Here is a 115,343-nt window from a genome sequence, read left to right as displayed (position 1 = left end):
CGGCAATAGTCGAAGCAATCGACATGAACAAGCCATGGGCCAGAGCGGAAATTACTCTCGCGATTAACAGCAATGTAATTCCGTCCGCAGCCGCCGCAAGACTATTGCCGATAATAAAGACGATCATAATGCTTAGCAGTAAGGTTTTGCGCGATATCGACGTGGTTAGCGACGTTAAGATGGGTGCGCCAAAAGTTACTCCTAAAGCGTATAAAGTAACGGTCAACCCGGCTGTGGTTACCGGTATATGCAGATCCGTGGCGATTAGAGGCAGCAGCCCCACACTGATAAACTCAGTGGTACCAATCGCAAAGGCACTAATGGCTAGAGCTAAGAGCGCCAAGGTGCTTCTTTTTTTATCTAAGGACATTTCTTTCACTCCTACGCTGTGTTAATCACCGGCCGGTAAGTGCTATTATGAAGAGATCTGTCCATTAAGTATAGTACGTACTTTAAAGTGCTATAGGTACTAAAAAGTACCTATAGCGCAACTCGCCAAACCGCAAAAAGCTTGGGCACCCTGATCTCGTCAGGTTTGCCCATGCTTTTTGCTATGCTTGTTATATAGTCCCAATAGGGTTAACGAGACCGTTGTTTGAGGTGGCGCCGTTTAGTTGTGCCTTTGTTAGTGGCGTGCCCACCCGATCCTCCACCAACCGCCTGCTGCTGTCTTGTTCCTGGGCTTTCAATAGCGGAGTTTGTTCCACCGGTGCTGAACGTTCCGCCTCCGCTTGCTACCTGAGTTGCGGAGGCATTCTGGCTCCGTTTAGGCAGTTTAACCGTCTGGGTATTGATAACGACCACAACTTCTTTGCGATACGGATATAATAAGAGGGGCTTAGCTTTGCCGCGTTTGTAGCCCCCGCTGCCTAGGTTAGTCGCATCACCGCCTGCGCCGACACTTTGTTGTTGGCGTGTATAGGGAGAAGCAATGGCGGCATTATTGCCGCTTGCGCTGCTGCGCCCTGCACCGCTTGCAATTTGTGTAGTGTTGGGGGCGTTCGTATATTGATTGTTGATGACAAAGACTAATCTGTCCACTCCGTGGAGTGGGGTCCTTGTAATTATGCGCCGTTTTCCTTTTTGAATAATGACAACGATCCGGTCTCTTTTATAGGCCACCCATATTCACTCTCCCATACTTTGACTTCATTAACATTAATGCAGATGGGGGGAATAAGTGATGAATACGGGCGATCTACCTCGAAAAACAATCATTTGCCTAAGTTAGCTGCCTACTAAACGGTTTATTTATTCAAAGCTATATTTGATCCCCCATTGCTCCCGGACATTGCTCATAATGTCCATGACATCCAAGGAGAGGTTGAGGGTCTCTTTATGGCTTTTATCTGCAATATACCGCTGCATATCTTCAATCTCGTATTGCAAAGCTTTGGCTGTATCTCCAGCTTCAATCGTCTCTACTGTGCCATCCAAATATTGAATGGTGGCTTTGCTGGCCCGCGGGAAATTGTCTACGGTAATAAATCCGAGCTCTCCTGCAACCACCCCCCGTTTAGGCATTTTGGAGCGCATTGTAAGGGAGATTACCGCCATTTCATCTGCCGCATTGTTAAGAATAATACCGGATTGCTCGTCCACTCCTGTCTCGAATTGTTTTACCGTAGTAAGAATCTCATGGGGCTGTTTGGACAGGAAGAATCTTGTGAAGGACAGCGCATATGTCCCAATATCCAGCAGTGCTCCGCCCGCCAGATCTTTGCTGAAGAAACGGTTGTTCACATCATATTCTTTATGGCTGCCAAAGGAGACCTGCACCATTTTGAGGCGCCCGATGATGCCGTCATCAATGAGCTGCCGCAGTTTCTTATACAGTGGCATATGGTAGATGGTCATAGCTTCGGCCACAACCAGATCCTTTTCAGCGGCAAGTCGGGTGACTTCTTGAAGTTGTTTGCTGTTCACCGTGATTGCTTTTTCGCAGAGAACATGTTTGTTATTCTGTAAGCTTTCAATGATGTATTCATAATGATTGCTATGTGGCGTAGAGATGTACACTACATCAATTGCAGGATCTTGCAGCATTTCACTGTAATTGCCATAAGCTTTCGTGGCTCCATATTGATTAGCGAATTGTTGTGCTTTCTCCAAGCTTCGCGACCCAACCGCATACAACGTTCCTCCCGTTTCATTCAGCGCAGCCGCAAATTCGGCAGCTATACTTCCTGGACCGACAATTGCCCACTTTAAAGGGTTCATTTCCAGCACCTCACTTGTTTGATTTTTTGTTTTTATTTAGAGATACCTTGATTCCATCTGAACCATTCATCTTCATAAAAGTTTTGATATTAAGCACATTTGTGCAATATAATAATAAATGTGCAAAACAATCGTCTACAGTATAGCGGGGGGGTCTAAATCCGTCAAACTGTTGAATACGCGGGGGCGTTGTAACATGGATCGAAAAGAAGATAAGAAGCTGCTTATTAAAATAGCACAAATGTATTATGAACAGAATTTAACGCAGAGTGAAATCTCCAGCCAACTTGGTATATATCGTACCACTATCAGCAGGATGCTAAAGAGGGTACGTGAAGAAGGGATCGTTACAATAACTATTAATTACGATACTGGCGATCATTTTACATTGGAGCAGGAGTTGAAGGAGCGGTTCGGGCTACGGGAAGCCATTGTTGTGGAGGTAGATCCTGCACAGTCCAGCACGATTAAACGCAAAGCTATAGGACAAGCCTGTGCGAGATGGCTCGAGCAAGTGCTTCTCCCGAAAGATACGATTGGGTTTTCTTGGGGAAGCAGCTTAGCTAGCGTTGTAGAAAGCCTAACACAAGCCCAGAGACCATTTGTAACCTGTGTACCTACGGTCGGCGGCCCATCAGGAAAGATGGAGAGCGGGTACCATGTAAATAACATCTGTTATCAAGCTGCTCTAAAATGGGGTGCGCGCTCGTTAATGATTGATGTTCCAGCGATCACGGAGCAAAAGGAAACTAGAGATCAACTGATGAATTCGCAGTATTATCAGACCATTGCCAAGGCGTGGGACCATCTGGATATCGCTATGTTCGGCATCGGATCGCCGGAAATGAAAGGGGAAGAGGCGTGGCGCGGTTTTTATGGTGATGCAGTGATTGCTGAGCTGGAGAATGGAAAGGTCGCTGGTGATATCTGTTCACGATTCTATGATGGCAACGGGATTCCCGTGCATACCGGAATATCGGATCGAACGCTGACTATTGAGCTGGAGCAGATCAAGCAAGCACGGTATTCGATTGGTGTAGCGGAGTCACTTGAGAAGGTAACGGGGATCCTTGGGGCACTAAATGGGGGTTATATGAATGTACTTGTAACGACCCAAGAAACAGCGCAGACGATATTGGAGTACTAACTACTAAATGTAAACAATTGAATTTCGTGAAAATAACCTGAAAATGGCATGTAAATTGCTTAAAATTTTGCTTGTAAGCACCAGACAGAGCGTGTAAGATATACAAGGTATTCATATTGAACATTTATAAAAATATAAGTTTCACATTATACATTATCCTTATATTTGCTTGTCAACTCATATAATCTTGGGAATATGGCCCATAAGTTTCTACCGGATAACCAATGTAATTATCCGACTATGAGTGAAATAGCGCATCTAGGGTTCCGCTTCCTGACTATGGAAGGACTGGACCGAGCGATGCGGACACTATGCAGTGTTACACCACTAAGGGACAAAAACCCAGAAGGACAAATTCACTTGAGAGAAACGACTCAAGGGATTTGTCCTTTTTTTGTTTTTAATTCAGAAGGAGAGATCAAGTTTACTATGAAGGTACTTCAAGAGCGCATCAGACAAGAGGGTCTTATTTTATCAGATACGGTACTAAAGGTAGATTCATTTCTGAATCATCAGGTGGATACGGAGCTTGCCTTACAAATTGGACAGGAGTTCAAGCGGTTGTTCGGACATTTGCCTATCACTAAAATCATCACTATTGAAGCGAGTGGCATTCAATTTGCCATGGCTACGGCCATCGCCTTAGGCGTACCGTTTGTATATGCGAAGAAGAAGAAAGCAGTGACCTTATCTGAAGCGGTCTATTCCGCGCCGGTACATTCTTTTACACGCAAAGAGGATTATATGGTTAGTGTCTCGCAAAAATATATCGGACCAAGCGATAAGGTGCTTATTGTAGATGACTTTTTGGCTACTGGTGCTGCTCTTGTTGGACTGGTTGATATCGTGCAAGAGGCTGGCGCTGAACTCCTTGGCGTTGGTTGTGTGATTGAAAAATGCTTCCAAGAAGGCCGGAGTCTACTCGAGGATAGAGGGATAGAAGTCCATGCTTTAGCCCGGATTACATCTATGTCACCAGGTGAAATTCACTTCATTGATAATGAAAGTTCAAAAGAGCCAATCAAGGAGAGTGCGAGATGTTAAGCAAGAAAAAAGTATTTGCGTTAGGATTTCAGCATGTACTGGCGATGTATGCCGGAGCAGTTGTTGTTCCGCTGATCGTAGGGAACGCGCTGAACCTGAATGCCACCCAAATGGCCTATCTTATCGCAGCTGATTTGTTTACTTGCGGGTTAGCTACTTTGCTGCAGATTATGGGCACTAAGTATTTTGGCAGCAGGCTGCCGGTTATTCTTGGATGTACCTTTACGGCAGTAGGGCCGATTATCGCTATCGGCAGTGCCAACAATTTGGCGACGGTGTACGGAGCAATTATTTTATCTGGTTTATTCGTGGTACTGGCGGCCCCCCTTTATGGGAAGCTACTGAGGTTTTTCCCAACGATAGTAACGGGCTCAGTCGTGACCATTATTGGGTTATCTCTTATTCCTGTAGCTATGAATAGCGTAGCTGGCGGAGAAGGCAGCGCTGATTTTGGGAATCCCCGCAATTTGTTGCTTGCACTGATCACGCTGCTGGTCATTTTAGCGGTTAACCGTTTTACTACAGGATTTCTTCGCTCGGTCTCTGTCTTGATAGGTCTTTTAGTGGGTACAATTATTGCTTATGGAATGGGCATTGTTAGTTTCTCTACAGTAGGTGAAGCCTCTTGGGTAAGTGTTGCACAGCCTTTCTACTTCGGATGGCCTCAGTTCAATCTTACGGCTATTTTCACTATGATCATTGTTAATATTGTTAGTATGGTGGAGTCCACAGGTGTTTACTTTGCGATTGGTAAAGTGACGGATCAGAAAGTGGAACAAAAGCAGATCGTAAACGGGCTGCGTTCGGAAGGTTTGGCGATTATGCTGGGCGGGATCTTTAATGCATTTCCGTACACAGCATTTTCGCAAAATGTAGGTCTGGTCTCGCTGACTCGGGTCAAAACTCGGAATGTTATTTTTGCAGCCGGCGGGATTATGGTTGTGCTTGGACTACTGCCTAAATTGGCGGCTCTGACAACAGTTATTCCCAATGCCGTACTGGGTGGAGCGATGATCGTGATGTTCGGATCGGTTGCTGTTTCCGGGATGTCGATTCTGTCAGAGGTAGATCTGCGTAAGGATGGTAATCTGCTGATTGCCGCTTGTAGTATCGCTGTTGGTTTGGGTTCGGCAACTGTACCTGCAATGTTCGATCAATTGCCTGAATTCGCTCGGATGCTGCTGCAAAACGGTATCGTATCCGGTTCCCTTACAGCGATTGTGCTGAATATCTTCCTCTCGAAGACAAAGGATAATGTTCTGGCAGAAGATCCTGCTGCCCCTATTCTAACGAAAGAAACTCAAGTTTCTTAATACGTCTAATTCATGTTAAAAGACCAAGCTCTGGTGTGCTGAAACCTAAGCTTGGTCTTTTTCTCATGCTCAGAGCTTGTGCATATGCACAAAAAAATAGGTTGTCCCGTCAATATTATTGGGTTTGTAAGCGCAGTATACTCAGTTTAGAAAGCGTTATCAAATTACACACTGTATAGTGTCAAATTCTTATACTAGGGGGCAACTAGAGATGGAAGGCACAGTAATTAACTGGATGGGCGCGATTGCGGGATTGATTCTGGCCGTCGTATTGATTTTCAAAAAGGTTAACCCGGTCTACGCACTTTTTTTAGGCGCGATTGCCGGAGGAATATTAGGCGGGGCATCCATTGCAGAGACAGTACAATATGTCATCGACGGAACGAATAGTGTTATGGGTGCAGTTGTACGTGTTCTCGCAGCTGGTGTGCTGGCCGGGGTATTGATTGAATCAGGGGCAGCCGAACGAATGGCCGAGACCATAGTAGATAAGCTTGGCGAAAAGAAAGCGTTATTATCTATAGCGCTGGCAACTATGATTATTACAGCGGTAGGCGTATTCATCACAGTCGCTATCATTATTGTCGCTCCAATCGCTTTGTCCGTAGGTAAGAAGATCGGCATTTCCAAAACCGCTTTGCTGCTCGCACTGGTCGGTGGCGGTAAAGCCGGTAACATTATTTCACCGAACCCGAACACCATTGCCGTAGCTAAAGGCTTTGATGTAGATTTGGCTCAGGTCATGATTCATGGATTCATCCCAGCCATTGCGGGTCTGATTGTCACTGTTATTATTGCTAATCTGCTGGTCAACAAAGGTGTGAAAATTGCAGAGGGCGACGTTGTAACTAAAGAGGAAGACAGTACTAAGGTTAAACCTAGCTTTGGCCGTGCCATCGTCGCTCCAGTTGTCGCTATTTTACTTCTAGCCATTAACCCAATCGGAAATATTCTAAATATTGAATTGCTGAAATCATTTAAAGTCGATTCTATGATCATCTTGCCTCTTGCCGGCATTATTGGATTGATTGCTATGAAACAAACGAAGAACATCATTTCTTTTACAACCTCAGGGTTAAATAAAATGACAGGTACAGCCATTATCCTGATTGGTGCTGGTGCTATCGCTGGTATTATCTCGAAATCGGATTTGAGTGCTACTGTTGTAGATGCAATAACGGCTATGGGGATTTCCGGAACGTTCCTTGCGCCAATTGCAGGGATCCTGATGGCGGCTGCTACAGCATCAACCTCTACGGCTTCTATCGTGGCGGCCGGATCATTTGGTCCCGCTATTCTTTCGATGGGCACAGCGCCGCTAAATGCAGCAATTATGGTGCACACCGGGGCTACAGTTATTGACCATCTGCCACACGGTAACTTCTTCCACGTGACCGCAGATTCCGTTAAGATGAACATTAAGGACCGGATGTCACTGATTCCTTATGAAAGTCTCGTGGGTCTGACGATGGCTATCGTCGCCACTATATTATACGGCTTCATCCTATAATTTATATTTGCAACTAGAAGGGACGGATATTCTATGAATAAAGACTTTGTCATCGTATTGGCACCGGATTCTTTCAAGGAAAGCATGACAGCCAAAGAAGCTTGTGAAGCCATGGAAAAAGGCATTCATAAAGTAAATTCTAATATTACTTGTATTCATGTACCCATGGCAGATGGCGGCGAAGGAACGATGCAGTCCTTGGTCGATGCAACGGAAGGTACAGTATATATAACAAAAGTTAAAGGGCCACTGGGCAATGAAGTTAGCGCATCCTACGGAATCACAGGAGACGGGCTGACAGGGGTGCTGGAAATGGCTAGTGCGAGTGGTATTCAGCTGGTATCCCCTGAGACACGTAACCCGTTGATTACAACCACCTACGGGACAGGACAATTAATCAAAGCATGTCTGGATCGTGGGGTCAGCAAGCTGCTGATCGGTATCGGTGGCAGTGCCACCAATGACGGAGGCGCCGGGATGGTGCAGGCATTAGGCGGCAGGCTGCTGGATGCCGAAGGCAATGAGCTGTTGTTTGGTGGTGGTGAGCTCGGCAGATTAGCCCGTATTGATCTGAGTGGATTTGACCCTCGCCTTAAGGAAGTACAGGTTGAAGTGGCTTGCGACGTTACGAATCCATTATGTGGTCCGACCGGGGCTTCCAATGTATTTGGTCCGCAAAAAGGGGCTACTTCGGATATGATCAAACAGCTGGACAGCAATCTGCATCATTATGCGAGTGTCATCAAAGAGCAATTGGGTTTCGATATTATAGATATGCCTGGTGCTGGTGCAGCGGGTGGCCTTGGGGCAGGACTGGTGGTGTTCTTAAACGGAATATTAAAAAAAGGCATTGAGCTTGTGATCGACTATACTGGACTTGAAGAAAAAGTGCAGCAGGCGGACATGGTGTGGACCGGGGAAGGAAGCATCGATTTCCAGACCCAATATGGCAAGACTCCGCTTGGCGTTGCTGAGGTAGCTAAGAAATATAATAAACCTGTGCTGGCTTTTGCGGGACGGATCGGCGATCAGACGGAAGTGTTGTATGATAAAGGGATCGATGCTATTTTTGGGATCATGCCAGGTGCAGCTTCATTGGAGGATGCCTTGAATAAAGGGCAAGAGAATCTGGAAAGAACGGCTGAGAATGTGGCTAGGTTAGTCATGCTGAACCAAGGAAGCTGATTGAATTATACAAAGTGATAGAGGGGCTGACTGAACGGAGTCAGCCCCTTTTTTCTTTTTTAAGGTAGAAGCTTTCTGAGTAGAATATAAAGGAACAGGAGGTACAGACATGAAGATATCGAAATCACTCGCAGGACAAATAGCACAAGAAATGATGAGCGTAGTTCCGTATAACATTAATGTTATGGATGAGAGCGGCTTTATTGTAGGAAGCGGAGATCTCAAACGGGTCGGAACCTTGCATGAGGGAGCGAGAATAGCCATTCAAAGTGGGCATGTCTTTGAAGTGTACGAGGATGGCAGCGGCATGAAGCCGGGGGTGAATGAACCCATTATTATAGATCATAAAGTTTTGGGTGTGGTAGGTATTACGGGACATCCAGATGAGGTTAGGCCGTTTAGTAAGCTGGTCAGAGTCACTACTATATTACTTATTGAGCAGGAAGCAAGGAACAAGCTGGAACAGGATGAGCGAGTAAAACGTGTGAAATTTTATCATGAATTGTCTTATCGTAAAGAAGCATATGATCTTGAGTTTCTGGAACGGGCGGGCAGCTATGGGCTTGATCTTAAGAAAAAATGCTGGGCGATCCTAGTGGAAGGCGATGTGAACGGAAAAGAATTCAAAAATGTATTTAGGTCCTATCCACATTACTGGAATTTGGAGAATGATAAGGCGGTTTTTTTTATAACGGATGTTTTTCTTTATAAAGAGCTCATAGGAAAACTAAATTCATGTGCGAATGTGGGGCGAATAGGTTCTGGCGAAGCAGAGGAGTTAGCTGCTTATTCACTTGAACAGGCCCAGGCGGCGATTAGTGTTGGTAGTAGAGTCGACCCGCTCAAGATACTGTACACTTATGAAGAACTTAGATTCTTAATTCATCTCTCCTATGACGGGGCAGAACGGTCCGGGACGATTTATGCTCTACTGGATCAGTCGGGCGATAAGACAGGCCTGATTGAAACACTGCAAGTATTTATTGCTGAGAATGGGGACCATAATCGTACTGTACAGAAGCTGAATATTCACCGAAATACACTGAACTACCGGCTTAATCGCATTCATACATTAACGGGCAAAAATCCACGCAACTACATGGAGTTGTTTGAATTGTTGTGTGGATTGATGTGGCGTAAATAGTCTAAATCCCCCTATTCCAATTGCCATCCTGATTTTATAGGCATAAACTTAGATAAGCTTGTATAGATAAATTAGGACAGGGATGGATAGGAATGAATGAGAAAGTAGTAATGAATGATAAAGTAGTCATGCCATTATGGACCGTGTGCCTTTTTATCGTAGTGATGAACACAACGATGTTTAATGTATCACTTCCAACCATTATTCAGGATCTCCAAATTTCTGCTGATCTAGGTTCATGGGTAATTTCGAGCTATTCGATTGGATATGCTTTATCGACGGTTATTTATAGCCGCTTATCAGACGTTGTGCCGATTCGGAGACTTTTGACCGTTGGCTTAATTACTCTTGGGTTGGCCTCAGTGTTTGGATTATTTGCGCATGACTTTAATACATTATTGATAACGAGAATAGTACAATCTGCTGGCGCGGGTGCGATGGCTGGATTGGGTCTCGTACTGGCTAGCCGTTATGTGCCTATTGAAAGACGTGGTGCGGCTATCGCCATGATCTCCGCAGGGAGTGCAATGGCCTTTGGTTTGGGCCCGATTTTTGGTGGTGTCATCAGTCAGTATTTTGGCTGGAACGGGTTATTCGGAATTACTTGCCTTGTGCTTGTTGTATTGCCAGTACTACTGCGTTTATTACCTAAGGAACAGCCGCAGCCTGCAAGCTTTGACGTTATTGGGGCGGCGCTGACCGTAGTAAATGCGGCAAGTCTGCTGGTAGCCGTAACTACCCAATCTCTGGTATGGTTGGCAGTGGGCGTAGTGTCTATTATCGTGCACGCTTGGTATTTGAAGAAGGCGAAGGAATCCTTTATTAACCCGCAGCTGCTAAAAATGCCGGGATACTTGAAGCTAGTTACCATAGGCTTTTGTATTCTGGTGCTGAACTTGGGGAATTTGTTCCTGATGCCGCTTGTGCTCGCTAATCTGTTTGGTAAATCCGCGTTGATGATTGGTTTGTTTATCGCACCAGGTGCGTTATTATCTGCATTTCTTACCCGTTTTGTTGGACGTTTTATTGATCGGTATGGCAACTTGCGCTTCTTAATCATAGGGCATTGTATTCTTGCCGCTGTTATGGCTGCATTTGCGCTGAACCTTTCTGTATCTCCTGTAGTTCTTCTGCTTGGTTATCTTTGCTTCTCTCCGGCCTTCTCGGCGACAATGGCATCCTTAAATAATGAAGCTTCTCGGGTTCTTCCGCGAACTTGGATTGGTTCAGGTATGGGGCTTTTACAACTGATTCAGTTTTTTGGAGGTTCTGTATCTGTTGCGGTCTGTGGGCTGTTGCTGCATGCTCAGCGTGATCTTGCGCCGGCAAAAGCCTATGAGCATGTATACGGACTGTTGCTCCTTGTCAGCTTGTGTTCGTTAGGAGTTCTCCTTTTATATAGACGTTCTTATTCCAAAAGTAATGCTGGGCAATCTATACAAGCTTAGAACTGAAACGAAAAGGTGATAAAAACGTATCAGATGCTATAGCAGATATAAGGAAGGAATGGTAATAATGGATAACGGGATGAGTGTAGTTTTAATCGAAAAAATGCCAGAAGGTGATCTACGAGTGATTGAAGAGCGTACGTGGAGCATGAATATGATAACTGCACTTGAACATGTCAATTATATAGTGGTGGGCAGTAAGGAATATGAGGCGGTTGAAGGACGACTGAATGTGGATGAGGGCAAGCTGGAGCTTTTGCTTGTTCCGATGCACACTGAGGGATAGAAGATCATCAGGGAAGGAGAACCTTACGATGGCTAAAGAAGAAAGGGATAAGGAATTGCCTGCATCAAAATTATTTACCGCAGATGGCAAACCCATCCGTGTATTATCAACATCGCTAGGCATAGCCTTATTAGCGAATGCTATGTTTATTCCTGGCGGAGCGGGGGCTAGCGCGAATACTTCTGCGGGCGAACCACAGCTAGTCTCTTGGTCTAATGAAGAGGTTAAAGCTTATTTTGATAAAAATGTGGATTGGAATATTCCCTACCCCGAAGAAGGTACGAAAGAGGTAGAGGAGCAAGGCCAAGGCGTAGTAACTTCAAACGGAACAACGGTAGTGAATAACTATGGCGGTTATCATTCAGGTTTTGGCTGGACGGATTTGCTTCTGTATCACATGTTGTTTAACAGCGGTGCCAATTACTCCTCCAGAGGATGGGCTAAGGACCGTCCTACCTATTATGGGGGCACGAGAACCACTTATAAACCACCTACTTATAGCAGCGAAAAGTTCCAGAATAAAAAGGTGCCCGGTTCTGTAGTGAAACCTAAAACCTCAACCTCATCCACGGGTTCCATCACGAGAAGAGGTTCCTCTTCAAAGAACGGAATCGGTGGCACTTCCAGTGGCTTAAACTCTTCGAAGAACTCTAAATCAAGCTCAGGCTCGAAATCTTCATCGAGATCTGGTTCTAGTAAGAGTGGTTTCGGCGGATGAGTGATCAGCAGAGCGTGTTTGAGATTCTGGATTTGTCTGATCTGGAGCGGGGCCCACGGGTACAAGCGCTGCATGAGCTTGGGTTCACTTGGGCAGATCTAGAGGAAGAAGAGTACTGGATGGATGCAATAGCTGTGATGCGCAGCGACATTTATAAAGAGCTTGAGGAAGCCTCCGCAAAGCTGTGGGCTATCCTCGATAAAGCGGTTCGGTATATACATCTAAAACGCGATTTGTATGAGCTGTTGGGCATTCCTCCTGTTCTTTGGGAGATGCTTGATGGGTTTCCTATTCCGGAAGAAGGTCTAATCAGTCGGTATGCAAGGTTCGATTTTGCGATAGCTAATGATGGAACCATCAAGCTTCTGGAACTGAATGCCGATACACCTACAGGTTATGTGGAGGCTTCCATAGCAACACCTTGGATCTGTGAACAGGCGGGTGTGACTAGTCCAAATCATGCGATGAAGGAACAACTTGCCGCAGCCTGGCAGATAGAACGTCCAGATACCGCAGCTTGTGTTGCTTATGGCTCTCATCTTGAAGATTCGGGTACGATTGAAGCCTTGGCCAGACATAGCGGGCTTACTATTCAGTGTGTGGACTGTCTCGACCTGTGGGTCGATGAGGGCATTCTGAAGGACGGGGAGGACCGGGTGATAAAGCGGATGTTCGCCCTATATCCTAAAGAGTGGATGGCCGTCGATGAAGGTGGAGATGCACTTGCCTATGCTGTTGAGCAGGGAAATCTTCAGCTTTTTAATGGACCGCACAGTATCCTGTTGCAGTCTAAGGGATTGATTGCAGCTGTGTGGGGAATGTATGAGCTTGGCTTATTATTTGACAATGAAGAGCGTGAGGCGATCTCACGTTATATTTTGCCGACTTATAATAAGCCTGTGTTCTCTGGCAGCTTTGTGTCCAAATCTGTATTTGGCCGCGAAGGCGGTTCTGTACGTCTCTTTGACGATAGTGGAACTCTAGAAATTGAGGACGAAGAGGGTTATGATAGCAGTCAGCTTTTTCCCTCTGTATATCAAAAAAGAGCTGAACTAGCCCGAATACACACCGCCGAAGGTGAATTCCACCTACTGACAGGCATGTTCGTCATTAATGGGAAGCCGTGTGGGCTGCTCGGCCGGGCTGGCGGACTGATTACGGGCAATGCCAGTCATTTTATCGCGTTGGGAGTGAGATAGTTGGATAAAAGTAAGGCTATAAACAAGTCGTCTACTAGATTAGTAAAGGCCCGGATCGGGGCTTTATGTATGATGCTTCTAACGGTATTGCTGCTTAGTGCATGTTCCAGTAATCAGGGGAGTGTGTTTGATTCAGGCACTGCTGAAACTTCTGACAGTGTTGCACGGGTACCTTGGGATTACCGGGTTGTGGAGAGTACTGTAGGTGATCTAATTGGTAGCGATATGACGGTGTTGCCGGATAATGAGCTGCTGCCGAATGATGAGAATTATGCTACTGGCGATAAAATATGGACACTGCAGTTCATGGACGCTGAGCTGATCACAGATGCCGACCAACGCAATGAAGTCCGCCTCTCTTCCTGGACGACCATTAAATCGTATCCCGATGAAAAAACAGCAGTCGAGGATCTTACCAACCTTAAGGTATCGGTAACTACAGATGTTGATCTTGTAGGAGTATACAAGACAAAATATAATGAGAAGACAAGAAACTTTGCCGTCCTCGAGCTGCCTTCCGGCAACCGGATCAAGCAGCCGATAGACGATGAGCGTTATGCAGCATTAGAGAAAGAAAAGACCGCTTCCGTAGTCCTTGAGGAAGTACATGATTTCGCCGATTATGACTCGGCATATGCGAAATTTCGGGGGTGGGCAAAGTGACGATTGTTGTTAATTTAATAGTCAGTATATTTGTGATTATTCTTCTGCAATTGTTGGGTATGGTTATCTTTGGCTTGATGACCCCGTTCAAGGATATGGAAGAGCTGAAAAAAGGAAATGTGGCTGTAGCTCTAGCGCTTGGCGGCAAATTTCTCGCTACAGCAATTATCATTGGAGTAGCGGCGTATACGAATACCTCTATTCTGCATATGATCATTTGGTTTGCTGTCGGTTATGTATGCCTCATCGCTGCTTACTGGATTTTTGAATTGGCGACCCCAAGCTTTAAAATTTCAGAACATCTGGAAAAAGGCAATGTGGCAGTAGGCACTATGCTCTGCTTGGTGTTTATCGGCACAGCATTTGCAGTCAGCAGTTTGATTGTTTAGTTCAAAAATTGCAGATGGACATGGATAAGGCTGCCCTCAGTAATAACCTCGAGAGGCAGCTTTATTAATGTGAGGAAGGGATGGCAGATGCATTTTTTTCTGAGAATATCCACCAGGATGATGCGTTTACGCAAACGGTCGATCGGTCTGATTATTTTGATCTTTATAATTCTTAGCGCATCGATAGCTTACCTGCTTGAACCGAGTACTTTCCACAACTGGTTTAATGCCTTCTATTGGGTTATGACAACGATGGCCACCGTTGGGTATGGGGATTATTTTGCCGAGACGGTAGTTGGTAAGCTATTCACCATGTTTCTATATATTTTTGGGATTGGTCTTCTCAGCTTGGTTATTGGCAAGGTCATTGACTCTATTGCAGAGGTGCAGAGAAGGAGAGGAGCAGGAACATTGAGCTTCCGGGGAAAGGATCATGTGATATTAATCAATTGGAGTAAGAAAGCGCAAGCTGCGGTAGATGAGGTGTTATGCTATTCACCTAAATGTCATATCGTCATCATTGATGAGATAGGACGGCATCCGCTGGAGCATATGGAACAGGTCCACTTTGTAAGCGGTGATGCTTCCAGCGATGAGATTCTCCTTAAAGCTAACATACACGAAGCTAGGGCAGCCATTGTGTTCGGAGACACACGGATTGATGAAGCATCGCTAATTGACGGGAAATCTCTGCTTATCGCCTCCAGCATTGAGCGCATAGCGCCACAAGTACATACTACCGTAGAAATTATGCAGGAGAAGAATATACAGAATTTCAGGCATGTTCAGGTCAATGAATTCGTTCTGTCGCATGATGCCATTTCTAGATTGGCAGTCCGATCCGCTCTGCAAGAGGGGAATTCAGAGGTGATTACGCAGCTGCTGAGCCGCCAGTATGGGGATGATATTTATGAGATTCCAGTGAATAGTGCATGGAAGACCTATGGGCAGGCGTTTCAGGAATTGCTCCTTCAAGGTGCAACTTTACTCTCGGATCGTAGTGACCTTAGCATCAATCGCAAGCTGGACCAGCCTATTCCTAAAGAGGCTAGATTATATATTGTTTCGGATGAAGAGACGTATCGGAGAATTAAAGGTTAGGTCAGTGATAAGCGAGTAAAGCGGATTTTCGGGAGAATGGCTTCTCGGAATTCCGCTTCTTTTTGTTTGCCGTTCCTTCCTTAAGGGTAAGAGATGAATATTATCGTTACTCTACCTTTCGGAAGGAGCCATTGTTAATGAGTGAACAGCAAAAAGTGAACGGAAATAGCAAAAATGAGCAACTGGAACAGTTTCGCAGTAAGGACGAAGGTCACGCTTTAACAACCAATCAGGGATTGAAAGTGTCCGAGGATGAGTTCTCCCTAAAAGCCGGTGACCGGGGGCCAACCTTGCTGGAGGATTTTCATTTTCGGGAAAAAATGACCCATTTCGATCACGAGCGGATTCCTGAGCGGATCGTGCATGCACGCGGATTTGCCGCCCACGGGGAGTTTGAAGTATATAAATCGTTGAAAGAATATACGAAGGCGAAATTCCTTCAAGATCCGTCCGTGAAGACCCCGGTGTTTGTCAGGTTCTCAACGGTAGCAGGATCACGGGGTTCGGCCGAAACTGTGCGGGATGCCCGGGGCTTCTCGACCAAATTTTATACCGAAGAAGGAAATTATGATTTGGTAGGCAATAATATGCCGGTCTTTTTTATACAGGATGCGATTAAGTTCCCTGATTTAGTGCATGCGCTTAAGCCGGAGCCGCATAATGAAATGCCTCAGGCAGCATCAGCCCATGATACCTTCTGGGATTTCATCGCCAATAATCAGGAATCGGCCCATATGGCGATGTGGCTGATGTCTGACCGCGCCATTCCGCGAAGCTTCCGGATGATGGAAGGGTTTGGAGTTCACACCTTCCGTCTGATCAATAAACAGGGGAAAGCGCATTTTGTTAAATTCCATTGGAAACCAGTACTTGGTGTACATTCTTTGGTGTGGGACGAAGCACAGAAAATATCTGGAGCGGACCCTGACTTTCACCGCCGTGATCTATGGGAATCGATTGAAGCCGGCAACTTTCCGGAATACGAGCTGGGCATTCAGCTTCTTAGTGAAGAAGACGAATTCAAGTTTGATTTCGATGTGCTGGACCCTACAAAGCTATGGCCAGAGGAAGACGTGCCCGTGCAGATCGTTGGGAAAATGACCTTGAACCGCAACGTGGATAATGTTTTTGCCGAAACGGAGCAGGTGGCTTTCCACCCTGGACATGTAGTGCCAGGGATTGATTTCACCAATGACCCGCTACTTCAGGGCAGATTGTTCTCTTATACGGATACCCAGCTGATTCGGCTTGGGGGTCCTAACTTTCATGAACTGCCGATTAATAGACCGGTGTGTCCTTTCCACAACAACCAGCGTGACGGATATGGGCGGCAGACGATTAATCAGGGCACTGTGAGTTATCATAATAATTCTCTGGCCCAAAATACGCCGAGACCTGTCCCAGAGGCAGAAGGCGGTTATGTGCATTATCAAGAAAAGGTTGAGGGCCGTAAGGTACGGAGCCGGAGTAAAAGCTTTGAGGATCATTTTTCACAAGCCAAGTTATTCTGGAATAGTATGAGCCCTCCGGAACAATTGCATATTATCGAAGCTTATTCTTTTGAGCTTGGAAAGGTTAAGAGTAAGTCGGTCCGACAGCAGGTCGTAAATATGCTTGCTAACATTACCTCCGAGCTTGCTGTACCTGTGGCAGAAGCCATTGGAGTAGCGGCTCCAGAAGTTGGCGGTTCCGAGGTTACTCAAGCTTCCCCTGCCTTAAGTCAGGCTAATACGAAAAAACATCCCAACACGCGGAAAGTAGGCGTGATTATCGGAGATGGTTTTGATGAAGCTGCGGTAATGCCTGTGTTGGAAACGCTTATGGGAGCTGGGATACAACCGGAGCTAATCAGTGATAAGCTTGGATTTATTAAAGGCTCAAGCGGCACAGAGCTTGAAGTCATCCATACCTTGTCCACTACAGATTCGGTGCTCTTCGATGTGATTTATGCGGCGGGTGGAAATGCGGAACGCAAGAAATTCCATAAAGATGCCGCGTTATTCCTCAACCAAGCCTATGCACATTTTAAACCTATCGCGATGACGACAATACTTGCTGAGCTGCTTGCAACAGATGAACATAGAAGCAGTCCGGGAGTCATAATAGGCGATGGTGGGGAAGTTTTTGCGGCTAGCTTCGTTGCGGCCATTACTGCCCATCGTTTTTGGGAACGTATGGAATAAAGTAAGTAAATTACAGAAAAAGGAGGATCTGCTCGTCAGAAGGCGTGTGGATGCCTCCTTTTTTTCATCTAATGGTTTCATAAATTTAACATTTGGATTAAGGATGTGATGTATATTACCGTTATAGATAATACTAGGCAATATAAGCAGATGCTTAGAGAGGTGATTTTTTGAGGAAAGAGATAGCTGTTGCTATAGTGGTACTTACAGGTTTTACAGCATTAACAGCATGCGAGCAAACAGCAATGCCGGCATCAACACCCTCGCCCTCCGCGAATGTTCATACAACAGAGCCACCGAATCCTACGGGTTCGGCTAATAATGATATGGGGGACCCTTCACAGGAATTGGATGCTTTAGAGCAATTTATTGTTACGAAGCTTACCGGCTCGTCCGGTGTTTATACGAATTTAATTGAAACAGAGCAATCCGGGGAAGCAGCAAGCGGCCATGAGATTCTAAGTGAGTCTGCCTCTCTGAGGATGCTGGCAGCCGTACGGAGTGGTGAGAAAGAGCGATTTGCAGAAGAATGGGCGCTGGCTAAGCAAACCTTTGATATGAAGGGTGGTTTTAGCTACCGGTATAGCCCTAAACAGCAGAAATTATATCCTGTGAATGCTGCAGTTGATGACTTACGTATCATTCGTGCGCTTTATGAAGCGGGGGATACGTTTAGAGATAAACAATATACAGAAGAAGCGGCTAAGTATGGTGAGAGGTTTTATAACTATAATGTAAAAAATGGATATATGTATGACTTCTATGATGAAAATTACAAAAAAACCAACACATTCGTTACTTTATGTTATATTGATTTAGGTACAATGCGAAAATTGTCGGTTTCTGGAGAATCTCGTGACTTTTTGTTGAATAATATGAGCGTTATTCTGAAAGATGGCTATTTATCAGATGAGTTTCCCTTCTATGAAACAAGGTTTAATTATGAGAGTGGAACCTATAGTTCGGAGAATATCAATACAGTAGAATCGCTACTGTCTATTCTGGCTTTGGCAGAGGTAGACCAGCAGAAATCCTCCAGCATTAATTTTATCAAGCAGCAGGTCGAGGCTGGCACATTATATGGACAATATTCGCGTGAGGGAAAGCCGCTTAACGATATTCGCTCAACAGCCATTTACGCCATTACGGCTATGATTGGTGCCGAGATCGGAGACGATGCACTCTATCGCAAAAGCATTGAAAGAATGAACGAGTTCAGAATAACCGATGCCGGCAGCTCACTGTATGGAGGCTTCGGCGATGTAGCTAGTGGCCAAGCCTATTCCTTTGACAATCTGATGGCATCATTGGCCTATGTCTATTAATTTAAACCTATAGTAACGAAGGTGAATCTGCATGATAAACAACACGGTGAAATCACCTCTGAGGCAGGGGATGACACTCGCTAACCTACCGTTGCCATTGTCCCCGGCTTTTATCACTGCTGTTGGAGTGTTGCTTATAACCATCATCGCCTTATTTACCGCCCCGTATGTCGGAATGGCGGATAATGGTGATTTTTTTCGCAGCATCTATAGTAACGGAATTTATTTCAATCTGCCGGATTATGACGAGCAATACTTTGGTTATTTTGTAAAGCAATATGGAATCTTTCAATATTTTAATGAGAATGGCGCGACATTATTTTCTTCACAGTCCCTATTTATCCAGCTGGCCATTGGACTTAATAAGCTGTTTTTTAGCAGCGAGGTTTTCGATATCCGGTTTCAAGCAGTCATTTACACGATTTTATATGTTGCGGCGATCTACTTATTAATAGAGGCTATTACATGGGGGATGACCCGCAAGCAGGGATGGGTCACTGCAGGTATTGCTATTTTTATATTTGGAGATACCGGGTATACCGCTTATTTCAACTCCTTTTACGGTGAGAGCGTCGTGATGATCACGATGATTACTATGTTCGCAGCTTGGTTGTTGTTATATCAAAAAAGATACAATGACTATGTGCTGCTGGCCCTGTTTTTGATCAGTACGATCATCCTGACTACTTCCAAACAGCAAAATGCGCCAGTGGGTATAATCATTGCGGTTCTGGGGTGTTCAATCCTTTGGATTCGCAGGGATAAGATCTTTCGTATTCTGACCCTGGTTTCCCTTGCTTTGATCCTGTTCGCAGGTGTGTTCACTTATTTGAATATCTCGGATGAGTTCGTGAATATTAACCAGTTCCATGCCATGACCCGAGGGGTGCTGAAGGATTCCTCCGATCCGGAGAAGGCATTGAAGTCATTCGATATTGATGAACAATATGCCATCTTGAAAAATAGCATTTACTACGAGAAATACGGAACTATTGATGTGAATTCACCGATCCTCCAAGAGAACTTTTACAGTCGTTACGGATTTGTTTCGATCCTTAAATACTATATATCGAATCCGGATCAGCTTAACTCGATTCTTAATGTAGCTGCTCAAAGTGCATTCTCGATCAAACCAGCGGCGATGGGCAATTACGAGCAATCTGTTGGGAAGGAATTTCGAGCACAGAGTCACTTTTTTACTGGATACAGTCAGCTGAAAAAGGCTTTAGCACCACGAACGATAGGTTTTATCTTCCTTTGGACAGTGCTTGTCATCGGTCTGTATATGCCTTCCTTCGTAACAGCCATTAAGGCACGCAATTTTAGAGGATTGCAGCGGATGGTATTGATTGTCGCTACGATAGGCATTGGTCTTTCAGGCATTTTTGTATCGATTATCGGTGCCGGTGATGCCGACATTTCCAAGCATGAATTCTTGTTCACTTTATCTTTTGATTTGGTGACCTTTTTGACAGTATCTAGTGTGATCGGACGCAGATTCTCCAAAAATCGCAAAAAGCCGGTTAACGAGAGCCCCACCATGTCTAGTCCATTTACAAAGCCTCAAAAGGATGTGAGTGTTTGAAGCGCAGAGGGATCTTATACTGTATATTGCTGCTGACGCTGAGTTTAACCATCCTATTGCTGCCCGCCACTCCTGTTCAATCTGCTGCATCGCCACAACAAGTCTTACTGCTCTATGACAGCCTTGCCAAGGGGACCTCTAAGAATGGAAATGTGACTGAACTTCAACGTCTGCTGGCAGCTTACTCGACAAAGGTTACACTTCGAAGCCTAGATCAATACGAGCAGGGGATGCTGAAAAATTACTCCAGAGTGATCATGGTCCGTAACGAAGCGGATATTTCGATCACGAATAAATCCTACATAGAGGATTGGGAGCATTATCAGGGGCAGTATTTGCATATCGGGTACAACCCACCCGCTAGTCTAATGAAGGCGTTACAGCTAACCACTGATGTGATCTATGACGGGAGTGCTGAGCTCGAAATCGGACAGTTCTCCGGAATTCAAGCTAAGGTGCAGGATATGCCTTATATTGTAGCGAGTCAGGCGGTCAAATCCTTCGGGCAACTCTCTTTTGCGGAGGAGGGTCTGCAAGCACCGTACGCTGTGAGTAAGGGGAATGATACATATGCCCCATATTTTGAACAAGGGAATGTCAGTACGCTGGGGATGGCGTATGTTCTGAAGGATTGGCTCCATATCACTGCTGCTCCTAAAATGTACCTTGCGATCAAAGAAATCTATCCTTTCTCCGATCTGCGACTGCTGGCAGAAACGGGTGAGCGGCTGTATCAACTGGGGATTCCGTTTCTTGCAAGTGTGCGGCCTGTGTTCAGCAATACCGATTATCCGGCCATGCAGCGTTATTTAGTGGCCATGAAAAGTGTGCAATCCAACAATGGAAGCATTCTGGTCAATGCCCCAGTGGTGATGCCAACGATAAGCTCCAGTGACCATACGCTTAAAGGAAAGATGAATGATTTCATCAATCTGTTGGCCGAAAACGGGCTTGGGCCGCTTGGAGTCGGAGCGGAAATGCATTGGTCGTATGACAAAGAGTATTCAGAAGCGGGGATGAGCTTTTTTGATTCTGTGGTGTTATATCCGGATGAACAGATTGATTATATGGAGCAGAGCGACACCTCTAAATCCTTTCCATCCTCTTTATATAGCGTTCCGCTGGAATTTCTTCAAGCTTTGCATACATCCAATAAAGTGATACCGCATTTGCCGATGGATACTGTAATCACCGTCGACATGCCCGAGGATGAGCGTCAGCTTGAAGAAATGCTGCAAAGTCTGGAACGGAATTGGGTTTCTTTTGCCGATTATAAGCAAGAAGAGCATCAGGTCGTTACTGATCAGAACACAATCTCCTCATTAGATGGAATGATTTCTATTAATGGACAACCTCTAAGCCTGGACTATACACCGGAAACAGTGGATAGCGATTATCGCTACACAGAGGAGCAGCAAAAGAGCTTCACCCGACTTTTTAATATTCAGAATCAATTTTTTATTGTTGTGATCATGATTTCTCTGCTGCTGTTTGGCGGATTGTTAATGATCGGATACCGGTTATATCGCAGAAAGTTTTTGAAATGAGACAACTAATCGTGATTTGGAGGGCCCTATGACGATTTCAGACGTGCTGATGGTGATTGCGGTGATCTGTATTTGGTCTCTGCTGCTGGTGAATGTGACCCTCATTATCGCGGGCTATCTATATTATATTAAATCCGAAAATGAGGATATACCAGAGATAGAGGGCGAATATCCTTTTGTTTCAATTATGGTTCCCGCTCACAATGAGGGGGTAGTGATTTGTAAGACGGTTGAATCTCTGCTGGCGCTGGATTATCCGCAAGATCGGTATGAGATTATTGTGATTAATGATAACTCCTCTGATAACAGTGCCGAGCTGCTTGGGGGCATACAATCCCGAAATCCGGGGCGTCAGCTGGTAGTCATTAATACGGATGCAGTTACAGGAGGCAAAGGCAAATCCAATGCCTTGAATATAGGCTTTACCAGCTGTAAAGGGGAGCTAATCGCCATTTATGATGCCGACAATACTCCGGAGAAAACAGCTTTGCGTTATCTGGTTGCTGAGATCATGCATGATTCCAGCCTCGGTGCGGTGATTGGGAAGTTCCGGACCCGTAATCGTGATGCAAGTTTACTGACCCGGTTCATTAATATTGAGACCTTATCCTTTCAATGGATGGCTCAAGCGGGACGCTGGAAGCTGTTCAAGCTTTGCACTATTCCGGGAACCAATTTCATTATGCGCAGGTCAATTGTGGAAAGCATCGGTGGTTGGGATGTTAAAGCGATAGCCGAGGATACAGAAATCAGCTTCCGGATTTATATGATGGGTTACCAAATCAAGTTCCAGCCGAAATCCGTCACGTGGGAGCAGGAACCACAGACCTTGAAGGTCTGGTTCAAGCAGCGAACCCGCTGGGCGAAGGGCAATATTTATGTCATTGTCAAAAATATTCCGCTGCTGTTCAATAAATCGGCCGCAAAGGTGCGGTTCGATATTCTTTATTTTCTATCCATTTACTTCTTGCTGCTGCTGTCGTTAATCACCTCGGATGTGCTGCTGATCCTGCATGCTTTGGGTTATGTGCATACTACTATTGCAGGTCTTAGTAATTTCTTATGGCTGCTCGCTATTATTCTTTTCGTTGTGGGGACCTTCATCACGCTAACGACAGAAAAGGGCGAGATGAGCTTGTCCAATCTAGGGATTGTAATGTTGATGTATGTGTCTTATTGCCAGCTGTGGATGGTTGTCGCGGCTAACGGATTATATCTATATCTGAAAGACCTCATCTTCAAAAGAGAAGCCAAATGGTATAAGACGGAGCGCTACTAACGAGGCACCAAAAAGTCATATGAGAAAAATGTAATCACAGGAGAAACAGAACATGAAGATAAAAAAACAGCTGGTTATACTGTTAACCTGCCTCTCCCTTTTGTTAATTCCAATCCATCCTGCTGCCGCAGAGACGTTGCCGCAGGATCATAAGTCCACTTACACAACCTCATTTACGGGAACGGACTCGTCCTTAACAGGTTCGAGTGCCCAGCAGCAATATTTTGAGGTTCTGGATTATTGGAATGTGGATCAAGTAAAGATCAAACTGCATTTTCAAATTTCACAAATTACCGAAGAGCAGATTTCTAGTGTTACCTTAACACTAAACGGCAGCCCGTTCTATACGTTTCGTCCGTCACTACAAGACAACGGCGAACAGCTGTTGACCCTTGTGGCGCCCAAGGGGTTTCTGAAAAAAGGGACGAATACGCTGGGCATTCAGGGCTATTTAAAGACAGATCGTCAAGATGACCTCTTTTGTTCGGTCGATGAAACGTCGGATAATTGGCTGCATCTGTTCAATACGTCCAGTATTAACGTGATTTATACCGCAAAGCCCTTGAGTGGAGGGATCAGTGACTTCAGCAAGCGATTCGCCGGGATAGATACCTTAACGAAGAATCAGAGTATTCTGACTGTACCGGACAAAAGCACAGCGGCAGAAATGGAAGCAGCCACTTATGCTCTCTCCGGGTTTGTTAAGGGGATTACGTTAAATGATAAGACTATTCCCTTGCTTCCCTACCGGGCAGACACTGTGCAGAATAAGGCCGCAGTTGTACTGGTAGCTATGTATGACAGAGTACCAAGCGGGCTGAAAGCTCAGCTAAGCTCCACTGAAGATTTGGGTACGCACGCGCTGCTCCAGCTAGTGAATAAGGATACCCAGCCCACCTTGGTTGTAACCTCGAAGGATGAGAACTTGCTGATCAAAGCGGGTCGTTTGATTGCTAATCCAGAGCTGATCGGGCAGATCACCAGTGATCTGAAAACAGTAACAGATGCTACAGAAGTATCAGCACCTGCGCTTTCGATTAGCTCTAACATCACGTTCACTGAGACAGGTGATAAACTGACCGGGGCACATCATCAGGAGCAGACGTATTTTATTTCATTGCCAGCGAACCGATCGATTGCCGATTCCGGTAAAATCAGCCTGGATTTCCGTTATGCACAGAATTTGGATTTTACTCGTTCATTGGTTACCGTGAGCATCAACAATACTCCGATTGGCAGTAAGAAGCTGACTAAGGAACTGGCGAATGGCGATATTCTTAATCTCTCGGTGCCTCAGAACTTGAATATCTCCGGAAATTTCTCGGTGACAGTGGCTTTTGATTTGGAGATCGAAGGAGCCAGATGTATTATCGATCGGGATCAAATGCCATGGGCTTATATCAGTAAAGATTCTGTAATGCAGCTGAATACGAAGGATCGCACGGATCTCTTATTTAATAACTATCCATATCCGTTCATCCGCGATGGGATCTATAATCATGTGGCGGTTGTACTGCCCGAACAAATGGATGATTACGCCTATTTAAGTGTATCGAATATCTTTAATCTGCTTGGTAAATATGCCAGCGGAAATATAGGGAATATCCAGTTCTATACCGATACCGTCAACGCCGATCATTTGAAAAATAATAATATCATCGCTATTGGTGCTTATAAGAATAATAAGGTGATCCGTGATCAGAATGCTAAGCTTTATTTTCAATATAACGGAGATGGAACCACAATTCGCTCCAACGAGAAAATGAGTATTGAAGAGCAATACGGCGCACGAATCGGAACACTGCAGCTGATTGATTCGCCATTTGAGGCGGGACGTGCATTGCTCGCGGTTACAGGGGTCAGCTCGGAAGAGTATTACTTAGGATCTAAACTGCTCGCTACAGAACGGGACAAGTGGAAGGTGTTTGGCGATGGTGCAATCGTTGATAAAGACGGTAATGTCAGCGCACACCGCTTCAAAACGATCACTGGAGCAGCCGAGGACTCTGTGGCCCAGAAAATAATGGAACGGTCGGATGTACTCAGTTTTATCATCGTGATTTTACTGGTGCTGACGCTGGTGGTTCTATCGCTGATCCTGCTGCTTCGCAAACACATGAAGAAACGTGGTGATAAGCGTGAGACGTAATCGTAGCTTAGTGTCAGACATCGCTCTCTTATCATTCTTGGTGTTATCGTTCCTCTGTATCGTCTTCATTGCCGGGGCACCGGATGATTACCTCCAGAATATTATCATTTTAACGGTGGCTTTTATTCTGGCCATTGTTACGTATTTTACAACGGTCACTGCCGGTCTGGTCTTGAATCTGGTGTTTATCTTTGCTTACGGATTCTACACGATGTACCAGACGATAACGCTAGGGGAAACGATTAGCCTGAATACTTATTTCTGGTTAATTATGACTCCGCTATTAACGGTCGTTCTATGGGTATTCACTTTAAGCAGCCGTGATTTGCAGGTGGAGAATGAGCAGCTACGCAAAAAGACTGCCAATATGGCTATCGTCGATGAAAACACAAATTTGCGGAACAGTATTTCTTTTCAGACGGATGCTACATTATTTACAAGCATTTCGACCCGCTATCAGATCCCGCTCACCCTGCTAGTGGTGAAGGTGAAGTATTGGAAAGAGATCAGACGGATCATTCCTGAAGATCAGCTGGCAGAAGCTATCTATGACGTGTCTCAGCTTAGTCAGGCGAGTATTCGTACCAATGATGCACTCTATCTGCTAGATAAGGATGAAGCAACATGGGGCCTGCTGCTGTTCACGGACAGCGATGGGGCGAAGATTGTGATCGAGCGGATTAAGCTCAAGCTTCAGGAGTTGAATGACAATAATTTCTCCAGAAAATATAAGGTCAGCCTGGGGCTTAAGATTGGGGCGGTCGAATACCAAGCCGGCACGATTGAGAATCCGCTGGATTTCATTGTTCAGGCCAAAAAACAGCTGGAGTACGACGTGTAGACCAGCTTAAAAATCAACGGTTTCACTATCAGCCTCTGTATGGATGGCGATGAGCACGCTTGCCGGCTCATCGCCTTTATTTATGACCAGATGTGGCACACAGGCATTCCAGCTAAAGGAATCCCCCGCTTGGAACATCCCGAAATCTTCACCTTGCTCCGCATAAACCTCACCTTTTATCACTAAATGGACCTCTTTGCCTTCGTGCGCCTGCGGAGTTTCACCCGTAGAAGTACCCGGAGGGAAATGGACAAGCACCATTCGTACACCACCTGCCGAGCTTAAATGCTCAACTTGCAGTCGATCACTTCCGCTACTGGTGATTTGCCGCTCCTCGGATCGTACCACCTGCATCCGCTCTTCCTTTTTTAACAGCAAATAAGCCAACGGAACGTTCAGCGCATCCGCAATCAGGCTAAGGGTTGCGATCGAGGGAGAGGTCTTATTAGTCTCAACCTGGCTCATAAAACCCTGTGACAGGCCAGTAGTTTCACAGATTTGGGCAATCGTTATATGTTTTCTTTTACGGATTGTACGAATGTTTGAACCTATATTCATTAGTAAAGCTCCTTTTAATATTAGTAATAACAAATATATTTTTATATTAACAAATTATTAATTGACATACTAGCTAGTGGTTTATAATATTAACTTTACAAATATTATTTTTGTATTACAAATATTTTGAAGGAGTGTTTAGTATGAAGGCACCTTATATATATGATGTCAGTCTACCTTCCGGTTACGATGAGAATCGGGTTTATCCGGTTATCTTCACCTTGCATGGCAAAGGTTCCAATGAGAAGAATATGTTCGGGCTTGTGGAGTCCTTGTCTGAAGAGTTTATTATTATCGGGATTCGGGGAAATATGATTTTAGGGGCAGGATTTCAATATTATGATCTCAAAAGTCTAGGTCATCCCATCCGCGAGCAGTTTGATCAGGCTGTATCGCAATTGCAGCAGTTTATCGAATACGCCACCGACAAATACCCTATAGATGCTAAACATCGTTATCTGCTTGGCTTCAGTCAAGGAGCCATTTTGTCCATGACACTCGCGCTTACAATGGGGAATTCGCTTCGGGGAATTGTGGCGCTGAACGGTTATGTTCCGGGGTTTGTGAAGACGGATTATGAGCTGAGGAGTGTGCAGGAGGTATCGGTCTTCATCTCGCATGGTGAATATGATTCTGTATTTCCAATTTCAGTGGGGACAGAAACAGCCGCTTATTTCGAAGGTCTAACCCCATTATTAACCTTTAAAACTTATCCTTCGGATCATGGTGTATTACCGCAGAATCAGCAGGACTTGATCGCTTGGTTACGGCAGAACTTAGGGAGTGATAAACTATGATACCTTCTTACTTTATTGCCCATGGTGCTCCTTCTCTGGTACTTGATAACAATGCATATACGAAATTTCTTGGGGAGCTCGCTGAGAGGAATGTCAAACCGAAAGCGATTGTTGTATTTTCTGCACATTTCGAAGAACACACACAATCGGTTGGAGTTATGGAGACTTTCGACACCATCTATGATTTCTATGGCTTCCCAGATGAGATGTATCGAATGACTTATCCTGCCAAAGGGGACAATGAGGTTGCACAGCAAATTATGTCTCTGTTCCACAAGAATGGGATTGCCAGCAAATTAAATACAGAGCGTGGACTAGATCACGGAGCTTGGGCTATTCTTAAATTAATCTATCCGAATGCAGATATTCCTGTCGTATCTTTGTCAGTTAATCGAGAGTTGTCCAATGAACAGCAATATTTAATGGGTAAGGCTTTATCTGAGCTGCGTGAGCAGGATATTATGATTATTGGCAGCGGTGGAACCGTCCATAATTTGCGTAGCGTGAAGTGGGGAATGGAGAACGTCGAGAAATGGGCGGAGACATTCGATGACTGGCTGCAGCACAGGGTGGAAGCTTGGGATACAGAGTCGCTATTTAACTATCAGGAGCTTGCTCCTTATGGCGTTGATGCAGTGCCGACTAGTGAGCACTTTATCCCCTTGATAATAGCTATGGGAGCTGGCGATAAAGGGAAGGAAGCGAAGCTGCTGCACCGAAGTTATCAGTATGGCAATTTAAGTCTTAGCTGTTGGGAGTTTAATTAAGAAGGAGGCATTAATGATGGACTTGGGACTTCGTGGGAAATCAGTTTTTGTAGCCGCAGCAAGTAAAGGATTAGGACTCGCAACTGCGCTGGAGTACGCCCGTGAGGGAGCGAAGGTAATGATCGCCAGCAGGAGTATGGAGCAGCTTGTAGACGCACAGAAAGAGATTCAGGCAGCCACAGGACAGCAGGTGAACATGGTTCAGATGGATGTGACTGTCCCAGAGGATATCGTACATGCTATTCAAACGGCTGTAGCCCTAAACGGTGGGCTTGATATTGTAGTGACCAATGCGGGGGGTCCTCATGGCGGAGGTTTCGCTGATATGGAAGACGCGGATTGGAACCAGGGGTTTGAGCTCACACTGATGAGTACCATTCGTTTGATCCGTGAATCACTGCCGCATCTGCGCTCTTCTGGGGCAGGGCGAATCGTTAATATAAGCTCGATTTCTATCAAGCAGCCTATTGAGGGGTTGATTCTTTCCAATGTTTTTCGCGCTGGCGTGTATGCCTTGACCAAGAGCTTGGCTACTGAGCTGGCTGCGGATCGCATTTTAATTAATACGATCGCACCAGGGCGTATTGCAACCGACAGGATTCTTCAACTAGACGGCAAACGCGCGCAAGCAGAGGGGATCCCTATGGAGCAGATTCAAGAGGAAGCGCTGCTGCAAATCCCGTTAGGAAGATTGGGCACGCCCGAAGAATTCGGCAAGGCTGCTGTTTTTCTAGGCTCTTTTGCGAATACTTATGTTACGGGACAATCTCTTTTAGTCGATGGAGGAATGGTGAAATCGCTCTAACTCCGGCGTTATGGGTAGGCTTGGAAAGGTTATGGAAATATTAGTAATTTCAATATTAGTTGCTTTGTGCTCTAAATAAGCGTATGATGGAGCGGTGGTCTAAATCGTAAGATTTACGAATTTTCCTACGTTTATTAGGTTATACTATATATAAACCTACAGATCATTTGGATAATTTACCATAAAGGCTCCACGAATTTATTCAGAAGGAGGACGATCAGAATGAGAGAAGGCATACATCCTAAGTACAACCAAGTGATTTTCTTGGATGCAAGCGTAGGCTTCAAATTCTTGAGTGCATCTACTAAATCATCCAATGAAACTATGGAATGGGAAGACGGCAACACTTACCCAGTGCTCCGTGTGGACGCAAGTTCCGCATCCCACCCATTTTACACTGGTAAACAAAGAGATACAGAACAAGGCGGCCGTGTTGACAAGTTCAAACAACGTCTTGCACAAAAGAAATAAGAATCCTTACGGATTGAAGAGGGACAACCCATGTAGAAGCAATCGCTTCGGGGATGTCCCTTTTTTGTGTTCAGGCATGTTAAAATGAGATGAATTTAAAAATATACATGGCGTCGAGGGAGCGATCAGTGATGGAAAATGTAATAAAAGTAGATACAGTCCTAAAGAGTGAAGACGTTCAGGAGTTTAACTTATGGTTCAGCTTGAATAGCCGGATTATACTCAACTCTTTTAGCGTAGTCGCTTACTTTATGATTTTGTTATTAATTACTAAGGATTACAGTACTCAAAGCATCTCAATCCTGGCTGTGACTGCTATAATTCTTGCCGCTGTCTTATGGTATATGACCAAGGCAAGCTTGATCAAAAAATCGAAAAAGGCGTTCAAAACAGATAACCTAATTCAGCAACCGCAAAATTATACGATTTCAGATGAAGGCATATCTTATCTTTCCGAAGCGGGCACTGGGCAAGTGAAGTGGGAAGAGATACATAAGATAGGTGAAACTACGAACTTGTTTGTGTTTTTTGTGTCCACACAGAGAGCGCTGATTATCCCTAAACGTTTCTTTGAATCGGCACAAGATAAAATAACATTTAAGGATTTAGCCAGAAAATATATGTTCTCCAATCGGGTGAAATTTAAAGCATAAGATGTGCTGTTATTGTTGATTCATTTGTACCAAGGATTAGGCTATAATGATAGGAGCGACTTGAAAAATAGGAGAAATATGGCATGCCATGGATTCAGGGATATCCGTATTACTTATTAATGGGCAGTGTTCTAAGTCTGTACATGGGCGTCAGCTCCTATCGGCACCGTAAGTTAGCAGGGAGACGCTATTTGTGGATCTTAATGCTGTTAGTCAGCCTTATATTTGTTGCAACGGCGGGAGAGATTATGTCACCCTCTTTTCAGTCTAAGCTGTGGTATAAGAATGTACAGCAGGCTCCGCTTTTTTTTAGTGCGCTCTTTACTTATGCTGTGGTAAAAGAATACGTATCTCCTTCCACAGGGCGCCTGCCCGTGAAGCTTGCCATCTTCTCTATCCCTATTGTTATGGATGTACTTCTTATTTTTACGGATAGCTATCATCATCTGATGCGCAGTGAAGTGTCCGTCCTGACGGTTGCGGGTGTTAGTGGAATTGCTGTAAAGCCTACGCTCCTTAGTATGGCTTTTATTGCGTATGATCAGCTTTTTGGGCTATATGCAGTCTGCTTGCTTGCAGTTTCCCTACTGAATACCCCGAGAGTTTATTTGCGGACTAATGTCCTGCTGTTGGCGGGTTTGCTGGTTCCGGTTATTTCCGTCTTTTTACTCCCCCTCTTGAAGATTACCATTACAGGTTTTACGGCGTTTACTTATTTGCCTGCGATTATAGCGGCTTATTTTGCACTTTTTGTTAGCTCCAAATTAACCATCTTCCCTCTAACCAAAAACAAAATTCTAGAGCACATGAAAGACGGCGTAGTTCTGACTGACCGTTATGATAATATCATTGGCATAAACGATGCGGCGACTGCTATTTTATACGACATTACCGGAATAGCGAACGATAATTGGATGGGAAAAAACATTGATCTTTTTACGAAGTCTCACAAAGACATTGCAGCTCATTACAGTCAGAGGACGGAAGGACAGTTTGAGGTAGTTTGTTCTGGCGCAGGGGAGCTCTGTTATGGGGTTTCTTTAATTGCTACGGAACATGCGACAACAGAGAATAAGGGTATGCTTATTGTGTTTAGTGATCATAGTGAGAAAAAGCGATATGAGCGTGAACTGGTCTATCAGGCAACGGTTGACGATCTGACAGGGCTTTATAATCGCAGGCATTTCATGCAAAGGGTTCAGAATCAAACGATCCCGGATGGATTAGGGTTGGCTCTGCTGTTATTTGACATCGATGATTTTAAATTAATTAATGATACTTATGGTCATTTAGCGGGCGATCAGGCGTTAGTTGATTTCTCGAATAAAATACTTCAGGTATACCAGAATAAAGGTATTGCTGGAAGAGTAGGTGGCGAGGAATTTGCTGTATGCTTTTTCGCTGAAGATAAACGTGCAGCCTTAAAAGAAGCAGAGAATTTTCGTACAATGATGAGTGATTACACGATAATCTTGAATGAACAGGATAGCATTCATCTTACCGCAAGTATCGGCATCTCTTTTACGGAGCGTAGAGAGGTGACTTTCGAAGATTTATATCGGGAAGCGGATGAAGCGTTATATCACTCTAAGAATACAGGGAAGAACAGAGTTACGTTAGGTCGTGAACCGATCATAAGAGAAGCGGTAAAGGGATAAGAACATCGAAGATAAGGGAGTGGCCTAATGAATCTGACTGTTGATGAAGTGATGAGCAAGCTTGAGGAGATGGGTACAGAGCAGACGAAACGTACTTTCTTACGACATGGCGCAGTGGAACCTTTATTTGGAGTAAAGGTAGGGGATATGAAGAAGCTGGTTAAGGATGTGAAAAAAGATCAGAGTCTGGCAAGGGCTTTGTATCAGACAGGCAATTACGATGCAATGTATTTGGCTGGACTAACGGTCAATCCTAAGAGTATGACGAAGGAAGAGCTTCAAAGCTGGGCTTCGGCGGCCAGTTGGCATGCGGTAGTGGAATATATAGTATCCCCTCTCGCCGCAGAGAGTCCATATGGATTGGAACTTGCGAGAGAGTGGATTCGTTCCTCGGATGAACTAATAGCCATTTGCGGCTGGAGCACTTATGCCAATTACATTTCAATTACACCGGATGATAAGCTGGACATCGCTGAAATTAGGGAGTTGTTACAACAAGTAGGCGCTACTATTCATCAGGAGCGGAATCGTGTCCGTTATACGATGAATACTTTCTTAATTATGGTGGGCAGCAGTATCACAGAACTGCATGAGGAGGCAGCAAAGATCGCAGCAGGTATAGGTAAGGTCCAGGTGAACATGGGACAAACCGCTTGTAAAGTTCCCATGGCTGTTGATTATATTGCTAAGGTTGAACAAGCTGGGAAGCTTGGTGTGAAGAAGAAAACTTGTATTTGCTAAGTTAGATATTTAGGTAACCCTTCAAGGTGAAAGGCACTTGTGGGGTTTTTTTTATTCCGGGAAAAACAAGTGTTTCAACCCTGCGGAAATTGTTTAAATTAGCAGCAGTCAAAATTTACATAGAAGAATTAATGAAGCCTTATTCAAGTAATCTTTTACAATGATGTAGAATAGAAAGGGGTTTATAGTTAGAAGACAGGACGGAGGCTAGTTGTGAACAAACGCCGATTCACTTTGCAGTATAAAATACTGTCAATTACAGTTTTAATCGTGATCTGTCTATTAGGATTCGTTTTTGTCATGCATGGAAGAATCAATGCACTACAGCGGGAAACCAGCTTCATCTCTCATCAGGATCGAGAGATTACTAATTTAGCTAATCTAATTGAGAAGAATATTTTGGATATGGAAACCGGACAACGCGGATATGTCATCACCGGCGATAACAAGTATCTGGAGCCCTACAATTTGGGTAAGGCTGAATGGGAAGCTAATTATGATAAGCTCTACGTGCTGACTGCTAATGATTCTTTACAGCTACAGCGTCTGTTGGGTATTGAAAGTAAAATTAAGCAATGGATCGAACAGTCCGGAAATTATGTGATCCAGTTGAAAAAAGAGGGACAGGACGTTGAGCTCCTAAGATACTTTAATTCCGACGATGGCAAAGATCAAATGGATCGGATTCGTAATCAGATCAGCACTTACCGCGAGACGATGAAAGAGAACACCAACAGTCTGATAGCTAGACAAGCAGACAAGAATAAATTATTGCTAGAGCTTCTTTATATTGCTTGGGCAATTATAGCGGTTACCGCGATGGTCGCTTCGTGGATCAATTCACGCTCCATCGTTAGTACGGTTCGTAAAGTTACCCATACGATTGCAGAATTGGAATCTGACGAAGATATGAAGACAAGGATAGAGATCACCACGAATGATGAGATCAGGGATCTGAGCGTAGCTACGAATCATCTGATAGACACGCAACAAGAACGGATATGGATTCAGGCTAACGCAAACGAACTGTTGGCGAGGTATCAGGGCATCACACATATCTCGCAACTGGGCGATATTTTTCTTGGCAAAACCGCAGAAGTGATCAATTACCCATATGGATCCTTATATGTTCGAACACAGGATCATGATCGGGATTTCTTTAAGAGAGTCTCTATTTTTGGCGGAAGCAGTAACATTCCAGATCAGCGGGCATTCCAGACCGGAGAAGGTCTAGTTGGACAATGTGCTAAAGAGGCGCGTTTGATGCAAATACAGGATCTGCCGGAGGATTATATTAGCATACAGTCTGGGCTGGGTGTTTCTGCGCCGAAGGCGCTTCTGTTAATGCCGATTTCTTTTTCGGGTGAGGTAGTTGCTGTGGTGGAAATCGCCGCCTTTGCTCCACTTACGGAATTGCAGGTTAAGTTCCTAGGGTCTATTTCGAATGCCTTTGGCTCTGCAATTAACAGCACGATTAACAGTATGAAGATTGACCAACTTCTGGCACAATCTCAGCGTCTAAACGAAGAACTACAGGTATATACCGAGGAACTACAGACTCAGTCTGAGGAGCTGCAGATCCAAACGGAGTCACTGCATGCAACAAATAGAAAGCTGGAGGATAAGAATCTGCTGGCGGAACAAAAGTCATTGGAGGCGGAAAGAGCTCAAATGGAGCTTAGTGAATACACAGAGTTATTGCAGCAAAGCTCACAATATAAATCTGAGTTTCTGGCTAATATGTCTCATGAACTGCGAACTCCGCTGAACGGCATTCTGCTGCTCTCCGAATTTCTTATGGAGAATCAGTCGGGAGCTCTAAGCGAAGAGGATATTGAATTCTCAAAAGCCATTCATTCTTCGGGACAAGATCTGCTGGCGCTGATTAACGACATTCTGGATTTGTCCAAGGTTGAGGCAGGAAAGCTGAATATTGAAATTGAAGCGATAAATATATCGGAGATTCCGGAGGCAATGATCCAGAACTTCAGTCAGCTTTCCCGCAAAAAAGAGATTCCTTTGCAAATACAGCTCGGAGAGGACTTACCCCCGCTGTTCTATTCGGATGCTCAAAGAGTACGGCAAATTATTATAAATTTGCTGTCCAATGCGTTTAAGTTTACAGCGGAAGGCGCAGTCACTCTGGAAATCCGTTTAGCAACTAAGGACGAGTTGCTGGATTTGGCAGGTTCGTATACAGGGGAATTTATTGCCTTCGCCATCAAAGATACTGGAATTGGGATTTCAGAAGACAAACAGTCAATTATCTTCGAAGCATTTCAACAGGCGAATGGAAATACAGAACGTCAATATGGGGGAACTGGGCTTGGTTTATCCATATCCAGAGAGCTGGCAACATTACTTGGTGGTAGAATTACGCTGGAGAGCCAAGAGGGTGTGGGTAGTGTCTTTACAGTGTATTTGCCTTTGCAGCTTGAGGCTCCAAGCCTTGAGGAAGTGGCTGATCAAGCGACTGTTATTCAAGAGATCGGGAGTGGAGTGGTACTTGCCGCTACAACGGCTGAGGATACACGTACTGACTTCACTTCTCTGAATCAAAAGCATGTACTTATCGTGGATGATGATGAACGGAATTTGTTCGCTTTATCAAATACCCTAAGAAAGCGCGGGCTGCATGTAACTACAGCTACTAACGGAGAGAGCGGCCTGTATGAACTGGAGCAAGCGGCTTCTATAGATATCGTTCTTATGGATATTATGATGCCAGTGATGAACGGGTATGAGGCAATCAATCGGATCAGACAAATGCCCGCAAAGAAGGATATTCCCATCATTGCACTGACTGCAAAAGCGATGAAGGAAGATAAGGCTAAAATCCTACAGGCTGGGGCAACAGATTATCTCAGTAAGCCTGTTAACTTGGAGCGTTTATTAGCGTTGATGCAATTGATACTGGCTAGCGATTCATGAGCTAGACCTCCAACTTCGGACAACTCGAGTGAAGTTGCGCGAACGAAGTAACTATAATCTGCTCTGCTATCGGACACAGCTGACCGTTAACGCAGCTTTTTACCACATTTGTAATTCTAACGGACCCCACTGACGCTATTGGCATAAAAAACATCGAATATGCCCCTCTTTTTAATGAATAGTGGCGCTGGAGTCCGAAACGCTGCTCTGAAGGCAGAAAATTCGCAAATAAAGTCAGCTGGGTCCGTAAGGCTCGCGATTATGATCATCCCAAACTCTGCAGCAAGGCAAGTAAAAGTGTGACCAAGCGTTCAGCCGGCTTTCGTTTACCTCACAAATCGGCTGAAGCGAGTCAGCCAACCTATAGTCTATAACGCAAAACAGCGATCCTCCCATAACGGAAGGATCGCTGTTTTAATGTCTCTTTGGAATCTTTTTAATAAGATTCCAGTCTCTCTCTTATTGTTGTGCAGAATCTACTACAACTTTGACAGCTGTGCCGATGGGTGGCAGGCTTCTGGTCAGCACTGGGCTGTAGAATCCGATAACTTTTGTGCCTTTAACAAGCTCGCTGCTTTTAACAGCTTCGCCGTCTTTGTTAATGAGCACTGTGTCTTCGCTAATGCGCAGTACTACTTCTTTTTGTGACAATTCGCTCAGGCCACTACCTTTAACAGTGATACTGATATTTCCCTTATCGTCTTTTTGAACTTCTTCAATAGTACCAGCAGTACCTAGAAGATCATCTTGTTTTTGCTTATCCAGAACGGTGATTTTGTAAGTTGGTGTTTGTGGCGGAAGACTCATAGTCATGACCATGGAGTGTTCTGCTTTTACTGTCATCCCGATATGGAGATCTTTGAGTGCAATTTTAGTGCCGTCAGCCATCTCAATAGCCGTATCTTCCCCTACATTTAATACGATTCCATCCGTACCTACACCTTGGATTTGAACGGATTGGTATTTACCACCATCATAGACTGCTGTAATCACACCAGTCTTAGTCATGTGCTGCTCGGCGGCATTTGTGTTGATCACAATGGAATCTCCCTTCACAGTCATGTTTTGATGAATTACTTCGCTTAAAAAGGAAGCTGGGACATACAAAGTGGAGTCAACCAATTGTGGTGCAGTTCCAAGTGTTGTATTCATTTTGTTGATACTATAACGGTCTTCTCCAGCTTTCACTGTAGTGAATACAGCGCCATTGATAAGTTCAACGGATTTATTCTGTGCATTCCAGGTTAATTCAAATCCAAGGGCTTCAGTAATTGAACGTAGTGGTACCATCGGCTCTTTACCGCTTGTGCTTTGGAAGCCTGTTTCTTTAATAGTCGATCCGTTGATTTCAATCGCAAACGTCTTTTGATTAACGCTAGCGGAGGTTTGTGTAGCCTCATTTTTAGCAGAAGTTGTGGTGGGTGCAGCATAAGCTGCTCCTGTAGAAAGTGCTAGGGACAAAGTTAAAAGAACTGTACTTGTTTTTAAAATGTTGTTCATGGTTGTGAGCTCCTTTTAAAATCTTTTGTTAGTGTTGTTATTATTCTGACGGGACACCCCTCCAAAATGTTGCAGTTTTTTTGCATCCCGATTGTAATCTTCATTCACTGCAAATATAAAAAAAGCATAAGACCCTCCAGCTATATGTAGTAATATGTAAGTATTAACAATCGCTCACATAAGGAGGCGCTATGGAGTCATTCAAAGATCGACTGAGATTCATGAAGGTACAGCAGGACGGGCTAATTAAGGAATATGAGGCTCTGATCGCGGAATATGAAAGTCACGATCTGGTCAACGAGAATGAATACTTGAAGAAGCAATATGAGAAGCATAAGCTCACTTTGGTCGAGCTAAAGACTCAGGTAGGTAAGCTTCAAGAAGAGAATACTGAGCTAAGAGTTGCGCTAACGGAACAAATTTTAGATGAAAAGCTGGGCATTCTAAAAGTGTCGAGGCAGAAGCTGCAAACTTATTTTGCCTCTAGAAGCCACGCTCATACGGATCGGCTGACGGCTTTTGAAGTGGAGACGAAACGCCATATTCAGCAGCTGTACCACACAGCCTCCAGGCAGCTGGGTGAGGAACAAGCAGAGATATCCAGTCGACTCGGGGCGTTGGCGGCAGAATTAAATGAGCGTGTGCTGGCACAGCGGCAGAGACTGAGGGAAGCGGAGCTTCGCCTCAACTCGGGCATGGATAATGGATTACATGATTTTGCTTCGGAAGAGATCAGTGAAGAGGTGCTTAAGCGCCGAAGAAAACAAAATCAGATCGAAATGAAGATTGGACTAAGCTGGATTAACAAGCTGGGTATTCTACTGTTGATTTTGGCGGTGGGGGCAGGCTTCCGGTATACCTATTCCAACTGGTTCACAGGTTATATGAAGGGAAGCGCTTTTTTTCTACTGGGATTATTGATGCTGGGAGGCGGGGAGTGGCTATACCGCAAAGGAAAAGGCACCTTCGCTTTAGGGCTGCTTGGCGGCGGGATTTCGGTGCTGTATGGCTCTATTTTTTATAGCTATTTTCTGCTTGATATTATTAGTATATATGTAGGGTTATCCTTGTCTGTACTCGTTACTTTAACTGCGGTACTCCTGTCTTTAAGGTATGAATCACGGAGTATTTGTGCGCTGGGCTTAATCGGAGGATATCTGCCCTTATACTCTTATCTGGGGGCGTTTGGCCTTTCGGGCAACGCGGTTTATGTGGCTATGGGTTACTTGTTTTTATTGAATTTATTCATCTTATTGATTTCTTTCCGCAAACGCTGGAACGTTGTCAATTATATCAGCTACTTATTTAATACACCCTCCATGCTCATATTAATAGCTTTGTCGGATAGCAACGGAATTAATATGTGTTATGCTGTTTTGACTTTTGCGATGTATCTGGGAATTACCTTGTGGTACCCGTTCAAATATCGTTCCAAGCTGTCCTGGTGGGATTTCTCTCTCTTAGGATGTAATACGTTTATTAGCTGTCTCACCTTGTATATTTTATTTATGGATGCAGGACTGAAGGATTACAATGGTGCACTGGCGTTGCTTTTCTGCCTGCTGTATCTCGGTCTGGGTCGAGGGCTTGAGAAGCTGATGCCACAGGAAAAAGAAAGCATGCTGCTGTTCTACGCCACTTCACTGACCTTCGGCATATTGATGATTCCATTTCAATTTGGAGCGGCTTGGTGGTCCATCGGTTGGCTGATTGAGGGCGTCGTTCTTACGCTGTATGGCAATCTGAACCGCTTTAAGGGGATGGAAAGGGCAGGCTGGGGCATTATGATGCTCTGCCTTGTAGTATTCTTCTGTCTAAATGTACCGACGCAGTGGGTCGCAGACTATCAATGGACGAATTTTAGAGATGTCTACTTCCCGCTAAAATATGTCTTTATCACAGCAGGCATGCTGATTGTCGCGGTGTTGTATGCTGTTCAGCATAACCGTAAGGATGCTCTTCAGCGCAGCGAACCTTATGAAATCACCTTAGCGTTGTGGTTCAAATATGCGGCGTTATTAAATTTCTGGATCTACGGCTTGTATGAATCGGGAAGATTGTATCATCTGGTTGTACCGGAGGATTTTGCGCATAGAACCTTCTATAATTTGCTGCTGTCCGCTGTATGGACCTTGGTTCTGGCTTACGTGCTGCCAAAGGTGAAGGTGCTGTATGACACGATTGTTAAATATTTTGTGAGACTTCTGTTTGGGATTGGCTACGTCATTTGTATAGTGATTACAGTAGGTCTGCCAAGTCTGCAAAATAATTTCGCGCAAAATACAGCAGCTGATTATATCGCACTGGCCGTACTGATTATCTTTAATATCTTTGTTTGGTTTAGCGGACGTGATCTGCTGATTGCAGCGCTGAATCGCCAGTTTAAGAGTATGGAGATCTATCCTGTTTTCATGGCGATTTATCTACTCGGCATTACCACCGCTTTCCTAGGAGTGCAATTGCAATTGAGTGATGCAGGGTTAATTTTTAGTCTCATTTATCTACTGTTAGCAGTTCTATTTATCATGTATGGCTTCCGCAAAAGGTATGTGTACATCCGGCGCTTCGGCCTTGGATTAACGCTGCTGGCCACGGGCAAGCTGCTGCTCTATGATTTGGGTCTGCTGAATACTGGCAGCAAAATCATAGCCTATGCCAGCTTTGGTATCTGTTTGCTCGGCATCTCCTATCTCTATCAAAAGGTGTCAAACCGGATGGAGGAGGGCCAGACAACCACCGACAATGGCAATGGTACTAAGGGATAAAACACAGAGAGAATAATAGGAAGGAAGACGGTGGATGTACGAGACTTATATTTTCGACCTGTATGGCACATTAATCGATATTCAGACAGATGAGGAGAAGCAGGAGGTATGGGATCGATTATCGCTCCATTTCGGATATCAGGGGATGTCCATAACAGGAAGTGAGCTACAGGCACAATTTCTGCGGGAGAGGGATTTACAGCTCGCCGAAGCCGCACGGAATTGTCAGTATCCAGATTTCGTAATGGAGGATGTGTTTCGTTCTGTGGCCCGTCAATTGGGTGGGGAACCGGATCAAGCGTGGTTACATGAAACGGTTAGATGGCTGCGGACATTATCGATGATCCATATCTCACTTTATGAGGGTGTGGTTGAAATTCTGCAAACATTAAGAGAACGTGGCAAAAAGGTGTTTTTGCTCTCCAATGGCCAGAAAACCTTTATAGAAGCAGAATTAATGATGCTGGGTATTCTTCCTTTATTCGATGGCATTGCCATTTCCTCCGAAGCAGGAGTGAGTAAGCCGGATCCGCTATTTTATCGTTATTTAGTTGAACATTATGGAGCGGATTTGCGTTCGGCCATCATGATCGGGAATGATCCCCGTACGGATATTGCAGGGGCGCTAACGATAGGAATAGACTCCTGTTACATTCGTACGGCTTCTTCACCCCACGATACGACTGTGGAGAGTACTCAATCGATTTGGGACGGGGATTTGCGGAAGATCCCCGGATGGAACGCTTAGACACACAAAAAGTCCCCGTAACCGGATTCTTGCTGACCGGTTACGGGGACTTTTGTATGTCAGGCGTTCGTGACTAGAGCGCCGGTAATTTATTTAGATTACACCTTCAGCCAGCATAGCGTCGGCCACTTTTTTGAATCCAGCGATGTTCGCTCCTGCAACAAGGTTGCCGGACTGTCCATATTGCTCGGATGCATTTACAGATTGTTCGTAGATAGAAACCATGATTTCATGCAGCTTCGTATCTACTTCTTCAAAGCTCCAGGACAACCGCATGCTGTTTTGTGCCATTTCAAGCGCAGATACAGCTACGCCGCCAGCATTAGCAGCTTTAGCAGGTGCGAATAGTACGCCAGCTTGTTGGAACTGATGAATAGCTTCAAGGGTGGATGGCATATTGGCACCTTCGCCTACTGCTTTTACACCATTCTCAATCAGTTTCAATGCCATGGCTTCATCAATCTCATTCTGAGTAGCACTCGGAAGGGCGATATCACAAGGAATGGTCCAAATTTGCGTGGAATCTTCAGTATACACAGCGTTAGGATGTTCATTCACATATTCACTAATCCGTTTTCTTTCGACTTCTTTCAGGCGGCGGACGGTTTCGAGGTTAATCCCATTTTCGTCATAGATATATCCGGCGGAATCACTACAAGCTACGACTTTAGCGCCTAGCTGTACAGCTTTTTCGATCGCATAGATCGCTACGTTACCAGAACCGGAAACAACAACGCGGCTTCCTTCAAAGGAAAGGCCTTTTGCTTTCAGCATCTCGTTTACGAAATAAACTGTACCGTAACCAGTAGCCTCTGTCCGAGCCTGACTTCCGCCGTAACCAATACCTTTACCAGTCAATACGCCAGCCGGATATCCTCCGCGGATCCGCTTGTATTGTCCGTACATGTAGCCAATCTCACGACCACCTACACCGATATCTCCTGCAGGAACGTCTTGGTCAGGACCGATGTAATTTTGCAATTCAGTCATGAAGCTTTGTGCAAAACGCATGATTTCGCCTTCGGATTTACCTTTAGGATCAAAGTCGGAGCCGCCTTTACCTCCGCCGATGTGTTGGCCGGTAAGAGCATTTTTGAAGATTTGCTCGAAACCAAGGAATTTGATAATACTAGCATTAACGGATGGGTGAAAACGAAGTCCACCTTTGTAAGGTCCAATTGCACTGCTGAACTGTACACGATATCCACGGTTAACTCTGACCTTACCTTGATCGTCTGTCCAAGGAACACGGAACATAATCAAACGTTCTGGCTCAACCAATCTTTCCAGAATGGCATTTTCCTGATACTTAGGTTCAGCAGCGAGGATTGGAAGCAAAGATTCAAGGATTTCCTTTACGGCCTGATGAAATTCGGGCTCAAAAGGATTACGCGCAACAACCTGTGCGTATACGTCTTCGATATAACGATGTGCCTTGTTGCTGTTTGTGTCTAATTGCTGGGTAGATACAGAGCTCATGAATTCAACCGCCTTTTCTAGTATTCATTTGGTCCAACACTTTTTTTATATTTTGGCACAAGTCAATGTTCCTCACAACTGTTTTTATTAAATAACTTACTTCAAGTGGAACGTTATAGACACTGGAATGATAAGAAAAGTGTGAATAAACCGCGGTATACTTCGCGTAATGACGCGTTAAAGCGCGAAATATGCTACAATGATTGTGTAATAATTGTAAGGAGATGAAATTTAAAAAATGAGTGACAAAGTAAATGAGCAGGAGCTAGTAAATGTATTATCTGCCAAAACCAAAGTGGATCCGCAAATCATCCGCTTAGTATTGAAGCATGAACAGACCTTTATCAATAAGGCCAAGGCGAACGCCAAGGGTGAGGTAGACATCGACAGCGATGATCTGGTCGACTATGTTACCGCCCAACGTGATGTGAAGCTGGATGAAATCACAGTAGAGACCATTCTTGATGCAGAAATGGATTACTTGATGGATAAAGGATTGGCAGGTTATATCGACTAACATGGGTATTCGTCCGGCTCGGCTGCTGCTGTTTACAGGCAATAAGAGCCGGAGTGAAAATTAAATAGGCATACGCATTGCTTTTAGTGATTTAGTGTGGTACAATGAAATCAATCATAAATTTAACCCTTAATTCACATATTGTAAAAGGTTATCATTTGTGCGTATGAGTCCTTTTCCAATGTGTGAATTTTTATTTGTTCGTACACTACGTAGGAATAAAAGGACATGTGTTAAATAAAATATTGGAGGTAATATCATGCAAACAGGTACAGTGAAATGGTTTAACGCAGACAAAGGATTCGGTTTTATCGAGGTTGAAGGTGGAAGCGACGTATTCGTACACTTCTCCGCAATCACAGGCGACGGATTTAAATCTTTGGACGAAGGCCAACGCGTTGAGTTCAACGTAACTCAAGGCGCTCGTGGACCACAAGCCGAAAACGTTGTAAAACTGTAGTTTAAAAATCAGGCTGCCCTTAACACAAGTTGAGGGCAGCTTTTTTTATTTTCATAGTATGAATCTGCCCCTAATAGGGTAGCGATATCGTCTCGATTCGATCCAAGGAGGGGTACTTATGTATTTTCGTAAAAAAGCACTGGAGGAACTTCCGCAAGAAGACACAGCTATTTGGTCCTGTACCAAGGAAGGTTGCACAGGTTGGATGCGCGATAATTTCGCCTTTCAATATGTACCTACCTGCTGGCAATGCAACTCTCCCATGACTAGAAGTATGAAGATACTGCCAACGCTTGTGAATACGAATGCAGACATGAAGGCCATGAAGAAGGGCATTTCGATTAAGTAATCGAAGAAGCTAATATACTCAAACAGCTGGACCCTTGGACGGGAGCAGCTGTTTTTTTGTTTGAGTATTTTATTTACTGTGCAGTAATTTCTCCCATTCCGTTAAGGTTATGTTCTCTGAAATAGGCTTCAGATGTTCAGGAACCTCTACGTGGCACATAAATTCCAAGCTGTTGCCGTCAGGGTCGTTGAAGTAGACAGAAGCATTTCCTTGATAAGCCCGGATAAAAGGCTCGACAGAAGTCCGGTTGCGGAACGGAACAGCCTCTACACCAATCGATTCCAGCCATTGCAGTGATTGCTTCAAATCCTCGTAAGTGACACGGAAGGCAATATGCCGCAAGGACGGATGGTATGGGGTTTGAACCTCCTGGCCTTCCCAAAGACCAATCCAGCTCCGACCTTCCTCGATCCAGAAGAATACAGTTTCTTCATCCCGCCAAGCCATTTTCAGACCTAATTTCTCATAAAATTCGATGGATACTTCAAGATTGCTTACTGGTAAATGTGCTTCATATAGTCCTTTGATCATTGGATAGCACCTGCCGGTCTGCCGATTTTGCGGGCTAAGTTCAGGAATGCTTCTAATACTAGGTGGATGCGATCTTCGATTTCTTGCCCACCCTCGTATCCGTCGTACCCGACCTCGAACCGCTTGCGTTGCAGTCCACCGATGGAGATCCAGTCTGGTGTATTGATACCGTGCAGGTTGCGTACGATGGCTTGCAATTGAAGTAATGAGCTTATCCCTACCGCTCCCCCGGCTGAACTGGCGGATAACACAACTTTACCGTTGAAATGCGCCTGGCCTAGATGATCAATCGCATTTTTTAATACGCCACTTACCGAGCCGTGATATTCCGGAGTAACCAAGATTACTGCATCCGCTGCTAACATCTCTTGTTTAAGCTCGTTTAAATGTTCATGCTCTGTGTAAGCCTCGTCTGGTGAATAAAAGGGAAGTGGGCGTTTGTAGAGATCAAACACGGTAACCTTTTCTCCTTGCTGACTAATGAAATGGGCGGCATGTTCTGCCAGCTTCGTGCTGGTTGCTTCTTTTCGATTACTGCCTGTCAGGATCATCACTTTCATCTGTATCCACTCCTATGTGAGGTCAGTTGCTATAAACCAATGATAGTTGAATCAGCCTCTGTTAACATCAGCACATGGAATGAACATACATAATAAAAACGCTCAGCCATTGTGCTGAGCGTCTAAGACTAAAGTTGTAGAGGAGTTTTGATTCTAGGCGTTATAGCCGCCTTTCAATGCGAAAATGGCAGCCTGAGTCCGATCCGCTAAGTTTAGCTTTCCGAGAACGTGGCTGACATGGGTCTTAACGGTTTTTTCGGTGATGACCAGCTTGCTGGCAATCTCTTTGTTGCTCATACCGAGCGCAATCAGGTCTAATACTTCTTGCTCGCGTGGGGTAAGAAGCTCTAATCCGGTGATCGCAGCAGGTGTTGTGTTTGGGCCGTTCGGATCGGAAGTATTAAGTTCCAATTGCTCTAGTGTAGAAGTCGCCATTAGATTCATCAGTTGGCTGGCAGCCTCGGAATGTAGCTCCACTTGACCGTTATGTACCTTGCGGATCGCAACTACCAGCGCTTCTGGTTCTATATCTTTAAGCAAATAGCCTTTGATTCCTACGCGGATAGCCGGGAGTACATGATCCTGATCCGAAAAGGAGGTCAATACAATGACCTTGACCTGCGGGTGGGAGATCCTCAGCGCTTGAGCGGTCTCAATGCCGTCCATAATGGGCATATGCAAATCCATTAATATGACATCCGGGTTCAATTCGGCTGTTCTTTCCAGTGCCTCGCGGCCGTTGGAGGCCTCCCCGATAACCTTGATATCGGGTTGTGTGGAGAGAAATACTTGCAGCCCACGGCGTACCATTGCATGGTCGTCTACTAATAATAAGTTTATCGTCATTTATGATCACCCGACTTCATGTAGATTGGATGGGCAGAGGTATGGTTGCCTCAACCGTTGTGCCCTGATTTTCCACACTGTGGATATGAATACGACCGGAGAGAGCTTCTGCTCTTTCCTTCATAATATGCAGACCAAGAGATTCATTAGTGTCTGTGTTAGAACGCCGTTTGGCCCCGCCTTTACCTTGGTCGGCAACGCTCAGTACCACCTCGGCTGCATTCAGATGCAGAGATACCTCCGCTTTAGAGGTTCCGGAATGCTTTCGTACATTATTGAGCGCTTCTTGGCCAATGCGCCACAGCCCTTCCTCCACGTTACGGGGAAGTTCGTGAACACCACTCCGTTGCGTCTGTATCAGCAGCCCTAGCTGCTGGCCATGAGCCTGCAGCGCAGTCAATAAACCGGCTTCCAGTCCGGCAGGCCGAAGCTGCATAATTAATGCACGCATTTCTTTGAGTGCAGACTGGGATAAAGCTTGAATATCGCGGACAGCCTCAGTAGCAGGATGGGAGATATGCTCCTGCTTCAGCATACTTTCCACGCCTTTGGCGGTCATTGAGAGGGAGAAGAGGATCTGGTTCACGGAGTCGTGCAGGTCACGGGCCAGACGATTCCGCTCATCAAGACGCGCAATTTCGCGGCGTTTCTCTCCAAGCTGAGCACTTTCCAATGTAGCGGAAATATGCTCAGCGACAGCCTCAAGCACCTCTCCATCCGCAGTTGCGGAAGCTAGTGCTTTGGGTGAGGTGATCAGTAGAATTCCTGCACCTTGTGCGGCAATCTGCCGAAAGGGCACAGCGAGCATCACGACACGCTCCGCGACAGGTTGTTCAGAACAGCAGGACTTCGTAATTTCCTGCTCTTCATCAGGGGTTAATGTCGCAAAGCGTTGTCCTTTTGTGATATCTCCTAGACGTACTTTAAAAGAATCCGAGAGCTCGAAGGGAGCTATTTCAGGCGTTATATTAGCCGCATAGGCAGCATGGACTTCGAATTGCCCTTCATATTGCCCGATAATCGCTGCAAAGGGCCAATCGAAATAGTCGCCAATCAGGGCGGCGCTTTTCTCGATCAGAATACTGGGCGAGATACATTGGTTGGCGGTTAGATTTAAAGCTGCGCTGAATTCGCCTAATTTGGCGTACAGATTCGCGCGGCGCTGCTCGGTGCTATATAACTGCATCCGTTCTATAGCACTGCCAATTTGCAAAGCCACGGATTGCAGCAAAGCCAGCTCGCTGTCGGCGTAATGTGCTTTGCCTGGTGCGGCCACATTCATAAGTCCCAAGTAACGCTCACCTGAATGCAGCGGGACGGTGGCGTGGTGGGTGATGCCCAGCGTGTCGCCCCAGTTATACTGCCTGGCGTTACTCAGCCGCTTGCAGCTTAGAATATTAACGGCATGCTCGAGCCGACCGTCCCATAGGCGGCTTAGGCACCAGCAGCTTCCGCACTGCATTGGTTGTTTATTGTCGCGCTGTAGTGCAGGTGGCAGGCCTCGATCAGCGGCACACTCATATTCCATGTATTCTTCGCTCAGGAAGATCCAGCCTGCAGTGTTTCCGGTTAACTCAAGTAGCTTGCCCATGACTGTGTCGAGCATGGGTCTGAGCTCATTGGAACTGTTTAAAGTCTCCGCAATCGTTTTGAGCGTCAGTAACTCATGGATTCCGGTTTCCTCCGGCATGAAGTTCTCTCCTTTAGCTTTGTGAATTATGTTCTATCTATTGTAACGTAGAATGGTTCCTTCATTCTCAAATTTTATGTAATGTTGGCGTAAATAAATAGAAGGTTCCTTAAGATCTGATATGACCTTAAAGAACCCTCTGTATATACATATTAATTTACAGCTGCAGGAGTAGCGGAAGGTGTACAGTGTTCTGGAGCTTCGTGTTCGATAAGTCCATGTTTCTCCCAAGCTCGGCTCTTCCAGCGGAAATACATAATGACGGCTCTTACCCACTCATCGACCGCAGTAGCAATCCACACGCCGGCTAACCCGAGATCAAGTTGGAACACCAGGAAATAACCAAGAGGCAAGCTCATGCAGACCATGGAGATCAGTCCCATATATACAGGGAATTTGGCATCGCCCGAGGCGCGTAAAGAGTTAATGATAACCAGATTGGTTGTGCGCCCGGTTTCCAGGAAGAAGCTAAGCAATATGACCTGCGCCCCCATCCTAATGATGTTCTCATTGTCTGTGAAAAGCCCGAATAGCGGTACCCGGAAGAAAATCACCACAGCATCTATTATTACGGTAACCAGCAACGCCCACTTTACACTGGTGAATACACGCTTATAGGCTTCATCAGGTCGTCTAGCTCCCACGAGATGTCCTACAACGATGGAAGTTCCCATAGAGACAGCTACACTGAATAAATAAATATAATTGGAAATATTAAGCGCGTACTGGCGGGTAGCCATAGCTTCAGCGCCTAAATAAGTAATATACAGTGTGAATACAAGCTGGCACGACTGATAAGTGATGGATTCAAAAGCGGACGGGATGCCGATTTTGAGAATTTGCAGCACGTATTTTTTAGAAAGATGAATGTAATAGGTTACTTTCACCCGTACCTCCATCACTCTGTAGAGCAGCAGGAAGAATAGGATCAGGCAGATAAAGCGACTCATCACTGTTGAGATAGCCGCACCCTCCACACCTAACGCCGGAAGTCCGAAATGACCATAAATGAGCAGGTAGTTGCCCACCACGTGAATGATATTCATCAGCAAGGATACGACCATCGTCTGTTTGGTGAAACCGTGAGTACGGATAGTAGTCGCCAGAGCATTAATTAATGCTTGCAGAAAAATACCGCCCCCAACAATATTCATATAGGCTTTGGCGTAAATGAGGATATCCCCTTTTACATTCAGCGCAGTCAGTAGCGACCCTCCGAATATCAGCAAAAACGTACTTAGGAGAATGCCGACTAACAGGTTTAGGGTAATGGCATTGCCGGTCACTTGAGCGGCTTCCAGAGGTTTTTTGGAACCGAGATATTGGGAGACCACAATAGCTGCGCCGTTACCAATTACACTGAGGACTAAAATTGCTATCGCAATGATCTGATTCGCTGCGCCGACACCAGACACGGCATCGTCCGACACTGAACTGATCATAAAAGTATCCACACTGCCCATGAGCATAAAGAGGAATAGCTCGAGGAAAATCGGCCAGGTCAGTTTGACCAGGTTGAATTCCTGGTGATTATTTTGCTTCATTGTGCACCTTCTTATATTATGATGTACTTCCTAAAATTTCATAAACAAACTGTAATATTAGCACAGCTTTCATGGAAATGCAGTATTTTTACAGAAAAATGACAAAACGTTTTTAATTTAAGTCGAAAAGAGCCCTTTAACCGCACATTAGTATCCTCCAGGTAACTACATCACAATAAAGTGCCTACTTCCCTAAAGGGATGTAAGGAACTACAATTTGTACATGACTTACTAAAATATATTAATAAGGAGTGCAAATAAATATGAAATTACAATTAGCGTTGGATTTAGTGGACATTGCGGGAGCGAAAGAGGTTGTCTCAAAAGTTGCCGAATTTATAGATATCGTTGAAATTGGAACACCTATCGTTATAAATGAAGGGTTACATGCAGTGAAGGCAATCAAAGAGGCTTTTCCAGCTTTGACTGTGTTGGCGGATTTGAAAATCATGGACGCAGGTGGATATGAAGTGATGAAGGCTGTGGAAGCGGGCGCGGATATCGTTACTGTACTTGGTGTTTCTGATGATTCTACCATTAGAGGTGCAGTGGAGGAAGCAAAGAAAACCAATAAAGAGATTCTAGTTGATCTGATTAATGTGAAGGATATCCAAACAAGAGCGGCTGAAGTAGACGCACTTGGCGTAGACTATATCTGTGTACACTCTGGATATGACCATCAAGCGGAAGGTAAAAATTCTTTTGCAGATTTAAATGCGATTAAGAGTGTGGTTAAGCAGGCCAAAACAGCTATCGCTGGAGGGATTAAGCTAAGCACACTTCCAGAAGTGATCGCCGCGAACCCTGATCTTGTCATCGTTGGCGGAGGCATCACAGGTGAAGCGGATCAAAAGGCTGCCGCAGCAGAAATGAAACGTCTAGTTAGTCAGGCTTAAGATTACAATGGATACAATGAAATATGCGCAGCAAATTATAGAGGAGCTCCAGCGCTCCATATCTCAGCTTGATGAAGAAGAGACTGAGCGAATGGCTGAGCTGCTGCTTCAGTCCAATAAGATCTTCGTGGCTGGAGCGGGCAGATCTGGACTGATGGGACGGGCCTTTGCTATGCGGTTAATGCATGTTGGTAAAGAGGCTTATGTTGTAGGCGAAACGGTGACTCCGGGGATTGAACAGGGGGATGTGTTAGTCCTCGGTTCCGGTTCTGGTGAGACGAAAGGGTTGATCTCTATGGCTGAGAAAGCCAAAGGGGTGGGTGCAGAAGTTGTTGCCGTTACCATTGCGCCGGATTCGACGGTTGGACGTTTAGCGGGCTATACAGTGAAGCTGCCGGGATCTCCAAAAGATCCGGCCAGTGGAAGCTACAGCACGATCCAGCCGATGGCTTCTTTATTCGAACAGACGATGTTGGTCTTTTATGATGCTATTATTCTGCGAATGATGGAGAAGACGGGGCAGACGAATCAGCAAATGTTCGGCAAGCATGCTAATTTAGAGTGAACGTACAGAAACGAATGCCTTCCTATAAGGAGGTTATTCGTTTTTGTGTTAGTATGATAACAGGAGAGAGGAGGCGCTTTAGGTATGGCAACCGAGATTAAAGATCGCATAAACTTGAAGGAAATTAACTGTGAGAAGGAATTGACGCTTGCGGTGATCGGAGGGAAATGGAAGCTGATTATCCTCTGGCATCTAGGGCTTGAAGGGACAAAGCGATTCAGCGAGCTGAAGAAGCTAATTCCTCATATCACGCAAAAAATGTTGACCAATCAGCTTCGCGAGCTCGAAGAGGACCAGCTGGTTCTAAGAAAAGTGTACGCTGAGGTTCCGCCAAAAGTAGAGTATTCCCTGACTTCATATGGCCAAAGTCTGCTTCCCGTCCTTCGATTGATGTATGATTGGGGTAAAAATTACGGAGAAAACGTGATCTGGAAGGACACGCCGCCGGAAGAAAGATGCTAATCGAATAGCCTATGAACATTAATGATCCCTGAGAGGTCTGGATCGGCCTCTACAGGGATTTTTTGGTGTTTTAAAGGAGTGATGCGGATAATGCTTTAGGCTTTCTGTTCGAATAGCTTAGCAATCTCCACGATAACATTTACCGCTTTTACCATATTGTCCGCAGACGCATATTCGAATTTGCCATGGAAATTCTCGCCTCCGGTGAAAATATTAGGTGTCGGCAAGCCCATGTAGGAAAGCTGCGAGCCATCTGTACCTCCGCGAATCGGGCGGATGATCGGTGTGATGTTAAGGTTCTCCATCGCCTCATGGGCAATATCGACGATATGACGCACTGGCTCGATTTTTTCACGCATATTGTAATATTGGTCCTTCATTTCAAGCACGATGTTCTCTTCACCATGGATGCTTTTGAATTCTTCTACGACAGCTGAGAGATATGCTTTACGTGCCTCGAATTTCTCACGGTCGAAGTCGCGGATGATATATTGCAGCTTGCTGAATTCAGGTGTGCCTTCTATAGAGCTTAGGTGATAAAAGCCTTCATAACCGTCTGTATATTCGGGCGCTTCCTCAGCAGGGAGTCTGAGATGAAGTGCCATGGCGATTTTGGCGGAATGAATCATCTTTCCTTTTGCAGTCCCAGGGTGAACATTAACGCCGTAGACTGAGATTTTGGCAGACGCGGCATTAAAGCTTTCATACTCTAATTCTCCGAGTGGACCTCCGTCTACAGTGTAAGCATAGGAAGCATTAAAAGCGGCTACGTCAAATTTATGAGGCCCGCGGCCGATTTCTTCGTCTGGTGTGAAGGCAACTCTAATCTTGCCGTGTTTGATTTCTGGATGTTGAATGAGGTAATGCATGGCGGTCATAATCTCAGCAATACCGGCTTTATTATCTGCGCCAAGCAGGGTCGTGCCGTCGGTTGTAATTAAGGTGTGGCCTTTGTATTCCGCCAGCTCCGGAAAGCTCGCTGTGGACAATACAACATTCAGCTCTTTATTCAAAAGAATATCTTGACCATCATAGTTCTCGATAATCTGTGGCTTCACATTCGTTCCGGTAAAATCAGTCGCTGTATCCAAATGGGCTAAAAAACCAATGGTCGGAACATCCTTGTCCGTATTCGCAGGGAGTGTCGCCATAACATAGCCATGCTCGTCCACCTGGACTTCCTCCATGCCGATTTCCTTAAGCTCTTCAACCAGCTTGTGGGCCAGAACCATCTGTCCCGGAGTGGATGGGCAAGTCTCATTATCTTCATTCGATTGGGTATCCATTTGTGCATACGAAATAAACCGTTCTACAACCTCTTTCTTCACCTTGGGTCATCTCCTCTTTACTATTGTATATATATAGTATCACTTTCCATATAAGGTCTCATCCCTGAGGAAGAAGATTGAGGTAATATTTAAGTTTAATGCGGCAATATATCTTGTTTCACTAACTTCGCTGAAAGTAAATAACGGTCCGGTGCAGATCCCACATATGAAAAGGGATAGCAGGTAATCAATGTGAGGATGGCCTTATCACTTGGCTTTATAGCACCACGTTCGTCCCCGTCAACAATTGTGCTGCCTGTTACTTCATAGGTAAAAGTCCCATCGGTACTTTCCAGCTCGATAAGATCTCCAGCGACGAGTTCTCCCAGATTACGGAACACTGTATCGCGGTGGCCTGCGAGCACACTGTTGCCGGTGGCACCGATAGCTGCGCTGCCTTTATAATGTCCGGCTCCCTTTTTTAGCTCTGGGCTTTCCGTGCCTTCTAGCACTGCGATCTTTTTGTTTAATTTGGGGAAACGAATCTCTCCTATGATTTCACCTTCTGAATAGGAATGAGCGGGGTGCGGCTGTTCCTTGGCTGAACTGATCATTCCCATGGGAAGAGGGATTTCTTCGGCAGAAAGGGGGCGGGCGACAGCTTCCTCCCTCTTTTTTGCCCAATCATTTAAAGCCTGTTTAGCTTCGAGCGGTGCTTTGACCACTTGTACAACCGAGTAAATCAACACAACTAAAGAGAGTATGAAGATTAGCTTCACGGCTAGCAAGACACCATTACGCTTCTTCATACTCTCTCACCTCCAGACTTATGCTGCAAAATGTGGTTATTTCTTCGATTTCAATCTGCGCATGATAATCACGCTGAGTACCGCAATGGCTAAGCTGGCAAGAATCAAGTTATACCAAGGCTCAGCGGTATTTGGAAGCTTGTTGCCAACCTCTGGTGCTCCCAGTGGAAGCTCATCATCAGGCAGGGAGATCTCATTGCTTGGCTGCGGTGTTGCACTGGTAGTTTGGCTGCCAGCACTTGGTGATACTGTCGGCTCATTATCGCCTCCACCCAGTGGGATCGGCGCTTCAGTGACACTAATTTCATCTACTACTGGTGAAGCTGTGGGTGTTGGCGATGGTGTTGGTGTCGTTGATTGCCCTGGTGTGGCGGCTGCTGTTGCCGTTGGCGAAGTAGCCGTCGGTGTATTTGTAGGTGCCGCAGTTGGTGAAGCGGTAGTCGTCGGATCTGTAGGTGTCGTGGTTGGTGAAGCTGTTGCGGTCGGCGAAGCTTCAGGTGTAGTTGTAGCCGTGGCAGTAGGTGTCGTAGTTGGCACTACAGTAGGTGTAGCAGTCGCTGTAGGTGATGGCTCAGGTGTAGGCTGAGCTGTGGCCGTCGCTGTCGGTGAAGGACTAGGTTCAGCGGAAGGCTCCGGTCCTCCAGAAGCGGAGAACTCAAAGGCTACAGTGGTGGTTTTCCCTTGATATTCGTTCCCTGCTTCCCACGGGAAAATTACATCCATTTGGATTACACTTTGTTCTCCCCCGGCAAGTGAACCGATGGCAACTCTTCCGGCAGCCTCACTCATCACCCCTGAATAGATGATTACTCCCTCTTTTTCGAGTGTCATTTGGAGAATATCGTATAATTCTGCGTCTCCAGAGATGAATTTGAAGTCCACATAGTAATTAAAGCCCTCACTACCTGCGTTAATAATTGTGTATTCTGAGTTCGTTTCATCACCAGGCTGCATATTGTTCATGGTGGCTGTGCTTGTCGTATGCGAATTCACCGTAAGCTTAATGGTATCTTGCGCACTAACTCCGCCAGCATGCCAGATGACTCCTGCTAGAATAGTCAGGATATAAGCAGCTATGAAAGCCGAGCGATATTTCTTCTTCACTTTACTCGCTCCTTTCTCCTGAACCCCATATTAAATTTTGTAGACATCATTTGCGGGCTTCCGGCAAATTCTTCTCTTCTAATCGGATTTTCCATCAAACATTGTCGAAATAAGTAGTATCTCACAGAACCACTTTCTTGTGCGTATATAGGAATCTCCGTGAAAGTGGAAGGAGAGGGTAGAGATATACCGCCAATTCGTTCGTTATAGCGAATAACTAAAGTATAATCAAAATAATATCTAAACAAAAATGGGATATTAGAAGGAAATCCATCATATTTGATCAAATATCAATTATATTAATGGGTTTACACCAGTTCTCTCTATTTAACTCTTTATTTTTATGTAATTCATTGTTTTTATTGTGTTTTATTGAGAACGATTATGAATGCAAAATAAAAAGGCAAGACATACATCTGGAATAGGGCTCAAACCCCGATACCAGACCTATCGTCTTGCCTTAATTATGATGATAAATTAGATTTCCTTCATAGCGTCGGCTACAATCTCATAAGAGCGTAGACGAGCGTTAGGATCATAAATTCCACCAGAAACAATCAATTCATCGGCCTGTGTCTCTTGCAGGATTTCTTGAAGCCGTTCTTTAATTGCTGCTTTATCACCAGCGAAAGAGTAACGCTGTTTCTCAAGCATGGCTGCTTTTTCTTGCATCGTCCATAGCCCCTCCATACTATCAACCGGTGGTTGTAACTTCCCCGTACGTCCGCGGATGATATTAAGGAATTGCTGCTGCTGCGAGGTAGCCAGTCGTCTTGCCTCATTCACGGTATCGGCTGCTGTAATACCAACTCCGACCATCACATAAGGCTTGTCGAGTGCTGCTGAAGGACGGAAATTACTATGATAGATGTGTAAAGCTTGTAGTAAATATTCTGGTGCGAAATGGCTGGCGAAAGCAAAAGGTAAACCTAGCTTCCCTGCCAGCTGAGCACTAAAACCGCTGGAGCCCAGCAGCCAGATGGGGATATTCAAGCCTTCACCAGGAACAGCACGAACCCCAGCCGGTCGTGATCCTGCACCTGCAGGATCGAAGTAGGCTCTGAGCTCACTTAACTGCTCGGGGAAGTCACTGCCGTCGCTTCCGAGACCACGGCGTAGCGCACGGGAAGCAGGTTGATCGGATCCTGGGGCTCTGCCCAGTCCTAAATCAATCCGTCCTGGATATAGGGATTCGAGGGTCCCGAATTGTTCCGCAATGACAAGTGGTGCGTGGTTGGACAACATGATGCCTCCAGAGCCTACGCGTATGCTTTTTGTGCCGCCAGCAATGTGGCCAATTAAGAGTGAGGTAGCAGAACTGGCAACACCAATCATGTTGTGATGCTCAGCAAACCAATACCGGTGATAGCCCCATGCCTCAGCATGTTGAGCTAAAGCTAAAGAGTTATGAAAAGAGTCTGCCGCTGTGCCACCCTCCACAATAGAGGCTAAGTCCAGTACGGAGAATCGAATATCGCGCTGTTGCTTCAATGTAATCCCTCCTATAATAAACGCTCAGATAGTCTAGAGCAGTATTTGTAGCTGCGAATAATGCTACTCGCCTAGTATACCATGTAATAAAACCATATACACACTTTAAGTAAGTTATACGCACTTTGTAATGATTAGATAAGGAATAAGTATGTCTTTAAAATAAAATGTAAGCGCTTTAAAAAATCTGTTGTTATTTCTTAACGGGCTTGCTATAATCACATCGAAAAGTTACCTGAAAAAAAGGAAGTTATCGTTATGAAGCCAACCATAAGAGATGTTGCCAGAATGGCGGAGGTGTCGATCAGCACCGTATCGCGTGTTATGAATGCGCCGAATACGGTCGTAGAGAGCAAACGGAATCGAGTGATGGAGGCTGTAGAACGTTTGCAATATCAACCAAATGCGTTTGCACGCGGCCTGATCTACAAGAAGTCTTTTACACTGGGCCTGCTGATTCCGGATATTGAGAACCTGTATTTCGCAGGGGTTATTCGGGGAATGCAGGATGCATGCATCAAGCTCGGATACAGTTTAATGATCTGCAATACGGACCGCGACAAAGAACGGATGTTGTCTTACATCGATAACTTTCATGAGAAGCAGGTGGATGGGATCGTGTTCGCAAGTGATGTCCTTTATCCTGAGACACATGACAAATTAGTCGGTTGTAGAATTCCTTTTGTGTTGGTATCCTCGCATTCTGATGAGTACGACATTCCATCTGTGGAGGTGGATGATGAACAGGCGGCTTACGATGCGGTAAAGTTTCTGATTGATTTAGGGCATAAGGACATTGGCATGATTGGTTTTAACCATGATAACTCCGTATCTGGCCCGCCTCGTTATGAGGGTTTTGTAAGAGCATTAACAGAGTTTGGACTACAGCAGAATATTGTGAAGAGCAAATATGCCAATCACAGGTTCGAACACGCTTATCAAGCTGCGCATGAGTTGTTTACTGATTATCCCGAGCTGACCGCCGTTTTCTGTGTTGCTGACGAATTTGCAATGGGGACGATTTCTTATCTGAAGGATCGTAATATTCTAGTTCCGGGGCAGGTATCTGTGATTGGATTTGATAATTTGCGGATGTCGAGTATGTTCATTCCAAAGCTGACCACGATTGCACAGCCGATTTATGAGTTAGGGTATCGTGCGGCGGAGATGCTGCATGAATTGCTCACAACAGGTGGTGTCCAGGTATTGAATGAAAAGATGGAGCATAAGCTGATTGTGCGGGAATCCACGCGGGAAAAATAAAGGCTCTTTATTTTTGTGACCTTCTTCTGAAAAGCTTTTCAGAGCCATGTATCGGTCTTAATTAAAATTTAAATGTTAGGATAGAAAATAGTATAAATTCTTATGAAAAACATCTCATTTTCCGATTGGAAACGGTTACTAATTATGATAATATAAAAAATGTAAGCGCTATTATTAAATTACATTTGTGATGGAGTTTGATTTTAGGATATTTACCTGTCTTCTGAAAAGCTTTGCAAGGAGGTGATCTGCTACAAGCTGCTAATACATGCCAGGGTGCCCGGATGATTGAATAAGATGTTATCTCTATAACCATTAAAGGGGATGTACAAAAGATGAAGAAGATCTCAGGACGTAAAAAGTCGTTGGCTTTAGTACTGTGTTTATCCTTCACAATGACGCTGAGCGCATGCGGCGGAGGCAACAATAATGCGGCGCCTACAGATCCACCGGCGGCAACAGTCAGCCCAACAGCAGATAACACCGAGAAAGCGACAAATGCACCTAGTGCTGAACCTTCGGGTTCCCCGTTAGATTTAGCGATGAAAGGTGAATATAAAGGGACTAAAGTAACCATGTTTGGACCCTTCGTAGATGCTGACCAAGTGAAATTTGAGAGCAGCATTAAAGAATTTGAAGAGAAGACAGGGATCGATATTCAATACGAGGGCTCCAAGGAGTTCGAAGCAACAATAAATATTCGGGTGGACGGCGGAAATGCTCCTGATATCGCTGACTTCCCGCAGCCGGGATTGCTGGCATCGATTGCTAAGACGGGCAAGGTTATCGATTTGACCAGTGTGCTGGATCAAGACAAATTGACGGCTAATTACAACAAGAGCTGGCTCGATATGTCTACGATGGACGGAAAAGACGGGAAGATCATGGCGGGGATTTGGAACCGCAGTAATGTAAAGAGCTTGGTATGGTATCCAAAGAAACAATTTGATGATGCAGGTTACAAGGTTCCTGAAACTTGGGATGAGCTGATGGCACTCACTGAACAAATTGCCAAGGATGGCGATCCTGCCTGGGCTATTGGCATTGAGAGTGGTGCTGCAACGGGTTGGCCAGCAACAGACTGGGTCGAAAATATAATGCTTCGTACGACTACGCCTGAGAACTACGATAAGTGGGTAAAAGGTGAACTGCCATTTACTTCACCAGAAGTAAAAAATGCTGTTGAAATCATGTCTAAAATTTGGCTTAACAAGGATTATGTTTACGGTGGTGCTAAGTCTATCGTGACGACATCCTTCGGGGATGCCCCAGCGCCAATGTTCACTGATCCGCCTAAAGCCTGGTTTAATATGCTCGGTAACTTTATTACAAGCTTCTTCCCTGAAACGGCAAAGGTTGATCAGGATTATGATTGGTTCTACTTGCCGCCAATTGATGCGCAATATGGTAAACCAGTGCTGGTTGCAGGTGATATTTACGCTATGTTCAACGATCGTCCAGAGGTTCGTGCAGTCATGGAATTCTTCACCACTGGAGAGTCGATTAAGAGCTGGGTACAATCTGGCGGCGTAATTGCTCCTATGAATGATGCTTCCCTTGATTGGTATACCTCTGAATCTGATCGCCGGATGGCGAAGTTGGTTCAAGATGCTTCCACACTGCGTTTTGATGGCTCTGATTTGATGCCAGGTAAAGTGGGTGCAGGCACCTTCTGGAAAGGGATGACCGACTATGTGAGCGGTACAGCGACACTGGATCAAGCCTTGGAACAAATCCAGTCCGGCTGGAACAACTAACCTAATATTTAAAGCGCACAGTAAAAAGAGGGGCAGTGAGAAAAGAGGATTGTCTGCCCCTCTTTTTGTTTTCTAACTAGTGAGTTCGATGCTTATGATAAGAGTTTTGCTCCGCAAAACTTATAGGAGGAGCTGGAGCTAATATGGGTGCACAATCACAGCCACAGCCACAAATGCCAACACAACCACAAGCTAGGCCAACCGTCAGCCTGAAGGCGGTAATGCTGTCCCTAGTTGTGTTGTTAGCGAATATTGTTGTTAACGGCGCAATCTTTTTATTCTTCCGGGATTCCACATTAAATCCGCTGCTAACAGCGGTTCTGGCTGTCCTCTGGGGAGTTCTAGGTGTTTATCTGATTTACTATACGCTGACTTGGGCGGTTGAGCAGTACCCTGATCATATCCGGCGAAAGGTGCTGCCTTATATCTTTATTGGTCCGGCAGTGATTATTCTGGGCTGGTTACTGGTCCTGCCTGCACTGCGAACATTATATTTGAGCTTTTTTAATGCTTCTTCAGAAAAATTTGTGGGTCTGAGCAATTATGCAGCGATCTTTAGCGATCATCTGATGGCAACGGCATTGCGTAACAATTTACTTTGGGTATTCGTTGGCACGCTTGCTTGTGTAGCATTCGGGCTCTTAATTGCTATTCTTGCCGATCGCAGCAGCTATGAGAAAATCGCCAAATCGATCATCTTTATGCCGATGGCTATTTCCTTTGTAGCGGCAGGAGTCATTTGGAAATTCGTATATTACTATCAACCGGGTGACGAACAAATCGGGCTGTTGAACGCAATCGTTACTTATTTTGGGGGAGAACCCCAAGCCTGGACGAGTATGCTTCAGCCATGGAATAACTTTTTCCTCATTATCATTTTGATCTGGATGCAGACGGGATTTGCAATGGTGATTTTCTCGGCAGCAATCAAAGGGGTTCCTGACGACATTTTGGAAGCTGCACGAGTGGATGGAGCAAATGAGGTGAAGATTTTCTTTGGAATCATGATTCCATATATTTCATCAACCATTCTGACAGTGACAACGACCATTATCGTCTTTACGTTGAAAATATTTGACGTCGTCATGGTGATGACAGGAGGTCAATACGATACAGAGGTTGTTGCTACACAGTTCTACCGGCAATTCTTTATGTACCGTAATTTCGGCTACGGCTCCACGCTGGCTATTGTTCTACTGATCGCGGTGCTGCCTGTAATCATAATCAATCTACGTCAGTTCCGTAAGCAGGGGGGATTCTAATGGCTGGCAAAAAGAAGAGAAAAGGCAGCAAAACGGTTGTAAATATCGTGTTGGGTGTGATCTGTTTTATTTGGCTGCTTCCGACTCTTGGGCTATTTATTTCCTCCTTCCGTCCGGCTGCTGACATTCTGCAGACCGGATGGTGGAAAGCTTTTCCTCATCAGGAGTGGAAGGCTGGAGAGACGATTCAGCTATCCAAGGATGTGGATCTTCGGGAGCCAATTGAGGTGAACGGTAAAACTTATACAGATGATGAGCTGAAGGCTGGCGTGAAGGCAGATGGCAGCCGGCTTATGTGGGAGAATCGTAGAGCACGTACCGTAAATGAACAGATACAAGGTTGGAAGATGACACCGGATCTCACGCTGGATAACTATAATAATGTGCTTTCCGGTAAGGAATACAAGCTGAAACAGGCTGATGGTAGTGAAACGGTGCAAAAAGGCTCCGGATTGTCACAGGCCTTCTGGAATACGCTAACGATTGCTGTTCCAGCAACAGTTATTCCGGTGCTGATCGCTTCTTTTGCTGCATATGCTTTTGCCTGGCTGCGGTTTCCTGGGCGCAGAATCCTTTTTGTAATCATTATTGCAATGCTCGTCATTCCGATACAGGTTGCGCTTATTCCAGTGCTTAAGGATTATACCGCACTTGGGCTAAACGGAAGTTATCTGGGAATTTGGCTGGCGCATACGGCTTTTGGATTACCGCTGGTTACGTACTTTATGTACAACTTTATCAGTCAATTGCCGAAGGATTTGTTCGAATCGGCTTTCATGGATGGGGCAAGTCATTTCACTATATTCAGTAGGCTAATTCTGCCTCTATCAGTGCCAGCACTGGCTTCTATCGGGATCTTCCAATTCCTATGGGTGTGGAATGACTATTTAGTCTCATTGATTTTTATCGGCAATCAACCGTCTGTGCAAGTCATGTCGATGAAAATTGCCGATTTAGTAGGCTCACGAGGCAACGATTGGCATTTACTTACTTCGGCTGCATTTATCTCTATGCTGATGCCGCTCGCTATTTTTTTCCTGCTGCAAAAGTATTTCGTCAGAGGGCTTATGGGTGGGTCGGTGAAAGGTTAATGATTTAGAACCCGAATGAAACTGTGATCAGGGGGAGCTTAGAGAGATGAAGATGAAACCATACGTACATCCGGCGGCGGTATATCCTTACCGGGAGTGGAGTCTTGATGAGGAAGCTTATAGTGAAGAGAACAATCAAAGAAGCGAGAGTATTTTCGCTCTTGGCAATGGATATATTGGTATGCGCGGTAATTTCGAAGAAGGTTACCACGGCAGCTCAGGCTCGTCTGTAACAGGCAATTATTTGAATGGTTTTTTTGATTCGGAGCCCATTGTATATCCAGAAGGAGCGTACGGATATCCATCCCGCAATCAAGCGATGCTGAACGTAACAGATGCCAAGATTATTGAACTGAGTATTGAAGGGCAGACCTTTCAGTTAAACAGTGGGCAAGTGCATCATTATGAACGAAAGCTGGATATGCGAAGCGGGGTTCTGCATCGGCAGGTAGATTGGGAATCTCCAGCTGGTCACCGGGTACAGCTTCATATCCGGCGGATGGTGACTTTGCAGCACAAACATCTGGCGGCGATAGATTATGAGGTTAAAGCGCTGAATTTCAGCGGAGTGCTTACCTTCACTTCATCCATCGACGGCAAGATCCAAAGACCTAAGGTAACGGATGATCCCAGATTGGGCTCGGGAGGCAAGGAGTCCAGTCTGCTCCTGGAGGATACCGGTCATGAACCGGGACAGTCCTTCTTATGGATGAAGCAGCGGACGCGGCATACCCGGTTTGCCCTATTAACAGGGGTAAGTCATAAGCTTGATTCAAGATCTGAGGGTAAAAGGACCGTACAGCATGAGGGGCAGAAATTATCCATGCAGTTTGTCGTCCCGGTGGAGCGTGGGGAAAGCGTCTCACTAACCAAATATATCTCTTACCATACCTCTAAAGATTATCCAGAAGACGAACTACTTAGTAGAAGTACTGAAATATTACACTTAGCAGACCATAGCGGGTTTGAAGCGCTTGCCCAGGAACAGCAGGCTTATCTGGATCGATACTGGGCACATACGGATGTGGAGATTCATGGTGATCTTGCGCTTCAGCAGGGCATTCGCTTTAATGCTTTTCAACTGCTTCAATCCGTAGGCCGTGATGGGGTTACGAATATTGGAGCCAAGGGATTAACGGGTGAAGGATACGAAGGGCACTATTTCTGGGATACCGAGATGTATATGCTGCCCTTCTTTACGTTCACACAGCCGGAGATTAGCCGAAAGCTGCTCGAATTTCGTTATGCCACGTTAGACAAAGCACGGGAGCGTGCAGCGGTAATGTCGCAGAAGGGAGCCTTGTTCCCTTGGCGGACTATAGACGGGGCAGAGAACTCTGCGTATTTCCCGGCAGGCACGGCGCAAATGCATATTAATGCGGATATTGCGTATGCCATCAAGCAGTATGTACTGGCTACCGGAGATTATGATTTTTTGGTTACGAAGGGAGCAGAAATTTTATTCGAAACTTCCCGCTTTTGGTTGGACTTGGGGTACTTTAATCCGGCTAGAGGCGGTGCCTTTTGTATTGATGCAGTAACCGGTCCTGATGAATATACAGCTATCGTCAACAATAATGCATACACCAACTTTATGGTACAGGATCAGCTTTATTATGCACACGAGATGGCAGGGATATTGTCTAAGCAGTATCCTGAGCATTTTGAACGCCTGAAACAAAAAATCGGTCTGACTGAGCATGAGACATTAGTGTGGCTGGAAGCGGCGGATAAAATGTTTATCCCCTTTGATGAGGGACTTGGCATTTATGCTCAAGACGACACGTTTCTCTCCAAGAAAAAATGGGATTTCGAGCATACACCAGCTGACAAATATCCGCTGCTGCTTAACTACCATCCGCTGGTAATTTACCGGCATCAGGTGTTGAAACAGGCGGACTTGGTAATGGCGATGTTTCTGCTGGGTGACCAATTCAGCTTGGCGGATAAGATCCGGAATTATAATTATTATGAGCCGCTGACGACGCATGATTCTTCATTGTCACCGTGCATCCACAGTATAATCTCTGCTGAGATTGGTGATTTGACGGGAGCCTATTCCTATTTTGACCGCACGGTACGGATGGACTTGGATGATATCAACCGCAACGTAAAGGATGGACTGCACACTGCTGCTATGGCAGGCTCCTGGCTGTCGATTGTGAATGGTTTTGGTGGCATGCGCTTATGCGGCGGGATGTTATCATTTAATCCTAGTGTGCCAGCGCAGTGGGAGAGCTATCGGTTTAAAATAACATGCGCTGGACAGCTATTGGATATTTTTGTGAGTGATACAGAAGTGATCTATACGCTGCTGGAGGGCGAAGAGCTTGAGATTATGCATAAGGGAAACCTTATACAGTTGTCTGCACAGAAGCCGCTGAGGCTTTCGAATGTGAAGCAGCTTGAAGCTGTTATTTTCGAGCTGGACGGGATAATTACTGACACTGGAGAGTATCATTATGAGGCTTGGAAGGATCTGGCGGATGAACTTGCGCTTTCTTTTGATCGAGAGAAGCATAAGAGTCTTAAGGGCCTAAGTCGAATGGAATCTTTAGAAGTCATTCTGGAGAGTAGTGGACTGAATTTGCCGCAACCGGTAAAGGGAATGCTCTGCAACAAAAAGAACGAGAAGTATAGACAGCTGGTTCAGCAAATGACGCCTGCTGAGCTGTATCCGGGTATCCACAGCGTGTTGTCCGATTTGCAGCAAAGAGGGATTGCTATCGGACTGGCTTCAGTGAATGAGAATGCGCTGCTGATTCTCGAACGCTTGCAGATCGGGCATTGGTTTCAGGCGGTGGCTGACCCTGGCAACTTGCGTAGAAGCAAGCCAGATCCAGAGATTCACTTGCAGGTTGCGGAGATGCTGGGCATATCCCCAGACTGCTGTGTGGCGATTGAGGATACCGAGGAAGGAATAGCCGCAATTAATGCTGCTGGTATGAGGTCAGTGGGAGCTGGAGTGGCGCTCGTAACCGGGACCGCGGATCTATGTCTGGCTTCCACCGCAGAGATAAGTGTTGAGAAATTGTTAGAGCTGTTTACGTAGTTACCCTGATAAGCAGCAAACCTCACGATCATGGGAGGTTTGCTGCTTTGTTTATTTCATTACTTTTCGAACCAGCTTCACTTTATTGCCATAAGGAGGATACACGATTCCGAGGTCGATCCGTGTGCCTCGCTTGACGATGCTTTTATGATGGGAGAAGACCTCAAAGCTATACTTCCCGTGATAACCCCCGATTCCGGAGTTTCCTACTCCACCAAACGGAAGATAAGTGCTCGCCACATGTGAGATCGTATCATTGATACACCCTCCCCCGAATGAGACCCGGGACAGCACCTCTTGTTCTACACTCTTATCCTCCGTAAATAGGTATAGTGCCAGTGGCTTTGGATGTTCATTAATACTCTGAATGGCCTCATCCAATTGATGATATTCCAATATTGGGAGGATCGGACCGAAGATCTCATCTTCCATAGCAGCATCCGTCCAAGTGGCAGGATAGATTAAAGTAGGCTCAATATAACGTTCTTCTGGCACGATGGTGCCGCCCATAATCACCTTGCTCTGATCTCGCGCAATGAGGTCAGCAAGTCTTTGCAGCTGGCGATCATTCACGATCCGGCCATAATCTGTATTAGGCTGTGCATCCTGACCGTAGAACTCAGTGATGTGATGTTTGAGTTTGGTGATCAATTCTTTGGCAATATCCTTGTGGACTAACAGATAATCCGGTGCGATACAGGTTTGGCCCGCGTTCAGCAGCTTGCCCCAGACAATCCGTTTCGCTGCAATATCAAGATTAGCGGTCTTATCAACAATAACCGGGCTTTTCCCGCCAAGCTCCAAGGTTACAGGCACTAAATTTTTCGCTGCCGCTTCCATTACGATTTTGCCGACAGGCACACTGCCCGTAAAGAAAATATAATCAAACTTGGCGTGGATCAGCAAATTAGTGGTCTCTTTTTCCCCTTGAATTACGCGGATATACTGCGGCTCGAAGGTCTCTTGAATAAGCTGTTCAACCACGGACGAGATGGCAGGTGTGCTCTCAGATGGCTTGAGGACAGCGCAGTTACCAGCGGCAATGGCGCCGATCAGGGGCTCAATCAGCAACTGAAATGGATAATTAAACGGGCCAATAATGAGCGTTGTGCCGTAAGGCTCACTTAAAATATAACTTTTTGCAGGAAATAAGTGCAGCGGCGATCGAACCTTTACAGGCTTCGCCCAACGCTTAAGATGTTTCATCATGTAGCCGATACTGTCCAGCGTAAAGCCGATTTCTGTGGCATAGGCTTCGAACTCACCTTTTCCTAAATCCTGTTGTAGTGCGGTGATGATACGTCCTTCGTATTGTTTAATAATATTCTTAAGCTTGAGCAGCTGCTGGAGACGAAAAGAAACCTCCTTAGTTACGCCGCTATTAAAAAAATTCTTATGCTCTTCAAGCATTCCTTGAATGCTGTCAGCTGTATAGGTTGTCATTAATCTTTCCTCCATCCTTGTAAAAAGTTAGAGCATACGACTCTATGGGAGCCGGTAAAAAGCGAACGGCTCGCGATAACGGAAGGAATCACTGGCTTCATCCAGCTTGGCCGAAGTTTCTTCATTAAGTACAAGTGAGGTACTAAGCAAATTTTGTTCCAGCTGTTCCACACGCGTAGCCCCGACAATAACCGTCGAGACGGCAGGCCGATTCATAAGCCAAGCTAAGGAGAGCGCGGTAGATGAGGTTTCCATTTCCTCAGCAATTTGACTCACTTGGCTTCCGAGCTTGATCCGGTCAGCATCAAGGAATCTTTTGAAATTAGGATCGGTATCTGCTCTGGACCCCGATGGCGCTGAGTCGCTTGTATTATATTTGCCTGTGAGAATCCCACCAGCTAGTGGAAAGTATGGAATGATCCCTACACCTTGATCCAGGCAGAGCGAAAGGAGCTCATTCTCCGGTGTCCGGTCTGCTAAGGAGTAGCTGCACTGAATTGAAGTGTACTTGGTGAAGTTGCGTGCTTCACTAATCCCAATCGCCTTCATTAATTGCCATGCTGTATAGTTGGAGGCCCCGATATAACGGACTTTCCCCGAGGATACCATATCGTCCAAGGTTCGTAAGGTTTCTTCAAGCGGCGTATAGGGATCAAAGGTATGAATCTGGTATAGATCGATATAGTCCGTCTTAAGGCGGCGAAGGCTATCTTCAAGCTCCTGCAGCAAATGGCGACGGGAGGAGCCGCTACCGTTAGGACCCTCATTTTTGACTAAACCTGCTTTAGTTGCGAGAACAGCCTCATGTCTCCTACCTTCCAAGGCCAGACCGATGATTCGCTCGGATTCTGAGCCAGCGTAAATATTAGCAGTGTCTATGAAATTAATTCCCTGATCAAGCGCAGCATGTACAATCTGAATGGAGGTCTCTTGATCCGCACGTTTGCCGAAAGCGTTCGTTCCCAGTCCTAATGCGGATACCTGTAATCCGCTATTTCCTAGTCTTTTAAAGTTCATCCTCAGCACTCCTTATCATCTATTAATTAATCCATTTATTTTTGAGTGAAAAGATCCAGCGCTGTCTCAATGAAGAGCTTTACAGCAATTGAAGTGTCGGCAAGCGAGCTGACCGCAATTTGGATATCTCTATAAGCATCCGGCTGCAGCTCACGGGTAACCACATTTGGAGGCAGAGATAACAAGGACAGTTCAGACATCACGCCGATCGCCAGTCCCTCCTGAACCATATTAAGAGCTGTTGCAAAGTTATTAACCACATATTTTACATTCAGATGGCTATTACTTCTGCGGAATAGCTCTACAACGGGCGGTTCATATCCTGCTTTGCAAATCAACATGGGCTCGTTCGCTAATTCCTGCACACATACAATGGATCGCTTTTGCAAGGGATGGTCATCTCTAAAAACGGCAAACAATTTCTCTCTATATAATGGAATGGTTTCGAATTCTGCACTGGGAGCGAGCAATAAGCCAACATCAATTTCTTTTGAATCCAGCCATTCTCTGACTTCAGCGATAGAACCCTCCTGTAAGATAATTGTAATATTTGGATATCTTTTAGTGATAGAGCTAATAATCTTCGGTAGAAAATGAGCCGATGCCACAGGGAAAGCTCCAATGCGGATACTTCCTTTTTCAAGACCTCTCTCCGCGTAAATCTCCTGATTGACCTTATCAAAGCCCATTAGAATTTCACGGAAAATAACAAGAATACGTTTGCCGATATCCGTAAGCATCAGGCCATTACGCCGGTCTCGAAGCAAGAGCTTTACGTCTAATTCGGCTTCGAGGGACGAGATCGCCCGGCTGACCGCAGGCTGTGTCATATTCAGTTCTACACCAGCTTTAGTAAAGCTGCCGCTTTCGGCGATTTTGACGAATAAACGAATTTGAGTATTGTTCATAACAAATATGATATGCCCCTTATGATTATTATTCATTTCATTTATGCTCTTGTTTATTGTATCATTTGTGATGAATCTACACCAAGGAAGTGAACAAATGAATCAGCAGAAGAAAAGTATAATCCTTCTTATTTTTTTGGTGATTGTATGGGGCATTAATTGGCCTATATCCAAAATCGCCTTAGACTATGCTCCACCTCTATTATTTGCAGGTATTCGAACCGTCGTAGGCGGTATTATTCTGATTCTAATTGCACTGCCCAAGGTGAAGGAGCTTCGCTTCAAGCAGCTCTGGCCGATCTATCTGATCTCGGCGGTACTTAGTATTGTGTTCTATTATGGATTTCAGACAATTGGCTTGCAGTATGTTCCGGCGGGATTGTTCTCATCGATTGTATTTTTGCAGCCTGTATTGCTAGGTGTTTTTTCTTGGCTGTGGTTAGGTGAGAGCATGTACGGGCTTAAAATGGCTGGTTTGCTGCTTGGTTTTCTCGGGGTAGCCTCTCTTAGTATCGGCGGAATTAATGGGAGTATCTCCATATGGGGAATTGTGTTGGCTCTAGCCAGTGCCCTAAGCTGGGCATTAGGGACAATATATATGAAACGGAATGCTGTACGTGTGGATATGCTGTGGATGACGGCTATGCAAATCACGATCGGTGGCATCATTCTGCTACTTTCGGGATCAGCTACGGAGAAATGGTCGGATATCACCTGGAGTGGAACCTTTATTGTGGATACCTTGTTTATCGCAATCTTTGTTATTGCTCTGGGCTGGCTAATTTATTTCAAGCTGATTAACGAAGGAGAAGCAGGAAAAGTAGGTTCATTCACCTTCTTGATCCCCCTGATCTCGATAGCAACCAGCGTAGTTTTTTTGAAAGAGCAGATTACCATAAACCTTGTGATCGGATTATTGCTGATTGTCGGCAGTATTGTACTGGTAAATGTGAAGATAGGGCGTGCTGCCAAACAATCAGTCAGTTAAATTTGTTGGATGGTTGTAGTAACCAATCGTGCTAAAGGGCATTATGTCTAATAGGGATTGAACATAAAAAAAGGACACTCCCAAGCTTAGAGCTTCTGGGAGAGTCCTTTTTTAATTAAGCGTATAGCGCGTGTGATTTCAGCTGTTGAAGGCCGAGCTGCAACTACGTAAGTAGCAGAACTAGCACGTTCCACTTCTTCGAGTACCCGGTTTAAGTGACTGAAGAGCGCTCCTAGATCACGAACTGATGACAGTGAGCACCGTCCTTGCAGTTCAGAGAAGCTGGCCGCCTGCAAGTCGCGGGCACGATGCAGACAATCTGTAAGTGAACGTTGGCATTCAGCCTTGGATAAGGTCTTGGTACCATAAACAGCTATACAATCGGCTGTTGCCTCCAGCACTTCCAGCATCCAGTCAGAATTGGCATGATGTGCTGGCAGCAAGCAAATATCGTCGGCAATTTCTTTAACATAGGAATGAATGGTCTTTAGATGTGCTGTGGCTTGTATAAGTCCCTTTAGATCACCACGACACTGATAGTGAGCAATGGTATAGAACATTTCCTTCTGTTGTTGATTGCTGGCAGACAGCAGTTTACCTGCTTGCTCCAGCATATTATTATCCTTTGATGAATCTCTTCTTATGCCTACGAGACCTTTTAAAGCATCCGAAAGTAGAAGGCTTCCATCGAGTGCCAATGCTTTTACCTTGACGAACCTGTTCGGTGGAACGATAATCATATTGATGATCAAGGCAATGAGCACACCAATAAAGGTTTCGGCGACTCTCCACAGCACGTAATCATTGTGATAAAAGGTAAGGGCCAGAACCGAGGTCACCCCCACCTGCGAAACCGCTTGGATATTCATCCGACAGGCTGTGGCAATTCCAATCCCGATGAGCAGAATTAGCAGAATGGAAAATGCACCTACATCGAAGAATTGGCCTACAATCAGGCTGACGATTCCGCCGATAATAATACCGATCAGGCGGTAGATTCCTTTTTCAAGTGAAGCCTTCACACTGGCTTGAGTAATTAGAATGGCTGCAAGCGGTGCAAAGTATAAATATTGGTCACCATATAAACTGTGTACGGCTACCCAGGATAGTGATGCGGCAAGCGTAATTCGTATCATGTAAAGCGAGAATCCATATTTTTCAAGGCGGTCTAGTAACCCCTCGTTCATTATCATTCATCTTCTTTCGCAAAAATAAGAAAACCACACTGGCTTTTCAGTTCGTTTTCATTATAGCACCTCAAAAAGGGCAGGGAAGACTGGACTTTTTACAAACTTGTTAAGTTTATGCTTAGCATTTAACAATGTAAGCTATCGCATATAATGGTACAATCTAATATGCTATATCTATTGGAGCGTCGAAGGAGAGGGAAAATTGTCGCTTATTAGCGCTGAGCATACTCATTTCGATTGTTCTCCGCAAGATGCGGGTAAAATAGTATTGTATTACTAAGGTAAGGGAGGTTGTTAGCTATAGCTATTCAGGAAGGTACCATTATTTCATTTGAAGAAGTTACTAAGCAATATGACGACGAAGATCCGGTGTTAAAAGGAGTCAGCTTTGAGATAGAGCGCGGCAAATTCTATACACTACTTGGTCCATCTGGCTGTGGTAAAACGACTATTCTTCGATTGATCGCCGGGTTCGCTGAGCCAACGAGCGGTTCTATTTATTTAAATGGAAAGGTAATTAACCACATTCCCGCCAATGAGCGGCAGGTCAATACGGTATTTCAGGATTACGCATTGTTTCCACACCTGAACGTATTCGAGAATGTGGCTTTCGGACTGCGCATTAAGAAGCTTAAGAAGGATGTTATCACGAAGAAGGTGCAGGAAGCGCTAAGCTTCGTTAACCTTGTGGGTTATGAGCAGCGTGCGATTAACGAAATGTCCGGCGGTCAGCGCCAGCGGGTTGCCATTGCCCGGGCGATTGTGAATGAGCCACAGGTTCTACTGCTGGACGAGCCTCTATCGGCGCTAGATCTCAAGCTGCGCACGGAGATGCAGTACATACTGCGGGAAATGCAGCAGCGGTTAGGCATTACCTTTATTTTTGTAACGCATGACCAGGAAGAGGCACTCGCGATGTCCGACTGGATTTTTGTCATGAATAAAGGAAAAATCGAGCAAAGCGGCACCCCTAACGATATTTATGATGAGCCGATTAACCGTTTTGTGGCGGATTTTATTGGCGAATCGAACATTGTGCCGGGAGTTATGATCGAGGATTATCTGGTGGAGTTTAACGGCCGCCGCTTCGAATGTTTCGATGCCGGGCTGAAACCGAATGAATCCGTAGAGATTGTTATTCGTCCTGAGGATTTGGAAATTTCTACGCTGGAACAGGGTAAACTACGTGTGCGGGTTGATTCCCAGCTATTCCGGGGCGTGCATTATGAAATCAGCTGTTATGATGAATCCGGGCATGAATGGCTTGTGCATTCTACACGTAAGGCGACTGTAGGCAGTGAAATTGGCCTTTATTTTGATCCGGAAGCGATTCATGTTATGCGTTTCGGTGAAACGGAGGAAGAATTCGACAGACGTCTGGAAGCTTATGGCGAGGTGGAGAGTCATGAAGAATAAGGGCAAATCGTACTATCTCATCCCTTATTACCTCTGGATCGCATTGTTTGTAATTGCACCGGTAGTGCTTGTCATCTATTATTCGTTATTTGATTTGGATGGCCATATTACTCTGGATAATTACGTCAGTTTCTTCACCCCTGTATATTTAAAAATGACGCTGACCTCGTTCTGGTACGCGTTTCTGATTACAGCATTCTCTTTGCTGGTTGCCTATCCGGCGGCTTATCTGCTGACGAGAACCAAACATAAGCAGCTGTGGTTATTGCTGATTATTTTGCCGACATGGATTAATTTGCTGCTAAAAACCTACGCTTTTATAGGGATATTCGGTACATTTGGTCCGATCAATAATTTCTTTGATCTGCTTGGAATCGGAGAACAGCAAATTCTGTTTACGGGCTTCAGTTTTGTATTTGTATCTGTCTATATTTTTATTCCGTTTATGATCCTGCCGATATACAGCGCTTTGGAGGATTTGAATTTATCCTTGCTGGATGCGGCACGTGATTTAGGGGCTTCGGGCTGGACCACGTTTAGACGTGTTATTTTTCCGCTGACCATTTCGGGAGTACGCTCAGGCTGTATGGCAGTATTCATACCTGCGCTGTCCCTGTTTATGATCACCCGTCTGATTGCAGGCAACAGGGTCATTACGCTGGGCACCGCAATCGAGCAGCATTTCCTGGTCACTCAGGACTGGGGCATGGGTTCTACAGTTGCAGTGTTTCTGATTGCCATTATGGCGCTGTTTATGATTATCACAGGCGGATCGCGGAAAGGGGCGCGGAATGAGAAATAAAAATGGATTCTCTAACCTCTACCTAGTTCTGGTGTTCATTGTTCTGTATGCACCTATCTTCTATTTAATGTACTATTCGTTCAACAGTGGGGGGACGATGCATAAGTTCGAGGGCTTCACGCTGGATTACTACCGTGAGGTGGTCCAAGATAAGCGCCTGATCATCATCGTAATCAATACGCTTGTGATCGCGCTGCTATCCTCGGCTATTGCGACCCTTATCGCTATTATTGGTGCGCTGGCCATTAAAAGTGTGCAGAATCGCCGCGCCAAGAACACCTTGCTGTCTCTGAATAACGTGCTGATCGTCAGTCCAGATGTCATTATTGGTGCTTCGTTCCTTATCCTGTTCACCATTGCTGGCATCAAGCTGGGTTTCGCGTCTGTTCTGCTCTCACACGTTGCATTCAGCGTACCGATTGCCGTATTGATGATTTTGCCGCATCTACAGGAAATGAGCCCTACATTAACGGATGCAGCCCGTGATCTTGGGGCAAGCCGTAAGGATGTGCTGACTAAAGTAATTTTGCCGATTATTAAACCAGGGATATTCAGCGGATTTTTTATGGCGCTTACGTATTCACTGGATGACTTTGCGGTTACGTTCTTCGTAACAGGCAACGGTTATTCGACGTTATCGGTTGAGATATACTCTAGAGCCCGGCAAGGGGTGTCGCTATCGATTAATGCGCTGTCGACAATGATCTTCCTGTTCACCATTCTGCTTGTGGTTGGTTATTACTTCCTGACCCTTAAGAAAAATCGCCATAACACAGCAGAAGCTGTGGCGGAGCCTGTTGCAGAAGCGGGGGTGCCTAGATGAAACAGCTGATAAATGCTTTTCTGGCGATCCTTATCACGGCATTTGCGCTCATGTACTTGGGATCTTGGATGAATTCGAGAGAGGGATATTCGGGTGGAAACACACTGACTATCTATAACTGGGGCGACTATGTCGATCCGGATCTATTGAAGGAATTTGAAAAAGAGACCGGCTTAACAGTCATTTATCAAACCTTCGATTCCAATGAAGCTATGTTGACCAAGGTTGAGCAGGGCGGAACTACCTTTGATGTTGTAATCCCTTCGGATTATGCCATTGCTAAGATGAAAGAAGAAGATCTGCTCATCCCGCTGGATCATAGCAAGATTTCGAATCTAAAGAATATTGATTCACGCTTTATGGACCTCTCGTTTGATCCGGGTAACAAATATTCTGTACCTTATTTCTGGGGGACCGTCGGGATTATTTTCAATCCGGAAATGACCAAGGGCATGGACTTCACCAGCTGGGATTCTCTCTGGGACAGCAGACTGCATAATAACATCTTCCTGGTAGACGGAGCCCGTGAAGTGATGGGCATGGCCTTGAACAGCCTGCATTATTCCGTTAATGACAAGGATGAGGCACATCTGCAGGAAGCACTGACTAAGCTCAACAAGTTGTCTCCTAACGTGAAGGCGATTGTCGGTGATGAGATCAAGATGCTGCTGGCAAATGAAGAAGCTTCGGTTGGGATTGTCTGGTCCGGCGATGCTTCCGAGATCATGGACGAGAATGATAAGCTGGATTATGTAGTGCCGGAAGAAGGCTCGAACAAATGGTTTGATAACATGGTTATTCCTCGGACAGCGAAAAATGTGGATGGAGCGCATCAGTTCATCAACTTCATGCTCCGCCCAGACGTTGCTGCTAAGAATGCAGAATATGTAGGTTATTCCACGCCTAACATTCCTGCACTGGAGCTGCTTCCTGAGGAAACTTCTGAGGATACCCGTTTCTATCCACCAGCCGAAATTACGGACCGGCTTGAAGTATACGATAACCTTGGCAAACGGATGCTTGCTCATTATAATGAGCTGTTCCTAATGTTTAAGATGAATAAGAAGTAAGCTGACTAAAGCTAAAGCTAAAGCGAAACGACATTAAGAGCGTCTACATACGGGTAACCGTGTTAGACGCTCTTTTTCGGTTTGATCATCGTGTAGTCTCAAGACAACAGACAGTTTAGCCGAAAGTATAATATAGTATAATAGTAAGAATGGACAACAGGAAAAGAGGAAACGAATGCCTACTATACTGGTTGCTGACGACGATGCGAACATTCGCGAACTTGTCTGTTTATTTCTCCGCAACGACGGATTCGAAACAGTTGAAGCTGTGGATGGCAAGGAAGCGCTCGCCGTATATGCTGGAACACATGTCGATCTTGTCGTGCTGGATATTATGATGCCAAATATGGATGGTTGGATGCTTTGTAAGGAGCTCCGCAGAGCTAATCCTGATCTTCCATTACTTATATTGACTGCCAGAGGCGAAACCTGGGAGAAAGTGAAGGGCTTCGAATTAGGCACGGACGATTATTTAACTAAACCGTTCGATCCGTTAGAGCTGACGGTTCGTGTTAGGTCATTGCTGAAACGATATCGGATTGGCTCCACGCAGATGATCCAAATTGGCAATGTCATCCTTGATCGGCAGACCTATAAGGTGATGAAAGGTACGGAGTCATTTCCCTTACCCCTTAAGGAGTTCGAGTTGCTGTACAAGCTTGCTGGAACCCCTGGACAAGTATATACGCGCGAGCAGTTGATCGATCAAATTTGGGGAATTGATTATGCTGGAGATGATCGGACGATTGACGTGCATATCAAACGCCTGCGTGAACGGTTTGCGACTACTCCTGATTTTCGTATTGAGACGGTGCGTGGACTTGGCTACAGGCTTGAGGTGCATGAATGATCAGATCTATATATACACGCGTTGTTCTGACCTTCCTAGCCTCCGTAATCGGGGGCACAATCATTGCTTTGTTTGTGGCAACTTGGGTATTTGAAGACAAACTGAAAGAGAACATGCGAATTCCCTTATTGCATTTTGGACAGGATATAGTCAAAATTTACGAAACCTTTCCATTACGTGAAGCCAACTCTTTCGTAAGTGGGATGAAGCAGCTTGATTCCTACTATATCCGAATATTCGATGAAGCGGGTAAATTCCAATCTTACGGACTTAATGGGCACAAGCCGGTCCCTGTAACTATGGAAGAAATAAAAAAAGTTCTCGCAGGAGAAGTTTATCAACCTCATAACAGGAATACTTCTGCGCTTCTCCTAGGCTTGCAGTTGAGAACGGAAGACGGCACCAAAGCGATGTTTGTGGAGACGCTTAATCCCCCTTCCGTCACTGCCAGAAGGAATTTGATATTAAATTTCTTGCTCTATTCATTGATAGCTGGAAGCCTCTTGATTCTGGTAGCTGCGATGTTCTTAGTCAGACCGATCAAGAAGCTAACCAAAGCGACTAGACGAATAGCAGCTGGTGATTTCAACGTCGAGCTGAATATTAAGCAAACCGGTGAGCTAGGTACCTTGGCTCGCAGCTTTGAAGAAATGATGCACGATCTGCAGCAGCTTGAGCAGATGCGTAAGGAGTTTGTATCTAATGTGTCGCATGAGGTCCAGTCTCCGCTCACCTCAATATCTGGTTATGCGATTGCGCTCAAGCGAGTAGATCTTGCAGAACAAGAGAGAAATCGTTATCTTGATATTATTATCGCTGAAGCAGAGCGGATGTCTAAAATGAGCGACAGCCTGCTGAAGCTGAGTTTATTAGAATCGCAGTCACAGCAGCTACGGCTAATTACATTTAACCTGGACGAACAGATAAGAAGAGTAATAGTAGCGATTCAGCCGCAATGGTCGGCTCGTAATATCAGCTTTGACCTTGATCTGAAGCCTATTATCCTACTGGCTGACTACGACCTGTTAAGTCAGGTATGGACCAATCTCCTTGGCAACAGTATCAAGTTCTCTAAGGATAACAGTGTAATTAACGTCAGCCTCAAACAAGATATCAGCAATGTGACCGTTCGGATATCAGACACTGGCATCGGGATTTCACTTGAGGATCAGCAACGTATATTCGAACGGTTCTTTAAGGCTGATCGATCCCACAGTCGTAAATATGGTGGCAGCGGGATGGGACTTGCCATTGTTAAACAGATCGTATCGCTTCATAAAGGGGATATCCGCGTGGAAAGTGAACCCGGCCAAGGAACGACCATCATCGTCACCCTGCCAATTATATCGCCGACAGAATAATCAGTTTCCAAGCGGTACCTTGCGAGAGCTTGAACGCACCCGCATTCTTCATAAAACATAAAGTGCGTAACCTGTTGCTGAAAGTATTAGGAGCAATAGTGATCGTGGAGAACCTCAGGGTTCATGGAAGAAGTTAAATAAAAAAGAAGAAAACGCTCCGAACTCCTCATATGAGGGGGCGGGGCGTTTTTGGTTGCGATCGAAGATTATTTGATGCCGATTCTCATTCGGTAGCTGATTAGAACCTCTAATGTTCTGCCTTTAAAATGCTGTTCAACTGCGGCGGTGTAATCGGCGATGTCTTGCTCAAGCAAGGTAGCGTCTAGTTTCATTACGGTTTGCACTCCCCCTTGACTTAGGGTTAAACCAATATATCGCTGGGCATCGCAGGACTCTAGGTTGTGGAATACGATTTCTCTGGCAAAAGAGAAGGCCCCACTAGCTTTGATCCGTGACAAATGACCTTCTTTGTCCCATTTATGTGCTCTCTCCTCATTAGGTAAAAGCGAAGCCAGCAATTCTTCTGTTTTGGAGATCAGCTGGTTGTATCGTTCTTCTACATTTTGCTGAAGAGATAAAGGCCAATCGCAATCGTAGGCGGCAAAGACTCCGCCTTTTTTTAAGACCCGGGAGATTTCTTGCAGTGTACTTTCAGGATCCATCCAGTGGAATGATTGCGAGCAGGTAACTATGTCTACACTATCTGATGCAAGCGGAAGCTGGTTAGAGTAGCCTTGCACAAAAGTAATTGATTGGGGTTCTTCTAATCTGCTAAGTTTATCGATTGCTTTTCCCAACATATCTGGATTGGGTTCGATACCGATTACGCGTTCTGCGACATCGTTCCAGAGAAAAGTAGACAAACCCGTACCGCAGCCTATATCTGCGACGAGTGAAGGGGTGGTACCTAGGTAATCTGTTAGCAATTTGATAATCATCTCAGGGGCTTCGGGACGGTAGCGGTCATATTCATTTTGAAAGCCCAAAAAGCGGTCGATGTTTTGTTTGCTGTTTTTTTCAGGTATCATGTGATCCTCCCTCATAGATCATGTTTATAGGTCTATTGTATAATCACTGGTTCGATAAGCCAAATAATGTCTGGCTGGAAGGCTACGTAGAATAAATAAAATCCCCGGAGAACACCTTATAGGTGTGGCCGGGGATTGTTAAACTATCTGGTAAATGCTAACGAAGCAGTGCTGGATCGATTGCAGGCACAAGTCCTTCTGCCGCAGCACGATTAAGCAGGGCAGAGATTGCGGCATAGCCGTCATCACCCAGATTCATCGAGAAGTCATTCACGTAGAGATCGATGTGGGATTTAGCCACTTCAGGAGCCAACTCTTGAGCATGGCTAAGCACATAGTCTCTGGAATCCGTTGGATGATCCCACGCATACTGAAGAGAGCTGTGAATCCAGCCGGTGATAGCATCGGCATCTAAATCACGGCGGGCAATGATAGCGCCGAGAGGAATGGGCAGTCCGGTATCGCTTTCCCACCAGCTGCCTAGATCAGTCAGCATATTAAGACCATAAGAGGCGTAAGTGAAGCGGGCTTCGTGAATTACCAGCCCTGCATCGATATGGCCATCCCGTACGGCAGGCATAATCTCATCGAAAGGCATTACGACTATTTCGCCGATGCCTCCAGTTACATTTTGTGCTGCCCATAATCGGAAAAGCAAATAAGCCGTAGAGCGTTCGCTAGGTACAGCAATCCGGCGTCCGGCTAGCTTTTCTGGGCGTTTGACCGCATGGGGTCCACTTGCTGTAAGCAGCAGCGGGCCGCAGCCGCGTCCTAAAGCACCGCCGCATGGCAGCAGTTTGTACCGCTCCAGAACCCAAGGCAGAGCAGCGTAGGAGATTTTGAGGACTTCTGGTCCTTCTCCGTCAGCAGCCAGCGTATTGGTAATATCAATGTCGGCATAGGTTACATTCAGCTTAGGTGCATTCGGGACAAGCCCGTGCGCCCAGGCATGAAATACAAAGGTATCGTTAGGGCAAGGGGAAAAAGCGATATTAAGCTCAGTTGTCATTACAGCACCTCCAGTAATATAGCGGCTGCCGCCGTTAATGCTTCCATTGCATCACCGATCTTCCAAGCGGCCCGGTCGCGGGGACCGACCGGGTTCGAGATGGCGCGGAGCTCCAGTACCGGGAGCCCCAGCGCCTGAGCGGCCACGGCAACTCCGTGGCCTTCCATCGCTTCCGCGACGGCATGGGGATGCCGCGCGAGATGGGCGGCGGCCGTCTCCGCGGTGCCGGTCGCCGTCGAGACCGTAAGCACGGTGCCCGTGCTTACGGGTAACCCGGCCGCAGCCAGCGCGGCCGAAACCGCTTGCACCGTGCCGCGGTCAGCCGGCACGGACACGCTGCCGAAGCCGAGCTCGGCAGCGCTGCGGAAGCCCTCCGGCGTCTCGGCCCCGAGGTCGGCGGCAATCATCTCGCTGGCTACAACCAGCGAGCCTAAAGGCGCCAGCCCCGGGAATCCGCCGCCGATCCCGACGCTCAATACGCAGCCGTAAGAACCGGCTGCGAGTGCCGCGGCGGTTTCCGCCGCCGCCGCTGCCGGCCCTGCGCCGGCAGCGATAACATGGAACCTGTCGCTGCCTTGCAGGCCGCGCAGGACCGCGTCACGCTCCGCGTCTACGGCTGTCACGATCAGCACGCGTCGTGCTCCAGCCTGCCCCTCCATAGCTTCTTCGGTAGGGGTTGGATTGAACGAACTCATCAGGTCGCCTCCTTTAGGGTATTGAAATCGCTTACTAAAGAGTCATTCGTAAAGACAAGAATACGCCCTTTTATAGGTCAGGTCAAACTTGGGGTGATTTTTATCACTCCCTGTAAAGTGTCATAGGAAAACTTACCGGTCTCTAGACGGAAGTAACTTTTTTAGCGATGAGGTTGACAAGAAGGATGGGAAGTCGTATAGTTATCTTAACTTAAAGATATTTAACGTAAAGACAAATAAATGGATTGAATACAAGTTTGATTGAAGTGGAGGTGGAATTGATGAGTGATAAACAAGTAAACTTGCGTAATACAGAGAGTGCACCTGACGAAGAACAAGCCGCCTCACTGAAATTGTTTGTAGTCTTATCTAAGGCTTATAAAAGCCTAATGGATCATGCGGTGAAGGATATGAAGAGTTATGGCTTGGCTTCGGCTGAATTCATGGTGCTTGAAGTACTTTACCATAGAACGCGGATTCCGCTGCAACAGATTGGGGAGAAAATTCTCGTTACGAGCGGAAGCATTACCTATAATATCGACAAGTTGGAGAAAAAGGGACTGCTGAAACGTGTACCCTGTAGCGAGGATCGCCGCGTTACTTATGCGGAGATTACGGATGCAGGTCGTGAAATGTTTGATGAGATTTTCCCTCGTCATGTAGCCTCAATTCATGATTTGATGGGTGGATTAGATAAGGAAGAGAAAGTCCAGGCTATCGAATTAATGAAAAAGCTTGGCAAAGGTGTATAGGCGCTGCGAACATGACGAATAACTAGGCGCTTCTATAAGGTTGGAAGTAGTTCCTCCATCCTCATTCTCCCAACTCCAGTAAGTATAAGTGAAACCCTGCTTTTTTGGGTATATCACTAATAAGATATTTAACTTAACGAAGCCAGGTAGCCATTTACTTAAGATTACCTGATATTTCGACTGGGGGCTTGGCCATGAAATGGCAGGGAAGAAGAGGGAGTTCGAACGTGGAGGACCGCAGAGGCATGAGCGGCGGCGGCAAGATGATTGGTGGCGGGATCGGAGGAATTATCCTTGTCCTGGTCATCACGTTACTCAGTGGAGGCAATGCCGGGGATATCCTGGGAAGTTTGACTTCCACAGGCTCCAGTTCAACGGCCCCTTATGAACAGACCGCAGAGGAGCAAGAGCTTGCGGAGTTTGTATCGGTAGTTCTTGCCGACACAGAGGAGGTTTGGGGTGAGATTTTCCAGCAGCAGGGAATGACCTATACGGACCCCACCTTAGTGCTATACAGTGGGAGTGTAGACTCTGCTTGCGGAACAGCTACCTCGGCAGTTGGTCCCTTCTACTGTCCGGGTGACGCCAAACTATATATTGATCTGAGCTTTTATGATGAGTTGCAGCAACGCTTCCACGCGCCGGGCGACTTCGCCATGGCTTATGTCATTGCCCATGAGGTTGGACATCATGTACAGACATTACTAGGCACCTCGAAACAGCTCGATTCCCTTCGCCAGACGTTGAGTGAGAAGGAGTACAACAAATATCAGGTTCGTTTTGAGCTGCAGGCTGATTATTTGGCCGGTGTCTGGGCCAATCATGCTCAGGGTATGAATCTGCTGGAGGAAGGCGACTTAGAGGAAGCTCTGGCAGCTGCAAGCGCCGTCGGCGATGATACGATTCAGAAGCAGGCTCAGGGCTATGCAGTGCCGGATAGTTTCACTCACGGTACCTCAGAGCAGAGAAAGCGCTGGTTCTACAAAGGTTTTAACTCGGGTACGATTAAGGGCGGCGATACGTTTAACGCCTCCGAGTTGTAGATAGAAGAGGAAAGAGGAGAGCAGCCCATAGGTTATTCCGGTTCGCCGGGCGCTCTTTTTTACCCAATATCTTAACATTAAGATAATTAAATCAAAGGAATAGGGGAAGGTAAAAATGATAAGTGTAGGACTGTTATTAATGAGATTGGTGATTGGGCTTGCTTTTATAGGACATGGCGCACAAAAGCTATTTGGATGGTTCGGAGGTTACGGTCCGAAGGGTACGGGAGGCTGGATGGAGTCCATCGGAATCAAACCGGGTGTGACTATGGCGATTTTAGCAGGGATTATGGAGCTGGTGGGCGGATTTATGTTCGCGGCAGGACTGTTAACGCCTGTTGCAGCGGTGTTGATCGCTGCCACGATGCTGGGGGCAATCGTTAAGGTTCATGCTCCAAATGGTTTCTGGTCCACTTCGAACGGGATTGAGTTTCCGCTCACGGTTTTGGTATTTGCGGTAGGTGTGGCGCTTACGGGACCAGGTTCGATTTCTCTAGATGCATTGTTTTTTAACTAAGAAGGGAGTTTATAATAATGACACTTCAAACTGCAGGAATACATCATATTACAGCTTTTGTCGGAGACGCTCAGCGCAATGTTGATTTCTACGCCGGGATTCTGGGCCTACGGCTCGTGAAAAAAACGATTAATTTTGATGCTCCAGAGGTCTATCATTTATACTTTGGGAATGAGCAGGGTTCGCCGGGAACGATTATTACATTTTTCCCTTCGCCTGTAGGGCGTAGAGGCAGAATCGGCAGTGGTCAAGTTGGCGTAACGATCTACGCAGTGCCGGTCGGTGCTCTGCAATTCTGGGAACAACGCCTTGCTGAATACGGAATTTCGGTTACAAAAGGAAGTCGGATCTCTGAACCCTATTTATCTTTTGCTGATTACGACGGTCTGCGGATTGAACTGGTGGAACGTGAGGAAGGCCCGCTCAGTAAGTGGTCCTTTGGTGGGATTCCTACTAAATACGCGATCAAAGGTTTTGGCGGGGCTGTGCTATATAGCAGCAATCCGTTGCAAACAGCTGAGACACTTGTTCATACGCTGGGTATGGAACATATTGCTGACGGAGATGGATATACTCGCTATAGAACCAATGGGGAGCTAGGTAATATTATTGATTTGAAGACATCACCCGTTCCGCTCGGAGCGGGAGGTGCAGGGACAGTTCATCACATCGCGTGGCGGGCAAAGGATAATGCAGAGCAACTGGAATGGTCGCGCCATGTGCAGAGTCATGGGCATAGACCTACACCCGTTCAAGACCGTCAGTATTTTAATGCGATCTATTTCCGTGAAAGAGGAGGAATCCTGTTCGAAATCGCTACAGATCCTCCAGGGTTTGCCCGTGATGAAGCCCCGGATGCGTTGGGTGAAAAGTTGATGCTGCCGTCCTGGTTTGAGCCGCATCGCGCGGCCATCGAAGAAAACTTAACGCCTATTCAAGTAAGAGAAATTGAGGTGAAGCAGGGATGATTCATGTATTCCGTAAAGGTAAAGATATAACTAAACCTACGTTAGTGTTGTTTCATGGTACAGGTGGTAATGAGCAGGATTTGCTGCCGCTGGCTGAGATGTTATCCCCAGATTCATCGGTGCTAGGTATACGGGGCAATGTGCTGGAGAATGGCATGCCACGATTCTTCCGTCGGCTGGCTGAAGGAGTGTTCGATGAAGCGGACTTAGTTTTCCGTACCCATGAGATTAAGCAATTTCTGGATGAAGCGGCAGAGAAATACGGGTTTGATGCCAACAATCTGGTAGCGGTTGGTTACTCTAACGGTGCAAACATTGCTGGTAGCCTTCTGTTTCATTATAAGGACATTTTCCGCGCGGCAGTGCTGTTGCATCCGATGGTGCCATTACGCAATGTGGAGCTTCCTTCTCTTGAAGGGGTGTCTATCTTTATTGGGGCAGGTACGAATGATCCGCTAATAACATCTACGGAAACTCAGGAGCTAGAGGGGATTCTGCAGAAAGCAGGCGCTGAGGTTACAACCCATTGGGGCAACCAAGGTCACCGCTTGAGTATGGCGGAAGCCGAAGCCGCCAAAGATTGGCTACAGGGGTTTAGTACATCTCAAAATGCATAAAACAATTAGGATAACCGCCTTTTGGCGGTTATTTTTAAGTTATTAGCCCCGAATGAGGCCTTATAAAAGGATTGATCATTTGAGTTCCTTTACGTTAGTATGAAGAATACAAAAAAAGGCCCCCGGGTTGCTTTAGAAAGGTTGACGTAAGGATCATGATTGGAATGCAAAATGCTAATAAACTTGCTGCAGATGGACCCTCAAGGAAGCAGAGATTGCAACTTGCTGTTATTCTGGGCTCCATTACAACCATTGGGCCGTTATCGATTGATATGTATTTGCCGGCGCTGCCTACACTTGTCGACGATTTCGGTACGACGGCTGCTTTGGTGCAGCTAAGTCTCACCTTCTTTTTATTGGGACTGGCCTCAGGTCAGTTAGTAGCTGGACCACTGAGTGATGTATATGGACGTCGCCGTCCACTGCTTATAGGGATGTTCATCTATGCCGTTTCCTCAGTGCTATGTGCTTTTAGTCCTTCGATTGGACTTTTAATTGTTTTGCGGTTTATTCAAGGTCTTGCTGGTTCAGTGGGTGTAGTTGTCTCTAGGGCGGCTGTGCGTGATCTGTACAGTGGCTCTGAACTAACGAAATTTTTCTCTTTATTGATGATTGTTAATGGTCTGGGTCCGATTTTGGCTCCAGTCATTGGAGGCCAGCTCTTAAGAGTGACTACATGGCAGGGGATATTCCTCGTATTATTTGCTGCCGGAATTATCTTCTGCTTGACGATTCTCCTGCGCTTGCCTGAGACATTGCCGAAGGAGCGGCGCTCCAAGAGTGGGTTGAAGGGTACTCTGCTTACCTTTAAGGTGTTACTTGGCAACCGCAAGTTTATGGGTTATGCCTTGTCCCAAGGTTTTGTTACAGCGTCTATGTTCGCTTATATCTCAGGGTCATCTTTTGTTTTGCAAAATATTTTTGCAGTTACTCCGCAGGTATACAGTTTGATCTTTGCTGTGAACGGGATTGGGATTATTATTACAGGTCAAATCGCCGGCAGACTAGCTGGTAAGGTGAGTGAGACGAAGCTACTGCTTAGCGGGTTGCTGCTCTGTACAACGGGGGGCGTCTTGCTGCTGCTTACGATCCTGGTAGGGGGAGGGCTGATCCCTATTCTAATCTGTCTGTTCGCCGTTGTCTCCAGTGTGGGGATTGTCGGAGCGACCAGCTTCTCACTTGCGATGCAGGACCAAGGAGAGGCCGCAGGCAGTGCTTCGGCTTTAATCGGACTGTTACCGTTGCTGCTTGGTAGCTGTGTAGCACCGCTTGTGGGTCTTGGGGGCGTAGACTCAGCCCTTCCGATGGCAATTGTGATTGCCTGTACGGGTGTTCTCTCTATTCTGTCTTATTTTCTGTTGGTCAGACGGGTGAATTCCAATTCCTAACAGTTTATCCTTATAACCTTGAAAGAGAGCAATACTTTCAGCAAACTTTCAGCGGGTTTTAACGTTCCTTATCTGCAAAAGGATTATATTGGAGGTAAGGAAGGGAGGGATGATTATGAGTATATCCGCAGTCTCAGGTTCTACATCGTATACTACCTCAACGTCTAGTACTACAGATACCAGCGCGCTCGAGAAACAAAAAGCGAAGCTGGAAGCCGAATTGGACAAGATTGATGCCAGCTCGGATGACGCGAAGACTAAAGAAACGAAAACGAAACAAATTGAGCAGCAGATCAAGCAGATCGAGGCACAGATTTCCCAGAAGTCGCAGAGCAGTGCTTCCGCAGCAAGCAGTAGTGCAGAAGCACCTGCCAAACCTGCAAACAACGCGCTTGCTGCGGCGAGCCCGCAAGAGATCGCTACCGCAACAACGAATAGCCAAGGCAGATTTGATATTCGTGTGTAAACCATACTAAGTCGTGTTACATAACAAAAAGGGCATCCTTTGCCGTGAGGGATGTCCTTTTTGTTATGTATTTTTAAGTTTAGACTACAATTTAAATGTTCTTTTATCACATTGTTGGCCAATACTAGAAAGATACCCTAAAATAAAGTTCCGTCATATTGATCTGTCCGGCTTCGTAATATATTAACTATGCTTATCCTCATTTCCCAAAAAATTTTTAACTGTTGCAGGGGTTAGGGATTTGCTGGCAGTCTAATAGAGTAGGTGTTGATTATCACGGGTCTTCTATTCCAAGAATTGCTATAATGGACTAGTTGTAAAAATTGTCTAGCACAACGTGTGTCAGCGGTAAAGGCAGGTGGGCTCATGCATTCAAAGCAACAGACATTAGAAAGATTCAAAATTGTAAGACTGATCTTATCTATCTATCGGATCCGGGCGGTCAGAGCCCTTTTTCCAGTGGCTATCATAGCGTTCGTATACTGGGAGGGACAACATGAGCTGAAGCAGGTTCATTTAGGACTTATAATGCGTGAACTAAGGCGAGTACCTACGTCTGCTATTTTGCAAATGATTGGTTTTGCACTTCTTTCCGTAGCTGTTATGAGTGCTTATGATTATTTGATTCGGGCACATTTTCGTTTAAAAGTAGGGCTGTGGAGTACCTTTCGGTATGCATGGATTGCTAATACATTTAATAATTTGATTGGGTTTGCAGGACTGGCTGGAGTTGGTTTAAGGACGCTGCTGTATAAAAAAAGCGGAGTGCCGACCTCCGTGCTAACACCCGCCATTGTATTTCTGTCGCCGCTTATGATTACCGGGTTATCACTACTTTCATGGGCGAATATCTTTGGTTTACTCCCGGCAACGGCTTTGCTGGAAGAACATCGCTGGCTGGTATTTGCAGTATGGGGTATGGCGCTTTATTTGCCGGTTTTTGTGTTTGTGCAGCGCTCATCGCTTTATGCTAAATGGATTAACCGGGGAAAAGGCAGAACATCATGGCTTACAGTCGTTAACTCCGTCGGTGCTTCCTTTCTGGAATGGAGCTTTGCTGGCGTGACGTTTTGGACCATCAGCAGCCATCTCTTGGATGAGGTCCATTTTATAGCTATCTTTGGTATATTTACGATTGCTGCTATTGCCGGAATCTTGAGTATGGCACCCGGCGGTATCGGTGCATTTGACCTTATCGCCTTGCTCGGGCTGACACAGCTTGGCTACCAGACCGATAAGGCGATGGCGGTGCTTGTCATCTTTCGATTGTTTTATTATGTCATTCCTTGGTTGATTGGATTGGTGCTGGCTGCACTGGAAATTGGTCTGCAAGGAAAAAAGGATCAAGATCGTTCAGTTCCAGGGTTCGAACCCTCTCTTAACAAATGGCAGAAGATCTGGGGCTGGCCGGGTCAGTATACCTTTCTGAGCGATCTTGGGATGTGGGCTCTTGGCAAGCTGGTACTAGCTAGCGGGCTTATTCTCTTACTATCTGCAGCAGTACCCGGATTGCTGTATAGGTTGAAGATTACGGAGGAAATATTGCCGTTTCCGGTAATGCAGCTTTCTCATCATCTGTCTGTCCTTATTGGTTTTATGCTGATTTTATTGTCGCGGGGCATTACATTGCGGGTCCATAGTGCATATGTATGGACTAGCATACTTCTGTTTATTGGATCATTGTTTGCAGTCACTAAGGGTTTTGATTATGAAGAGGCGCTTTTGCTACTTATAGTAGCGCTTATTCTTTGGATATCCAGATCGCGGTTTTATCGGATTAGTGCGCCAATCAGCAGACAAAGCGCGATCCGGTGGTTTGCCCTCACTTCAGTAATTGCACTAAGCTACTATCTGATGGGCTGTTATGTACATCGTGGATTTCTGAAGCATCTGCCTCCGGGTGTACAGCCTGAATGGTTGCAGCGATATAGTCATGTTGCATTTACGGCAGTGGGAGGATTGGTCTTGTCTTGGGTACTGCTCATAATGTGGGTAAACCTCAGGCCCCATCATAAGGAGAACGAGCTGTTCGGGACCTTGGATGTAGCTAAGCTGAAACATTTTCTAGATGGAGTTCAAGGCAATACCTTAACTCATACTTTGTTTTTGGGTGATAAGGGCTTCTTCTGGGCTCAGAACGATAAAGTGCTGCTCGCTTTCGCCAGAGTTAGGGATAAACTCGTTGTGCTGGGTGATCCGCTGGGAGAGAGAAGCTTAATAAGTGAAGCCATCAGTGAATTTAGACAAGCTGCAGATCAGTATGGTCTGGTTGTAGTTTTCTATCAAGCTTCACCTGCTTTTTTATCGGTCTATCAGGAGCAGGGCTATCGCTTTTTTAAGCTGGGTGAAGAGGCAGTGATAAGCCTTGATAACTTTGCACTCAGTGATCTGAAGAATGGTGATCTGCAAAGGGTAAGCGATCGTTTTGAACGGGAAGGCATGATTGTTGAAATTACAGAAGCGCCGCATGCTGATAGTTTGCTGAGAGAACTGCGAACGATTTCGGACGAGTGCTTGAATGGCCGAGCGGAAAAGGGTTATTCGTTAGGGTGGTTTAAGGTCGAGTATCTGCAACGGGCTCCCATTGTGGTGCTGCGGAACACCAAAGGTACAATACTGGCATTTGCTTCTATTGCCCCAGGGTATGATCAAGGATTGACCCTGTCCGTAGATTTGTTGCGCCAGCGGAAGAATGTGCCAAACGGGACGGTAGATTATTTATTGGTTTGTATGCTGGAATGGGCGAAGTCCAAGGGGTATCGGCTTTTTAATCTAGGCAACACTCCTCTATCATCCAGTGGGGGTCAGGACCCCGGAGCTCTGAAGGAGGAGAAGCTGGCTCATCAAGTGTTTAATAGAGGTGGGCATGGGCATGGTTACGGTTTTGCCAGATTGCGTCGTTACAAGGAAAAGTTCAATCCAGAGTGGGAGCCGCGTTACTTAGCTTATCCAGCGTCCCTAACATTACCCGTCTTAACGCTGGATCTGGTGAGGCTTGTATCCCGCCATCCGGAGCATAAAACGAATAACTAAAAAAAGGTGCCCAACGCCAAATGGCGTTGGGCACCTTTTTAATCAGGTTTACTTCTTGTCAGCTTCTGCATCTGGCAAAGCCCAGACGGAGACGCTGCCGCCATTGACCGGGAAGGTCGCCCAACCATCTTTTTCAATGGTTATGGTGGCTTTATGGTTATGGGTGAAATCCACCCATGCTTCACCGGCGCGATGTTCTCCTACGAACATTCTCTTCTGGCCATTCTCACCATTACTGATCACAACCGCACAACCGGAGTGTTCAATATCCTCCACGCCGAGCCGTGTCCAGCCAATCGTGTTAGGATGATCGAAATAATCCTTCTGTTCACCATAAGCTTTGTGATAGCGGGTATACAGCAGAGGGTCAATCGCATCTTTTTTACCTGCTACAGGTGTTGGTCCTTCGATCCCATAATAATCCCCGTAAAAGACCACAGGATATCCATCCCGTCGCAGCAGGATAAGCGCGTAAGCACTTTGCTTGAACCAATCATCTACCCAGGATTCCAGGGCTTCGTGAGGCTGAGAATCATGATTGTCAACGAAGGTTACAGCATTGGTGGGATGGGTCTGCACCAGTGTGTCATCAAGAATTTTGGTCAAATCATAGTTTCTGCCCTCCAAAGAAGCTGAATGCAGCTTATAGTGAAGGGATACATCGAAGAGGTCAATTTTATAATCGACGGTATTCAGAAATTGTCGACAGGACTCTAAGTCGGAATTCCAGAATTCACCGACGATATAGAAATCCTTCTCGCATTTATTAAACATCTCTACCGCGAATTCTTTAACAAACTCATGGTTGATATGTTTGATGGCGTCCAAGCGGAAGCCGCTGCAGTGGAGGGTATCCACCAGCCATTTTCCCCATTGGATCATTTCTTTTTTGACTTCCGGATGGCTGTAATCAATATTAGCGAACATTAGATAATCATAGTTTCCGAACTCGTCGTCAACATTCTGATTCCACGCTTTATTCTCGCCTACTATACGGAATACGCCGGTTCGCTCTTCTTTGGCGTCAAAGTCAGTGCCGTTAAAATGATTGTGATTCCACTTAAAGGCAGAGTGTTCATTCCCGCGGCCAGGGAAGGTGAATTTTGTCCAGCCCTCAATCTCGAAAGGTTTCGAAATTTCTTTCATCCGATCATTGGGGTCGACCTCGATGACTTGGAATACTTCCTTTTCATCCGCGCCAGCCTTATGATTCATCACCAAATCAACGTAAACGGCGATGCCATTCTTTTGACATTCCGAAATTGCGTTGATCAGTGCTTGTTTGGTGCCATATTTGGTGCGTACCGTACCTTTTTGGTCATATTCGCCCAGATCGTATAGATCATACACGCCATAGCCTGTATCGTCAGCGGAGACGGCCTTTGTCACAGGAGGTACCCAAACAGAATCAATGCCTACGGCTTTTAGCGCGGGTGCAGTTTCTTTTAAGCGATCCCAGTGTTTCCCGTCCGCAGCAACATGCCATTCAAAAAACTGCATCATTGTATGGTTCCTCATTATTTCTTACGCCTCCATATCCCATCAAGCAAATTTTACTCTCAACACTCTGATTAGTTTTTCAGATAACTCTTATTAAACTTAAAAACAGACTATGAAAAATAAGGCCAGTTGTTGAATGCGCAGGAAGGGACATGATTGTCATTAAACAGGCTTGAAAAGAATGATTTCTGACCTTTGGGAGAGATGCACAGCGTTGCGTCCATTCCGTTTGGAGCTATACAGAGCATGGTCGGCTTCAGATAGCAGTTCTTCTAGAGTGACCTCTGGATTTAGGGCCTCCACAACTCCAAAGCTTGCGGTCACATTAATGGGCCCGATGACGGTATATAAGGTGCTTTGTTCAATATCCGCGCGGATAGTTTCGCAGAGCAATGCTGCTTGCTTCAGTGACGTCTCTGGCAGACAGATCACAAATTCCTCACCACCATAACGGCCAAAGAGATCTCCCTCCCGCAGATGTCTGCTGCACACCTGGACAATATGCTGTAGAGCTTGATCTCCATATTGATGCCCATAGCGGTCATTAATGCTCTTGAAGAAGTCCACATCCAGCAAAATCATAGATAATGAGCTTCGCAGGCTGGCAGCCCGGGCAAGCAATGCTTGACTCAGCTCCAAAAAATAGGAGCGGTTATAGATACCCGTTAGGCTGTCCATCGTAGCCAATTGACGCAGCTTCTCCTGAAGCAGTATTCGTTCAGTCACGTCAATCAGCATGATCATCTGTCCTGCTATGTGCCCTTCTTGTTTCTGTACCGGAGAGGAGCGGATTTGATAATAGCAGATCTCCTCTGCTTTGTTCCAAGCCACTTCCCGTTCTTCGCGCAACAGTGGCTCGGCATCCATCACATAGGACAAGGCATCTTTGCCTGCGTTAAGAAACAATTGTGCTAGCGGTTTGCCAATCGATGAGGAGTTGAGCCCCTCTATCATATCCGCGGCTGCACGATTGTAATCGACGAGCATGTCCGAGCGGTCGGTGACAAGCACTCCCTCCCGCATGCTCTCGAACAGATTCTCACGAGCAATAGGTGCAGCCGTTAACATGCCCCGGGATAAAATAGCCCAAATATATAGGGAGGAGGTTAGGCTCATAATGATCGGGACGGGATCCATTCCGTAAGGAGTCAAGCCTATCAGATACAAAAAAGCGCCGAGGGTTGGAAGGCTTAACCCGATTATTATTGTGATGATCTGCCTGCGGTATACCCTTTTCATCCGGTTCCACTGCCATATCATGAGGCAAATGGCTGCCAGCAGACAGCCGAAAGTAAAGCTGCCGTGAACGATATACCAAGGTCCCATCACAACATCAACGAGTGGGGTGGGCGTATTTTCCCGTAAATAAATGGATTTATAGAAGAGATGATGGTAATCATTGGTCCAGACCAGCAGCGTTGTAATGAATGGAATGATAAATAACGCCGCCCGTATGCCTTTTTTAAACAGCGTCTCCAGCCCAACGAAATGGATCACCATGATTAGACTAGCCGGCGCAATAAAGGGCATCCCCAGATATTCTAACTTAATCCAGAAGCTGATTTCCTCCAGAGTTTTCCCCGATAATTCTAATGCGAAACCGAAGGTGTAAATAGCAGAGGTAAAGGAGCTTATAACAAAAGCCCTGATTCCTAAGAAATCAGTTTTTTTATAATAGGCGAAAAGGGCTAGTAAGACACTCAGCACACCTGATATAGCAACAATTACAATATAATTCGAGATTATAGATCCCATGGGTCTATTGTCACCTACCGAGGAAAGATATGGATAAATATTACCACATATCTGCGGATATAAAAAAAATACTTCGGGTTTGTGGTCAAAAAAATGTCTCCTAGACAAAATGACGCAATTTAACAGGAGCTATTTTACTAATTGTCTAGTGAGAGTCCAGTGAGCAGCGTGTAACATGTTAGTTAATACTACATGCAACAGAATTTTTCTTTATTTTATCTAAATAGCGTCAGTTTATATAACATTATAAACATGGCTTATTTTGAAAAGGGGGGCTGAGGATGTCATCACTAGCGACAAATATTCCTGAGATTCAGCTGGAGAATGTTGAAATGCGTTATCGGACAGAAGCTGCGGAAGTGCTTGCCCTGCATCAGGTGAGTCTTGATATTGCAAAAGGGGAGTTCGTCTCCCTGCTCGGACCTTCCGGATGTGGCAAAACGACGCTGCTTAGACTGATGGCCGATCTCATAGCACCAACAGGCGGGAACATTGTGGTAGCTGGGAAAAGTGCCAGAGAAGCCAGGCTGGCGCAAAAATATGGCATTGTTTTTCAAAGTCCAGTGTTATACGACTGGCGAAAAGTGAAGCATAACATCACATTGCCACTGGAGCTGATGGGGGTAAAGAAGTCATTCCGTGAGGAAAAGGCGATGGAGCTTCTTGATCTGGTGGGGCTGCAGAGCTTTGCGGATAAATATCCGTGGCAGCTCAGCGGCGGGATGCAGCAGCGTGTAGCGATTGCCAGAGCACTATCGATGGAGCCGGAAATTCTGCTCATGGATGAGCCGTTCTCTGCACTGGATGAATTTACGCGTGAGCGATTGAATGAAGAGTTATTGTCTGTCTGGAGTAAAGTGCAGAACACGATTGTTTTTGTAACTCATAGTATTCCTGAATCTATATTCCTCTCTGACCGGGTGTTTGTTCTTTCCCCGCATCCAGGTCGCTTGTCCGCTGTGGTCGAAATTCCTCTGCCACGTCCGCGAACGGCGGAAATGAGAAATAGCCCAGAGTTTTTCGAACTGATCGCACGTATTCGCGACAGCTTCGAAGGGGTGTAGTGATGAAAGGGGGCAGTATCTTTGTGCGAGGCCGTCTGCTGCCGTTGTTCGTCTGGATTTTTGGCCTGCTGCTAGTCTGGGAAGGGACTTCCTGGATGCTGCTCCATGTGGTGGAGACGCCGTTAGCACAGTCCAAGCTGCCATATGTTCATGAGGTGTTAGCTACCTTATGGCAGTATGGAGGCACGCTCTTGAAGGAAGGGGCTGCGACCTTCGGTAATGCTGGTGTTGGCTTCCTGATTGGAGCGGTAGCTGGTGCCTCATTGGCGGTGCTGATGAGTTTGTCGAAGACAATAGAGCAATTAACTTTTCCTTATGCTATTGCCTCGCAGATGATTCCGATTCTGGGGTTGGCACCCATCATCTACGGGATTGTGCGCGATGAGCAGACCTCGCGGATTATTATTTCGGGGTATATCACCTTTTTCCCCGTGGCTCTGAACATGCTGCGCGGCTTGCGGAGTGTAGATCCATCAGCGCTCGAATTGATGCATTCTTACGCGGCGAAACCTTGGGCGGTCTATTGGAAACTCAGATTCCCGGCGGCTTTGCCGGGTTTGTTCGGTGGGCTTAAGATAGCTGCCCCACTTGCTGTGACTGGAGCTATTCTGGTGGAGCTTATGGGTGCCCAGCATGGCATTGGTGTAATTATGCTGCGCAATCTCTATTATGGAAGCTCTCACACCTATATGTTCTGGTCTACGGTGATTGTGGGTGCCTTGCTGGGAATCGTAAGCTACTGGTTAATCAGTCTGATAGAACGCCTGGTAACGCCTTGGCAGCCTGAATATCGTCCGAAAGGAGGCAGCCGCTAATGGAAACTAACTCCGTTCGGGAGACCACGTTTATAGGCTCTACTGGTAAAGAAATGGCTCAGCCGGCGCTAACGGCTACACCAAAGAATGCTGTAGCCGTTCCGAAACCTGCGGAAGCTACGGCGAGTCGCGGCGGCTCACGAATGCTGAAGAGGATATTTAGCGCAGGGGTGCTGCTGCCTGTACTGGCAGGTCTGTTATTTCTTGCACTATGGGAATTTCAATTTTTTCATAAGATCTTTGATCTGAAAAAATATCAACTCCCGCTGCCTACAGCCATCGCCGAAACCATGCGAGATAATTTCAGCTTGTTGCTGTCCTATACCGGATACACTCTTGCTGAAGCTGTGCTGGGAATGTTGGCTGGTTCTGCTATCGGCTTCCTGATCGCTTTAGTCGCGACAGCTTGGCCGCGCTGGGGGAGTGGAAGCTTGACGCTGGTTGCCGCCCTAAATGCTGTGCCTATCGTCGCCCTCGCGCCCATCATGAATCTGTGGTTTGGAGATGGGATAGGCTCACGAATTGCCATAGTAACCGCAACTACAATGGCAGCGATGGCGATCAACGCCTATAAAGGTATGGCGGCGATTGATCCATTGGCGCTGGATCTGATGCATTCTTATGCGGCGGGTAAACCGGCGGTATTCCGTTATCTGCGGATTCAGAGCAGTCTGCCCTATGTATTTACAGCACTCAAGATTAATGCTACTGCCAGTATGATTGGTGCCATTGTTGGGGAATTCTTTTTCTCCTCAAAAGGGCTTGGATATCTGCTCTCCAATTCCATTAAAGTTGCCAAAATGCCACTGGGTTGGTCCTGTATTGTGTTGGCTGCGATTGCAGGCGTGCTCTTCTATTTAGTGGTTGAGCGGCTGGAGAAAGTATTCATTAAGTGGCATCCTTCGCAGCGTACTTAATCTTACCCTCATTACATCCGGCCATAGTGGGAATGGAAAAGAGAAACCGCCCACGGCTGTATGCATAAACGCACCACGATGATTGTCCATACTGTGCTTGTTACAAACTTAAATTACGATAGGGGGAGTTCGATTGATGAACGGGAAAAAACGCAAATTTCGTGGTGGTTTGTTGGCAATCGTGATGATGTTGAGTGTTTCTTTAATGGCGGGTTGCGGTGGCAACAATAATAACTCGGCAGCTGAAGCTACGACTGCCCCTGAAGCTTCAGCAGCTCCTGAAGCAAGTGCTGCTACTGAACCGGCTGCTGATCCAGTTACAGTGAAGCTACAGCTGAAATGGGTGCCGCAGGCGCAATTCGCTGGGTATTTTGTGGCGCAGGATAAAGGATATTACAAGGAAGAAGGCTTGGATGTAGAAATTCTGCCAGGTGGGCCTGATATCGTTCCGGAACAGCAAGTGGCAGGTGGCTCCGCAGATATCGGTGTGGGTTGGGTAGCCAGCTTGCTGCCGAGTCTTGAAGAGGGAATGCCGCTGGTGCAGATCGCGCAAATCTATCAAAAGAGCGGATTGGTCCTGGTCTCCAAAAAAACTGCTGGCATTAATTCAGCCGCTGATCTTAAGGGTAAAAAAGTCGGCAACTGGATGGGTGGCAACGAATTTGAACTATTAGCGTTATTCGATAAATATAAGTTCGATCCGAATAAGGATCTAAGCTTTACGAAGCAAGGGTTCACGATGGATCAGTTCTTGGGCGATCAGATCGATGCGGCCTCAGCGATGACTTATAACGAGTACCAAGTGGTGTTGGAGTCAGGCATTAAGGCTGAGGATCTGAATGTCATTGACATGAATACAGAAGGCGTTGCAATGCTTGAGGATAACTTGTTCGCGAATAAGGAATGGCTTGCGGAGAACAAAGAGACTGCGGCAAAGTTTGTGCGTGCCTCCCTGAAGGGCTGGAAAGATGCAATTGCTGATCCTGCAGCTGCCGTGGACAGTGTGATGAAACAAGCGGAAGACGGCAGTACGACGAAGGAACATCAGCTGACAATGATGACTGAGGTTGCCAAGCTGATTCTGCCTGAAGGCTTTGACAGTGCCAAGATGGGATATACCGATGCGGCGGCGTTCCAGCAAACCGCTGATATTTCGCTTAAATTTGGTGTCATTAAAGAACCGGTTAAGGTAGATGAGGCTTATACGAACGAAATCGTAGAAATGGCGGCAAAATAACTAACTGAGCTTAATGTTATAGTGGATGGCCGCCTGATCTGGCGGTCATCTATTATAATCAGCAGTCCATCAGTGCAACTGAAACAGAGAAAGGGGTGCGAGCTATGTCTCTCCTAGTAACGCAGGCTGAAAGAGTTAAGAATTATGTGAATGGAGCTTGGGTAGAATCGTCGTCCGGGCGAGATGAAGAGGTTTATAATCCGGCGACGGGTGAAGTGATTGCTTATGTGCCCATTTCTAGTAAGGAAGAGCTGGGTGCGGCGGTAGAAGCGGCTGCGGCGGCATTTCAAGCGTGGAAAAGGGTCGCTGTGCCGCGTCGTGCCCGCTATTTTTTTCAATATCAACAGCTGCTGGTAAAGCATTGGCATGAGCTGGCCGAGCTGATTACGCTGGAGAATGGCAAAAGTCTGGAAGAGGCGCAAGGTGAGGTGCAGCGTGGAATTGAGTGTGTGGAATTTGCCGCAGGCATCCCCACGTTGATGATGGGCAGCCAGCTTCCGGACATTGCTACCGGAATTGAATCCGGGATGTACCGTTATCCATTGGGGGTTATCGGGGGGATTGCCCCGTTTAATTTTCCGATGATGGTTCCTTGTTGGATGTTTCCGCTTGCCATCGCTTGTGGAAATACCTTTGTGCTGAAGCCTTCTGAACGGACGCCGCTGCTGGTTAATCGATTGGCAGAGTTATTTGCCGAAGCGGGCTTTCCTCCAGGTGTACTGAATGTGATACATGGGGCGCACGAGGTTGTGAATGGGATGCTGGAGCATGATGAAGTGAAGGCGATTTCGTTCGTCGGTTCGCAGCCGGTTGCGGAATATGTATATAAGACAGGGACAGCGCAGGGAAAACGGGTGCAGGCGCTAGCTGGAGCCAAGAATCACTCGATTGTGCTGCCTGATGCGGAGCTGGACAATGCGGTCAAAAATATCATTGCGGCTTCCTTTGGCTCGGCAGGTGAGCGGTGTATGGCTTGCTCGGTCGTAGTGGTTCATGAGGATATCGCTGACGAGCTAGTGAACCGTCTGGCTGCGGCTGCGGATGAGCTTAAAATTGGTAATGGCGCGGATGATGGGGTGTTTTTGGGTCCGGTAATTCGTCAGTCGAATAAGGAGCGGACTCTTTATTACATTGAGACTGGTGAAGCTGAGGCAGCCAAGCTTGTGAGAGATGGGCGGAAGGATGCGGCTACGGGGGGTGCGGGTTATTTTATCGGGCCGACGATATTTGATCATGTACAGCCGGGAATGACCCTCTGGAAGGATGAAATTTTTGCGCCGGTATTGTCTGTGATTCGTGTGAAAAGTCTGAGTGAAGCGATTGCGGTAACGAATCAGTCCCCATTCGCGAATGGGGCGTGCATTTATACAGATAGCGCAAAGGCGATCCGTGAATTTCGGGAAGAAATTGATGCAGGGATGTTGGGTGTGAATCTGGGTGTGCCTGCCCCCATGGCATTTTTCCCCTTCTCGGGTTATAAGAAATCGTTCTATGGAGACCTGCATGCCAATGGCCGTGATGGGGTGGAGTTCTATACGCGTAAAAAGATGATCACTGCCCGTTATTAGAGAAAATGAGCTGCTGAGAGGAGAAAATGTTATGCAGATTCTGGGGAACGATAGTGAGCTTGCGGTGAAGAAGGATCAGGAATATTTATGGCACAACATTACACCTTATAGTGAAAAGAACCCGCCTATGATTGCCGCCTCGGCAAGTGGGTCGTGGATTACAGATATACAGGGCAATCGATTTTTGGACGGGATGTCTGGCCTGTGGTGTGTAAATGTGGGATACGGGCGCAAGGAGCTGGCGGAAGCTGCTTACAATCAATTGCTGACCCTGCCATATTTTCCTCTGACACAAAGTCATCTCCCGGCGATTGCGCTGGCGGAGAAGCTGAATGAGTGGCTCGGAGACGATTATGTGATCTTTTTTTCCAATAGTGGATCGGAAGCCAATGAGGCTGCTTTCAAAATGGCCCGCCAGTACCAGCAGCAAATCGGCCAGCATTATCGCCATAAATTCATTGCCCGTTATCGTGGGTACCATGGCAGTTCACTTGGGGCATTATCTGCAACGGGCCAGGCCCAGCGCAAATATAAATATGAACCGTTGGCGGGCGGTTTTCTGCATGTAGCTCCCCCGGACAGCTATCGCCGCCCGGCTGGGATGACTGTGGAAGAATTCAATCTCCAGTGTGCACAGTCCATAGAGGATATGATCATCTGGGAAGGCGTGGAGACGGTAGCTGCGGTGATTATGGAGCCTGTAATTACGGGTGGTGGCGTCATTGTACCGCATCAGGTTTATTTGGATCGGGTGCAGGAAATCTGCCGTAAGCACGGTGTGTTGCTCATTATGGATGAGGTGATTTGTGGATTCGGACGTTCTGGACGTAAGCTTGGTCATCACAACTTTAATGTGAAGCCTGACATCGTAACGATGGCTAAGGGACTGACTAGCGCTTATCTTCCTCTATCTGCCACTGCTGTTCGTAAGGATATCTATGAGGTATTTAAGGACAATAGCGATGACTATGGGCATTTTCGCCATGTGAATACTTTTGGTGGTAACCCTGCTTCCTGTGCGCTGGCGCTGCGTAATCTGGAGATTATCGAGCAGGAGAAGCTGGTGGAACGTGCGGATCTTTTAGGTAAAAGAATAAATACAGAATTTACTGAGCTGCTTGATCACAAGCTTGTAGGTGATGTCCGCAGCTTTGGTTTGGTGACAGGGATTGAGCTGGTTGAAGACAAGGTCAGTAAGAAACCGGTTGATCTGAATATTGTGAAGGGGATTATTGCCGAATGTAAGTCCAAGGGGCTTATCATCGGTAAAAATGGCGATACCGTAGCTGGGTTCAACAACGTGCTTACCTTCGCCCCGCCGTTATCCTCCACGGATGAAGATATAGAATTTATTATCGATACCTTTAAATCTGTGCTGAACGGGGGCTAGGTAAAGTGATTTTGTCTGGATATAGAAATTGGTAAGCGCGCAGGGCGACTTGAATGGAGATCCGATTCTCTGGCTGCATGAAGTCTTCACCCAGTAGCTCTGTTATTTTGTCCAGGCGATAATAAAGGGACTGTCTGACAATGAATAGGTTTCGAGCGGCAATTTGTTTGGAACCATCATGATCCAGATAAACACGAAGGGTAAGCAGCAGCTCGCTGCCTTTGGTTTGGTCGTGGTCGATTAGCGGGCCGAGATAACTGCGAATGAAGTTCTGCAACGTTTTTCCGTCATTTAAGCTCAACAGCAGCTGGAATACACCCAGCTCTTCATAGAAGAGTAGTGACTTCTGGTAACAGGAGTATAACGACAATGCCTGTAGGGCTTCCTGATAACCGGAATAGGCTCGTTTTAGGCGCTTATGCGATTTGCTGACTCCAATGACGAGCTGCAAATCCTTGAGCTTCTCATCGGAGCGGATGTTCTGCAGGGCTTCAAGTGCTTGTTGAAGTCGCATTTTTCCAGGCATTTTCGATTGGATGTCAAGGGCGATGACGGTGAGGCGATTGTTCTTAAGGGTGATCAGTGGACGTAAAGAATATTTCTCAAAGATGGAACGCAGGATGAGCGAAAGGTGGAAGGTGATGGACTCCCATTCGTTCTCTGAGCTGTTCCATTTTACATCTCTGGGGTTCTTGATCTCTATAAGGCATACACGGTAAGGGAGCTCGTTGACTACGTTGAAATTAGAGCCGATCAGGCCCTTTAAGCGGTTATCATCTTCGATGCGGCCATTGATCAGCTCGTCGACCCATAGATTTTCTGAAAAAAGCTTACGCTCCTCCATATACCGCGTCCGCAGCAGCTCTTGTGCAATGGACAAAGAGGCGGAATCCAACAGCAGACAGTCGAACTCCTGTGGTTTGTGATTGCATACCATCAGAATGTAAGCCCAGGTCTGATCCAGCGCACCTACAGGCTTGAGCGCGATGGTCTTCTGTCCATATTCCCGGATATAGGGGGCGGCGTCAGGTTGAATTCCTTCCAGCTCGTCGCCGAAGGCGGTGAAAAAATTCAGCAATGGAGCCTGCTCTTCCGGCGGAAGTGCCGGAAAAAATAAGGGTTTGCCTTGCAGCTGCATATAGACAATTTGTGTGCGGGTACTTTTGCACAATAATTGCAGCACTTTCAGCGTTCCTTGTGAAGTTAAGGTCAGGCGGTGGAATTCACGTGAGATTTTTTCAAGTTCTTGGAGCATCCGGTGATGCCGGTTGATGATAATCGAGTGAAGATCCAACGTGATATCTACGAAACGAACCGTGCGGGTGAAAATGATTAGCGGAAAGTCATGCCTGTCGGCTAAGTCGATCATCTCTTGCGGGATGGTACTGAAATACGTACCTAACTCAATACATAGGCAAGCTGCATTTTTGTCGATCAGGTTCTGCATAAACTCCAAGGAGGAAGGGAGATCGACACTTGCACCAATCCCCGTAGTCAAAATCATTTCTTCGCCATGAATCAGAGTCTCGAAGTTGGCACTTTCCAGTACATGCACCCAGCGAATGGCACGGCTTAGGCCGCTTTTCCCGCCGATCACCTCGGCTTCTGCGAATAGTGGTCTTTTTAAAGCGTCACGAATGGTTAATACAAGCTCCCAATCCATAGGTACTCCCCCTCGATCTTCTGCGCTCTGGCCTTCGGCTAACGCCTTGTTATTCTCAGCCTATTCTCACACGTAAAAAATACAGTTTTGAAATTAGACAAAGTGTCTAATGCAACGAAAATTCGAAATGACTATAGTTTGATTAACGAATGTCAGTATATATAACCTAATCAGGAAGAACGTTGAGAGATAATTTCTGTTAATGCTTATATTACTATAATAAATTAAAGATGTAAGCAAAATATTCAGACAAAACTTGAAATAATGTTATATTATATAACACAAATATGAAAAATTACCCATAAGGAGGGACTAGTGATGGAGCATTCATCTCCGTTAACAGCATTTACACCTGATATGTTCATGCGCAATTTCGCCGAGGCTGAGCCGCCTCTGACCCATAAAGGTGCCCTGGATGAGTCTAATCGCTGTCTATATTGCTACGATGCCCCATGTATAAAAGCATGTCCGACCAGCATTAATATTCCCTCCTTTATCAAACGGATCGCTACTGACAATTTGAAAGGCTCGGCACAGACGATTATGGATTCCAATCCTGTGGGTGCCAGTTGTGCTCGTGTTTGTCCTACAGATGAGCTGTGTGAAGGAGCCTGTGTGTTAAATGATGCCTCGGCGCCGATCCAAATCGGACTGCTGCAGCGTTATGCGACAGATTGGGCGATGAACAGCGGAGTTCAATTATTTAAGGCTGGCACCCCTAATGGGAAAAAGGTAGCCGTAATTGGTGGTGGTCCTGCGGGATTGTCTGCGGCTAGGGAGCTCGCCCGTGAAGGTTTTGCTGTTGTGATCTACGAAGCAAAGGCGTTAGCGGGTGGGCTGGATACACATGGGATTGTATCGTTTCGGCTCCCGCAGTCTGTATCTCTTTGGGAAGTAGAGCAGGTAGAGAAGCTGGGTGTGGAAATACGTACAGGTGTAAAAGTCGGAGTGGATGTTTCTGTAGATGAGCTGAAGTCGAATTATGATGCTATCGTTTTGGCAGCGGGTATGGGATATGTGCCTCCAATAGGGATTGAAGGTGAAAAAATGGCTGGAGTTTATGACGCTATTGCGCTTGTAGAATCTACTAAGACGGGCATTCCTCTGCTAGAGCTGATGGGTCAGCGGGTCGCTGTCATTGGGGCAGGGAATACGGCTATTGATGCAGCGACTTGCTCAGTGCGGCTGGGAGCCACCAATGTGAAAATGGTCTACCGCCGGACCCGCGAAGAGATGACGGCATATGACTTTGAATATGAATTCGCGAAGCAGGAAGGTGTGGAGTTCAGCTGGCTTACCTTACCGAAACGTATCGTGGGTGACGAGCTTGGGAATGTAACCGCACTGGAATGTGTGCAGATGAAGCTGACGGAGGAGCTGGGCAAAGATGGGCGTCCAATACCTATGCCGATCGAGGGTTCTGAGTTCTTGATTCCTGTAGATGCGGTTGTAATAGCTATTGGTCAAAAGCGTCGTCTGGATCTAATAGATTCCTTAGGTCTTATGCATGACCGTGGGGTTGTTAAGGTGGATGAGGTCACCTGCCAAACCTCCGATCCGCAGATTTATGCCGCTGGGGACATTATTTTTGGTTCAGGTAAGGGTGAGGCCATGGTTGTGTCAGCGGCACAGCAGGGAAAAGATGCAGCCCATGCGATTGTTAAACAATTCTCAGGCCAGCAGGAGGTCGTTGTTAGATCAGCGGGCTGAGCGTAGAAATCAAATTGGATTTTACATGACAGGGAGGGAACATCATGGCAGATTTAAGTATTAATCTCGCAGGAATCAAATCACCGAATCCGTTCTGGCTGGCCTCCGCGCCGCCTACGAATACAGGTTATCAAGTGCAGCGGGCCTTTGAAGCAGGTTGGGGCGGTGCGGTGTGGAAGACGCTCGGCGATCCGATCATTAATACCTCATCGCGTTTTGCGGCAGTAAATTTCAATGGGCAACGGGTTGCGGGCTTTAACAATATTGAACTGATCACCGACCGTCCGCTTGAAGTTAATCTGAAGGAAATCTATGAAACGAAAAAAAGATTCCCTAATCATGCGATTATAGCCTCCCTGATGGTAGAACCAACGCAGCATAAATGGCATGAGATTGTTAAGCGGGTAGAGGATGTGGGTGTAGACGGCCTGGAACTTAATTTTGGCTGTCCGCACGGGATGGCTGAGCGTGGAATGGGCGCTGCTTCGGGGCAGCAGCCTGATCTGGTGCAGGCACAGACCACCTGGGTAAAAGAAGTTGCAACGACCCCGGTGATTGTGAAGCTGACGCCTAATATTACGGATATCACCGTCGTTGCCCGCCATGCGGTTAAGGGTGGAGCAGACGCGATTAGTATGATCAACACGATCAACAGTCTTGCTGGTGTAGATATTCATAGCTGGAACACAATTCCGAATGTTGGGGGTCAGGGTGCACATGGCGGTTACTGCGGGCCGGCTGTGAAACCAATTGCGCTTAGTATGGTGGCCGAGTGTGCCCGTGACCGGGGAGTAGGCATTCCTATCTCCGGTATTGGAGGGATTTCCACCTGGCAGGATGTTGTTGAATTCATGCTGATGGGTGCTACGGGCATTCAAGTATGTACAGCGGTCATGCATCATGGCTTCCGGATTGTGGAGGAAATGATCGATGGCCTGAACAACTATTTGGATGACAAAGGTTTGGCTTCTGTAACAGAGTTAATCGGTAAATCGGTATCCCGGTACTCGAACTGGGGTGATCTGGATCTCAACTATAAGGTTGTTGCCCGTATTAATGAGAACAACTGCATCAACTGTAATAAATGCCATATTGCCTGCGAAGATGCTTCACATCAGTGTATTGATATGTTAACTAATGCAGATGGGAAAGCTATTCTACAGGTCCGCGAGGAAGATTGTGTAGGTTGTAATCTTTGTTCTATTGTCTGTCCAGCAGACGGCGCGATCGATATGGTTCCAGTGGATACCGGGGCAGCTCCACTGACCTGGAATCAGCGGCAGAAAGTGATCGGCAGTTTGAATGGCACCTATTCGGAAGTGGAGGTGGTTTAAGGATGAAAAAGATTATTAAAAATGGCATCATCGTTACCGCAGCAGATACTTATACAGGCGATGTGGCGATTGAAAACGGGGTTATTACGGAGATTGGCCTTCATTTGGATGTCCCTGGTGCGGAAATTATAGATGCCTCGGGGTGTTATGTTTTTCCTGGAGGCATTGATCCTCATACCCATCTGGATATGCCTTTTGGCGGCACGGTTACAGCTGATGATTTTGAGACGGGAACTATTGCGGCTGCATATGGCGGAACGACCACAGTCATTGATTTTTGCTTAACCACCAAAGGACAACCGCTACAGCAAGCCGTAGATACATGGCATCATAAGTCGCAGGATAAAGCGGTGATTGATTACAGCTTCCACCTTATGGTCTCAGAATTAAACGATAAAGTACTGGGTGAGCTTCCGGAGATAATTGAGAATGAAGGCATTACCTCGCTCAAAGTATTTATGGCTTATAAGAATACTTTTCAGGCGGATGATGGCACTCTTTTTAAGACCCTTCAAGCTGCGAAAAAAGAAGGTGCACTCGTTATGGTGCATGCGGAGAATGGAGATGTCATTGAATATCTTGTTGAGCAGGCCTTAGCCGCAGGCAACACTGATCCGATCTTTCATGCGCTGACCCGCCCGCCGGAGCTGGAGGGTGAAGCTACGGGACGCGCAGCTTATTTAACCGAACTGACAGATTCTCAGCTGTATGTTGTACACGTGACCTGTGCGGAAGCCGCTTGGAAGATTGCTGAAGCGCGTAAAAAGGGACTGCGCGTCTACGGCGAGACTTGTCCACAGTATTTAGTGCTGGATCAGACGGCACTGGAAAAGCCTAATTTCGAAGGTGCTAAATACGTGTGGTCTCCGCCCCTGCGTGAGCAGTGGAATCAGGATGTTTTGTGGGATGCGTTATGGAGCGGCAGCTTGCAGACGATTGGCTCTGACCAGTGCTCGTTTGATTTCAAAGGACAAAAGGATCTGGGGCTAGGCGATTTCTCCAAAATCCCGAACGGTGGGCCGACCATTGAGGACCGGTTTACAATTCTATATTCGGAAGGTGTGCAGAAAGGCCGGATCTCATTGAACAAATTCGTAGACATTATTGCTACCTCTAGCGCCAAGCTGTTTGGCTTGTATCCGCAAAAAGGCACGGTCGCAGTAGGTAGTGACGCTGACCTGGTCATTTTTGATCCTTCTGTAGAAAGAACCCTTTCTGCGGACACGCACCATATGAACGTAGATTATAGTGCGTTTGAGGGTTTTGAAGTGAAGGGAGAGCCTGTTTCTGTTCTCAGTCGAGGCGAATTTGTTATTCGTGACAAACAATTTGTCGGCAAAGCAGGTTCGGGAAAATATTTGAAACGCAAACGTTTTGCAGCGGAGGCTCCTCTTCCTTCTAAGGCAGAAATCAGCGGAGGTGTTGTCTAGTGTCTGCTTTTGCGGAATATGCCAAAGAACAGCAGGAGATTGATGGGCTGCTTTTTAAAGGATATACGATTGCCAGCATCCAAGAGGATTTGGACGGTGCCCGAATAAAGTTTGTCAGAGGGGAGCCGGCTAAAAGCTCGGTAGAGCTGTTACTGCTGACAGCGGATGCCCGTAAGTACGTGACAACCCTTGTGGTTACGGGGCTGAGGGCGGAAGGTGAGCAGGCGGGTTGTTACAGTGGAGAGGTTTGAGGGAAATGGAATTGAAAGCTGAGTAGTGAGCCTGCGCAGGATAGGGGGCCTATTGCTCGGCTTTTTATTGTGCTCCTGAAAGGGGGCGAGGAAATAAATTCCCTGAAAATAGCCGATTATCATCGCGGCATACACTTTTTTGGGAAAACCTCCCTAAAAAGTGGCTGATTAGGGTCCCCAAATAGACGATTTAGGGAAAACCTCCCTAAAAATTACTGAAATACGCCGATTTTGCTCAAATTCGCTGAATATTAGGGAAGTTTTCCCTGATTTGCAGTTATAGGCACCTGAAAGACCAAAGATCAGGGAGGATTTCCCTAATCTATTTCTGTCGCTGCTGCTCACGCTCTATATACTCATACCGTAATATGGACATGATATGCAGAGATTCAAAATGTCCCTCAACCTTCATACAATCACGTAGAGTCCCTTCCAGTGTAAAGCCACAGCTTTCATAGACATGGCGAGCCCTGTGGTTGTGATCTCTAACATCCAACCATAGCCGATGCGTCTCGGTGTGCTGGAAGATCCAGTCGCTCACGAGACGAAGCGACAGTTTGCCATACCCAAAGCCCTTGGAATGGATGACGATTCGTTTAATACAAACAGTAAGATGAATATCTTGAAGTCCTGTTACGATGATATAGCCGACTCTTTTCCCGGACCTCTCCCAAATTGTAAGATGCAGGATATCTGGATCATGGATAGCCGTAATGTGCTCCTCTTTACTCCACTGTCCGATATAGGCACGATTAAGCTCACTTTGTTCAATGGCTAGAACGAACGCTAAATCCTGCTCAGTGGTAGTTTGCAGATCCAACGTTTCTGAATGAATGATCATAACCTTATGCCCCCGTCTAATATGTATTTTTGTCTATAGTAACGAAGAATTTTCTCCCTGTCATTTAATTAGTCCCGGTTGCTCACTCTATATTGGCGGCACTGTAGGAATGAACGTAACTTCGTGTATAATTGAGACCAAGTGTTAAGAATTCCAATCGGATGAGGAGATCAGCTGGTTATGTATTTTCTTGATATTATGTCTTGGCTGACAGAGGATAATCTGCGGCATCTGCTTGAACAATATCGTTCGTTTGGGCCCTTTCCGGGCATTGCGTTAACGTTTATGAAATCATTTATACCACCACTGCCAACTATTGCGATCGTAGGGTTAAATGGGGCCGTATATGGTTTATGGTTAGGTTTTTTGTATTCTTGGATCGGTCTGGTTGCAGGCTGTGTGACTACCTTTTGGATTATCAGCAAAGTAGCCTCCCATCGTTATTTACGAAAATGGGCAGCGCGGCCCAAAGTAGCCAAAAGCATGACGTGGGTGCGGCAAAGCGGATTTAGCTATGTTTTTCTGCTTAGTATATTTCCGGTAGGACCTTTTGTTGTGATTAATATGGCAGCGGGGCTTGCCGGGATGAGGTTCCGTTCGTATCTTCTTGCGCTCACGGTAGGCAAAGCGATTATGGTATTCGCAGTTTCATACATTGGCAACGATCTGGAACGTTTCATTCGCCAGCCGTGGGAGATTATCTATGTTCTGTTGTTTATCGGGCTGTCGTTATGGGGAGTCAAAGCCATCGAAGCACGTTTTGCTAGAACAGCACAGGATGGGAACAAGATAGCTTAGCATAGAGTCAGAATTAACTTGAATCCCTAAATTTAAATAGAATAAAGGAGGAAATGATGATGAAATATCGTAAGCTTGGCAGTACAGGAATGAATGTCTCGGTGATTGGCCTAGGGACTTGGCAGTTTGGCGGAGAGTGGGGCAAGGATTTCACTCAGGTTGAAGTCGATGCCATGCTGGATAAGGCTGGAGAGCTGGGTATTAATCTGATTGATACGGCAGAATGTTACGGAGATCACTTGTCGGAGAAGTTCATCGGGGATTATCTGGCGCGCCGCAAACGCGAGGACTGGGTTGTAGCTACGAAATTTGGCCATCATTTTCAGGGGCATTTGCAGCGGGAACAGCTATGGCGTGCTGAGGATGTGCTTAAGCAGCTGGACGACTCCCTCCGCGCACTCCAAACAGAGTATATTGACCTCTATCAATTCCATTCCGGAACGGATGAGCAATTCGATAATGATAAGCTGTGGAGTATGCTCGACAGACAGAAGCAAGCCGGCAAAATCCGTCATTTGGGCGTGTCGATCAGTGCATCGGGCTCGGGGGTGCACCAGACCTCTGCGGCAGCGGATGTGCAAGCAGAGGCCATACAAGTAGTATATAATCGGCTGGATCGTCAACCTGAAGAAGAGATTCTTCCGCTGTGCATCGAGCATCAATTAGGTGTGTTAGCTCGCGTTCCGTTAGCCAGTGGTTATTTGAGCGGCAAGTATAAGCCAGATGCGGTTTTTGCTCAGGGTGATGTGCGAGCTAACCATAAAGAGGATGTAAGACAAAAGCAGCTGCGCGCAGTAGCAGAAATTGCTGCTAATGAAGTGCCGTCAGGTCTGGATATGGCGCAGTGGGCTTTGGCTTGGTGTCTCCAGCATTCCGCAGTAACCAGTGTAATTCCGGGCTGCAAAAATGTAGAACAAGTCATCTCCAATGCCAGTGCTGCCGATTTGGACATGGTGAAGGGCAACGTGTGATAAGTTAGATTGTTACATGGTGAAGAGTTCTTGGAGCTTCATCTCGGGTGAATGCTGCGCGTAGATATGATTCCAGCTGTTCGTGGAAGTATCGTAAAGGTAGTCCTGCTTCCATTGCTGGACATGGGTCGCAATACTCCTTACAGCGGATACAATTCTCTTTACTTCCTGATTAGTCATAATGGGATGTAGGGAGATGCGAATCCACCCTGGTCTGAAGGATTGGTCGCCGCTCATGATCGCTCCGGCAATCTGAGCGGATTGCGTCCACCCTAATCCAAGCAGGTAATGTCCGTATGGACCTGCACAAGAGCAGCCGCCTCGAGCTTGTATGCCGAAACGGTCATTCAACAGCTGAACAGCGAGGTTGTAATGGATATCACGAAGTGTAAAAGAGACGATTCCATGACGTTCTGTATGATCTCCGGCCAGCAGCGCGCACTCCGGGATGCTGCGGAGTCCTGCCATTAATTCCTGACACAGCTCGTGTTCTCTAATCACCATATATTGACCGTTTCCATTCATCTGCTCCTTCAGCTTCACGCAAAGCGCCGTGCGAAAAGCTTGTAAAAACCCCGGTGTTCCCCCGTCTTCCCGCATCTCAATCGCATTAGTGTAGCGGCGTCCTCCCCAAGGGTTGACCCAGGCTACTGTACCTCCACCCGGTTCGTCAGGAATACGTCCATTGCTCAGCGCTTCATCAAAGATTAGAACGCCATTTGTGCCCGGCCCACCCAGAAATTTATGCGGAGAAAAAAAGATCGCATCAAGCTTCTCCAGTGGGGAAGGTGGGTGCATATTGATAGGCTCGTAGGGAGCACTGGCGGCAAAATCCACAAAGCATACGCCCCCATGACGATGCATAGTAGCCGCTAGCTTTGCGTAAGGCGTCTGAATTCCAGTCACATTAGAACAAGCTGTAAATGAACCAATCTTGAAACGGCGATTGGGGTACAGTCGCAGCTGGTCTTCAAGCTGTTGAGGGTCAATATTTCCGTCCTTTCCGGCGGGAATGGTAACGACGTCACCAAGTCCCTCCTGCCAAGGAAGAATATTGGAATGATGCTCCATATGGCTGGTGAAGATAACGGGGCGGTCTTCCAGTGCACGGTTATTATGTTCCTGTAGCCATTCCGGGAGCCTTAATCCCATGATACGCTGCAGCTTGTTCACGGCTCCTGTTGTTCCATTGCCGCAGAAGAGCAGTACATCCTGAGGGCCAGCATTTACATGGTTCTTAATGATTTGGCGAGCTTCATTATAAGCCTGCGTCATGATTAGTCCGGTGGTGTTGGAATCTGTATGTGGATTGCTGACGTAGGGACCGAAGGCTTCCTGCAACTTGCGTTCGATCGGTTCATATAAGCGCCCGCTTGCGGTCCAATCGGCATACAGAAGCGGCTGTCTGCCATAAGGGGTGTTGATTTGATGCCGAATGCCGATGGTGTGACCACGAAAAGTATCAAAATGGTCTTGTAATGAAGCGGGCGTCTCTGCAGAAGAGGCGTGGATGATGTTTAGCACGGATATTCCCTCCAGCCCGTACGCCGTCAGTGCTAAGTTAATGGGGTGTATTTTCGGCGTGCCAGTAGTTTCTATGGCAACAGTATATGCCTGCATGGGGGATTGGGTTAAAGCCTAGTCAGACTTTAAATAAATAACTGTACATCACTTTCTAAAGCATCTTTTAAATATGCCGCAGCATCGATGATTTCGACCTCTGGCAGCAGTTCCTCGGGCTTAAAGCCCATGATCTCCACAGAAAGCTTGCAGGCATAGAATTTGATGTTTTTTTTACGAGCCCCTTTCAGAAAATGAATCAGCTTCGGTGCGCCTTGTTCCTCCATCATTTCCTCCAGCATCATTCGTCCCAGCCCGCTAAAGTTCAGATGAGAGAGCGGCAGCTGCCCAGGGCCCTTCGGTGTAATAACATCCATCAGCTTCTCGTAGATACTCTTGTCCTCAAGAGTCATCTTCTCCGGATCACGCACCAAAAATAGACCCCAGAATGAAAAAAACATAGTAACCTCGACATCGATATCTCTTGCGGCATTTGCTAGGATCAGTCCAGCCATCGCTTTGTCGTATTCCCCACTGAACATTAGCAGATTGATTTTTTTGCTCACCCTGATAATCCTCCCGTTACTTTTATTAGAATGTCATTAGTATGGTTGTGATGGGGAGAACTATGCGAAGAAGCTTTCTGAAATTATAAAAAAAAGCCCCCTTTCGGGAGCTTGAGATTTACTAATGTGCTTCAGGATCTTTAGATTCTGGACCTGCATTGCGACTGATGTCGTAATAACGGGCGGACAGCCAAATAGCTCCGGTAAATAACACAATGAGTCCAAGGACGATAGAAAAGCGCCAATCGCCTGCTTTGAAATTCAACTGAAGCACCGTTAGTACTAGTGAAACTTGGGTCCAAACCAGTGTTCTTTTGCGAAAAGCCGCAATATCACCAACCATCTTCGGGATATTCCGAATGATCAGGTAGGCAATAACTGCGAGAATAAGGGCGAAAATAGCAGTTACCGCTAATTCAGAAGAGGACAGGACATGCATAGTCTCAGCATCCTTTCGGCTTGCAAAAGTATTAGTTTCAGATCAGAACAATTTCTATTTTTTGAAGATGCCCAGCGGAGCTCCAATCGGTAAGAAGCTGCGGCCGAAATGAGCGTTTAGCACGGATGCTCCACATCCGTAAAGGGACACGATACCAATACCAAGCTCAGCACAAGCAGCTAGCTTATGGAAGAATTCTGGAGCGATCCCAAAGGAATCAAAGGTTAGTCCGATAAAGAGAAAATCTATCAATACAAAAATAATAAGCAGAACTCTATTTGCCTCAACGGCACCAATCGTCATAAAGAGTGTGAAGATCAAGTAACCCAGAAATACAAATCCGAGCTGCTTAGGATCTACAGCCTCCGCAAGCGTTGGACCAAATACGCCAAGCTTGATTAGCCAGCTGCTAGCCATGCCGAACCAAAAGAAAGCGTAGGCGCCAAAGGCGGTCATACCAAAGGTATTGTTGTGCTTAGCATCCTGAATGGCGGCGAATAGCTGCGCGAATGCTCCCAGGAAGATAGCCCAAGGAATAACGTAGCTAAGTCCTGTTGTAAATTCAAGCTTCTGTGAAGAAGCGACCAATGTGACAATAGCCAGTCCGAATAGCCCGATGGCGCTAGGGTCGGCAGTGACGATTTTGACAGATTGGGTGTTAGGGGATTGCGCTGACATGACAGTAAAAGCCTCCATTATTATATATAGTTTTACGCTCTTAAAAACAGCCCGTAAGGGGCGCTGTTCATAGGCTTGCCTATCATATCATATCGGTATGTGCTTGCCTATAAAACAACACTCATTTTTTGTCGTAAAATAGGGGTCCTGCGTGAAATAAGGAATTGTTTACATTTTTATCTTCCATTATCAAGATACTTAACCAAACAAACGGAAGTATTATGTCAAGAATAGACATTATATGCAGTGATAATCTTCACAATCTCTCGAAAATTGATGTATAATAGTCAGTGATAATTATTATCAAATCATATGAAAAAGGCGGTAAGCTTGAAGTGAACAAATGGACATTATTTACCAAGGCGACCCGGTTTTGGAGTTTTTCTGTTATGCTCATCCCGATTGTTTTGGGGACCGTTGGGGCATATGTATGGGAAGGGACATTCCATCCGGTTTTATTTATTCTTACCTTAATAGGGGCGATTTCGGCGCATTTGTTCTCCAATATGGTGAATGATCTGTGGGACTTCCGCAACGGAACCGATACAGAAGCAAAGAATTCCGCTGGTGAAATCAGCACAAACTCCGGGCTACTGACAGGTGGGATCCTCTCGGAGTCTTTTTATGCAAGGATGACCTGGAGTATGCTGGCGATTGCCCTTATCTGTGGTGGGATTCTTAGTATATATAGCGGTTGGAATATCCTTTGGTTTGTACTTGTTGGTGCTTTAATCGCTTATTTCTATGTGGCTCCGCCACTGCGTTATGGCTATCGCGGCAAAGGCTATAGTGAGATGGCCATTTTTATTGCTTTTGGGATTATGCCTGTATTAGGCTCCTATTTCGTACAAACCGGTCAGTTTAGCATGAAGCCTGTAATTCTCTCGCTGCCTGTCGGATTTTTAACTACATTATTGTTGTTTAATCACCATTTCCTACATTGGAAAGCGGATGAGCAGGCGGGTAAGCTTACGCTTGTTGTAGTATGGGGAGAACAAAAGGCACTTGTATTCTCACGTGTACTTCTTTTTACTGGTTACGCTTCGGTGATAGTCTGTGTGCTGTTGGGTGTACTTCCTGTTTACGCACTGCTGGCGCTGGTTACAGCTTTCTGGCCGCTGCGCATTTACAGTAGTCTGAAGCAACATAATGCTTCGCCGGCTTATATCCCGCTGATGGGTGCTTCACAAAAAGCCTCCGTACGCTGCGGAGTAGTAATGGCAATAACTTTATTAATTCAAGGCTTGATCTGATACTAATAGATGGACTACAGAAGGAGTGAGCTTTCATGGAAAAGAAGGACAAGGAATTGACGGCAGAAGAACAACAAGTTAAAGGCAATCGCATGGTTCTTGGGGATTTCCACTCTATTTTAGAAGAAGGAAAGGTCTGGAAGACGGGTGGATTTACACTGCCTGACGGATCTTTTTGGGCTTACCGTGAGCCGGAGGCTGTAGTTATCGTTCGTAATGATACCTTGTATGTACGTGCGAAGTTATCTCGTGAGAACCATCAAGTGCAAATTCTGGACAATGCCAAGCACATGTATTATTCAGCCAAGCCAGTGGAGATTCCGGAAGCTGGAGAGATTAGCATTGAGCTGCAAATTCGTTGCCGTACACAAGGAACTGCACCTGGAGATCTGTATGATGGATATGTATCGCTGAACCTGCTGGATTTCACGACAGGCGCTGCGCTTGATTTCTTCGCGGGAAATGACAAATACGCTAGTGTATATGGTATATTGCCATTCCCGGGTGTACAAGTGCCAGAAAGCACTGGAACGAAATATTTCTGCATCTTTAAAGAAGATACGGATTTCAAACCACGGGAATTCAATACGTACCGTATTACCTATCACCGCGGCAATGATGAGGCTGTATTCTATTTGAACGGCAAGGAAGTACGCCGCGAGAAAAATATACCGCTTAAATTCAATAACTTCACTGTAGCGCTCGGAATTATGACAGAGAAGGATCTGAGTCCTGAAGGCAGTGTGTCTGTACATGGACAAACAGTTATTGCAGAATGGTCCCCGGTGACGGTTACAACAACTGAACAGTAATGCCTTGCAGGCTCATTTGACAGATAAGGGTGTATGGTGTGAATATTAAAAGCTTTCTAAGATTTGTGGAGCTGCCGACGAAGGTAGCCAGTATTATTCCGTTTCTAATGGGAACGTTGTATGCCCTGTACCGGTTTGAGGATTTTTACGTATTGCGTTTTGGATTGATGTTCGTGTCTTTGCTTAGCTTCGATATGGCGACGACGGCGATTAACAACTATTACGATTTCAAAAAAGCCTCCAAAACCCACGGCTACGGCTACGAAACGCATAATCCGATTGTTCATTTTAAGCTAAAAGAGCGCACCGTCGTGGCGACGATTGTTATTTTGCTGGCGCTGGCAGCAGGGGGCGGGATTGCGCTTGTCACTCAGACGGGTTTGCTGGTCTTTTTGCTGGGTGGACTGTCGTTCTTGATCGGTATACTTTATTCGTTCGGGCCGATTCCCATCTCGCGTATGCCGTTAGGTGAGCTGTTTTCGGGTTTGTTTATGGGCTTTGTTATTATTTTTATCTCTGCCTATATCCATACGGATGAGCATGTGGTTTCACTGCTGCTTCAGAACGGCTGGGTCAGCTTGAATATCAACATCGTGGAAGTGCTGTACCTTTTCTGGTTTTCCGTGCCCGCTATTTTGGGGATCGCAGGGATTATGCTCGCTAATAATATTTGTGATATTGATGAGGATGTGGAGAATCGCAGGTACACGCTTCCGGTGTACATTGGCCGCCGCAATGCGCTTGTGCTTTTTAAATATCTCTACTATGTCTCTTATCTGGATCTTGTAGTGCTGCTGATCTTAGGGATTAATCCTATTCTGGTTCTGTTGATTCTACTTACGCTGATCCCGCTTCGCCGAAATATTGCCTTGTTCACAGAGAAACAGGAGAAGGCGAGTACCTTTATTCTTGCCGTCAAAAACTTCGTATTGATGAACCTTGCGCGTATAGTTGTGCTGGGTGCGGCTGTGCTGTTAAATGCACTAATATAAACATTCATATTTTATAAAAAAGCAGTGTCTATCGGGGTTGGAGCTCCTTTTGGCACTGTTTTTTTGCAATTTGCAGGCTTCTTTCTGTTAGAGAAACGTTTCATTCTATGATAAGGTGGCTTTAAGTATAGTAAGTAATCTATAAGGAAGAAGGTTAGCAACGATGGTGCAAAAACTTCGCTGGGGAATCATGGGCTGCGCGCAGATTGCGACAGGTTCAGTGATGCCGGCTATAATGGATTCGGAGACGGGAATGATTACAGCGGTAGCCAGTCGCGGTTTAGAAAAAAGCAGCGCTGTAGCCGCAGAGTTCGGAATAGATAAAGCTTACGGCAGCTATGAGGAATTACTGGCGGATAAGGATATTGATGCGGTGTATATTCCACTGCCAAATCACCTCCATCGGGAATGGGTAATCCGTGCGGCGGAAGCTGGCAAACATATCTTATGTGAGAAACCGATCGCGCTGAACAGTGAAGAAGCGGCTGAGATGGTAAAAGCTTGTAATGATGCTGGAGTCCATTTGGCAGAAGCTTATATGTATCGGCATCATCCTCGGATTGCGGAATTGCAAGAGATTATCGCTAGCGGAGAAATTGGCGAATTACGCTCCATTCGAGGCACTTTTACTTATAATGACGCTACAGACACCTCTAATATTCGCTTTAAATCCGCTTGGGGCGGCGGCTCGCTTTATGATATCGGCTGTTATCCGCTAAGTGCAGCACGACTGCTGTTCGGAGCTGAGCCAGAAGCCGTAACAGTACATGCTATGTTCTCTCCGGAGCATGACAACGTAGATATGATGGCTTCAGGACTGGTAGAGTTTCCGAAGGGGCTAAGCCTGATTTTTGATTGCGGGATGTGGGCATATAACCGCCAGCTGTTAGAGATTCTGGGGACCGATGGAATGATTGAAGTGCCTATGCCTTTTAATGCTAGAGATGAGGACGCTGAATTTTTTGTGCATACGGGAGAAGGGGTAAGACGGGTTGATGCCACCGGGGCGAATCCCTATACACGGGAGGTCGATGATTTTGCCGCCGCAGTATTTACAGGAAAAAAATTATTTGCACCTGAGGATGCAGTGCTGGGCATGCAATTGATCGAGACTTGTCTAGCTTCTGCTAAAAAGCGGGAAAGAATTAGTATGCTATAAGAAGATGAATCCAATAGGAATCTATGCAAAAAAAACCTCCGGGCGCTCTGCTTTACGCAGATTCCGGAGGTTTTTACAGTTTCAGCTTTTAAACGGTGCTCAAGAGAATATCATCGTCATCATTGCTATTAAACGCTTCGCGGTCAAATTCACCTTCGGAATTAGCTACTAACAGAGCTGTTACAGCTGTTCCAGTTGCGTTTACAGCGGTACGGCCCATATCGATGAGCGCTTCAACACCTGCAACGATAGCGATTCCTTCAAGCGGCAGGCCGAGAGCAGTTAAGACTACTGTGGTGGAGATTACGGCTGGTCCAGGTACGCCAGCTACACCAATGGAAGAAATAATACTTACTAATACCAGTGTAATATAGTCGGTCCAGTTCAGATCAATACCGAATACTTGGGCGGTAAATACAGCCACAATAGCTGGCCAAATCCCACCGCACGCATTAAAGTTCACAGATGCCCCTAACGGTGCGATAAAGCTCGCGATCCGCGGGGAGACATGAAGCCGCTTCGTAATCACTTCTAGATTGACCGGTAGGGTTGCGTAGCTGCTTCTGGTTGTGAAGGCAACGGTAATGGTTGGATACACTTTGCGGAAGAAACGAATTGGATTCACCTTCGCTACTAATAGAACCAATCCGCCAAAGATAAGTACAAAATGTATAATCATTGCTACGTACGAGGTTATAATTACGCTGCCTAGCTCCTGCAACGTCTCCCAGCCATAACGTGCGGTGATTCCGGCAATCAGTGCGAATACGCCATAAGGCGTCAGGCGAATAATGAATTTCACAACCTGATGCAGTATCAGTGTCAGGGATTCAATAAGATCACGTACAGGCTTGACGGCTTCCGGTTTCTTGGAGCCAATCTTGATTATAGCCACTGCTAGGAAGATCGCGAAAATGAGTAGAGGCACAACCTTACCCGTAGCTGCTTCATTAACAGGGTTAGAGGGAACAAGATCCAGAATAACCTGGGAGAAGGTCGGGATTTCACGGGCTGCAAAATCTGCGGGTACATCTTGTTGTATACCTTGGCCGGGATTGAACAGCAGCGCAACGGATAGGCCGATAATAGAAGCGATGCCCGTTGTTCCGAGGAACCAGGCGAAGGTTTTGATCCCGATTTTGCGTAGATACTCCAGATTGGTTAAGGAAGAAATGCTGTTTAATACGAGTACGAATACTAAAGGAATGACGAGCATGCGGATCAAGCTGATATAAATGCTGCCGAATGTGCTAATAGCTTTGGTCTCTAAATCGAAGTACTGAAAGAATATACCGGCAATAAGTCCGATGCCAAGTCCGATGAGTACCCGGGTACCAAATCCAATTCGTTTACGTGCCAGTAGAAACAAAATTGCAAACACAAATATGGAGGCGACAAATCCATACCAGTTCGTTTCGATGGCGGATAATAAGTTGTTATCTATGTTCACTACCAATACCCCCTTAAACCTAGTTTTTTAATGTGATTAATCCTATTGAGATCAATCTATATAGAATTTATAGTAAAGTCAATGTAATTATATGTTAAAAATAATCAATTCCGATAAAAACCATGTGAAAAATAAAAATT

At 46.0% G+C, this 115,343-nt stretch carries 103 protein-coding genes and 1 riboswitch (1 of these 104 running past the window's edge); of the genes, 72 read left to right on the top strand and 31 right to left on the bottom strand.

Translation table 11 applies throughout. The features are described 5' to 3' along the window. From NSQ55_RS29280 to NSQ55_RS29270, 3 genes are all read right to left on the bottom strand, one after another. Window positions 1-370: the beginning of an MFS transporter gene (locus NSQ55_RS29280; RefSeq protein WP_076105088.1), read on the bottom strand. Its footprint begins 839 nt before the window's first position; 370 of the gene's 1,209 nt are visible here — the first part of the coding sequence; the start codon lies at window positions 368-370; its stop codon lies beyond the left edge, outside the window. 209 nt (window positions 371-579) lie between these two features. Next, on the bottom strand, window positions 580-1,092 hold the full coding sequence (locus NSQ55_RS29275) for a hypothetical protein (protein ID WP_248549042.1): 513 nt from the start codon (window positions 1,090-1,092) through the stop codon (window positions 580-582). A 159-nt stretch (window positions 1,093-1,251) separates the two neighbouring features. Further along, the gene (locus NSQ55_RS29270; RefSeq protein WP_339170452.1) at window positions 1,252-2,220 is read right to left on the bottom strand and encodes a Gfo/Idh/MocA family oxidoreductase; all 969 of its coding nucleotides are present in this window, start codon (window positions 2,218-2,220) and stop codon (window positions 1,252-1,254) included. A gap of 196 nt (window positions 2,221-2,416) precedes the next feature. On the opposite strand from NSQ55_RS29270, the gene NSQ55_RS29265 reads away from it, so the two are divergent. From NSQ55_RS29265 to NSQ55_RS29170, 20 genes are all read left to right on the top strand, one after another. Next, window positions 2,417-3,367 (top strand): sugar-binding transcriptional regulator, encoded by a 951-nt coding sequence (locus NSQ55_RS29265; RefSeq protein WP_339170450.1) that lies wholly within the window; start codon window positions 2,417-2,419, stop codon window positions 3,365-3,367. Window positions 3,368-3,524: 157 nt separating this feature from the next. Then, a riboswitch (purine riboswitch) is annotated at window positions 3,525-3,628 on the top strand. A 168-nt stretch (window positions 3,629-3,796) separates the two neighbouring features. Further along, entirely contained in the window at window positions 3,797-4,411 is a 615-nt protein-coding gene (locus tag NSQ55_RS29260; RefSeq protein WP_036682464.1) for a xanthine phosphoribosyltransferase, read from the top strand. Beyond that, window positions 4,405-5,724 (top strand): nucleobase:cation symporter-2 family protein, encoded by a 1,320-nt coding sequence (locus tag NSQ55_RS29255; RefSeq protein ID WP_076105084.1) that lies wholly within the window; start codon window positions 4,405-4,407, stop codon window positions 5,722-5,724. The genes NSQ55_RS29260 and NSQ55_RS29255 overlap by 7 nt, the downstream gene beginning before the upstream one ends. Window positions 5,725-5,935: 211 nt before the next feature. Further along, window positions 5,936-7,234 carry an SLC13 family permease gene (locus NSQ55_RS29250; protein ID WP_076218260.1) on the top strand — a complete coding sequence of 433 codons (1,299 nt, stop codon included), beginning with the start codon at window positions 5,936-5,938 and terminating at the stop codon, window positions 7,232-7,234. 33 nt (window positions 7,235-7,267) lie between these two features. After that, the gene (locus NSQ55_RS29245; RefSeq protein ID WP_076222377.1) at window positions 7,268-8,419 is read left to right on the top strand and encodes a glycerate kinase; all 1,152 of its coding nucleotides are present in this window, start codon (window positions 7,268-7,270) and stop codon (window positions 8,417-8,419) included. A gap of 109 nt (window positions 8,420-8,528) precedes the next feature. Further along, window positions 8,529-9,563: a sugar diacid recognition domain-containing protein gene (locus NSQ55_RS29240; protein WP_339170441.1), complete on the top strand. Its 1,035-nt coding sequence runs from the start codon at window positions 8,529-8,531 to the stop codon at window positions 9,561-9,563. A 92-nt stretch (window positions 9,564-9,655) separates the two neighbouring features. Continuing rightward, window positions 9,656-11,011, top strand: coding sequence for an MFS transporter (locus NSQ55_RS29235; RefSeq protein ID WP_248548928.1), 1,356 nt, complete (start codon window positions 9,656-9,658; stop codon window positions 11,009-11,011). Window positions 11,012-11,078: 67 nt separating this feature from the next. Beyond that, window positions 11,079-11,297, top strand: a complete 219-nt coding sequence (locus NSQ55_RS29230; protein WP_036682196.1) for a hypothetical protein — start codon at window positions 11,079-11,081, stop codon at window positions 11,295-11,297. Window positions 11,298-11,325: 28 nt separating this feature from the next. Beyond that, window positions 11,326-12,015 (top strand): hypothetical protein, encoded by a 690-nt coding sequence (locus NSQ55_RS29225; protein ID WP_076124098.1) that lies wholly within the window; start codon window positions 11,326-11,328, stop codon window positions 12,013-12,015. Continuing rightward, window positions 12,012-13,214, top strand: a complete 1,203-nt coding sequence (locus NSQ55_RS29220; protein WP_076181895.1) for a glutathionylspermidine synthase family protein — start codon at window positions 12,012-12,014, stop codon at window positions 13,212-13,214. The genes NSQ55_RS29225 and NSQ55_RS29220 overlap by 4 nt, the downstream gene beginning before the upstream one ends. 69 nt (window positions 13,215-13,283) lie before the next feature. Beyond that, complete coding sequence (locus NSQ55_RS29215) at window positions 13,284-13,877, top strand: hypothetical protein (protein ID WP_232061559.1); 594 nt, start codon at window positions 13,284-13,286, stop codon at window positions 13,875-13,877. After that, window positions 13,874-14,266: a DUF350 domain-containing protein gene (locus tag NSQ55_RS29210; protein ID WP_038573772.1), complete on the top strand. Its 393-nt coding sequence runs from the start codon at window positions 13,874-13,876 to the stop codon at window positions 14,264-14,266. The genes NSQ55_RS29215 and NSQ55_RS29210 overlap by 4 nt, the downstream gene beginning before the upstream one ends. Window positions 14,267-14,353: 87 nt before the next feature. Beyond that, the gene (locus tag NSQ55_RS29205) at window positions 14,354-15,367 is read left to right on the top strand and encodes a potassium channel family protein (protein WP_076181897.1); all 1,014 of its coding nucleotides are present in this window, start codon (window positions 14,354-14,356) and stop codon (window positions 15,365-15,367) included. 137 nt (window positions 15,368-15,504) lie between these two features. Continuing rightward, window positions 15,505-17,550: a catalase gene (locus tag NSQ55_RS29200; protein WP_339170434.1), complete on the top strand. Its 2,046-nt coding sequence runs from the start codon at window positions 15,505-15,507 to the stop codon at window positions 17,548-17,550. 170 nt (window positions 17,551-17,720) lie between these two features. Then, entirely contained in the window at window positions 17,721-18,875 is a 1,155-nt protein-coding gene (locus NSQ55_RS29195; protein WP_256720957.1) for a glycosyl hydrolase family 8, read from the top strand. A 31-nt stretch (window positions 18,876-18,906) separates the two neighbouring features. After that, complete coding sequence (locus NSQ55_RS29190) at window positions 18,907-20,460, top strand: hypothetical protein (RefSeq protein WP_076276275.1); 1,554 nt, start codon at window positions 18,907-18,909, stop codon at window positions 20,458-20,460. Beyond that, window positions 20,457-22,007, top strand: a complete 1,551-nt coding sequence (locus NSQ55_RS29185; RefSeq protein ID WP_339170428.1) for a hypothetical protein — start codon at window positions 20,457-20,459, stop codon at window positions 22,005-22,007. The genes NSQ55_RS29190 and NSQ55_RS29185 overlap by 4 nt, the downstream gene beginning before the upstream one ends. Window positions 22,008-22,035: 28 nt before the next feature. Next, on the top strand, window positions 22,036-23,286 hold the full coding sequence (locus NSQ55_RS29180) for a glycosyltransferase family 2 protein (RefSeq protein WP_076181903.1): 1,251 nt from the start codon (window positions 22,036-22,038) through the stop codon (window positions 23,284-23,286). Window positions 23,287-23,338: 52 nt separating this feature from the next. Continuing rightward, window positions 23,339-25,435 carry a cellulose biosynthesis cyclic di-GMP-binding regulatory protein BcsB gene (locus NSQ55_RS29175; protein WP_339170425.1) on the top strand — a complete coding sequence of 699 codons (2,097 nt, stop codon included), beginning with the start codon at window positions 23,339-23,341 and terminating at the stop codon, window positions 25,433-25,435. Continuing rightward, entirely contained in the window at window positions 25,425-26,276 is an 852-nt protein-coding gene (locus NSQ55_RS29170; RefSeq protein ID WP_036682174.1) for a diguanylate cyclase, read from the top strand. Before NSQ55_RS29175 ends, NSQ55_RS29170 begins: the two co-directional genes overlap by 11 nt. Before the next feature lie 6 nt (window positions 26,277-26,282). Here NSQ55_RS29170 and NSQ55_RS29165 read toward each other — a convergent pair whose 3' ends face one another. Then, window positions 26,283-26,834, bottom strand: coding sequence for a helix-turn-helix transcriptional regulator (locus NSQ55_RS29165; protein WP_076099730.1), 552 nt, complete (start codon window positions 26,832-26,834; stop codon window positions 26,283-26,285). Between the two features lie 143 nt (window positions 26,835-26,977). Here NSQ55_RS29165 and NSQ55_RS29160 point away from each other — a divergent pair, with 143 nt between their 5' ends. From NSQ55_RS29160 to NSQ55_RS29125, 8 genes are all read left to right on the top strand, one after another. Beyond that, window positions 26,978-27,631 (top strand): alpha/beta hydrolase-fold protein, encoded by a 654-nt coding sequence (locus NSQ55_RS29160; protein WP_076181909.1) that lies wholly within the window; start codon window positions 26,978-26,980, stop codon window positions 27,629-27,631. Next, on the top strand, window positions 27,628-28,398 hold the full coding sequence (locus tag NSQ55_RS29155) for a class III extradiol ring-cleavage dioxygenase (protein ID WP_076181911.1): 771 nt from the start codon (window positions 27,628-27,630) through the stop codon (window positions 28,396-28,398). Before NSQ55_RS29160 ends, NSQ55_RS29155 begins: the two co-directional genes overlap by 4 nt. Before the next feature lie 16 nt (window positions 28,399-28,414). Continuing rightward, window positions 28,415-29,203, top strand: coding sequence for an SDR family oxidoreductase (locus NSQ55_RS29150; RefSeq protein WP_076181913.1), 789 nt, complete (start codon window positions 28,415-28,417; stop codon window positions 29,201-29,203). Between the two features lie 222 nt (window positions 29,204-29,425). Beyond that, a complete protein-coding gene (locus NSQ55_RS29145; protein ID WP_036682161.1) occupies window positions 29,426-29,674 on the top strand; it encodes a type B 50S ribosomal protein L31 in 249 nt (82 codons plus the stop codon). Window positions 29,675-29,805: 131 nt separating this feature from the next. After that, a complete protein-coding gene (locus NSQ55_RS29140) occupies window positions 29,806-30,327 on the top strand; it encodes a YcxB family protein (RefSeq protein WP_076124082.1) in 522 nt (173 codons plus the stop codon). An 83-nt stretch (window positions 30,328-30,410) separates the two neighbouring features. After that, a complete protein-coding gene (locus NSQ55_RS29135; protein ID WP_339170417.1) occupies window positions 30,411-31,985 on the top strand; it encodes a diguanylate cyclase in 1,575 nt (524 codons plus the stop codon). Window positions 31,986-32,018: 33 nt separating this feature from the next. Beyond that, window positions 32,019-32,726: a DNA alkylation repair protein gene (locus NSQ55_RS29130; protein ID WP_339174639.1), complete on the top strand. Its 708-nt coding sequence runs from the start codon at window positions 32,019-32,021 to the stop codon at window positions 32,724-32,726. Window positions 32,727-32,939: 213 nt separating this feature from the next. Next, window positions 32,940-35,657 (top strand): CHASE3 domain-containing protein, encoded by a 2,718-nt coding sequence (locus tag NSQ55_RS29125; RefSeq protein WP_248548935.1) that lies wholly within the window; start codon window positions 32,940-32,942, stop codon window positions 35,655-35,657. 459 nt (window positions 35,658-36,116) lie between these two features. On the opposite strand, the gene NSQ55_RS29120 is transcribed toward NSQ55_RS29125, so the two are convergent. Beyond that, complete coding sequence (locus NSQ55_RS29120) at window positions 36,117-37,157, bottom strand: stalk domain-containing protein (protein ID WP_076140656.1); 1,041 nt, start codon at window positions 37,155-37,157, stop codon at window positions 36,117-36,119. Between the two features lie 191 nt (window positions 37,158-37,348). Here NSQ55_RS29120 and NSQ55_RS29115 point away from each other — a divergent pair, with 191 nt between their 5' ends. Together NSQ55_RS29115 and NSQ55_RS29110 are read left to right on the top strand one after the other, a co-directional pair. Continuing rightward, complete coding sequence (locus NSQ55_RS29115; RefSeq protein WP_339170414.1) at window positions 37,349-39,922, top strand: DUF2339 domain-containing protein; 2,574 nt, start codon at window positions 37,349-37,351, stop codon at window positions 39,920-39,922. A gap of 34 nt (window positions 39,923-39,956) precedes the next feature. Beyond that, a complete protein-coding gene (locus NSQ55_RS29110) occupies window positions 39,957-40,670 on the top strand; it encodes an HAD family hydrolase (RefSeq protein ID WP_076278268.1) in 714 nt (237 codons plus the stop codon). Between the two features lie 93 nt (window positions 40,671-40,763). Here NSQ55_RS29110 and gdhA read toward each other — a convergent pair whose 3' ends face one another. Beyond that, window positions 40,764-42,149: an NADP-specific glutamate dehydrogenase gene (gene gdhA, locus NSQ55_RS29105; protein WP_036682144.1), complete on the bottom strand. Its 1,386-nt coding sequence runs from the start codon at window positions 42,147-42,149 to the stop codon at window positions 40,764-40,766. Between the two features lie 238 nt (window positions 42,150-42,387). On the opposite strand from gdhA, the gene NSQ55_RS29100 reads away from it, so the two are divergent. The 3 genes from NSQ55_RS29100 to NSQ55_RS29090 all read left to right on the top strand — a co-directional run bounded on the left by NSQ55_RS29100 (window position 42,388) and on the right by NSQ55_RS29090 (window position 43,475). Then, window positions 42,388-42,666 carry a hypothetical protein gene (locus NSQ55_RS29100; protein ID WP_038573758.1) on the top strand — a complete coding sequence of 93 codons (279 nt, stop codon included), beginning with the start codon at window positions 42,388-42,390 and terminating at the stop codon, window positions 42,664-42,666. Between the two features lie 259 nt (window positions 42,667-42,925). Next, window positions 42,926-43,126 carry a cold-shock protein gene (locus NSQ55_RS29095; RefSeq protein ID WP_019914790.1) on the top strand — a complete coding sequence of 67 codons (201 nt, stop codon included), beginning with the start codon at window positions 42,926-42,928 and terminating at the stop codon, window positions 43,124-43,126. A 118-nt stretch (window positions 43,127-43,244) separates the two neighbouring features. Next, on the top strand, window positions 43,245-43,475 hold the full coding sequence (locus NSQ55_RS29090; RefSeq protein ID WP_036682139.1) for a cold-shock protein: 231 nt from the start codon (window positions 43,245-43,247) through the stop codon (window positions 43,473-43,475). Between the two features lie 69 nt (window positions 43,476-43,544). On the opposite strand, the gene NSQ55_RS29085 is transcribed toward NSQ55_RS29090, so the two are convergent. The 5 genes from NSQ55_RS29085 to NSQ55_RS29065 all read right to left on the bottom strand — a co-directional run bounded on the left by NSQ55_RS29085 (window position 43,545) and on the right by NSQ55_RS29065 (window position 48,646). Beyond that, the gene (locus tag NSQ55_RS29085) at window positions 43,545-44,006 is read right to left on the bottom strand and encodes a VOC family protein (protein WP_036682137.1); all 462 of its coding nucleotides are present in this window, start codon (window positions 44,004-44,006) and stop codon (window positions 43,545-43,547) included. Further along, window positions 44,003-44,566, bottom strand: a complete 564-nt coding sequence (locus NSQ55_RS29080) for an NADPH-dependent FMN reductase (protein WP_339170405.1) — start codon at window positions 44,564-44,566, stop codon at window positions 44,003-44,005. Before NSQ55_RS29080 ends, NSQ55_RS29085 begins: the two co-directional genes overlap by 4 nt. A gap of 153 nt (window positions 44,567-44,719) precedes the next feature. Further along, window positions 44,720-45,412, bottom strand: coding sequence for a response regulator transcription factor (locus tag NSQ55_RS29075; protein WP_280753198.1), 693 nt, complete (start codon window positions 45,410-45,412; stop codon window positions 44,720-44,722). Between the two features lie 16 nt (window positions 45,413-45,428). Continuing rightward, window positions 45,429-47,102 carry a GAF domain-containing sensor histidine kinase gene (locus NSQ55_RS29070; protein WP_076301485.1) on the bottom strand — a complete coding sequence of 558 codons (1,674 nt, stop codon included), beginning with the start codon at window positions 47,100-47,102 and terminating at the stop codon, window positions 45,429-45,431. 152 nt (window positions 47,103-47,254) lie between these two features. Further along, complete coding sequence (locus tag NSQ55_RS29065; RefSeq protein WP_076124068.1) at window positions 47,255-48,646, bottom strand: MATE family efflux transporter; 1,392 nt, start codon at window positions 48,644-48,646, stop codon at window positions 47,255-47,257. Between the two features lie 263 nt (window positions 48,647-48,909). Here NSQ55_RS29065 and hxlA point away from each other — a divergent pair, with 263 nt between their 5' ends. The 3 genes from hxlA to NSQ55_RS29050 all read left to right on the top strand — a co-directional run bounded on the left by hxlA (window position 48,910) and on the right by NSQ55_RS29050 (window position 50,569). Beyond that, window positions 48,910-49,542, top strand: a complete 633-nt coding sequence (gene hxlA, locus NSQ55_RS29060; protein WP_036682127.1) for a 3-hexulose-6-phosphate synthase — start codon at window positions 48,910-48,912, stop codon at window positions 49,540-49,542. A 7-nt stretch (window positions 49,543-49,549) separates the two neighbouring features. Further along, window positions 49,550-50,107, top strand: coding sequence for a 6-phospho-3-hexuloisomerase (gene hxlB, locus NSQ55_RS29055; protein ID WP_036682124.1), 558 nt, complete (start codon window positions 49,550-49,552; stop codon window positions 50,105-50,107). Between the two features lie 84 nt (window positions 50,108-50,191). Next, window positions 50,192-50,569 (top strand): helix-turn-helix domain-containing protein, encoded by a 378-nt coding sequence (locus NSQ55_RS29050; RefSeq protein ID WP_036682121.1) that lies wholly within the window; start codon window positions 50,192-50,194, stop codon window positions 50,567-50,569. A gap of 95 nt (window positions 50,570-50,664) precedes the next feature. On the opposite strand, the gene pepT is transcribed toward NSQ55_RS29050, so the two are convergent. From pepT to NSQ55_RS29030, 4 genes are all read right to left on the bottom strand, one after another. Then, a complete protein-coding gene (gene pepT, locus NSQ55_RS29045) occupies window positions 50,665-51,897 on the bottom strand; it encodes a peptidase T (RefSeq protein WP_076181937.1) in 1,233 nt (410 codons plus the stop codon). Between the two features lie 95 nt (window positions 51,898-51,992). Further along, a complete protein-coding gene (locus NSQ55_RS29040) occupies window positions 51,993-52,646 on the bottom strand; it encodes a sortase (protein ID WP_076181939.1) in 654 nt (217 codons plus the stop codon). 36 nt (window positions 52,647-52,682) lie between these two features. Further along, entirely contained in the window at window positions 52,683-53,750 is a 1,068-nt protein-coding gene (locus NSQ55_RS29035; protein ID WP_339170396.1) for a hypothetical protein, read from the bottom strand. 477 nt (window positions 53,751-54,227) lie between these two features. Continuing rightward, window positions 54,228-55,241, bottom strand: a complete 1,014-nt coding sequence (locus tag NSQ55_RS29030; protein WP_081383185.1) for an LLM class flavin-dependent oxidoreductase — start codon at window positions 55,239-55,241, stop codon at window positions 54,228-54,230. A 258-nt stretch (window positions 55,242-55,499) separates the two neighbouring features. Here NSQ55_RS29030 and NSQ55_RS29025 point away from each other — a divergent pair, with 258 nt between their 5' ends. The 5 genes from NSQ55_RS29025 (at window position 55,500) to pgmB (ending at window position 63,666) form a co-directional block, all read left to right on the top strand. After that, the gene (locus NSQ55_RS29025; RefSeq protein WP_036682112.1) at window positions 55,500-56,504 is read left to right on the top strand and encodes a LacI family DNA-binding transcriptional regulator; all 1,005 of its coding nucleotides are present in this window, start codon (window positions 55,500-55,502) and stop codon (window positions 56,502-56,504) included. Window positions 56,505-56,839: 335 nt separating this feature from the next. Then, complete coding sequence (locus NSQ55_RS29020; RefSeq protein ID WP_038574978.1) at window positions 56,840-58,261, top strand: ABC transporter substrate-binding protein; 1,422 nt, start codon at window positions 56,840-56,842, stop codon at window positions 58,259-58,261. Between the two features lie 173 nt (window positions 58,262-58,434). Further along, window positions 58,435-59,523, top strand: coding sequence for a sugar ABC transporter permease (locus NSQ55_RS29015; RefSeq protein WP_036682450.1), 1,089 nt, complete (start codon window positions 58,435-58,437; stop codon window positions 59,521-59,523). Continuing rightward, window positions 59,523-60,614: a carbohydrate ABC transporter permease gene (locus NSQ55_RS29010; protein WP_076124061.1), complete on the top strand. Its 1,092-nt coding sequence runs from the start codon at window positions 59,523-59,525 to the stop codon at window positions 60,612-60,614. Before NSQ55_RS29015 ends, NSQ55_RS29010 begins: the two co-directional genes overlap by 1 nt. Window positions 60,615-60,660: 46 nt before the next feature. Then, window positions 60,661-63,666 (top strand): beta-phosphoglucomutase, encoded by a 3,006-nt coding sequence (gene pgmB / locus NSQ55_RS29005; RefSeq protein ID WP_339170393.1) that lies wholly within the window; start codon window positions 60,661-60,663, stop codon window positions 63,664-63,666. 51 nt (window positions 63,667-63,717) lie between these two features. Here pgmB and NSQ55_RS29000 read toward each other — a convergent pair whose 3' ends face one another. From NSQ55_RS29000 to NSQ55_RS28990, 3 genes are read right to left on the bottom strand one after another with little or no spacing between them, the layout of a single operon-like run. Continuing rightward, a complete protein-coding gene (locus NSQ55_RS29000; protein ID WP_339170390.1) occupies window positions 63,718-65,109 on the bottom strand; it encodes an aldehyde dehydrogenase in 1,392 nt (463 codons plus the stop codon). A 42-nt stretch (window positions 65,110-65,151) separates the two neighbouring features. Continuing rightward, window positions 65,152-66,126, bottom strand: a complete 975-nt coding sequence (locus NSQ55_RS28995; RefSeq protein ID WP_076191692.1) for an aldo/keto reductase — start codon at window positions 66,124-66,126, stop codon at window positions 65,152-65,154. A gap of 35 nt (window positions 66,127-66,161) precedes the next feature. Continuing rightward, window positions 66,162-67,070 carry a LysR family transcriptional regulator gene (locus NSQ55_RS28990; protein ID WP_339170386.1) on the bottom strand — a complete coding sequence of 303 codons (909 nt, stop codon included), beginning with the start codon at window positions 67,068-67,070 and terminating at the stop codon, window positions 66,162-66,164. Between the two features lie 61 nt (window positions 67,071-67,131). On the opposite strand from NSQ55_RS28990, the gene NSQ55_RS28985 reads away from it, so the two are divergent. Beyond that, window positions 67,132-68,022 (top strand): DMT family transporter, encoded by an 891-nt coding sequence (locus tag NSQ55_RS28985; protein ID WP_339170384.1) that lies wholly within the window; start codon window positions 67,132-67,134, stop codon window positions 68,020-68,022. An 86-nt stretch (window positions 68,023-68,108) separates the two neighbouring features. Here NSQ55_RS28985 and NSQ55_RS28980 read toward each other — a convergent pair whose 3' ends face one another. Continuing rightward, the gene (locus tag NSQ55_RS28980) at window positions 68,109-69,209 is read right to left on the bottom strand and encodes an FUSC family protein (RefSeq protein WP_052097383.1); all 1,101 of its coding nucleotides are present in this window, start codon (window positions 69,207-69,209) and stop codon (window positions 68,109-68,111) included. Between the two features lie 309 nt (window positions 69,210-69,518). Between NSQ55_RS28980 and NSQ55_RS28975 the strand changes: the two genes are divergently transcribed. The 6 genes from NSQ55_RS28975 to NSQ55_RS28950 all read left to right on the top strand — a co-directional run bounded on the left by NSQ55_RS28975 (window position 69,519) and on the right by NSQ55_RS28950 (window position 75,534). After that, the gene (locus NSQ55_RS28975; protein ID WP_036682445.1) at window positions 69,519-70,628 is read left to right on the top strand and encodes an ABC transporter ATP-binding protein; all 1,110 of its coding nucleotides are present in this window, start codon (window positions 69,519-69,521) and stop codon (window positions 70,626-70,628) included. Further along, window positions 70,618-71,430: an ABC transporter permease gene (locus NSQ55_RS28970; RefSeq protein ID WP_036682096.1), complete on the top strand. Its 813-nt coding sequence runs from the start codon at window positions 70,618-70,620 to the stop codon at window positions 71,428-71,430. The genes NSQ55_RS28975 and NSQ55_RS28970 overlap by 11 nt, the downstream gene beginning before the upstream one ends. Continuing rightward, a complete protein-coding gene (locus tag NSQ55_RS28965) occupies window positions 71,420-72,253 on the top strand; it encodes an ABC transporter permease (RefSeq protein ID WP_076099717.1) in 834 nt (277 codons plus the stop codon). Before NSQ55_RS28970 ends, NSQ55_RS28965 begins: the two co-directional genes overlap by 11 nt. Then, window positions 72,250-73,323 (top strand): ABC transporter substrate-binding protein, encoded by a 1,074-nt coding sequence (locus NSQ55_RS28960; RefSeq protein ID WP_076181956.1) that lies wholly within the window; start codon window positions 72,250-72,252, stop codon window positions 73,321-73,323. Before NSQ55_RS28965 ends, NSQ55_RS28960 begins: the two co-directional genes overlap by 4 nt. Before the next feature lie 175 nt (window positions 73,324-73,498). Next, on the top strand, window positions 73,499-74,173 hold the full coding sequence (locus NSQ55_RS28955) for a response regulator transcription factor (protein WP_038573732.1): 675 nt from the start codon (window positions 73,499-73,501) through the stop codon (window positions 74,171-74,173). Continuing rightward, window positions 74,170-75,534, top strand: coding sequence for a HAMP domain-containing sensor histidine kinase (locus tag NSQ55_RS28950; RefSeq protein WP_076181958.1), 1,365 nt, complete (start codon window positions 74,170-74,172; stop codon window positions 75,532-75,534). The genes NSQ55_RS28955 and NSQ55_RS28950 overlap by 4 nt, the downstream gene beginning before the upstream one ends. Window positions 75,535-75,740: 206 nt before the next feature. Here the strand turns inward: NSQ55_RS28950 and NSQ55_RS28945 are convergent, their stop codons facing one another. From NSQ55_RS28945 to NSQ55_RS28935, 3 genes are all read right to left on the bottom strand, one after another. Then, complete coding sequence (locus NSQ55_RS28945; RefSeq protein WP_076181960.1) at window positions 75,741-76,562, bottom strand: class I SAM-dependent methyltransferase; 822 nt, start codon at window positions 76,560-76,562, stop codon at window positions 75,741-75,743. 157 nt (window positions 76,563-76,719) lie between these two features. Beyond that, on the bottom strand, window positions 76,720-77,571 hold the full coding sequence (locus NSQ55_RS28940; RefSeq protein ID WP_339170375.1) for a 1,4-dihydroxy-6-naphthoate synthase: 852 nt from the start codon (window positions 77,569-77,571) through the stop codon (window positions 76,720-76,722). Next, a complete protein-coding gene (locus NSQ55_RS28935; protein ID WP_339170373.1) occupies window positions 77,571-78,266 on the bottom strand; it encodes a futalosine hydrolase in 696 nt (231 codons plus the stop codon). The genes NSQ55_RS28940 and NSQ55_RS28935 overlap by 1 nt, the downstream gene beginning before the upstream one ends. Window positions 78,267-78,547: 281 nt before the next feature. Here NSQ55_RS28935 and NSQ55_RS28930 point away from each other — a divergent pair, with 281 nt between their 5' ends. From NSQ55_RS28930 to mprF, 8 genes are all read left to right on the top strand, one after another. Further along, on the top strand, window positions 78,548-79,018 hold the full coding sequence (locus NSQ55_RS28930) for a MarR family transcriptional regulator (RefSeq protein WP_339170371.1): 471 nt from the start codon (window positions 78,548-78,550) through the stop codon (window positions 79,016-79,018). Window positions 79,019-79,212: 194 nt separating this feature from the next. Further along, window positions 79,213-80,061 carry a neutral zinc metallopeptidase gene (locus NSQ55_RS28925; RefSeq protein WP_076191707.1) on the top strand — a complete coding sequence of 283 codons (849 nt, stop codon included), beginning with the start codon at window positions 79,213-79,215 and terminating at the stop codon, window positions 80,059-80,061. A gap of 115 nt (window positions 80,062-80,176) precedes the next feature. Next, the gene (locus NSQ55_RS28920) at window positions 80,177-80,578 is read left to right on the top strand and encodes a DoxX family protein (protein WP_036682076.1); all 402 of its coding nucleotides are present in this window, start codon (window positions 80,177-80,179) and stop codon (window positions 80,576-80,578) included. 17 nt (window positions 80,579-80,595) lie between these two features. Next, a complete protein-coding gene (locus tag NSQ55_RS28915) occupies window positions 80,596-81,546 on the top strand; it encodes a ring-cleaving dioxygenase (RefSeq protein WP_076305812.1) in 951 nt (316 codons plus the stop codon). After that, window positions 81,543-82,163, top strand: coding sequence for an alpha/beta hydrolase (locus NSQ55_RS28910; protein ID WP_076124044.1), 621 nt, complete (start codon window positions 81,543-81,545; stop codon window positions 82,161-82,163). The genes NSQ55_RS28915 and NSQ55_RS28910 overlap by 4 nt, the downstream gene beginning before the upstream one ends. Before the next feature lie 164 nt (window positions 82,164-82,327). Then, window positions 82,328-83,551 carry a multidrug effflux MFS transporter gene (locus tag NSQ55_RS28905; RefSeq protein ID WP_339174636.1) on the top strand — a complete coding sequence of 408 codons (1,224 nt, stop codon included), beginning with the start codon at window positions 82,328-82,330 and terminating at the stop codon, window positions 83,549-83,551. 115 nt (window positions 83,552-83,666) lie between these two features. Beyond that, window positions 83,667-84,017 carry a FlxA-like family protein gene (locus NSQ55_RS28900; protein WP_076099710.1) on the top strand — a complete coding sequence of 117 codons (351 nt, stop codon included), beginning with the start codon at window positions 83,667-83,669 and terminating at the stop codon, window positions 84,015-84,017. Between the two features lie 366 nt (window positions 84,018-84,383). Continuing rightward, a complete protein-coding gene (gene mprF / locus NSQ55_RS28895; protein ID WP_339170364.1) occupies window positions 84,384-87,050 on the top strand; it encodes a bifunctional lysylphosphatidylglycerol flippase/synthetase MprF in 2,667 nt (888 codons plus the stop codon). Window positions 87,051-87,098: 48 nt separating this feature from the next. Here the strand turns inward: mprF and NSQ55_RS28890 are convergent, their stop codons facing one another. Together NSQ55_RS28890 and NSQ55_RS28885 are read right to left on the bottom strand one after the other, a co-directional pair. Further along, entirely contained in the window at window positions 87,099-88,571 is a 1,473-nt protein-coding gene (locus tag NSQ55_RS28890; protein ID WP_076191713.1) for an alpha-amylase, read from the bottom strand. Window positions 88,572-88,712: 141 nt separating this feature from the next. Next, window positions 88,713-90,305 carry a histidine kinase N-terminal 7TM domain-containing protein gene (locus tag NSQ55_RS28885; protein WP_339170362.1) on the bottom strand — a complete coding sequence of 531 codons (1,593 nt, stop codon included), beginning with the start codon at window positions 90,303-90,305 and terminating at the stop codon, window positions 88,713-88,715. A gap of 281 nt (window positions 90,306-90,586) precedes the next feature. Between NSQ55_RS28885 and NSQ55_RS28880 the strand changes: the two genes are divergently transcribed. The 6 genes from NSQ55_RS28880 to NSQ55_RS28855 all read left to right on the top strand — a co-directional run bounded on the left by NSQ55_RS28880 (window position 90,587) and on the right by NSQ55_RS28855 (window position 97,296). Next, window positions 90,587-91,369 carry an ABC transporter ATP-binding protein gene (locus tag NSQ55_RS28880; RefSeq protein ID WP_339170359.1) on the top strand — a complete coding sequence of 261 codons (783 nt, stop codon included), beginning with the start codon at window positions 90,587-90,589 and terminating at the stop codon, window positions 91,367-91,369. A gap of 2 nt (window positions 91,370-91,371) precedes the next feature. Continuing rightward, window positions 91,372-92,184: an ABC transporter permease gene (locus NSQ55_RS28875; RefSeq protein WP_051491222.1), complete on the top strand. Its 813-nt coding sequence runs from the start codon at window positions 91,372-91,374 to the stop codon at window positions 92,182-92,184. After that, on the top strand, window positions 92,184-93,101 hold the full coding sequence (locus tag NSQ55_RS28870; RefSeq protein WP_081391780.1) for an ABC transporter permease: 918 nt from the start codon (window positions 92,184-92,186) through the stop codon (window positions 93,099-93,101). Before NSQ55_RS28875 ends, NSQ55_RS28870 begins: the two co-directional genes overlap by 1 nt. Before the next feature lie 136 nt (window positions 93,102-93,237). Further along, complete coding sequence (locus tag NSQ55_RS28865; RefSeq protein ID WP_076181976.1) at window positions 93,238-94,338, top strand: ABC transporter substrate-binding protein; 1,101 nt, start codon at window positions 93,238-93,240, stop codon at window positions 94,336-94,338. A gap of 104 nt (window positions 94,339-94,442) precedes the next feature. Further along, window positions 94,443-95,906, top strand: coding sequence for a CoA-acylating methylmalonate-semialdehyde dehydrogenase (locus NSQ55_RS28860; RefSeq protein ID WP_339170353.1), 1,464 nt, complete (start codon window positions 94,443-94,445; stop codon window positions 95,904-95,906). A 31-nt stretch (window positions 95,907-95,937) separates the two neighbouring features. Further along, window positions 95,938-97,296 carry an aspartate aminotransferase family protein gene (locus tag NSQ55_RS28855; protein WP_339170350.1) on the top strand — a complete coding sequence of 453 codons (1,359 nt, stop codon included), beginning with the start codon at window positions 95,938-95,940 and terminating at the stop codon, window positions 97,294-97,296. Here the strand turns inward: NSQ55_RS28855 and NSQ55_RS28850 are convergent. Continuing rightward, window positions 97,271-98,959 (bottom strand): PucR family transcriptional regulator, encoded by a 1,689-nt coding sequence (locus tag NSQ55_RS28850; protein ID WP_076124031.1) that lies wholly within the window; start codon window positions 98,957-98,959, stop codon window positions 97,271-97,273. The two genes, NSQ55_RS28855 and NSQ55_RS28850, sit on opposite strands and share 26 nt — an antisense overlap. Before the next feature lie 318 nt (window positions 98,960-99,277). Between NSQ55_RS28850 and NSQ55_RS28845 the strand changes: the two genes are divergently transcribed. The 4 genes from NSQ55_RS28845 to NSQ55_RS28830 are packed head-to-tail and all read left to right on the top strand — an operon-like array spanning window position 99,278 to window position 103,684. Beyond that, complete coding sequence (locus tag NSQ55_RS28845) at window positions 99,278-100,669, top strand: NAD(P)-dependent oxidoreductase (protein WP_076179221.1); 1,392 nt, start codon at window positions 99,278-99,280, stop codon at window positions 100,667-100,669. A 44-nt stretch (window positions 100,670-100,713) separates the two neighbouring features. Further along, entirely contained in the window at window positions 100,714-102,003 is a 1,290-nt protein-coding gene (preA, locus tag NSQ55_RS28840) for an NAD-dependent dihydropyrimidine dehydrogenase subunit PreA (RefSeq protein ID WP_076099706.1), read from the top strand. Window positions 102,004-102,005: 2 nt separating this feature from the next. After that, window positions 102,006-103,433, top strand: a complete 1,428-nt coding sequence (gene hydA / locus NSQ55_RS28835; protein WP_339170346.1) for a dihydropyrimidinase — start codon at window positions 102,006-102,008, stop codon at window positions 103,431-103,433. After that, the gene (locus NSQ55_RS28830; RefSeq protein WP_339170343.1) at window positions 103,433-103,684 is read left to right on the top strand and encodes a hypothetical protein; all 252 of its coding nucleotides are present in this window, start codon (window positions 103,433-103,435) and stop codon (window positions 103,682-103,684) included. The genes hydA and NSQ55_RS28830 overlap by 1 nt, the downstream gene beginning before the upstream one ends. A gap of 322 nt (window positions 103,685-104,006) precedes the next feature. Here the strand turns inward: NSQ55_RS28830 and NSQ55_RS28825 are convergent, their stop codons facing one another. Beyond that, window positions 104,007-104,525: a GNAT family protein gene (locus tag NSQ55_RS28825; protein ID WP_076124023.1), complete on the bottom strand. Its 519-nt coding sequence runs from the start codon at window positions 104,523-104,525 to the stop codon at window positions 104,007-104,009. 180 nt (window positions 104,526-104,705) lie between these two features. Here NSQ55_RS28825 and NSQ55_RS28820 point away from each other — a divergent pair, with 180 nt between their 5' ends. Continuing rightward, window positions 104,706-105,323 carry a TVP38/TMEM64 family protein gene (locus NSQ55_RS28820; protein ID WP_339170340.1) on the top strand — a complete coding sequence of 206 codons (618 nt, stop codon included), beginning with the start codon at window positions 104,706-104,708 and terminating at the stop codon, window positions 105,321-105,323. Between the two features lie 59 nt (window positions 105,324-105,382). Beyond that, window positions 105,383-106,294, top strand: coding sequence for an aldo/keto reductase (locus tag NSQ55_RS28815; RefSeq protein ID WP_076179216.1), 912 nt, complete (start codon window positions 105,383-105,385; stop codon window positions 106,292-106,294). 12 nt (window positions 106,295-106,306) lie between these two features. Here NSQ55_RS28815 and NSQ55_RS28810 read toward each other — a convergent pair whose 3' ends face one another. The 4 genes from NSQ55_RS28810 to NSQ55_RS28795 all read right to left on the bottom strand — a co-directional run bounded on the left by NSQ55_RS28810 (window position 106,307) and on the right by NSQ55_RS28795 (window position 109,537). Then, on the bottom strand, window positions 106,307-107,818 hold the full coding sequence (locus NSQ55_RS28810) for an aminotransferase class V-fold PLP-dependent enzyme (RefSeq protein ID WP_339170337.1): 1,512 nt from the start codon (window positions 107,816-107,818) through the stop codon (window positions 106,307-106,309). A gap of 125 nt (window positions 107,819-107,943) precedes the next feature. After that, window positions 107,944-108,420, bottom strand: coding sequence for a DsrE/DsrF/DrsH-like family protein (locus NSQ55_RS28805; protein WP_036682046.1), 477 nt, complete (start codon window positions 108,418-108,420; stop codon window positions 107,944-107,946). Between the two features lie 121 nt (window positions 108,421-108,541). Further along, on the bottom strand, window positions 108,542-108,859 hold the full coding sequence (locus tag NSQ55_RS28800) for a hypothetical protein (protein WP_076278292.1): 318 nt from the start codon (window positions 108,857-108,859) through the stop codon (window positions 108,542-108,544). 54 nt (window positions 108,860-108,913) lie between these two features. Further along, window positions 108,914-109,537: a GPR1/FUN34/YaaH family transporter gene (locus NSQ55_RS28795; RefSeq protein ID WP_036682044.1), complete on the bottom strand. Its 624-nt coding sequence runs from the start codon at window positions 109,535-109,537 to the stop codon at window positions 108,914-108,916. A 335-nt stretch (window positions 109,538-109,872) separates the two neighbouring features. On the opposite strand from NSQ55_RS28795, the gene NSQ55_RS28790 reads away from it, so the two are divergent. The 4 genes from NSQ55_RS28790 (at window position 109,873) to NSQ55_RS28775 (ending at window position 113,753) form a co-directional block, all read left to right on the top strand. Further along, window positions 109,873-110,790: a prenyltransferase gene (locus NSQ55_RS28790; RefSeq protein WP_036682043.1), complete on the top strand. Its 918-nt coding sequence runs from the start codon at window positions 109,873-109,875 to the stop codon at window positions 110,788-110,790. Between the two features lie 35 nt (window positions 110,791-110,825). Beyond that, the gene (locus NSQ55_RS28785; RefSeq protein ID WP_076303570.1) at window positions 110,826-111,602 is read left to right on the top strand and encodes a DUF6081 family protein; all 777 of its coding nucleotides are present in this window, start codon (window positions 110,826-110,828) and stop codon (window positions 111,600-111,602) included. A gap of 38 nt (window positions 111,603-111,640) precedes the next feature. Next, entirely contained in the window at window positions 111,641-112,594 is a 954-nt protein-coding gene (gene menA / locus NSQ55_RS28780; protein ID WP_076219134.1) for a 1,4-dihydroxy-2-naphthoate polyprenyltransferase, read from the top strand. 163 nt (window positions 112,595-112,757) lie between these two features. Then, the gene (locus NSQ55_RS28775) at window positions 112,758-113,753 is read left to right on the top strand and encodes a Gfo/Idh/MocA family oxidoreductase (RefSeq protein WP_076179214.1); all 996 of its coding nucleotides are present in this window, start codon (window positions 112,758-112,760) and stop codon (window positions 113,751-113,753) included. Window positions 113,754-113,841: 88 nt separating this feature from the next. Here NSQ55_RS28775 and NSQ55_RS28770 read toward each other — a convergent pair whose 3' ends face one another. Continuing rightward, complete coding sequence (locus NSQ55_RS28770; protein ID WP_076179275.1) at window positions 113,842-115,197, bottom strand: dicarboxylate/amino acid:cation symporter; 1,356 nt, start codon at window positions 115,195-115,197, stop codon at window positions 113,842-113,844. Window positions 115,198-115,343 lie beyond the last annotated feature (146 nt).

This window comes from Paenibacillus sp. FSL H7-0943, from assembly GCF_037963265.1.
In the GTDB taxonomy this organism is placed as follows: domain Bacteria; phylum Bacillota; class Bacilli; order Paenibacillales; family Paenibacillaceae; genus Paenibacillus_AQ; species Paenibacillus_AQ odorifer.
Note: the sequence above shows the minus strand (reverse complement) of the source record. Positions and strands in the feature narration are given on the sequence as shown.

Excerpts from the sequence above, each read along its gene's own strand:
- NSQ55_RS29270 (WP_339170452.1), bottom strand. The coding sequence starts at position 2,220 with ATGAACCCTTTAAAGTGGGCAATTGTCGGTCCAGGAAGTATAGCTGCC.
- NSQ55_RS29265 (WP_339170450.1), top strand. The coding sequence starts at position 2,417 with ATGGATCGAAAAGAAGATAAGAAGCTGCTTATTAAAATAGCACAAATG.
- NSQ55_RS29260 (WP_036682464.1), top strand. The coding sequence starts at position 3,797 with ATGAAGGTACTTCAAGAGCGCATCAGACAAGAGGGTCTTATTTTATCA.
- NSQ55_RS29255 (WP_076105084.1), top strand. The coding sequence starts at position 4,405 with ATGTTAAGCAAGAAAAAAGTATTTGCGTTAGGATTTCAGCATGTACTG.
- NSQ55_RS29250 (WP_076218260.1), top strand. The coding sequence starts at position 5,936 with ATGGAAGGCACAGTAATTAACTGGATGGGCGCGATTGCGGGATTGATT.
- NSQ55_RS29245 (WP_076222377.1), top strand. The coding sequence starts at position 7,268 with ATGAATAAAGACTTTGTCATCGTATTGGCACCGGATTCTTTCAAGGAA.
- NSQ55_RS29240 (WP_339170441.1), top strand. The coding sequence starts at position 8,529 with ATGAAGATATCGAAATCACTCGCAGGACAAATAGCACAAGAAATGATG.
- NSQ55_RS29235 (WP_248548928.1), top strand. The coding sequence starts at position 9,656 with ATGAATGAGAAAGTAGTAATGAATGATAAAGTAGTCATGCCATTATGG.
- NSQ55_RS29230 (WP_036682196.1), top strand. The coding sequence starts at position 11,079 with ATGGATAACGGGATGAGTGTAGTTTTAATCGAAAAAATGCCAGAAGGT.
- NSQ55_RS29225 (WP_076124098.1), top strand. The coding sequence starts at position 11,326 with ATGGCTAAAGAAGAAAGGGATAAGGAATTGCCTGCATCAAAATTATTT.
- NSQ55_RS29220 (WP_076181895.1), top strand. The coding sequence starts at position 12,012 with ATGAGTGATCAGCAGAGCGTGTTTGAGATTCTGGATTTGTCTGATCTG.
- NSQ55_RS29215 (WP_232061559.1), top strand. The coding sequence starts at position 13,284 with ATGATGCTTCTAACGGTATTGCTGCTTAGTGCATGTTCCAGTAATCAG.
- NSQ55_RS29205 (WP_076181897.1), top strand. The coding sequence starts at position 14,354 with ATGCATTTTTTTCTGAGAATATCCACCAGGATGATGCGTTTACGCAAA.
- NSQ55_RS29200 (WP_339170434.1), top strand. The coding sequence starts at position 15,505 with ATGAGTGAACAGCAAAAAGTGAACGGAAATAGCAAAAATGAGCAACTG.
- NSQ55_RS29190 (WP_076276275.1), top strand. The coding sequence starts at position 18,907 with ATGATAAACAACACGGTGAAATCACCTCTGAGGCAGGGGATGACACTC.
- NSQ55_RS29180 (WP_076181903.1), top strand. The coding sequence starts at position 22,036 with ATGACGATTTCAGACGTGCTGATGGTGATTGCGGTGATCTGTATTTGG.
- NSQ55_RS29175 (WP_339170425.1), top strand. The coding sequence starts at position 23,339 with ATGAAGATAAAAAAACAGCTGGTTATACTGTTAACCTGCCTCTCCCTT.
- NSQ55_RS29165 (WP_076099730.1), bottom strand. The coding sequence starts at position 26,834 with ATGAATATAGGTTCAAACATTCGTACAATCCGTAAAAGAAAACATATA.
- NSQ55_RS29160 (WP_076181909.1), top strand. The coding sequence starts at position 26,978 with ATGAAGGCACCTTATATATATGATGTCAGTCTACCTTCCGGTTACGAT.
- NSQ55_RS29155 (WP_076181911.1), top strand. The coding sequence starts at position 27,628 with ATGATACCTTCTTACTTTATTGCCCATGGTGCTCCTTCTCTGGTACTT.
- NSQ55_RS29150 (WP_076181913.1), top strand. The coding sequence starts at position 28,415 with ATGGACTTGGGACTTCGTGGGAAATCAGTTTTTGTAGCCGCAGCAAGT.
- NSQ55_RS29145 (WP_036682161.1), top strand. The coding sequence starts at position 29,426 with ATGAGAGAAGGCATACATCCTAAGTACAACCAAGTGATTTTCTTGGAT.
- NSQ55_RS29140 (WP_076124082.1), top strand. The coding sequence starts at position 29,806 with ATGGAAAATGTAATAAAAGTAGATACAGTCCTAAAGAGTGAAGACGTT.
- NSQ55_RS29135 (WP_339170417.1), top strand. The coding sequence starts at position 30,411 with ATGCCATGGATTCAGGGATATCCGTATTACTTATTAATGGGCAGTGTT.
- NSQ55_RS29120 (WP_076140656.1), bottom strand. The coding sequence starts at position 37,157 with ATGAACAACATTTTAAAAACAAGTACAGTTCTTTTAACTTTGTCCCTA.
- NSQ55_RS29115 (WP_339170414.1), top strand. The coding sequence starts at position 37,349 with ATGGAGTCATTCAAAGATCGACTGAGATTCATGAAGGTACAGCAGGAC.
- NSQ55_RS29110 (WP_076278268.1), top strand. The coding sequence starts at position 39,957 with ATGTACGAGACTTATATTTTCGACCTGTATGGCACATTAATCGATATT.
- gdhA (WP_036682144.1), bottom strand. The coding sequence starts at position 42,149 with ATGAGCTCTGTATCTACCCAGCAATTAGACACAAACAGCAACAAGGCA.
- NSQ55_RS29100 (WP_038573758.1), top strand. The coding sequence starts at position 42,388 with ATGAGTGACAAAGTAAATGAGCAGGAGCTAGTAAATGTATTATCTGCC.
- NSQ55_RS29095 (WP_019914790.1), top strand. The coding sequence starts at position 42,926 with ATGCAAACAGGTACAGTGAAATGGTTTAACGCAGACAAAGGATTCGGT.
- NSQ55_RS29090 (WP_036682139.1), top strand. The coding sequence starts at position 43,245 with ATGTATTTTCGTAAAAAAGCACTGGAGGAACTTCCGCAAGAAGACACA.
- NSQ55_RS29085 (WP_036682137.1), bottom strand. The coding sequence starts at position 44,006 with ATGATCAAAGGACTATATGAAGCACATTTACCAGTAAGCAATCTTGAA.
- NSQ55_RS29080 (WP_339170405.1), bottom strand. The coding sequence starts at position 44,566 with ATGAAAGTGATGATCCTGACAGGCAGTAATCGAAAAGAAGCAACCAGC.
- NSQ55_RS29075 (WP_280753198.1), bottom strand. The coding sequence starts at position 45,412 with ATGACGATAAACTTATTATTAGTAGACGACCATGCAATGGTACGCCGT.
- NSQ55_RS29070 (WP_076301485.1), bottom strand. The coding sequence starts at position 47,102 with ATGCCGGAGGAAACCGGAATCCATGAGTTACTGACGCTCAAAACGATT.
- NSQ55_RS29065 (WP_076124068.1), bottom strand. The coding sequence starts at position 48,646 with ATGAAGCAAAATAATCACCAGGAATTCAACCTGGTCAAACTGACCTGG.
- hxlA (WP_036682127.1), top strand. The coding sequence starts at position 48,910 with ATGAAATTACAATTAGCGTTGGATTTAGTGGACATTGCGGGAGCGAAA.
- hxlB (WP_036682124.1), top strand. The coding sequence starts at position 49,550 with ATGGATACAATGAAATATGCGCAGCAAATTATAGAGGAGCTCCAGCGC.
- NSQ55_RS29050 (WP_036682121.1), top strand. The coding sequence starts at position 50,192 with ATGGCAACCGAGATTAAAGATCGCATAAACTTGAAGGAAATTAACTGT.
- NSQ55_RS29040 (WP_076181939.1), bottom strand. The coding sequence starts at position 52,646 with ATGAAGAAGCGTAATGGTGTCTTGCTAGCCGTGAAGCTAATCTTCATA.
- NSQ55_RS29025 (WP_036682112.1), top strand. The coding sequence starts at position 55,500 with ATGAAGCCAACCATAAGAGATGTTGCCAGAATGGCGGAGGTGTCGATC.
- NSQ55_RS29020 (WP_038574978.1), top strand. The coding sequence starts at position 56,840 with ATGAAGAAGATCTCAGGACGTAAAAAGTCGTTGGCTTTAGTACTGTGT.
- NSQ55_RS29015 (WP_036682450.1), top strand. The coding sequence starts at position 58,435 with ATGCCAACACAACCACAAGCTAGGCCAACCGTCAGCCTGAAGGCGGTA.
- NSQ55_RS29010 (WP_076124061.1), top strand. The coding sequence starts at position 59,523 with ATGGCTGGCAAAAAGAAGAGAAAAGGCAGCAAAACGGTTGTAAATATC.
- pgmB (WP_339170393.1), top strand. The coding sequence starts at position 60,661 with ATGAAGATGAAACCATACGTACATCCGGCGGCGGTATATCCTTACCGG.
- NSQ55_RS29000 (WP_339170390.1), bottom strand. The coding sequence starts at position 65,109 with ATGACAACCTATACAGCTGACAGCATTCAAGGAATGCTTGAAGAGCAT.
- NSQ55_RS28995 (WP_076191692.1), bottom strand. The coding sequence starts at position 66,126 with ATGAACTTTAAAAGACTAGGAAATAGCGGATTACAGGTATCCGCATTA.
- NSQ55_RS28990 (WP_339170386.1), bottom strand. The coding sequence starts at position 67,070 with ATGAATAATAATCATAAGGGGCATATCATATTTGTTATGAACAATACT.
- NSQ55_RS28985 (WP_339170384.1), top strand. The coding sequence starts at position 67,132 with ATGAATCAGCAGAAGAAAAGTATAATCCTTCTTATTTTTTTGGTGATT.
- NSQ55_RS28980 (WP_052097383.1), bottom strand. The coding sequence starts at position 69,209 with ATGAACGAGGGGTTACTAGACCGCCTTGAAAAATATGGATTCTCGCTT.
- NSQ55_RS28970 (WP_036682096.1), top strand. The coding sequence starts at position 70,618 with ATGAAGAATAAGGGCAAATCGTACTATCTCATCCCTTATTACCTCTGG.
- NSQ55_RS28965 (WP_076099717.1), top strand. The coding sequence starts at position 71,420 with ATGAGAAATAAAAATGGATTCTCTAACCTCTACCTAGTTCTGGTGTTC.
- NSQ55_RS28960 (WP_076181956.1), top strand. The coding sequence starts at position 72,250 with ATGAAACAGCTGATAAATGCTTTTCTGGCGATCCTTATCACGGCATTT.
- NSQ55_RS28955 (WP_038573732.1), top strand. The coding sequence starts at position 73,499 with ATGCCTACTATACTGGTTGCTGACGACGATGCGAACATTCGCGAACTT.
- NSQ55_RS28950 (WP_076181958.1), top strand. The coding sequence starts at position 74,170 with ATGATCAGATCTATATATACACGCGTTGTTCTGACCTTCCTAGCCTCC.
- NSQ55_RS28945 (WP_076181960.1), bottom strand. The coding sequence starts at position 76,562 with ATGATACCTGAAAAAAACAGCAAACAAAACATCGACCGCTTTTTGGGC.
- NSQ55_RS28940 (WP_339170375.1), bottom strand. The coding sequence starts at position 77,571 with ATGACAACTGAGCTTAATATCGCTTTTTCCCCTTGCCCTAACGATACC.
- NSQ55_RS28935 (WP_339170373.1), bottom strand. The coding sequence starts at position 78,266 with ATGAGTTCGTTCAATCCAACCCCTACCGAAGAAGCTATGGAGGGGCAG.
- NSQ55_RS28930 (WP_339170371.1), top strand. The coding sequence starts at position 78,548 with ATGAGTGATAAACAAGTAAACTTGCGTAATACAGAGAGTGCACCTGAC.
- NSQ55_RS28925 (WP_076191707.1), top strand. The coding sequence starts at position 79,213 with ATGAAATGGCAGGGAAGAAGAGGGAGTTCGAACGTGGAGGACCGCAGA.
- NSQ55_RS28920 (WP_036682076.1), top strand. The coding sequence starts at position 80,177 with ATGATAAGTGTAGGACTGTTATTAATGAGATTGGTGATTGGGCTTGCT.
- NSQ55_RS28915 (WP_076305812.1), top strand. The coding sequence starts at position 80,596 with ATGACACTTCAAACTGCAGGAATACATCATATTACAGCTTTTGTCGGA.
- NSQ55_RS28910 (WP_076124044.1), top strand. The coding sequence starts at position 81,543 with ATGATTCATGTATTCCGTAAAGGTAAAGATATAACTAAACCTACGTTA.
- NSQ55_RS28905 (WP_339174636.1), top strand. The coding sequence starts at position 82,328 with ATGCAAAATGCTAATAAACTTGCTGCAGATGGACCCTCAAGGAAGCAG.
- NSQ55_RS28900 (WP_076099710.1), top strand. The coding sequence starts at position 83,667 with ATGAGTATATCCGCAGTCTCAGGTTCTACATCGTATACTACCTCAACG.
- mprF (WP_339170364.1), top strand. The coding sequence starts at position 84,384 with ATGCATTCAAAGCAACAGACATTAGAAAGATTCAAAATTGTAAGACTG.
- NSQ55_RS28885 (WP_339170362.1), bottom strand. The coding sequence starts at position 90,305 with ATGGGATCTATAATCTCGAATTATATTGTAATTGTTGCTATATCAGGT.
- NSQ55_RS28880 (WP_339170359.1), top strand. The coding sequence starts at position 90,587 with ATGTCATCACTAGCGACAAATATTCCTGAGATTCAGCTGGAGAATGTT.
- NSQ55_RS28875 (WP_051491222.1), top strand. The coding sequence starts at position 91,372 with ATGAAAGGGGGCAGTATCTTTGTGCGAGGCCGTCTGCTGCCGTTGTTC.
- NSQ55_RS28870 (WP_081391780.1), top strand. The coding sequence starts at position 92,184 with ATGGAAACTAACTCCGTTCGGGAGACCACGTTTATAGGCTCTACTGGT.
- NSQ55_RS28865 (WP_076181976.1), top strand. The coding sequence starts at position 93,238 with ATGAACGGGAAAAAACGCAAATTTCGTGGTGGTTTGTTGGCAATCGTG.
- NSQ55_RS28860 (WP_339170353.1), top strand. The coding sequence starts at position 94,443 with ATGTCTCTCCTAGTAACGCAGGCTGAAAGAGTTAAGAATTATGTGAAT.
- NSQ55_RS28855 (WP_339170350.1), top strand. The coding sequence starts at position 95,938 with ATGCAGATTCTGGGGAACGATAGTGAGCTTGCGGTGAAGAAGGATCAG.
- NSQ55_RS28850 (WP_076124031.1), bottom strand. The coding sequence starts at position 98,959 with ATGGATTGGGAGCTTGTATTAACCATTCGTGACGCTTTAAAAAGACCA.
- NSQ55_RS28845 (WP_076179221.1), top strand. The coding sequence starts at position 99,278 with ATGGAGCATTCATCTCCGTTAACAGCATTTACACCTGATATGTTCATG.
- preA (WP_076099706.1), top strand. The coding sequence starts at position 100,714 with ATGGCAGATTTAAGTATTAATCTCGCAGGAATCAAATCACCGAATCCG.
- hydA (WP_339170346.1), top strand. The coding sequence starts at position 102,006 with ATGAAAAAGATTATTAAAAATGGCATCATCGTTACCGCAGCAGATACT.
- NSQ55_RS28825 (WP_076124023.1), bottom strand. The coding sequence starts at position 104,525 with ATGATCATTCATTCAGAAACGTTGGATCTGCAAACTACCACTGAGCAG.
- NSQ55_RS28820 (WP_339170340.1), top strand. The coding sequence starts at position 104,706 with ATGTATTTTCTTGATATTATGTCTTGGCTGACAGAGGATAATCTGCGG.
- NSQ55_RS28815 (WP_076179216.1), top strand. The coding sequence starts at position 105,383 with ATGAAATATCGTAAGCTTGGCAGTACAGGAATGAATGTCTCGGTGATT.
- NSQ55_RS28800 (WP_076278292.1), bottom strand. The coding sequence starts at position 108,859 with ATGCATGTCCTGTCCTCTTCTGAATTAGCGGTAACTGCTATTTTCGCC.
- NSQ55_RS28795 (WP_036682044.1), bottom strand. The coding sequence starts at position 109,537 with ATGTCAGCGCAATCCCCTAACACCCAATCTGTCAAAATCGTCACTGCC.
- NSQ55_RS28785 (WP_076303570.1), top strand. The coding sequence starts at position 110,826 with ATGGAAAAGAAGGACAAGGAATTGACGGCAGAAGAACAACAAGTTAAA.
- NSQ55_RS28775 (WP_076179214.1), top strand. The coding sequence starts at position 112,758 with ATGGTGCAAAAACTTCGCTGGGGAATCATGGGCTGCGCGCAGATTGCG.